The sequence below is a fragment of the Streptomyces sp. NPDC029139 genome, from assembly GCF_055564335.1.
Window position 1 is genome coordinate 253,246 of record NZ_JBVHWN010000002.1, and the last position, 101,330, is coordinate 354,575.

Annotated in this window: 91 protein-coding genes (1 of these 91 running past the window's edge); 30 read left to right on the top strand and 61 right to left on the bottom strand. The window is 72.1% G+C overall.

Features of this window, described 5'->3' with window-relative positions; all coding sequences use genetic code 11:
- The 6 genes from ACZ4VW_RS05260 to ACZ4VW_RS05285 form a co-directional block, all read right to left on the bottom strand.
- Positions 1-1,437, bottom strand: partial view of a DEAD/DEAH box helicase gene (locus tag ACZ4VW_RS05260; RefSeq protein ID WP_467958610.1) — the 5' portion only. The gene continues 264 nt to the left of window position 1, outside the view; only the first 1,437 of its 1,701 coding nucleotides appear in the window; the start codon lies at positions 1,435-1,437; its stop codon lies off the left edge, out of view.
- 91 nt (positions 1,438-1,528) lie between these two features.
- Complete coding sequence (locus tag ACZ4VW_RS05265; protein ID WP_290114082.1) at positions 1,529-1,732, bottom strand: cold-shock protein; 204 nt, start codon at positions 1,730-1,732, stop codon at positions 1,529-1,531.
- A gap of 165 nt (positions 1,733-1,897) precedes the next feature.
- Positions 1,898-3,055 carry an acetyl-CoA C-acetyltransferase gene (locus ACZ4VW_RS05270; protein WP_467958612.1) on the bottom strand — a complete coding sequence of 386 codons (1,158 nt, stop codon included), beginning with the start codon at positions 3,053-3,055 and terminating at the stop codon, positions 1,898-1,900.
- A gap of 18 nt (positions 3,056-3,073) precedes the next feature.
- The gene (locus tag ACZ4VW_RS05275) at positions 3,074-3,730 is read right to left on the bottom strand and encodes a TetR/AcrR family transcriptional regulator (protein WP_467958614.1); all 657 of its coding nucleotides are present in this window, start codon (positions 3,728-3,730) and stop codon (positions 3,074-3,076) included.
- Positions 3,731-3,745: 15 nt separating this feature from the next.
- A complete protein-coding gene (locus tag ACZ4VW_RS05280; protein ID WP_467958616.1) occupies positions 3,746-4,531 on the bottom strand; it encodes an SDR family oxidoreductase in 786 nt (261 codons plus the stop codon).
- Entirely contained in the window at positions 4,528-5,664 is a 1,137-nt protein-coding gene (locus ACZ4VW_RS05285) for an acyl-CoA dehydrogenase family protein (RefSeq protein ID WP_467959567.1), read from the bottom strand. The genes ACZ4VW_RS05280 and ACZ4VW_RS05285 overlap by 4 nt, the downstream gene beginning before the upstream one ends.
- A 138-nt stretch (positions 5,665-5,802) precedes the next feature.
- Here ACZ4VW_RS05285 and ACZ4VW_RS05290 point away from each other — a divergent pair, with 138 nt between their 5' ends.
- Together ACZ4VW_RS05290 and ACZ4VW_RS05295 are read left to right on the top strand one after the other, a co-directional pair.
- On the top strand, positions 5,803-6,948 hold the full coding sequence (locus ACZ4VW_RS05290; protein ID WP_467958618.1) for an acyl-CoA dehydrogenase family protein: 1,146 nt from the start codon (positions 5,803-5,805) through the stop codon (positions 6,946-6,948).
- A complete protein-coding gene (locus ACZ4VW_RS05295; RefSeq protein ID WP_467958620.1) occupies positions 6,948-8,003 on the top strand; it encodes an acyl-CoA dehydrogenase family protein in 1,056 nt (351 codons plus the stop codon). Before ACZ4VW_RS05290 ends, ACZ4VW_RS05295 begins: the two co-directional genes overlap by 1 nt.
- Here the strand turns inward: ACZ4VW_RS05295 and ACZ4VW_RS05300 are convergent.
- From ACZ4VW_RS05300 to ACZ4VW_RS05315, 4 genes are all read right to left on the bottom strand, one after another.
- Positions 7,998-8,507 (bottom strand): pyridoxamine 5'-phosphate oxidase family protein, encoded by a 510-nt coding sequence (locus tag ACZ4VW_RS05300; RefSeq protein ID WP_467958622.1) that lies wholly within the window; start codon positions 8,505-8,507, stop codon positions 7,998-8,000. The genes ACZ4VW_RS05295 and ACZ4VW_RS05300 overlap by 6 nt on opposite strands.
- Positions 8,508-8,548: 41 nt before the next feature.
- Positions 8,549-8,923, bottom strand: a complete 375-nt coding sequence (locus tag ACZ4VW_RS05305) for a VOC family protein (protein WP_467958624.1) — start codon at positions 8,921-8,923, stop codon at positions 8,549-8,551.
- Between the two features lie 87 nt (positions 8,924-9,010).
- Positions 9,011-9,730, bottom strand: coding sequence for a vWA domain-containing protein (locus ACZ4VW_RS05310; protein ID WP_467958626.1), 720 nt, complete (start codon positions 9,728-9,730; stop codon positions 9,011-9,013).
- A 107-nt stretch (positions 9,731-9,837) separates the two neighbouring features.
- Positions 9,838-10,464, bottom strand: a complete 627-nt coding sequence (locus tag ACZ4VW_RS05315) for a helix-turn-helix transcriptional regulator (protein ID WP_467958628.1) — start codon at positions 10,462-10,464, stop codon at positions 9,838-9,840.
- 79 nt (positions 10,465-10,543) lie between these two features.
- On the opposite strand from ACZ4VW_RS05315, the gene ACZ4VW_RS05320 reads away from it, so the two are divergent.
- Genes ACZ4VW_RS05320 through ACZ4VW_RS05335 form a run of 4 tightly spaced genes read left to right on the top strand, consistent with a single transcriptional unit; the run spans position 10,544 to position 14,278 of the window.
- Positions 10,544-11,677 (top strand): LLM class flavin-dependent oxidoreductase, encoded by a 1,134-nt coding sequence (locus ACZ4VW_RS05320; RefSeq protein ID WP_467958629.1) that lies wholly within the window; start codon positions 10,544-10,546, stop codon positions 11,675-11,677.
- The gene (locus tag ACZ4VW_RS05325) at positions 11,674-12,399 is read left to right on the top strand and encodes an SDR family NAD(P)-dependent oxidoreductase (protein ID WP_467958631.1); all 726 of its coding nucleotides are present in this window, start codon (positions 11,674-11,676) and stop codon (positions 12,397-12,399) included. The genes ACZ4VW_RS05320 and ACZ4VW_RS05325 overlap by 4 nt, the downstream gene beginning before the upstream one ends.
- A complete protein-coding gene (locus ACZ4VW_RS05330) occupies positions 12,396-13,265 on the top strand; it encodes an alpha/beta hydrolase (RefSeq protein WP_467958633.1) in 870 nt (289 codons plus the stop codon). Before ACZ4VW_RS05325 ends, ACZ4VW_RS05330 begins: the two co-directional genes overlap by 4 nt.
- Positions 13,262-14,278 (top strand): hypothetical protein, encoded by a 1,017-nt coding sequence (locus ACZ4VW_RS05335; protein ID WP_467958635.1) that lies wholly within the window; start codon positions 13,262-13,264, stop codon positions 14,276-14,278. Before ACZ4VW_RS05330 ends, ACZ4VW_RS05335 begins: the two co-directional genes overlap by 4 nt.
- Positions 14,279-14,581: 303 nt before the next feature.
- On the opposite strand, the gene ACZ4VW_RS05340 is transcribed toward ACZ4VW_RS05335, so the two are convergent.
- The 3 genes from ACZ4VW_RS05340 to ACZ4VW_RS05350 form a co-directional block, all read right to left on the bottom strand.
- The gene (locus ACZ4VW_RS05340) at positions 14,582-16,042 is read right to left on the bottom strand and encodes a glutamate synthase subunit beta (RefSeq protein WP_467958637.1); all 1,461 of its coding nucleotides are present in this window, start codon (positions 16,040-16,042) and stop codon (positions 14,582-14,584) included.
- Positions 16,035-20,594 carry a glutamate synthase large subunit gene (gene gltB, locus ACZ4VW_RS05345; RefSeq protein WP_467958639.1) on the bottom strand — a complete coding sequence of 1,520 codons (4,560 nt, stop codon included), beginning with the start codon at positions 20,592-20,594 and terminating at the stop codon, positions 16,035-16,037. Before gltB ends, ACZ4VW_RS05340 begins: the two co-directional genes overlap by 8 nt.
- Positions 20,595-21,010: 416 nt before the next feature.
- Positions 21,011-21,739: a VIT1/CCC1 transporter family protein gene (locus tag ACZ4VW_RS05350; protein ID WP_467958641.1), complete on the bottom strand. Its 729-nt coding sequence runs from the start codon at positions 21,737-21,739 to the stop codon at positions 21,011-21,013.
- 231 nt (positions 21,740-21,970) lie between these two features.
- On the opposite strand from ACZ4VW_RS05350, the gene ACZ4VW_RS05355 reads away from it, so the two are divergent.
- The 7 genes from ACZ4VW_RS05355 to ACZ4VW_RS05385 are packed head-to-tail and all read left to right on the top strand — an operon-like array spanning position 21,971 to position 29,916.
- Positions 21,971-22,981: an ADP-ribosylglycohydrolase family protein gene (locus ACZ4VW_RS05355; protein ID WP_467958643.1), complete on the top strand. Its 1,011-nt coding sequence runs from the start codon at positions 21,971-21,973 to the stop codon at positions 22,979-22,981.
- On the top strand, positions 22,978-24,480 hold the full coding sequence (locus ACZ4VW_RS05360) for an ADP-ribosylglycohydrolase family protein (protein ID WP_467958645.1): 1,503 nt from the start codon (positions 22,978-22,980) through the stop codon (positions 24,478-24,480). Before ACZ4VW_RS05355 ends, ACZ4VW_RS05360 begins: the two co-directional genes overlap by 4 nt.
- Positions 24,461-25,612, top strand: coding sequence for an ADP-ribosylglycohydrolase family protein (locus ACZ4VW_RS05365; protein ID WP_467958647.1), 1,152 nt, complete (start codon positions 24,461-24,463; stop codon positions 25,610-25,612). Before ACZ4VW_RS05360 ends, ACZ4VW_RS05365 begins: the two co-directional genes overlap by 20 nt.
- Entirely contained in the window at positions 25,609-26,997 is a 1,389-nt protein-coding gene (locus tag ACZ4VW_RS05370; RefSeq protein ID WP_467958649.1) for an ADP-ribosylglycohydrolase family protein, read from the top strand. The genes ACZ4VW_RS05365 and ACZ4VW_RS05370 overlap by 4 nt, the downstream gene beginning before the upstream one ends.
- Entirely contained in the window at positions 26,994-27,914 is a 921-nt protein-coding gene (gene rbsK, locus ACZ4VW_RS05375; protein ID WP_467958651.1) for a ribokinase, read from the top strand. Before ACZ4VW_RS05370 ends, rbsK begins: the two co-directional genes overlap by 4 nt.
- On the top strand, positions 27,911-29,116 hold the full coding sequence (locus ACZ4VW_RS05380; protein WP_467958652.1) for a CaiB/BaiF CoA transferase family protein: 1,206 nt from the start codon (positions 27,911-27,913) through the stop codon (positions 29,114-29,116). Before rbsK ends, ACZ4VW_RS05380 begins: the two co-directional genes overlap by 4 nt.
- Positions 29,113-29,916, top strand: coding sequence for an HpcH/HpaI aldolase/citrate lyase family protein (locus tag ACZ4VW_RS05385; RefSeq protein WP_467958654.1), 804 nt, complete (start codon positions 29,113-29,115; stop codon positions 29,914-29,916). Before ACZ4VW_RS05380 ends, ACZ4VW_RS05385 begins: the two co-directional genes overlap by 4 nt.
- A 124-nt stretch (positions 29,917-30,040) precedes the next feature.
- Here ACZ4VW_RS05385 and lgt read toward each other — a convergent pair whose 3' ends face one another.
- From lgt to hisI, 11 genes are all read right to left on the bottom strand, one after another.
- On the bottom strand, positions 30,041-31,069 hold the full coding sequence (gene lgt, locus ACZ4VW_RS05390) for a prolipoprotein diacylglyceryl transferase (RefSeq protein WP_467958656.1): 1,029 nt from the start codon (positions 31,067-31,069) through the stop codon (positions 30,041-30,043).
- Between the two features lie 73 nt (positions 31,070-31,142).
- Complete coding sequence (locus tag ACZ4VW_RS05395) at positions 31,143-31,964, bottom strand: DsbA family protein (protein WP_467958658.1); 822 nt, start codon at positions 31,962-31,964, stop codon at positions 31,143-31,145.
- A 64-nt stretch (positions 31,965-32,028) separates the two neighbouring features.
- Entirely contained in the window at positions 32,029-32,844 is an 816-nt protein-coding gene (gene trpA / locus ACZ4VW_RS05400; RefSeq protein ID WP_467958660.1) for a tryptophan synthase subunit alpha, read from the bottom strand.
- Positions 32,841-34,142 carry a tryptophan synthase subunit beta gene (gene trpB / locus ACZ4VW_RS05405; RefSeq protein WP_467958662.1) on the bottom strand — a complete coding sequence of 434 codons (1,302 nt, stop codon included), beginning with the start codon at positions 34,140-34,142 and terminating at the stop codon, positions 32,841-32,843. The genes trpA and trpB overlap by 4 nt, the downstream gene beginning before the upstream one ends.
- Before the next feature lie 406 nt (positions 34,143-34,548).
- Positions 34,549-34,752: a tryptophan biosynthesis modulator TrpM gene (gene trpM / locus ACZ4VW_RS05410; protein ID WP_467959569.1), complete on the bottom strand. Its 204-nt coding sequence runs from the start codon at positions 34,750-34,752 to the stop codon at positions 34,549-34,551.
- 87 nt (positions 34,753-34,839) lie between these two features.
- Positions 34,840-35,649, bottom strand: a complete 810-nt coding sequence (trpC, locus tag ACZ4VW_RS05415; protein WP_467958664.1) for an indole-3-glycerol phosphate synthase TrpC — start codon at positions 35,647-35,649, stop codon at positions 34,840-34,842.
- 142 nt (positions 35,650-35,791) lie between these two features.
- Positions 35,792-36,172, bottom strand: coding sequence for a DUF2752 domain-containing protein (locus ACZ4VW_RS05420; protein ID WP_467959571.1), 381 nt, complete (start codon positions 36,170-36,172; stop codon positions 35,792-35,794).
- Between the two features lie 584 nt (positions 36,173-36,756).
- Positions 36,757-37,005 (bottom strand): HGxxPAAW family protein, encoded by a 249-nt coding sequence (locus ACZ4VW_RS05425; RefSeq protein ID WP_467958666.1) that lies wholly within the window; start codon positions 37,003-37,005, stop codon positions 36,757-36,759.
- Between the two features lie 134 nt (positions 37,006-37,139).
- On the bottom strand, positions 37,140-37,799 hold the full coding sequence (locus ACZ4VW_RS05430) for a TIGR02234 family membrane protein (RefSeq protein WP_467958667.1): 660 nt from the start codon (positions 37,797-37,799) through the stop codon (positions 37,140-37,142).
- Between the two features lie 14 nt (positions 37,800-37,813).
- The gene (locus ACZ4VW_RS05435) at positions 37,814-39,304 is read right to left on the bottom strand and encodes an anthranilate synthase component I (RefSeq protein WP_467958668.1); all 1,491 of its coding nucleotides are present in this window, start codon (positions 39,302-39,304) and stop codon (positions 37,814-37,816) included.
- A gap of 11 nt (positions 39,305-39,315) precedes the next feature.
- Entirely contained in the window at positions 39,316-39,666 is a 351-nt protein-coding gene (gene hisI, locus ACZ4VW_RS05440) for a phosphoribosyl-AMP cyclohydrolase (RefSeq protein ID WP_467958670.1), read from the bottom strand.
- 84 nt (positions 39,667-39,750) lie between these two features.
- Between hisI and ACZ4VW_RS05445 the strand changes: the two genes are divergently transcribed.
- Positions 39,751-40,386, top strand: a complete 636-nt coding sequence (locus tag ACZ4VW_RS05445) for a TIGR03085 family metal-binding protein (protein ID WP_467958672.1) — start codon at positions 39,751-39,753, stop codon at positions 40,384-40,386.
- Between the two features lie 32 nt (positions 40,387-40,418).
- On the opposite strand, the gene ACZ4VW_RS05450 is transcribed toward ACZ4VW_RS05445, so the two are convergent.
- From ACZ4VW_RS05450 to hisD, 10 genes are all read right to left on the bottom strand, one after another.
- Entirely contained in the window at positions 40,419-41,681 is a 1,263-nt protein-coding gene (locus ACZ4VW_RS05450) for an MFS transporter (RefSeq protein WP_467958674.1), read from the bottom strand.
- Positions 41,678-42,265 (bottom strand): ArsR/SmtB family transcription factor, encoded by a 588-nt coding sequence (locus ACZ4VW_RS05455; protein ID WP_467958676.1) that lies wholly within the window; start codon positions 42,263-42,265, stop codon positions 41,678-41,680. The genes ACZ4VW_RS05450 and ACZ4VW_RS05455 overlap by 4 nt, the downstream gene beginning before the upstream one ends.
- A 108-nt stretch (positions 42,266-42,373) precedes the next feature.
- Entirely contained in the window at positions 42,374-43,129 is a 756-nt protein-coding gene (gene hisF / locus ACZ4VW_RS05460) for an imidazole glycerol phosphate synthase subunit HisF (protein WP_467958678.1), read from the bottom strand.
- A complete protein-coding gene (locus ACZ4VW_RS05465) occupies positions 43,126-43,551 on the bottom strand; it encodes a RidA family protein (RefSeq protein WP_467958680.1) in 426 nt (141 codons plus the stop codon). The genes hisF and ACZ4VW_RS05465 overlap by 4 nt, the downstream gene beginning before the upstream one ends.
- Positions 43,548-44,279: a bifunctional 1-(5-phosphoribosyl)-5-((5-phosphoribosylamino)methylideneamino)imidazole-4-carboxamide isomerase/phosphoribosylanthranilate isomerase PriA gene (priA, locus tag ACZ4VW_RS05470; RefSeq protein WP_329121659.1), complete on the bottom strand. Its 732-nt coding sequence runs from the start codon at positions 44,277-44,279 to the stop codon at positions 43,548-43,550. The genes ACZ4VW_RS05465 and priA overlap by 4 nt, the downstream gene beginning before the upstream one ends.
- 2 nt (positions 44,280-44,281) lie before the next feature.
- Positions 44,282-44,932 (bottom strand): imidazole glycerol phosphate synthase subunit HisH, encoded by a 651-nt coding sequence (gene hisH / locus ACZ4VW_RS05475; RefSeq protein WP_467959573.1) that lies wholly within the window; start codon positions 44,930-44,932, stop codon positions 44,282-44,284.
- 5 nt (positions 44,933-44,937) lie between these two features.
- Positions 44,938-45,105 carry a hypothetical protein gene (locus ACZ4VW_RS05480; protein ID WP_189599229.1) on the bottom strand — a complete coding sequence of 56 codons (168 nt, stop codon included), beginning with the start codon at positions 45,103-45,105 and terminating at the stop codon, positions 44,938-44,940.
- Between the two features lie 4 nt (positions 45,106-45,109).
- Complete coding sequence (hisB, locus tag ACZ4VW_RS05485) at positions 45,110-45,703, bottom strand: imidazoleglycerol-phosphate dehydratase HisB (RefSeq protein WP_158986436.1); 594 nt, start codon at positions 45,701-45,703, stop codon at positions 45,110-45,112.
- The gene (locus tag ACZ4VW_RS05490; RefSeq protein ID WP_467958683.1) at positions 45,700-46,848 is read right to left on the bottom strand and encodes a histidinol-phosphate transaminase; all 1,149 of its coding nucleotides are present in this window, start codon (positions 46,846-46,848) and stop codon (positions 45,700-45,702) included. Before ACZ4VW_RS05490 ends, hisB begins: the two co-directional genes overlap by 4 nt.
- Positions 46,845-48,185 carry a histidinol dehydrogenase gene (hisD, locus tag ACZ4VW_RS05495; protein ID WP_467958685.1) on the bottom strand — a complete coding sequence of 447 codons (1,341 nt, stop codon included), beginning with the start codon at positions 48,183-48,185 and terminating at the stop codon, positions 46,845-46,847. Before hisD ends, ACZ4VW_RS05490 begins: the two co-directional genes overlap by 4 nt.
- Before the next feature lie 174 nt (positions 48,186-48,359).
- Here hisD and ACZ4VW_RS05500 point away from each other — a divergent pair, with 174 nt between their 5' ends.
- The 4 genes from ACZ4VW_RS05500 (at position 48,360) to ybaK (ending at position 52,402) form a co-directional block, all read left to right on the top strand.
- The gene (locus ACZ4VW_RS05500; protein ID WP_467958687.1) at positions 48,360-49,961 is read left to right on the top strand and encodes an oxidoreductase; all 1,602 of its coding nucleotides are present in this window, start codon (positions 48,360-48,362) and stop codon (positions 49,959-49,961) included.
- A gap of 150 nt (positions 49,962-50,111) precedes the next feature.
- Entirely contained in the window at positions 50,112-51,149 is a 1,038-nt protein-coding gene (locus ACZ4VW_RS05505) for a hypothetical protein (protein WP_467958689.1), read from the top strand.
- Between the two features lie 5 nt (positions 51,150-51,154).
- Positions 51,155-51,892 carry an LON peptidase substrate-binding domain-containing protein gene (locus ACZ4VW_RS05510; RefSeq protein WP_467958691.1) on the top strand — a complete coding sequence of 246 codons (738 nt, stop codon included), beginning with the start codon at positions 51,155-51,157 and terminating at the stop codon, positions 51,890-51,892.
- A 12-nt stretch (positions 51,893-51,904) separates the two neighbouring features.
- Positions 51,905-52,402, top strand: a complete 498-nt coding sequence (gene ybaK / locus ACZ4VW_RS05515) for a Cys-tRNA(Pro) deacylase (RefSeq protein WP_467958693.1) — start codon at positions 51,905-51,907, stop codon at positions 52,400-52,402.
- A gap of 49 nt (positions 52,403-52,451) precedes the next feature.
- Here ybaK and ACZ4VW_RS05520 read toward each other — a convergent pair whose 3' ends face one another.
- Genes ACZ4VW_RS05520 through ACZ4VW_RS05535 form a run of 4 tightly spaced genes read right to left on the bottom strand, consistent with a single transcriptional unit; the run spans position 52,452 to position 56,259 of the window.
- The gene (locus tag ACZ4VW_RS05520) at positions 52,452-53,087 is read right to left on the bottom strand and encodes a DUF2567 domain-containing protein (RefSeq protein WP_467958695.1); all 636 of its coding nucleotides are present in this window, start codon (positions 53,085-53,087) and stop codon (positions 52,452-52,454) included.
- 56 nt (positions 53,088-53,143) lie between these two features.
- On the bottom strand, positions 53,144-53,959 hold the full coding sequence (locus ACZ4VW_RS05525; RefSeq protein WP_467958697.1) for an ABC transporter permease: 816 nt from the start codon (positions 53,957-53,959) through the stop codon (positions 53,144-53,146).
- Between the two features lie 13 nt (positions 53,960-53,972).
- Positions 53,973-54,953, bottom strand: coding sequence for an ABC transporter ATP-binding protein (locus tag ACZ4VW_RS05530; protein WP_467958699.1), 981 nt, complete (start codon positions 54,951-54,953; stop codon positions 53,973-53,975).
- Positions 54,954-54,981: 28 nt separating this feature from the next.
- Positions 54,982-56,259 carry an NYN domain-containing protein gene (locus ACZ4VW_RS05535; protein WP_467958701.1) on the bottom strand — a complete coding sequence of 426 codons (1,278 nt, stop codon included), beginning with the start codon at positions 56,257-56,259 and terminating at the stop codon, positions 54,982-54,984.
- A gap of 224 nt (positions 56,260-56,483) precedes the next feature.
- Here ACZ4VW_RS05535 and ACZ4VW_RS05540 point away from each other — a divergent pair, with 224 nt between their 5' ends.
- Positions 56,484-56,654: a hypothetical protein gene (locus ACZ4VW_RS05540; RefSeq protein ID WP_467958703.1), complete on the top strand. Its 171-nt coding sequence runs from the start codon at positions 56,484-56,486 to the stop codon at positions 56,652-56,654.
- A 117-nt stretch (positions 56,655-56,771) separates the two neighbouring features.
- Here the strand turns inward: ACZ4VW_RS05540 and dnaE are convergent, their stop codons facing one another.
- Entirely contained in the window at positions 56,772-60,311 is a 3,540-nt protein-coding gene (dnaE, locus tag ACZ4VW_RS05545) for a DNA polymerase III subunit alpha (RefSeq protein WP_467958705.1), read from the bottom strand.
- 235 nt (positions 60,312-60,546) lie between these two features.
- Here dnaE and ACZ4VW_RS05550 point away from each other — a divergent pair, with 235 nt between their 5' ends.
- From ACZ4VW_RS05550 to ACZ4VW_RS05570, 5 genes are all read left to right on the top strand, one after another.
- Complete coding sequence (locus tag ACZ4VW_RS05550; protein WP_467958707.1) at positions 60,547-61,905, top strand: DUF2252 domain-containing protein; 1,359 nt, start codon at positions 60,547-60,549, stop codon at positions 61,903-61,905.
- Positions 61,906-61,944: 39 nt separating this feature from the next.
- Positions 61,945-62,631, top strand: a complete 687-nt coding sequence (locus ACZ4VW_RS05555; RefSeq protein ID WP_467958709.1) for a hypothetical protein — start codon at positions 61,945-61,947, stop codon at positions 62,629-62,631.
- Positions 62,632-62,680: 49 nt separating this feature from the next.
- On the top strand, positions 62,681-63,496 hold the full coding sequence (locus ACZ4VW_RS05560; protein WP_467958711.1) for a DsbA family protein: 816 nt from the start codon (positions 62,681-62,683) through the stop codon (positions 63,494-63,496).
- A gap of 308 nt (positions 63,497-63,804) precedes the next feature.
- A complete protein-coding gene (locus ACZ4VW_RS05565) occupies positions 63,805-65,454 on the top strand; it encodes an alkaline phosphatase D family protein (protein WP_467958713.1) in 1,650 nt (549 codons plus the stop codon).
- Positions 65,455-65,791: 337 nt separating this feature from the next.
- Positions 65,792-66,757: a zinc metalloprotease gene (locus tag ACZ4VW_RS05570; RefSeq protein WP_467958715.1), complete on the top strand. Its 966-nt coding sequence runs from the start codon at positions 65,792-65,794 to the stop codon at positions 66,755-66,757.
- A 60-nt stretch (positions 66,758-66,817) separates the two neighbouring features.
- Here ACZ4VW_RS05570 and ACZ4VW_RS05575 read toward each other — a convergent pair whose 3' ends face one another.
- On the bottom strand, positions 66,818-67,396 hold the full coding sequence (locus tag ACZ4VW_RS05575; RefSeq protein WP_467958717.1) for a dienelactone hydrolase family protein: 579 nt from the start codon (positions 67,394-67,396) through the stop codon (positions 66,818-66,820).
- 47 nt (positions 67,397-67,443) lie between these two features.
- On the opposite strand from ACZ4VW_RS05575, the gene ACZ4VW_RS05580 reads away from it, so the two are divergent.
- Positions 67,444-68,610: a mechanosensitive ion channel family protein gene (locus ACZ4VW_RS05580; protein WP_467958719.1), complete on the top strand. Its 1,167-nt coding sequence runs from the start codon at positions 67,444-67,446 to the stop codon at positions 68,608-68,610.
- Between the two features lie 51 nt (positions 68,611-68,661).
- Here ACZ4VW_RS05580 and ACZ4VW_RS05585 read toward each other — a convergent pair whose 3' ends face one another.
- From ACZ4VW_RS05585 to ACZ4VW_RS05605, 5 genes are all read right to left on the bottom strand, one after another.
- Positions 68,662-70,248, bottom strand: coding sequence for a Na+/H+ antiporter (locus tag ACZ4VW_RS05585; RefSeq protein WP_467958721.1), 1,587 nt, complete (start codon positions 70,246-70,248; stop codon positions 68,662-68,664).
- Between the two features lie 129 nt (positions 70,249-70,377).
- Positions 70,378-70,845 (bottom strand): GNAT family N-acetyltransferase, encoded by a 468-nt coding sequence (locus tag ACZ4VW_RS05590; protein WP_467958723.1) that lies wholly within the window; start codon positions 70,843-70,845, stop codon positions 70,378-70,380.
- Positions 70,842-71,783: an RluA family pseudouridine synthase gene (locus tag ACZ4VW_RS05595; RefSeq protein ID WP_467958725.1), complete on the bottom strand. Its 942-nt coding sequence runs from the start codon at positions 71,781-71,783 to the stop codon at positions 70,842-70,844. The genes ACZ4VW_RS05590 and ACZ4VW_RS05595 overlap by 4 nt, the downstream gene beginning before the upstream one ends.
- Positions 71,784-71,800: 17 nt before the next feature.
- Positions 71,801-72,376, bottom strand: a complete 576-nt coding sequence (gene lspA / locus ACZ4VW_RS05600; protein ID WP_467958727.1) for a signal peptidase II — start codon at positions 72,374-72,376, stop codon at positions 71,801-71,803.
- An 82-nt stretch (positions 72,377-72,458) separates the two neighbouring features.
- Complete coding sequence (locus tag ACZ4VW_RS05605) at positions 72,459-73,559, bottom strand: TraR/DksA family transcriptional regulator (RefSeq protein WP_467958729.1); 1,101 nt, start codon at positions 73,557-73,559, stop codon at positions 72,459-72,461.
- Positions 73,560-74,116: 557 nt separating this feature from the next.
- Between ACZ4VW_RS05605 and ileS the strand changes: the two genes are divergently transcribed.
- A complete protein-coding gene (gene ileS / locus ACZ4VW_RS05610) occupies positions 74,117-77,260 on the top strand; it encodes an isoleucine--tRNA ligase (RefSeq protein WP_467958731.1) in 3,144 nt (1,047 codons plus the stop codon).
- Positions 77,261-77,641: 381 nt separating this feature from the next.
- On the opposite strand, the gene ACZ4VW_RS05615 is transcribed toward ileS, so the two are convergent.
- From ACZ4VW_RS05615 to rsmH, 16 genes are all read right to left on the bottom strand, one after another.
- Positions 77,642-78,730 (bottom strand): DivIVA domain-containing protein, encoded by a 1,089-nt coding sequence (locus ACZ4VW_RS05615; RefSeq protein ID WP_467958733.1) that lies wholly within the window; start codon positions 78,728-78,730, stop codon positions 77,642-77,644.
- A gap of 55 nt (positions 78,731-78,785) precedes the next feature.
- Complete coding sequence (locus ACZ4VW_RS05620; protein ID WP_019885526.1) at positions 78,786-79,076, bottom strand: YggT family protein; 291 nt, start codon at positions 79,074-79,076, stop codon at positions 78,786-78,788.
- A gap of 77 nt (positions 79,077-79,153) precedes the next feature.
- Positions 79,154-79,774, bottom strand: coding sequence for a cell division protein SepF (locus ACZ4VW_RS05625; RefSeq protein ID WP_467958735.1), 621 nt, complete (start codon positions 79,772-79,774; stop codon positions 79,154-79,156).
- Between the two features lie 124 nt (positions 79,775-79,898).
- A complete protein-coding gene (locus ACZ4VW_RS05630) occupies positions 79,899-80,618 on the bottom strand; it encodes a YggS family pyridoxal phosphate-dependent enzyme (protein WP_467958737.1) in 720 nt (239 codons plus the stop codon).
- A gap of 1 nt (position 80,619) precedes the next feature.
- Positions 80,620-81,345 carry a peptidoglycan editing factor PgeF gene (pgeF, locus tag ACZ4VW_RS05635; protein ID WP_467958739.1) on the bottom strand — a complete coding sequence of 242 codons (726 nt, stop codon included), beginning with the start codon at positions 81,343-81,345 and terminating at the stop codon, positions 80,620-80,622.
- Positions 81,342-82,553, bottom strand: a complete 1,212-nt coding sequence (ftsZ, locus tag ACZ4VW_RS05640) for a cell division protein FtsZ (protein WP_467958741.1) — start codon at positions 82,551-82,553, stop codon at positions 81,342-81,344. Before ftsZ ends, pgeF begins: the two co-directional genes overlap by 4 nt.
- 280 nt (positions 82,554-82,833) lie before the next feature.
- On the bottom strand, positions 82,834-83,637 hold the full coding sequence (locus ACZ4VW_RS05645) for a cell division protein FtsQ/DivIB (protein ID WP_467958743.1): 804 nt from the start codon (positions 83,635-83,637) through the stop codon (positions 82,834-82,836).
- A gap of 64 nt (positions 83,638-83,701) precedes the next feature.
- Positions 83,702-84,787 (bottom strand): undecaprenyldiphospho-muramoylpentapeptide beta-N-acetylglucosaminyltransferase, encoded by a 1,086-nt coding sequence (murG, locus tag ACZ4VW_RS05650; protein WP_260228790.1) that lies wholly within the window; start codon positions 84,785-84,787, stop codon positions 83,702-83,704.
- Between the two features lie 6 nt (positions 84,788-84,793).
- Positions 84,794-86,134 carry a putative lipid II flippase FtsW gene (gene ftsW / locus ACZ4VW_RS05655; RefSeq protein WP_467958744.1) on the bottom strand — a complete coding sequence of 447 codons (1,341 nt, stop codon included), beginning with the start codon at positions 86,132-86,134 and terminating at the stop codon, positions 84,794-84,796.
- Positions 86,135-86,189: 55 nt separating this feature from the next.
- Positions 86,190-87,617: a UDP-N-acetylmuramoyl-L-alanine--D-glutamate ligase gene (murD, locus tag ACZ4VW_RS05660; protein ID WP_467958746.1), complete on the bottom strand. Its 1,428-nt coding sequence runs from the start codon at positions 87,615-87,617 to the stop codon at positions 86,190-86,192.
- On the bottom strand, positions 87,599-88,669 hold the full coding sequence (mraY, locus tag ACZ4VW_RS05665) for a phospho-N-acetylmuramoyl-pentapeptide-transferase (protein ID WP_189802264.1): 1,071 nt from the start codon (positions 88,667-88,669) through the stop codon (positions 87,599-87,601). The genes murD and mraY overlap by 19 nt, the downstream gene beginning before the upstream one ends.
- On the bottom strand, positions 88,666-90,090 hold the full coding sequence (locus ACZ4VW_RS05670) for a UDP-N-acetylmuramoyl-tripeptide--D-alanyl-D-alanine ligase (protein ID WP_467958748.1): 1,425 nt from the start codon (positions 90,088-90,090) through the stop codon (positions 88,666-88,668). Before ACZ4VW_RS05670 ends, mraY begins: the two co-directional genes overlap by 4 nt.
- 3 nt (positions 90,091-90,093) lie before the next feature.
- On the bottom strand, positions 90,094-91,749 hold the full coding sequence (locus ACZ4VW_RS05675; RefSeq protein ID WP_467958750.1) for a UDP-N-acetylmuramoyl-L-alanyl-D-glutamate--2,6-diaminopimelate ligase: 1,656 nt from the start codon (positions 91,747-91,749) through the stop codon (positions 90,094-90,096).
- Positions 91,750-91,765: 16 nt separating this feature from the next.
- The gene (locus ACZ4VW_RS05680; protein WP_467959575.1) at positions 91,766-93,754 is read right to left on the bottom strand and encodes a peptidoglycan D,D-transpeptidase FtsI family protein; all 1,989 of its coding nucleotides are present in this window, start codon (positions 93,752-93,754) and stop codon (positions 91,766-91,768) included.
- A 5-nt stretch (positions 93,755-93,759) separates the two neighbouring features.
- Positions 93,760-94,425, bottom strand: coding sequence for a cell division protein FtsL (gene ftsL / locus ACZ4VW_RS05685; RefSeq protein WP_467958752.1), 666 nt, complete (start codon positions 94,423-94,425; stop codon positions 93,760-93,762).
- On the bottom strand, positions 94,422-95,378 hold the full coding sequence (gene rsmH, locus ACZ4VW_RS05690) for a 16S rRNA (cytosine(1402)-N(4))-methyltransferase RsmH (protein ID WP_467958754.1): 957 nt from the start codon (positions 95,376-95,378) through the stop codon (positions 94,422-94,424). The genes ftsL and rsmH overlap by 4 nt, the downstream gene beginning before the upstream one ends.
- Before the next feature lie 312 nt (positions 95,379-95,690).
- On the opposite strand from rsmH, the gene ACZ4VW_RS05695 reads away from it, so the two are divergent.
- The 4 genes from ACZ4VW_RS05695 to ACZ4VW_RS05710 all read left to right on the top strand — a co-directional run bounded on the left by ACZ4VW_RS05695 (position 95,691) and on the right by ACZ4VW_RS05710 (position 101,203).
- On the top strand, positions 95,691-96,239 hold the full coding sequence (locus tag ACZ4VW_RS05695) for a beta-class carbonic anhydrase (protein WP_467958756.1): 549 nt from the start codon (positions 95,691-95,693) through the stop codon (positions 96,237-96,239).
- Positions 96,240-96,399: 160 nt separating this feature from the next.
- Positions 96,400-97,419 (top strand): AAA family ATPase, encoded by a 1,020-nt coding sequence (locus tag ACZ4VW_RS05700; RefSeq protein ID WP_467958758.1) that lies wholly within the window; start codon positions 96,400-96,402, stop codon positions 97,417-97,419.
- Positions 97,419-98,792, top strand: coding sequence for a DUF58 domain-containing protein (locus ACZ4VW_RS05705; protein WP_467958760.1), 1,374 nt, complete (start codon positions 97,419-97,421; stop codon positions 98,790-98,792). Before ACZ4VW_RS05700 ends, ACZ4VW_RS05705 begins: the two co-directional genes overlap by 1 nt.
- The gene (locus tag ACZ4VW_RS05710; protein WP_467958762.1) at positions 98,789-101,203 is read left to right on the top strand and encodes a transglutaminase TgpA family protein; all 2,415 of its coding nucleotides are present in this window, start codon (positions 98,789-98,791) and stop codon (positions 101,201-101,203) included. Before ACZ4VW_RS05705 ends, ACZ4VW_RS05710 begins: the two co-directional genes overlap by 4 nt.
- Positions 101,204-101,330: the final 127 nt, after the last annotated feature.

The following is a 101,330-nucleotide window of genomic DNA, read 5'->3' on the forward strand; positions in this document are numbered from 1 at the left end:
GGCGGCGGGGGGCTGGGCCGGCTGCGGGACCTCGATGACGATCGGTATGCCGGACGGCTCCTGGGCGCCGGTGAGCCGCGTCAGCTCCTCGTCGCTGGACTTGATCTGCGCCGTACGGGGGGTGATGCCGGCGTTCGACATCAGCCGGCTCATGTCCCGCTTCTCCTCGGGCAGCACGAGGGTGACGACGCTGCCGGACTCGCCGGCCCGGGCGGTGCGGCCGCCGCGGTGCAGGTAGTCCTTGTGGTCGACCGGCGGGTCGACGTTGACGACCAGGTCGAGGTCGTCGACGTGGATGCCGCGGGCCGCCACGTTGGTCGCCACCAGAGCGGTGACCTGGCCGGTCTTGAACTGGTCCAGGGTGCGGTTGCGCTGCGGCTGGGAGCGGCCGCCGTGCAGCCCGGAGGCCCGGACGCCGTTGGCGAGGAGCCGCTTGACCAGCCGGTCCACGGACCGCTTGGTGTCGAGGAAGAGGATCGTGCGGCCGTCGCGGGCCGCGATCTTCATCGTGACGGCCTTCTTGTCGGTCTCGTCGGCGATGTAGAGCAGGTGGTGCTCCATCGTCGTGACCGCGCCGGCGGAGGGGTCGACGGAGTGCACGACCGGGTCGGTGAGGAACATCTTGACCAGCCGGTCGATGTTCTGGTCGAGCGTGGCCGAGAACAGCATCCGCTGACCGTCCGGCTCGACCTGCTTGAGCAGCGCGACGACCTGCGGCATGAAGCCCATGTCGGCCATCTGGTCGGCCTCGTCCAGGACCGTGATCGCGACCTGGTCGAGCCGGCAGTCGCCGCGCTCGATGAGGTCCTTGAGGCGCCCGGGCGTGGCGACGAGGACTTCGGCGCCGCGGCGCAGCGAGTTGGCCTGCTTGGTGATGGACATGCCGCCGACGACGGTCGCCACGCGCAGCTGCACCGAGGTGGCGTACGGCGTGAGGGCGTCGGTCACCTGCTGGGCGAGCTCGCGGGTGGGCACGAGGACCATGGCGAGCGGCGCCTTGGGCTCGGCGCGGCGGCCCGCGGTGCGGGCGAGCAGGGCGAGGCCGAAGGCGAGGGTCTTGCCGGAGCCGGTGCGGCCGCGGCCGAGGATGTCGCGGCCGGCGAGCGAGTTCGGCAGGGTGGCGCCCTGGATCGGGAACGGCTCGGTCACGCCCTGTGCGTTGAGCGTCTTGACCAGTGCCGCGGGCATGTCGAGGGCGTCGAAGGACTCGACGGAGGGGAGCGCGGGCGTCAGCGTCTCCGGCAGGGTGAACTCACGCGGCGGCGGAGGCGTGGCCGGTCCGCGTCCGCGGCCGGCCCCCTTGCCCTTCGGGGCGGCGGCGCCACGGCGGGCGCCGGCGTTGCCCGAGCCGCGCGCGGGGCGGCCCGAGGCATTTCCGGACGGGGTTCCGGAAGTGGATTCCGCGGCCCGGCGGGGCCGCTTTTCGGATCGAGTCATAGGGAAATGCCTTCCTGGGCCTGAGCACAGCGCGAGCCGGGACCCGCACCTGCACGGTGCGGGTCCCGGCTGCGAGAATCGCGTACGGCGATCAGGCGGGGAGGATGTTCTCCGCCTGCGGGCCCTTCTGGCCCTGCGTGACGTCGAAGGTGACCTTCTGGCCTTCCTGGAGCTCACGGAAGCCGGAGGTCGCGATGTTCGAGTAGTGGGCGAAGACGTCGGCGCCGCCGCCGTCCTGCTCGATGAAGCCGAAGCCCTTTTCGGCGTTGAACCACTTCACAGTGCCGGTAGCCACAATGATCTCCTGAATAGGTAAGGGCCCCATCCCGGAGAGTCCGGAAAACAAAATTGCGCCTGAGGAACATTCCCGTCAGGCGCACATAAAGTTCATGGGTACCAACTAGCAACACCGAAAGACTAGCACGCTGTCCCGCCCCTCCGGGCGGGACAGCGACGAGTGTCACATCCGCTCGATGATCGTGACGTTCGCCTGGCCCCCGCCCTCGCACATGGTCTGGAGGCCGAACCGGCCCCCGGTGCGCTCGAGTTCATGGAGCAGGGTGGTCATCAGCTTCACGCCGGTGGCGCCCAGCGGGTGGCCGAGGGCGATCGCGCCGCCGTTGACGTTCACCCGGTCGGGGTCCGCGCCGGTCTCCTTGAGCCAGGCGAGGACGACGGGGGCGAAGGCCTCGTTGATCTCGACGAGGTCCATGTCGTCGATGGACATGCCGGTCTTCTTCAGGGCGTGGGCGGTGGCCGGGATCGGGGCGGAGAGCATCCGGATGGGGTCCTCGCCGCGGACGGAGAGGTGGTGGACGCGGGCGCGCGGGGTGAGGCCGTGTTCCCGTACGGCCCGCTCGCTCGCGAGGAGCATGGCCGCGGCGCCGTCGGAGACCTGGGAGGAGCAGGCCGCCGTGATGGTGCCCCCCTCGACGACGGGCTTCAGGCCGGCCATCTTCTCCAGGGTGGTGTCCCGGCGGGGGCCCTCGTCGGCGGTCACGTCGCCGTAGGGCACGGTCTCCCGTGCGAAGCGGCCCTCGTCGAGCGCGCGCAGCGCGCGCTCGTGGGAGCGGAGCGCGAATTCCTCCTGGTCACGGCGGGTGATGCCCCACTTCTTCGCGATCAGTTCGGCGCCGTGGAACTGGTTGACGGGCGCGTCTCCGTAGCGGGCCCGCCAGCCCTCGGAGCCGGCGTAGGGGCCGTCGGTCAGGCCGAGCGGTTCGGCGGCCTGCCGGGAGGCGAAGGCGATGGGGATCATGGACATGTTCTGGGTGCCGCCCGCGACGACGAGGTCCTGGGTGCCGGACAGGACGCCCTGGGCGGCGAAGTGCACGGCCTGCTGGGAGGAGCCGCACTGGCGGTCGATCGTGACGCCGGGGACCTCTTCGGGGAGGCCGGCGGCGAGCCAGGCCGTCCGGGCGATGTCGCCGGCCTGCGGGCCCACGGTGTCGAGGCAGCCGAAGACCACGTCCTCGACGGCGGCGGGGTCGACACCCGATCGCGCGACGAGGGCCTTCAGGACGTGGGCGCCGAGGTCGGCCGGGTGGACGGAGGCCAGACCTCCCCTGCGGCGGCCGACCGGGGTGCGGACCGCTTCGACGATGTAGGCCTCGGCCATGACGACTCCTCCAGATGTCTACGGACGTACGGCGATCCCGTCCAGGACCATCGACAGGTACTGGCGGGCGATCTCCTCCGGGCTGTGCTGTCCGCCCGGGCGGTACCAGGACGCGGCGACCCAGACGGTGTCGCGGACGAACCGGTAGGTGAGCCGGACGTCGAGGTCGGCGCGGAACACGCGGGCCTCGACGCCCCGCTCCAGCGTGCCGAGCCACGCCTTCTCGAACTTGACCTGCGAGTCGGAGAGGTAGTGGAAGCGGGGCTGGTCGCCGAGGTGCCGGGATTCCTTCTGGTAGATGGCGACGGCGGCGCGGTGCCGGTCGATCTCCCGGAAGGACTCGGTCACGAGGGCCTCGATGGTCTCCCTGGGCCCGAGGCCGGCGGCGAGGACGGCGTCGTAGCCCTCCCAGAGCTCGGTCAGGAAGGTGGAGAGGATCTCGTCGAGCATCGATTCCTTGGAATCGAAGTGGTAGTAGAGGCTGCCGGCGAGCATGCCGGCGGCGTCGGCGATCTTGCGTACGGTCGTGGCGTTGTACCCCTGTGCGGCGAACACCTCGGCCGCGATGTCCAGGAGCTCGCGGCGCCGCTCGGGCGAGGCGGTCACCGGGGTCTTCTTCTTGCTGACATTGCGGGTGTCGCTGGCGTTGCTGGCGTTGCTGGCAGTCTTCGGCACACGTCCATTCTGGCCCTACGGGTGCTGGCTGCTGACCGAGACGGTCTCGCCGGTCATGTAGGAGGAGTAGCCGCTGGCGAGGAAGACGATGACGTTGGCGACCTCCCAGGGCTCGGCGTACCGCCCGAGGGCCTCGGCCGCGGTGAGGTCGGCGAGCAGGTCTGCGGAGGTGACCTTGACCAGGTGGGGGTGCATGGCCAGGGACGGGGAGACCGCGTTGACGCGGACGCCGTAGGCCGCCGCCTCGACGGCGGCGCAGCGGGTGAGGGCCATGACGCCGGCCTTGGCGGCGGCGTAGTGGGCCTGCCCGGCCTGGGCGCGCCAGCCGACGACGGAGGCGTTGTTGACGATCACCCCGCCGTCGCCCGCGTCCCTGAAGTGGCGCAGGGCGGCGCGGGTGCAGCGGAAGGTGCCGTTCAGGGTGACGTCGAGGACGCGGGTCCACTGCGCGTCGGTCATGTCGACGAGTGCGGCGGTGCCGCCGAGGCCGGCGTTGTTGACGAGGATGTCGAGGCCGCCGTGGAGGCGTACGGCGGTGTCGACGAGCCGCTGGACCTGTGTCTCGTCGGTGACGTCGCAGGGCAGGGAGTCGATCCGGTCGGCGCCGAACTCGGCGGCGAGGGCGGTGGCGGTCTCCTCGAGGCGGCGGGCGTGGGCGTCGCTGAGGAGGATCCTGGCGCCCTCCTCCAGGAAGCGGCGGGCGGTGGCGCCCCCGATGCCGGCTCCGGCGGCGGCGGTGATGACGGCGCCGCGGCCGGTGAGGAGTCCGTGTCCCGGCTCGTAGGGCGGGGGTGGCTTCATGGGCGCGGCTCCTTGGGGAGGCCGAGCACCCGCTCGGCGATGATGGTGCGCTGGATCTCGCTGGACCCGGCGTAGATGGTGTCGGCGCGGGAGAAGAGGAACAGCCGCTGCCACGCGTCGAGCGCGTACGGTTCGCCGCCGACGACGGTGGAGGCGGCGCCGCGGATGTCCATGGCCAGTTCACCGAGGTCGCGGTGCCAGTGGGACCAGTACAGCTTGGCCATGGAGGGCTCGGCGCCGCGCAGGGCGTTCGCCCGCATCGCCTCCAGACCGGTCCAGGCACGGACGAGCCGGTCGCGGACGAGGGGGTCGGCGAGGGCTCCGGTGTGGCGGGCGAGCGCGATCAGCCCCTCCAGTTCGCGCCGGAACCCGACCTGTTGGCCGAGGGTGGAGACGCCGCGTTCGTAGCCGAGGGTGGCCATCGCGATCCGCCAGCCGTCGCCGGGTGCGCCGACGACGTTCGCGGCGTCGGTCCGTGCGCCGTCGAAGAAGACCTCGTTGAACTCGCTGGTGCCGGTGAGCTGGACGATCGGCCGGACCTCGACGCCGGGCTGGTCCATGGGGACGAGGAGGTACGAGAGTCCGGCGTGCCTGCGCGATCCCGGTTCGGTGCGGGCGACGACGAAGCACCACTGGGACGCGTGGGCGAGCGAGGTCCAGATCTTCTGGCCGTCGACCACCCAGGTGTCGCCGTCGCGGACCGCGCGGGTGCGGACGGCGGCGAGGTCGGAGCCCGCGTCGGGTTCGCTGTAGCCCTGGCACCAGAGCTCCTCGACGGCGCGGATCGGGGGGAGGAAGCGGGCCTTCTGTTCCTCGGTGCCGTGGTCGATGAGGGTGGGTCCGAGGAGTTGTTCGCCGATGTGGTTGACGCGGGCGGGGGCGTCGGCGAGGGCGTACTCCTCGTGGAAGGCGATCTGCTCCTCGATGCTCGCGCCGCGGCCGCCGTACCGCTCGGGCCACCCCACGCAGGTCCAGCCGTGGGCCGCCATGTGCCGTTCCCAGGCGAGGCGTTCGGCGAACGCCTCGTGCTCCCTGCCCGGTCCGCCGCGGCCCTTCAGGTGGGCGAACTCGCCGGTGAGGTGGGCGTGCAACCAGTCCCGTACCGCGGTGCGGAACTCCTCGACGCTGCTCATGGCGCTGCTCATGACCGTACGTTAACCTACCAAACACTTGTTAGGGAAGGAGCGGGAGATGCCCCTGCCGTACGAGCGTCGCGGCCCCGTCGCGTACGCGACCGTGAACCGGCCCGCGACGAAGGAGGCGGGCGGCTGATGGACCTGTCGTACGGCGCCGAAGAGGACGCCTTCCGGGCGGAGGCCCGTGAGTGGCTGCGCGTCCATGTGCCGAGGGAGCCGCTGCCGTCCCTGGAGACGGAGGAGGGCTTCGCCGCGCACCGCGCGTGGGAGGCGGAACTGGCCGCCGGCCGCTGGTCGGTGGTGTCCTGGCCGGAGCGGTACGGGGGCCGGGGCGCCGACATCTTCCGGTGGCTGATCTTCGAGGAGGAGTACTACGCGGCGGGGGCGCCGGGCCGCGTCTCGCAGAACGGCATCAGCCTCCTCGCCCCCACCCTCTTCGACCACGCGACGGAGGAGCAGCGGGCCCGGGTGCTCCCGTCGATGGCGACCGGCGAGGTCGTCTGGGCGCAGGCATGGTCCGAGCCCGAGGCCGGCTCGGACCTCGCCTCGCTGACCTCGCGGGCGGTACGGACGGACGGCGGATGGCTGCTGTCCGGACAGAAGACCTGGTCGTCGCGGGCGGCCTTCGCCGACCGGGCCTTCGGCATCTTCCGCACGGACCCGGAGAAGGACCCGGACAGGCCGCACCGGGGGCTGACGTACCTGATGTTCGACCTGCGGGCACCGGGCGTGACCGTCCGGCCCATCGGCCGGCTCGACGGGAAACCGGCCTTCGCCGAGCTCTTCCTCGACGAGGTCCCCGTGCCCGACGAGGACGTGATCGGCGAGCCCGGCCAGGGCTGGCGGATCGCGATGTCCACGACGGGCAACGAGCGGGGGCTCATGCTCCGCTCCCCCGGCCGCTTCCTGGCCGCCGCCGACCGCCTCGTACGGCTCTGGCGCGAGACCGGCGGGGACCCGGCGCTGCGGGACCGGGTCGCGGACGCCGTGATCGGGGCACGGGCCTACCAGCTCTTCACCGCGGGGGCCGCCTCGCGCTTCGCGGCGGGGGCGACGATCGGGGCGGAGTCGAGCCTGAACAAGGTCTTCTGGTCGGAGTACGACCTCGCGCTGCACGAGACAGCGCTCGATCTGCTGGGCGGGGAGGCGGAGCGGGCGGACGGCGAGTGGGCCGAGGGGTACGTCTTCTCGCTCGCGGGCCCGATCTACGCGGGCACGAACGAGATCCAGCGCGACATCATCGCCGAGCGGCTGCTCGGCCTGCCGAAGGGGCGGCGCTGATGCGATTCCTGCCGACGGAGGAGCAGCGCTCCTTCGCCCGCTCACTGGACGCGATGCTGACGGCGGCGCGGACGCCGGCGACGGTACGCGCCTGGGCGGCGGGTGACCCGGCGCCGGGCCGCGCCCTGTGGTCCCGCCTCGCGGAGGCGGGTGTCTTCGCCCTCGCGGTCCCGGAGCCGTACGAGGGCGTGGGCCCCCTCCCCGTCGAACTGGTCACGGCCTTCGTGGAGTTGGGCCGGCATGGCGTGCCGGGCCCGGTGGTGGAGACGGTGGCGGTGGCGGCGCTGCTGTCGGAGCTGGCGAGGAGAGGCGACCCGGGCCCGGCGAAGCGGCTGCTCCCGGGAATCGCCTCGGGCGGGACAGTGGCGACCATGGCGGCACCCACCCGCCACCCGCCCACCACGGGGTGCGGCAAGGGAGAGGCAGAGGGGGGCACCGGCCGGCCGGACGGAGGCCCACAGCGCGACGCGCTCGACGCGGACGTCGCCGATCTCGTGCTCGTCGTCCGTGGGGACGAGCTGTGGAGCGCCGCCGGCCACGGCCCCGTGCGTCCGTCCGCCGACCCCGCGCGGCGCCTCGCGCGGCCCGTGGCCGACGGTGGGGAGCTGCTGGCCGCCGGGCCGGCCGTCGGCGCCGCCGCCGAGCAGGCCGTGCGGTGGGCGATGCTCGCGACGGCCGCCCAGGCACTGGGCCTCGGTCTCACGCTCCTCGACCGGACCGTGGCGCACGCCCGCCGGCGTACGCAGTTCGGGACCCCGATCGGGTCGTTCCAGGCGGTCAAGCACCGCCTGGCCGACACCCTGATCGCCCTGGAGTTCGCCCGGCCGTTGCTCTTCGGAGCGGCGCTCACCTTCGAGAGCGCCGATCTCGCCGCCGCGAAGGCCGCGGCCGGGGAGGCCGCCTACGCCGCCGCCCGTACCGCCCTCCAGGTCCATGGCGCCGTCGGGTACACCGAGGAGCTCGACCTGTCCCTCTGGCTGCGCAAGGCCCGGCCCCTCCGCGACGCCTGGGGCTCCCCGTCCTGGTGCCGGGCCCAGGTGCTCAGCGGGTCATGAGTCCTCGCGCGGCGCGCTGTCGTCGGTGCCGCGCCGGACCGTCCGTACCGGCCGCCCCGGCGTCCAGGTGCGGACGACCAGCTCGTCGCCCTCGACGGTCGTGCGCACCACCTCGGTCAGCTCCACCAGGAAGAGGTGGAACGGCAGCGGCGCGCCGACCTCCTGCGCGAACCGCTCGACCGTCTCCGGGTCGGCGGATTCGGCCGCCCGCCCGGAGACGCGCACGTCCCCACCGCCCATGTCGGTCCCGCCGCCCGGGTTGGCGAGCAGCGAGAACCGTGGATCGCGCCGCAGGTCCAGAGCCTTGCGGGAGTTCGGCATCATCGCGAGCCACAGCTCGTCGAAGCGGAAGTTCACCTCCAGGCCGGTGAGGCGCGGCGAGCCGTCCTTCCGTACGGTCGCGAGGACGTGATGCGTGTACCGGCCGAAGCGTTCCCGTACGGTCGCGGCGAGCTCCGGTTCGGCGGCGGCGAAGGTGGACCAGGTGGTTTCGGCGTGTCCCATGAGAGCAGTGAACACCGGATACCCGACATCTTCTGTCCGGATTACTGCGAACGCTCGGAGTCCGAACGCTCCACGCAGAACTCGTTGCCCTCCGGATCGGCCAGGGTCGCCCAGCCGGTCCCGTCCGCCTTCCGGTGGTCGCCGACCAGCCTCGCGCCGAGCGCGAGCAGCCGCTCGACCTCCTCGTCGCGGGTGCGGTCCTGCGGCTGGATGTCGAGGTGGACCCGGTTCTTGACCGACTTCCGCTCCGGCACCCGGACGAAGAGCAGACCCGCCCCCTCCGTCTCCACCAGCGCCTCGTCGTCGCCGGGCCGATCCTCGTCGGACACCTTCGCGTCCAGCACGGAGGCCCAGAAGCCGGCCAGGGTGTACGGGTCGGAGCTGTCGATCGTCACATGTCGCACAAGAGAAGCCATGGCGCCACTATCACGTGGCGAACAGCCGCTCGGCCACTGCCTTTTGACGCAGGTGGGGACGCCTGCGCGAGAGGCCGGGCGCGGACGTCATGACCGGACGATGGCCTGGGCCCGGGCCGCCGACAGCCACGTGGGGAACTCGGCGACGATCCGGTCGTACAGCTCCGCGTCCGGGACCCGGCGCGGGTCCTTCCCGGCGTGGAAGAAACCGGCGTTGTCCACCGGCCGCTTCGACGGCACGGCCAACTCGTCGAGCTTGCGCAGGAATTCGAACTGCCTGCTGCCCGGGTCGCCGAAGCCGATGAACTGCCAGAAGATCGGCAGCTTCGCCGCCTTGCACAGATACCGCTCGGCGGCGAGCTTGTTGATCGGTCCGCCGTCGGTCTGGAAGACGACCAGCGCGGGGGCCGTGGCCCCGCTGTCGAGGTAGTGGTCGATGACCGCGTCCATCGCCAGGTGGTAGCTGGTCTTGCCCATGTGGCCGAGCCCGGCGACGATCCGGTCGATCCGCCCCTGGTGGTCGGCGAGCGCGATGTCGGTCTCGGCGTCGATGTCGGTGGAGAAGAAGACCACCGGCACCCGGCCGTCGTCGTCCAGGTTGGCGGAGAGGCCCAACACCCGGTCGGCCAGGGCCTGGACGCTGCCGTCCTGGTAGTACGGCTTCATCGAGCCCGAGTAGTCGAGCACGAGATAGACGGCGACGCGCTGCCCGCTCATGCCGTGCTTCTGGAGCGAGACCCCCGCCGACTTGTAGAGGCTCACCAGCGCGGGCGCGGCTTCCTCGACCTTGCTCAGACTGAGGGCCATGGGCCCCTCCCCTCCCTGGAAGCGGACAGCATGCCGAGGGTACGTGATCGGGCGCGGTGCGCCGCCGACGAGACCGGCCCCTGTGCGTACCGAAGCATCCGCCGCGCCTACGGCCGCCGGCCCTCACCCTTGTCCGCGCGCGCCCTCTCCAACTCCTCGATGTCCGCGAGCATGGCGTCCGCCAGATCGCGCTCGGAGGCGTAGTACCGCTGGGCCCACTTGAGGGTGAGCGTGGGGTACGCCCACTCCTCCTCGGCCTTCGCCCCCTCCACGTCGACCTCGGCGCGCAGCCGCATGGACTCGGCGAACTTCCGGTGCCGGGCGAGGATTTCACGCATCTGCTCGGGTTCCAGGAGATGACCCAGCCACAGCCGGAGCATCGGACCGTGCTTGAGCACCGGCGGGTCGACGGGCGCCGTGCGCGCCCAGGTACGGACGGCCGTCATGCCCTCGTCCGTGATCCGGTAGACCCGCTTGTCGCGGCTGCCCGTCTCCTGCGCGACCATCCGGGAGGTGGCGAACCCGGCGCCCTCCAGGCGCTTGAGCTCGCTGTAGATCTGACTGAACGACGGGCTCCAGTAGAAGAAGCGCAGTGACCAGTCGGACCACTTCTTGAGGTCGTAGCCGGACAGCTCCTCGCCGAACGAGAGCAGTCCGAGCACCGCCCAGCTCGTCACCGGGAACCCGGGGATCTCCGGCTGTTCGCCCTGCCCCGCCGTCGTCGTGTCCGCCACGGACGGAAGTCTACGACGCCCTTCCCCACCCCACGTATGCCTGCTAGAAGTATTTCTATTCGGAATAGAGGAGTTCACGGTGAAGTTCTCGATGATCTTCGAGGCCCAGCTCGTCGACCCCACCCCGGAGCGCGAGCGCCAGGTCATCCACGACTGCGTCGAACAGGCCGTCCACGCCGAGCGGATGGGCTTCGACCGGATCTGGGCGGTCGAGCACCACTCCCTCACCCAGTACGCGCACATGAGCGCCTCCGAGATCTTCCTGACCTGGGTCGCCGCCCGCACGGAGCGGATCCGCATCGGCCACGGCGTGGTCACCATGCCCTTCGGCTACCAGCACCCGGTGCGGGTGGCCGAGCGCGCCGCGATGCTCGACGTCCTCAGCGGCGGGCGCGTGGACATCGGCGCCGGGCGCGGCGCCACCCGTCAGGAGATGCGGATGTACGGGGTACGCCCCGAGGACACGTACCCGCAGATGGAGGAGGCCCTGCGGATCTTCTCCCGCGCCTGGCGGGAGGAGGAGTTCGAGTGGCACGGCTCGATCGACATCGGCCCCGGCGCGGTCCTGCCCCGGCCGGTGCAGGATCCGCACCCGCCGCTCTTCATGGCCTGCTCGAAGCACGAGACGCTCAGATCCGCCGCCGAACTCGGCATCGGGGCCCTGGTGATGGGATTCGCCGGCGCCGAGGACGTCCGCGCGATGCGCGCGGTGTACGACGAGGCCATCGCCGCACGCGACGGGTCGCGGTTCGTCTCCTCGGAGGTCAACGACCACTTCTCGGCGCTCTGCCCGACGATCGTCCTGGACGACGCCGAGCGCGCGCTGCGCCTCGGCACCCGCGGCCAGCGTTTCTTCGCCGAGTCGATCGCCCATTGGTACGGCAACGCCCCGGCCCCGACCGGCTACGCGGAGGACGAGGAGGCCGCGGACCACGTCGCGGCGCTGGAGCGGCGCCGCGAGGAGTTGGTCGCCCGCCTCCACGAGGCGAACATCCCGGCGCGCCCGGCCGACACCGGCCCGTACAACACCGACCACGCCTACGGCGACGCGGACACCGCCATCGCCTACGTCGAGCGGCTGCGCGAGATCGGTGTGGACGAGGTGATGTGCCTGATCCAGATGGGCACGGTCCCCCAGGACGTCTGCATGGAGACCATCCGCCAGTGGGGCGAGAAGGTCATCCCGTACGTCCGCGCGCGGGAGGCGTCGTGAGCTCCCTGTCCGGAAAGGTCGTGATCGTCACGGGCGCGGCGCGCGGCCAGGGCGCGGCGGAGGCCCGGCTGCTGGTGGCGGCGGGCGCGCGCGTCGTGGGCACGGACGTACGGGAGGAGGAGGGCCGGGCGGTCGCGGCGGAGCTGGGCGACGCCGGGGTGTTCGTCCCCCACGACGTGACCTCCGCGGCGGACTGGCGCGAGGTGGCCGGGGAGGCTCTCCGGAGCTTCGGCCGGATCGACGCGCTGGTCAACAACGCGGCGCTGTGGCGGACGGCGCCGGTGGAGTCGGAGACGTACGAGAACTTCGAACTCCTCCTCCGCGTGAACCTGCTGGGTCCGTTCCTCGGCGTCCAGGCGGTCGTGCCGGCCCTGCGCGAGGCGGGCGGCGGCTCGATCGTGAACGTGTCGTCGACGGCCGGCCTGGTCGGCGTCCCGGGCCACGCGGCGTACGGCGCGGGCAAGTTCGGTCTGCGCGGCCTGACCCGCTCGTCGGCCCTGGACCTGGCGCGGCACGGCATCCGCGTCAACTCGGTGCATCCGGGAGCGGTCGACACGCCGATGACGGCGGAGGTGGCGGGCCGGGACTGGTCGCACGTGCCGCTCGGGCGGATGGGCCGGGCGGAGGAGGTCGGGGAGCTGGTCGCGTTCCTGGTCTCGGACGCGTCCTCGTACGTGACGGGCGCGGAGTTCACCGTGGACGGGGGGCTGACGGCCGGATGACGGATCCACTGACACCGGCGGCGCGGGCGCTGTGCGAGGCGATGTCGGCCGGCTTTCCCGGCCCGGGTTCGCCGGCGGCGCTGCGCGCGGCGGCCCGGGCGGGGGTACGGGAGGTGCCGGCGGCCCGCGAGACGACGGCGTACGGGGTACGGGTGCGGCTGTACGGCGACGAGGCGGCGGGGCCGGTCATCGTCTTCGCGCACGGAGGCGGCTGGGTCCTGTGCGACCTCGACACGCACGACGGCCTCTGCCGTGAACTGGCGAACCGCGCCGGCGCGTTCGTCGTCTCCGTCGACTACCGCCGCGCCCCCGAGCACCGTTTCCCGGCGGCCGAGGACGATGTGTGCACGGTCCTGGAGTGGGCGGCCTCGAGGTCCGCGGGCGGCCCCCTGGTCCTCGCGGGCGACTCCAGCGGCGGGAACCTGGCGGCGCGGGCGGCGTTGCGCGCGCGGGACGGGGGCGGGCCGCCGGTCGCGGGCCAGCTGCTGTTCTACCCGGCCCTCGACCACCGCCTGGACGCCGTCTCGGCGGAGGCGTACGCGGAGGGCTTCTTCCACACCACGGCCCATATGCGCTGGTACTGGGAGCAGTATCTGGGCCCGGACGGCGACCCGGTGGCCGCCTCCCCCGGCCTCGCCCCCGACCTCACCGGTCTGCCGCCCGCCCTCGTCGTGCTGGCCGACTGCGATCCCCTGCGGGACGAGGGGCTGGCGTACGCCCGGCGACTGTCGTCGGCGGGGGTGCCCGCCCAGGTCCAGCTGCACACGGGGGTCTTCCACGGCTTCCTGGGAGCGAGGGGGGTGCTCGCGGAGACGGACGCGGCCCTGACCGCCTCGGCCGCCTGGATCGCTAGCCTGTGCGCGTGAGGCCGACCACCCCGTACCGTCCCCTGGACATCACCGTCCCCTTCCCCGAGCTGAGGGCGTACGCCCGCACCGCGACGCTGCTGCATCCGCGGGCGGGCGCGCCGACGGCGGCCGACAGCTCCGTGGGCGGGCCGCTGCTGTGGCCGGCGGACGAGGCGTGGCCGCTGTGCGCGGAGCACGGCCGGGTGCCGGGCGTACGGCCGGAGCGGGCGCGGCGGTACGAGCGGATCGTCGAGGCGGCCCGGGCGCGCCCCCGGCCGGACGGCGCCGACGCCGTGCCGTACACCGACGCCGAACGGGCGGAGCTGGACGAGATGTCCTGGTCCGGCCACCAGCCGGACCGGCACGACGGATCGCCGCTGCCGCTGCTCGCGCTCGCGCAGTTCCACGTACGGGACGTGCCGGACCTGGCGGCCTTCGCACCGCCGGGGACAGACCTGCTCCAGGCGCTGTGGTGTCCGTTCCGGGGACACGACGACGCGTCCTTCGGCGACCACGGCCCTTCGACGCGGTTGTACTGGCGAAGGGCGGCGGACGTGACGGAGCCGCTGTCGGAGCAACCGGAGCCGGCGATGGTGGAGCGGAAGGAGTATCTGCCGAACCCGTGCGTGCTCTTCCCCGAGCAGGTCGTCGAGTATCCGTACGCCGACTATCTGCCCGAGGAGCTGGTCGAACGGATCGACGCGTGGGAGGACACCTTCGAGGAACGGCTCGGGGACGCCGCGCCCGGCTATCAGTACGACCTCTCCCTCGCGCCTGGCTGGAAGATCGGCGGCTGGGACTCCTGGCACCGGACGGATCTCACGCGGGTGTACTGCGGCGCGTGCGGGACGGAGATGCGGCTGCTGCTGACGATCGACTCGTTCGGGGGCGCGCGGAGCTGGGTGCCGTACGACGAGGAGCGGCCGCGCTCCTTGTACGGCCCGACCGGGATCAGCGCGGCGCGTGACGAGTACCGCGCCTTCGTCTGCCCGACGAACCCCTCGCACCCGCACCGCATGAGCAGCCAGTAGCCCGTGCATCCCCGACGACCACCCGCCCCCGCGAGGCGGACGCACCGCGGCGCCCGCCCAGTCGTCCGGACCCGCCCCTCACGCCGCTCTCGCACCGCTCGGCCGCAGACGGCCTCCCGGGCTTCGACCGGCTGCGTCGGACTCCGTCCGCCGGCCCGCCCGGCCGTCCTCCCCGTCCCGCCCCCGCGAGGCGGACGCACCGCGGCGCCCGCCCAGTCGTCCGGTCGGGGACATTCGGGGGGCGCCGCGCTCAGTTCCGTACGTCGTTGTACGGGACGTCTTGGGGGTCCTCGGACCCGGGGGTCAGACCGTCAGGGCACGGTCCGTCGGGCGGATCGGGGCCGGGAGGTCGCTCGCGCCCGTGAGGAAGCGGTCGACTCCGCGGGCCGCCGAACGGCCCTCGGCGATCGCCCAGACGATCAGCGACTGACCGCGACCGGCGTCGCCCGCCACGAACACGCCGTCCACGTTGGTGGCGAAGTCCGCGTCGCGAGCGATGTTACCCCGCTCGTCGAGGTCCAGACCAAACTGCGCCACCAGGCCGTTCTCCACGTCCGTACCCGTGAAGCCCATCGCGAGCGTGACCAGCTGGGCCGGGATCTTCCGCTCCGTGCCCGGCTTCTGCGTCAGCTTGCCCTCGACGAACTCGACCTCGACCAGGTGCAGGAACTGGACGTTGCCGTCCTCGTCGCCCTCGAAGTGGGTGGTGGAGACGGAGTAGACCCGCTCGCCGCCCTCCTCGTGCGCCGAGGTGACCTTGTACAGCATCGGGAAGGTCGGCCACGGCTGGCCGGCCGTGCGCTCCTCGCCCGGACGCGGCATGATCTCCAGCTGCGTGACCGAGGCCGCGCCCTGGCGGTGGGCCGTGCCCACGCAGTCCGCGCCGGTGTCGCCGCCGCCGATGACGACCACGTGCTTGCCCTCGGCCGTGATCGGCGGGGTCACGAAGTCGCCCTCGACGACCTTGTTGGCGAGCGGCAGGTACTCCATCGCCTGGTGGATGCCGGACAGCTCGCGGCCCGGGACCGGCAGGTCACGCGCGGTGGTCGCACCGGCGGCGATGACCACGGCGTCGTACCGCTTGCGCAGGTCCTTCGCCGTGATGTCGCGGCCGATCTCGACGCCCGTGCGGAACTTCGTGCCCTCCGCGCGCATCTGCTCGATGCGGCGGTTGATGTGCCGCTTCTCCATCTTGAACTCGGGGATGCCGTAGCGCAGCAGCCCGCCGATGCGGTCGGCGCGCTCGAACACGGCGACCGTGTGGCCGGCCCGGGTCAGCTGCTGGGCGGCGGCGAGGCCCGCCGGGCCGGAGCCGATGACGGCGACGGTCTTGCCGGACAGGCGCTCGGGCGCCTGCGGCTTGACGTCGTTGCGGTCCCACGCCTGGTCGATGATGGAGACTTCGACGTTCTTGATGGTGACGGCCGGCTGGTTGATGCCGAGCACGCACGCGGCCTCGCACGGAGCCGGGCACAGACGGCCGGTGAACTCCGGGAAGTTGTTCGTGGCGTGCAGCCGCTCGGAGGCCTGCTCCCAGTCCTCGCGGTAGGCGTAGTCGTTCCACTCGGGAATGAGGTTCCCGAGCGGACAGCCGTTGTGGCAGAACGGGATGCCGCAGTCCATGCAGCGGCCGGCCTGCTTGCTGATGATCGGCAGCAGGGAGCCGGGAACGTAGACCTCGTTCCAGTCCTTGACTCGGTCGCCCACCGGACGGGTCTTGGCGACCTCGCGCCCGGTGGTCAGGAAGCCCTTGGGGTCAGCCATTGGTCGCCGCCTCCATCATCTTCTCGGTGGTCTCGGCCTCGGAGAGACCGGCGAGCTCAGCGGCGTCCTTGGCGGCGAGCACTGCCTTGTACGTGGTCGGGATGATCTTGCTGAAGCGGTCCACGTTCACGGACCAGTCGGCAAGAAGCTTTTCCGCGACCGTCGAGCCGGTCTCCTCGTGGTGGCGGCGCACGACATCGTGCAGCCACTGCTGGTCGGAGTCCGTGAGCGCCTCGACGGCGGACAGGTTGCCGGAGTTGACGTTGTCCCGGTCGAGGTCGATGACGTAGGCGACGCCGCCGGACATGCCGGCCGCGAAGTTGCGGCCCGTCTCGCCGAGGACGACGGCCTGGCCACCGGTCATGTACTCGCAGCCGTGGTCGCCCACGCCCTCCGAGACGACCAGGGCGCCGGAGTTGCGGACGCAGAAGCGCTCACCGGTGCGGCCCCGCAGGAACAGCTCGCCGCCGGTCGCACCGTAGGCGATCGTGTTGCCGGCGATGGTCGAGTACTCGGCCAGGTGGTCCGCGCCGCGGTCCGGGCGGACGATCACGCGACCGCCGGACAGGCCCTTGCCGACGTAGTCGTTGGCGTCGCCCTCCAGACGGAGCGTGACACCGGCCGGCAGGAAGGCGCCGAACGACTGGCCGGCGGAGCCGGTGAAGGTGATGTCGATGGTGTCGGCCGGAAGACCCGCGCCGCCGAACCGCTTCGTCACCTCGTGGCCGAGCATGGTGCCGACCGTGCGGTTGATGTTGCGGATCGCGACCTGGGCCCGGACCGGCTGCGCCTCCTCGGCGGACGCCGCGTTCAGCGCCTCGGCGGCGAGCTGGATCAGCTCGTTGTCGAGGGCCTTCTCCAGACCGTGGTCCTGCTCGACGAGGGCGTGGCGGACCGCGCCCTCGGGCAGCTCGGGCACGTGGAAGAGCGGGGCCAGGTCCAGGCCCTGCGCCTTCCAGTGCGTGACCGCGCGGCTGGTGTCCAGCAGCTCGGCGTGGCCGACGGCCTCTTCGAGCGTACGGAAGCCCAGCTCCGCGAGGAGCTCGCGGACCTCCTCGGCGATGAACTCGAAGAAGTTGACGACGTACTCGGCCTTGCCGGAGAAGCGGTCGCGCAGGACCGGGTTCTGGGTGGCGATGCCGACCGGGCAGGTGTCCAGGTGGCAGACGCGCATCATGACGCAGCCGGAGACGACGAGCGGCGCGGTCGCGAAACCGAACTCCTCGGCGCCGAGCAGCGCGGCGATGACGACGTCACGGCCGGTCTTGAGCTGACCGTCGGTCTGGACGACGATCCGGTCGCGCAGGCCGTTGAGCAGCAGGGTCTGCTGGGTCTCGGCGAGACCGAGCTCCCAGGGACCGCCCGCGTGCTTCAGCGACGTGAGCGGCGAGGCGCCCGTGCCGCCGTCGTGGCCGGAGATGAGGACCACGTCCGCGTGTGCCTTGGAGACACCGGCGGCGACCGTGCCGACGCCGACCTCGGAGACCAGCTTCACGTGGATGCGGGCCGCCGGGTTGGCGTTCTTGAGGTCGTGGATCAGCTGAGCCAGGTCCTCGATGGAGTAGATGTCGTGGTGCGGCGGCGGGGAGATCAGACCGACACCCGGGGTGGAGTGCCGGGTCTTGGCGACCCACGGGTAGACCTTGTGGCCGGGCAGCTGGCCGCCCTCGCCGGGCTTGGCGCCCTGGGCCATCTTGATCTGGATGTCGTCCGCGTTGACCAGGTACTCGCTCGTGACACCGAAGCGGCCGGAGGCGACCTGCTTGATGGAGGAGCGGCGCGCCGGGTCGTACAGGCGGTCCGGGTCCTCGCCGCCCTCACCGGTGTTGGACTTGCCGCCCAGCTGGTTCATGGCGATGGCGAGCGTCTCGTGCGCCTCGCGGGAGATCGAGCCGTACGACATGGCGCCGGTCGAGAACCGCTTGACGATCTCGGAGACCGGCTCGACCTCGTCGATGGAGATCGGCTGTCGGTCCGTGGAGAAGCCGAACAGGCCGCGGAGCGTCATCAGGCGCTCGGACTGCTCGTTCACCCGGTCCGTGTACTTCTTGAAGATGTCGTACCGCTTGTTGCGCGTGGCGTGCTGCAGGCGGAAGACGGTCTCCGGGTCGAACAGGTGCGGCTCGCCCTCGCGGCGCCACTGGTACTCGCCGCCGATGTCGAGCGCGCGGTGCGCGGAGGGGACGCCGGAGACGGGGTACGCCTTGGCGTGGCGGGCCGCGACCTCCTTGGCGACGACGTCGAGACCGGCGCCGCCGATCTTGGTGGCCGTGCCGTTGAAGTACTTCTCGACGAAGGCGGTGTCGAGGCCGACGGCCTCGAAGACCTGGGCGCCGCGGTAGGAGGCGACGGTCGAGATGCCCATCTTGGACATGACCTTGAGGACGCCCTTGCCGAGGGCGTAGATCAGGTTGCGGATCGCCTGCTCGGGCTCCAGGCCCTCGATGAAGGTGCCGGCGCGGACCAGGTCCTCGACCGACTCCATCGCGAGGTACGGGTTGACGGCGGCGGCGCCGTAGCCGATGAGGAGCGCGACGTGGTGGACCTCGCGGACGTCCCCGGCCTCGACCAGCAGACCCACCTGGGTGCGCTGCTTGGTGCGGATGAGGTGGTGGTGGACGGCCGCGGTGAGCAGCAGCGAGGGGATCGGCGCGTGCTCGGCGTCGGAGTGCCGGTCGGAGAGGACGATCAGGCGGGCGCCGCCCTCGATCGCCGCGTCGGCCTCGGCGCAGATCTCCTCGATGCGGGCGGCGAGCGCGTCGCCTCCGCCGGAGACCCGGTACAGACCGGACAGGGTCGCGGCCTTCATGCCGGGCATGTCGCCGTCGGCGTTGATGTGGATGAGCTTGGCCAGCTCGTCGTTGTCGATCACCGGGAAGGGCAGGGTGACCGAGCGACAGGAGGCCGCGGTCGGCTCGAGCAGGTTGCCCTGCGGGCCCAGGGAAGAGCGCAGGCTCGTCACCAGCTCCTCGCGGATGGCGTCGAGCGGCGGGTTGGTCACCTGGGCGAAGAGCTGGGTGAAGTAGTCGAAGAGCAGCCGGGGGCGCTCGGACAGGGCCGCGATCGGCGAGTCCGTACCCATGGAGCCGATCGGCTCGGCGCCCAGGCGGGCCATCGGCGCGAGGATGACGCGCAGCTCTTCCTCGGTGTAGCCGAAGGTCTGCTGGCGGCGGGTGACCGAGGCGTGGGTGTGGACGATGTGCTCGCGCTCGGGGAGGTCCTCGAGCTCGATCTCGCCGGTCTCCAGCCACTCGGCGTACGGCTTCTCGGCGGCGAGACCGGCCTTGATCTCGTCGTCCTCGATGATGCGGTGCTCGGCCGTGTCGACGAGGAACATCTTGCCGGGCTGCAGGCGGCCCTTGCGGACGACCTTGGCGGGGTCGATGTCGAGGACGCCGACCTCGGAGGAGAGGACGACGAGGCCCTCGTCGGTGACCCAGTAGCGGCCGGGGCGCAGACCGTTGCGGTCGAGGACCGCGCCGACCTGGACGCCGTCGGTGAAGGTGACGCAGGCCGGGCCGTCCCAGGGCTCCATCATCGTGGAGTGGTACTGGTAGAAGGCGCGCCGGGCCGGGTCCATGGAGTCGTGGTTCTCCCACGCCTCGGGGACCATCATCAGGACCGAGTGCGGCAGCGAGCGGCCGCCGAGGTGGAGCAGCTCCAGGACCTCGTCGAAGGAGGCGGAGTCGGAGGCGTCCGGGGTGCAGACCGGGAAGATGCGGTCGAGCTTGCCCTCGCCGAAGAGGTCGGAGGCCAGCTGGGACTCGCGGGCCACCATCCAGTTGCGGTTGCCCTTGACCGTGTTGATCTCGCCGTTGTGCGCGACGAAGCGGTACGGGTGTGCCAGCGGCCAGCTCGGGAAGGTGTTGGTGGAGAACCGGGAGTGGACCAGGGCCACGGCGGTGGCGCAGCGGCGGTCCGACAGGTCCGGGAAGAAGGGCTCCAGCTGGCCGGTGGTCAGCATGCCCTTGTAGACGATCGTGCGGGCGGAGAGGGAGGGGAAGTACGTCCCGGCCTCGCGCTCGGCGCGCTTGCGCAGCAGGAACGCCTTGCGGTCCAGCGCGATGCCCGTGTTCTCGCCGTCGGCGACGAAGAGCTGCCGGAAGACCGGCATGGTGGAGCGGGCGGAGGCGCCGAGCAGCTCGGGGGCGACGGGGACCTCGCGCCAGCCGAGGATGTTCAGGCCCTCCTCGGCCGCGATCGCCTCGATCTGCGAGACGGCCTGTGCGGAGCCGTCGGCAGGGAGGAAGGCGATACCGACGGCGTACGCGCCGGCGGCGGGGAGCTCGAAGTCGGTGACCTCGCGCAGGAAGGCGTCCGGGACCTGGAGCAGGATGCCCGCGCCGTCCCCGGAGTCGGGCTCGGAGCCGGTGGCGCCGCGGTGCTCGAGATTGCGCAGTACGGTCAGCGCCTGCTCGACCAGTGCGTGACTGGCTACACCGGTGAGGGTGGCCACGAACCCGACACCACAGGCATCGTGTTCGTTACGGGGGTCGTACATCCCCTGCGGAGCGGGGCGACCGTCCATGGGCGACCAGGCGTCGGAACGCATCGGCTCTCCCGTCGTCGTCGTGGCATATGCAGCAGCCGAGGGACGACGTTGGCCCTCCGCGAAATTTCGTGCAGGTTACATGATGGCTGGCTTCTCGCAGAACGGATAGCTCATTCCAGCATGCGGACACCGCTGACACGGAGCGGTGGCATTGGTTCACCATCAGGACAGGTCGATCTTGGGTGATTCGAGCGGAGTCGACGACCGGTCGCAGAGCGAGCCTCATTGCCCGCGGCGCTTACGCCTCATGCCCGGTGGTCATGCATTCGAAACCGCCGGGTAACGGCTAGGTATGTTGCGCTGTGCATAGTGTCTCACCGGAACGGCCGATCCGCCCAGGGGATGTACGTCACAGCAAGCATGCACGCGAAAGGCCCCCGCCGCAGAACGGAGGCCTTCCGGAGTGGACGCGGACGTCAGAGCGCGGCGCCGAAGAGCATGCCCAGCCCGTACGTGACGGCCGCCGCGGCCCCGCCCAGGACGAGCTGGCGCAGCCCGCTGAACCACCAGCTGCGGGCGGTCACCCGGGCCACCAGCGCGCCGCAGGCGAAGAGCCCGACGAGCGCCAGGAGCACCGCGGGCCACAAGGCGGTCGCCCCGAGCAGGTAGGGCAGGACGGGGAGCAGCGCGCCCAGCGCGAAGGAGCCGAACGACGACACCGCGGCGACCGTGGGCGACGGAAGGTCGTCGGGGTCGATGCCCAGCTCCTCGCGCGCGTGGATCTCCAGCGCCTGCTCCGGATCGCGGGAGAGCTGCATGGCGACCTCGCGGGCGAGCGCGGGCTCGACGCCCCGGGAGACGTACAGCGCGGCGAGCTCCTCCATCTCGTCGATCGGGTGCTTGCGCAACTGGCGTCGCTCGACGTCCAGTTCCGCCAGGACCAGCTCGCGCTGCGAGGCGACGGAGGTGTACTCGCCGGCCGCCATGGAGAAGGCGCCCGCCGCGAGTCCGGCGAGACCGGTGATGACGAGGGTCTGCTGCGAGACCGCGCCGCCCGCGACACCGGTCATCAGGGCGAGGTTGGAGACCAGGCCGTCCATCGCGCCGAAGACCGCGGGACGCAGCCAGCCGCCGTTGACGTCGCGGTGGGTGTGGTTGTCGCGGTGGGCCTCGTGCAGTGGCGCCTGCACTTCGATGATGGACATGGTTCTCCCCTGTTTTCTTCGGCGGGCCGGGCTGCGCCCGCCGCCCCCAACACCCTCGAAAATACGCTCGATGTAAGGGGTGCGCCAGCAAGGCAGGCCGTACTTACTAAGGCTGACCTTGCCCTTTTCCGAGGGGTCGGCCGGGTGTCAGCCGGGTGACAGAGACGTCCGCACGAGGTCATCGCCTCCTCGGCGTGGCACAGATCCAGGAACCGTGAAAGGGGTTCCCGGATGGCGAGCGAGACGAGAACGATGGGATGCGATACGCGCGAGCGCGCGAGGGGCGCGCTGCTCGGCCTCGCGGTCGGCGACGCGCTCGGCGCACCCGCCGAGAACATGCGCCCCTCGGAGATCCGCCGCCGCTGGGGCCGGATCGAGGGCTTCGTGTCGGACAGCCCGGCCGGTACGGACGACACGGAGTACGCGATCTTCTCCGGCCTGCTGCTCGCCCGGCACGGCTCGGCCCTGACCGTCCGGCATGTGGAACGGGCCTGGCACCACTGGATCGCCGACCTCGACGAAGGACCCTTCCGTGGGGCCGGGTTCAGCGAGCGCGGGACGCTGGAGAACCTTCGCCGCGGCCTGGCGGCCCCCATCTCCGCCCAGCACCGCCACGCGTGGTCGGACGGGCTGGCCATGCGGGCCGCGCCGTTCGGCGTCTTCGCGGCCGGCCGCCCCTCGGAGGCGGCCCGGCTGGTCGCCATCGACGGGAGCGTCAGTCACGACGGAGAGGGCATCTACGGGGGCCAGGCGGTCGCGGCGGGCGTCGCGGCGGCGATGGCCGGGGCGTCGGTGACCTCGGTGATCGCGGCGGCGCTCTCGGTCATTCCGATGGACTCCTGGACGGCCCGCTCGATGCGCCGCGCGGTGGTCGCGGCGCAGCGGGTGGAGCCGGACCCGCCGGCGCGCGAGCGGGCGGTCCGCTCGGCGGTCGTCATCGGCGGCTACCCGTGGACGGACCTGGCCCCTGAGGCGGTCGGCCTGGCCTTCGGCGCCTTCGCGGCGGCCCGCGGGGACTTCCGTACGGCGGTCCTGACCGCGGTCAACATGGGCCGCGACGCGGACACCACGGCGGCGGTCGCGGGCGCGCTGGCGGGCGCGGCCTCGGGCATGTCGGCGATCCCCCCGGAATGGTCGGCGGCGATCGCCCCGGTGACGGGCAGCTGCCTCCCCTCGATGCGGGGCTACCACGTCCTGGACATCGCGGACCTGCTGACGACGGACGACGAGGAGGCGGCATGAGCGCCCCGCCCTCCGCGCCGCGGGCATACGGCTCCCCCTCCACCGGCCCCGCGCCGGCGGGGCCCGCTCCCGCCACCGCCGCGGGCGATCGCCCCGCCCTCGCCCCCACCCCCGCTCCCGCCACAGCCGTGGGCATCTCTTCCGCCGGTGCGCGACGGGTGGGCGCGGCCCGCGAACGCGGCGTTCCTGACGAGTACGGCGACCAGGGGGCCGAGGGGGCCGCGCACCGGACCGAGGGGACCGCGCACCGGACCGGTGCCGTACGCCGGGACCTCGGGGCCACGACGCGACCGGGCGCCCCGGAGGTGGACGGCGCCCACGAGAGCCCCGGGTCCGCCGCACGCCCCGGCACCCCCGCACGGCGCGAGGCCATCGAGGGTCTCCTGCTCGGTCTGGCCGCGGGCGACGCCGCCGGCTGGCCCGCGGCCCGACACCGAGCCGCCCGCATGCCCGAATGGACCCGCCGCCTCACCCGCGAGCTCGACACCTTCGCCGAGCAGAACGCCACGACCACCCTCCCCGTCCCCATCGCCCTCAACCAGCCCCCCGAGCCCCTCCGCCTCGGCCCCTCCGACGACGCCGAGTGGGCGGTCTTCACCGCCGAGGCGGTCCTCGCCGCCCACGGTCCCCTCTTCGCCGCCCTCCCGCCCGAGCGCCGCCTGCGCGCCGCCGTCGACCTCGCCTGGAACTCCCTCGCGAGCCAGGTCGCCGCCGCCGCGGACCGCGCCCCCGAGGTCGAGTCCGCCGTACTCCCCCTCCGCGCCCGGATCTCCGTCCGGGCGGGTCTCGGCAACCTCGCCACCGGCCTGCGCCCGCCCGCCACCGGCCACGACAACCCGCACTTCTTCGACGACGCCGCCTGCGTCCGCGCCGTCGTGCTCGCCCTCGTCCACCCCGGGGACCCGGCCGCCGCCGCCGACCTCGCCGAGTTCGACGCCCGGTACACCCAGGACGGCGACGGCGTCCACGGCGCCCGCTCGATGGCGGCGGCGATCGCCGCCGCCCTCGGCGGGGCGACCGTCGACGAGGCCGTCGAGGCGGCCCTCGCCCAGCTCCCGCCGGCCACCGAGATCGGCCGCAACGCCCAACAGGCCGTCAAGATGGCACAGGACGCGACGAGCGCCTTCGAGCTCGTCCCGCTGCTGGAGCACCAGATCGTCGACCACGTCTACAGCTACGGCATCGCCGCCGCCGAAACCGTCCCGGTCGCGCTCGCCCTCGCCACCGCCGCGCGCGGCGAGGTGTCCGCGGCCGTACCCGCGGCCGCCTGTCTCTCGCGTGTCGCGGACTCCGCCCCCGCGCTCGTAGGGGCGCTCACCGGCGCGCTCGGCGGCGCCGGTTCCCTCCCCGCCACCTGGCGCGACGCCTGCCGCACGCTCGCCGGCTGCGCGCTCCCCCGTCTCGCCGGCACGGACCTCGTCGAACTCGCCGGGCTTCTGGGAGACACGGAACTGGCCACACCGGGTGGACAATTCCGACATGACACCCACACTGGATGACCGGATCACCGGAAGTCTCCTCGGGGCCGCCGTCGGCGACGCCCTCGGCGGCCCCGTCGAGGGCTACACCCCCGAACAGATCCTGGAGCGCCACGGCGGCCGGGTCACCGGCATCGTCGGGCCCTGGAACGGCGACGCCTGGCGCACCGCGCGCCCCATCGCGCCGTACCACAAGGGCGACGGGCACGTCACCGACGACACCCTGATGACCCACGCCCTGATCCGGGTGTACGAGAAGGTCCGCGACCACCTCGACGCGTACGCGGTGGCGGACCACCTCGTCCCCGACCTGCTCACCACCCCCCGCTGGATCCCTGAGCTGGAGGCCGAGGCCCTCCCCCTCCAGCGGATCTTCCTCGCCGAGAAGTGGCTGGTGGCGCGCCTCCACTACGGCCATGTCGACCCGCGCGAGGCGGGCAGCGGAAACATCGTCAACTGCGGCGCCGCGATGTACATGGCGCCGGTCGGCCTCGTCAACGCGGCCCATCCGGAGGGTGCGTACGCGGAGGCCCTGGACATCGCCGGCGCCCACCAGTCCTCGTACGGACGGGAGGCGGCGGGCGTCTTCGCGGCCTCGGTCGCGGCGGCGTGCGCGCCGGGGGCGACCCCGGACTCGGTGGTGACGGCCGCGCTCTCCCTGGCGAAGGACGGCACCCGCGCGGCGATCGAGGCGGTGTGCGAGGTCGCGTCCCGGCACACGGACGCCGAGACCGCCCTCGCCCCCCTCCGCAAGGCGGTGGCGCCGTTCGACACGGTGGGCCCGGACTACCGCGCGCCGTCGCTGGGCGCGCGCCGGCCCTCGCGGCTCCACGCCATCGAGGAACTCCCGATCGCGCTGGGCATGCTGCTGGTCGGGGCCGGCGACTTCCGGCGCACGGTCCTGGGCGCGGTCAACTACGGCCGGGACTGCGACTCGATCGCGACGATGGCGGGGGCGATCGTCGGCGCGCTCCGCGGGGAACCGGCCGTCCCCTCCGACTGGTCGAAGCAGGTGGCCGAGGCGAGCCGGCTGGACCTGCACGCTCCGGCCCAGGCGCTGGCGGCCGTCGCGCACGAGGTCTTCGCCCGCGACACGGCCCGCCGCCGGGCCCACGAGTCGGCGTACGCGGCCCTGACGAGCGCGGCCCGATGAACCTGCGCGTCACCTGGGTCCAGCCGGAGGACCTCGTCGGCCACGAACTCCGCCAGGCGGCGGAGGACGGCCGCGAGGCATCCTCGATCGCCACGCGCTGGTTCGCCGCGGGCGGTCACCCCGCGCCCCTGACGGCCGGCGCGTCCGCCTCCCCCCGCCCGGGCCTGCGCGCCCTGGCCGAGCGCCTCCTGGACGAGCTGGCCACGCTGCCCCGCCCCTCGTCCTCGACGGAACCCACGTCCCTGTCCGCCATCCAGGCCCTGACGGCCCCGCACGCCTCCCCCGGACCCGTCACGGTCCCGGCGCGGCACGGGGCGGGGGGAACGGACCCCCTGCTCGACCGGCTGCACGCCGCCTGGCTCGGGCGCGCCGCCGGATGCCTGCTGGGCAAGCCCGTCGAGAAGCTGCCCCTCGCCGCCATCCGCGCCCTCGCCCGCGCCACCGGCAACTGGCCCCTCACCACCTGGTTCACCGCGATCGGCGTCCCCCGGGACCTCCTCGAAGCCCATCCCTGGAACCGCCGCTCCGCGGCCACCTCCCTCGCCGAGAACATCGACGGCATGCCCGAGGACGACGACCTCAACTACCCGCTGCTCAACCTGCTCCTCCTCCAGCGCCACGGGCGCGACTTCACCACCGCCGACGTCGCCCGTCTCTGGCTCGACGAACTCCCCGCCGGCCGCACCTTCACGGCCGAGCGCGTCGCCTACCGCAACCTCCTGGACGGCGTCGAGCCCCCGCTGACCGCCGTCCGCCGCAACCCCTTCCGCGAGTGGATCGGCGCGCAGATCAGGGCCGACGTCCACGGCTGGACGCACCCCGGCGACCCGGCCGGCGCCGCCGCGCAGGCGTACCGGGACGCGGCGCTCACCCACACCGCCAACGGGGTGTACGGCGCCATGTTCGTCGCCGCGACGATCGCCGCCGCCGCCTCCGGGACGGCCGACGTCCACCGCGCCCTCGCCGACGGGCTCTCCGTCGTCCCGCCCCGCTCCCGGCTCGCCGCCGCGGTCCGCCTCGGCGTCGAATCCGCCCGTGCGGTCCGGGACTTCGACACGGTCGTCGACCGACTCCACGCGGCCCTCGGCGGGTATCACTGGGTGCATGCCGTCCCCAACGCCGCCGTCCTCGCCGCCGCGCTCACCCACGCCGACGGCGACTTCTCCCGCTCCGTCTGCGCGGCGGTCTCCGGCGGCTGGGACACCGACTCCAACGGCGCCACCGCCGGTTCCGTCGCCGGTCTCCTCGCCGGCCACCCCGACCGGCTGCCCGAGCGCTGGACCTCCCCCCTCAAGAACCGGCTCGCGACCTCGATCCCGTCCTTCGACGGCATCGGCTTCGACACCCTGGCCGAACTGACGTATCTGGAGGCAGTACGCCCATGACCAGCATCGTGGTGCTCGGCAGCACCAACATGGACCTCGTCGCCTTCGTGCCGAGGGCCCCCGCCCGCGGAGAGACCGTCACCGGACGGGAGTTCCGTACGATCCCCGGCGGCAAGGGCGCCAACCAGGCCGTCGCCGCCGCCCGGGCCGGTGCCGACGTGTCGCTGATCGGCGCGGTCGGCGCCGACGACTTCGGGGTACGGCTCCGGGCCGCGCTGGAGGGGGCCGGCGTCGAGACCGACCTGCTGCGCACCGTCGAGGGACCTTCCGGCACCGCGCACATCGTCGTCGACGACGAGGGCGGCAACGCGATCGTCGTCGTCCCCGGCGCCAACGCCACCGTCACCTCCCTCGACCACGGCGACGAGGCCCTGATCGCCACCGCCGACGCCCTGCTCCTCCAGCTCGAACTCCCCCTCCCCGTCGTGACGGCGGGCGCCACCACGGCCCGCCGGCTCGGGGTCCGTACCGTCCTCACCCCCGCCCCCGCCCAGCCGCTGCCCCCCGAACTCCTCGCCGTCACCGATCTCCTGGTCCCCAACGAGCACGAGGCCGCCACGCTCACCGGCGTCGCCGACCCGCACGCGGCCGCCGCCGCGCTGCTCACCCATGTCCCGGAGGTGGTCATCACCCTCGGCGCGGCCGGCTGCCTCCACGCCGCCCGGGGCAGCGAGCCGTTCACCCTCCCCGCTCCCCGCGTCCGCGCCGTGGACACGACCGCCGCCGGCGACACCTTCGTCGGCGCGCTGGCCGTCGCCCTCGGCGAGGGCAGGCCCGTCCGCGAGGCCCTGGCCTGGGCCTCGACCGCCGCCTCGCTCTCCGTCCAGCACGAGGGCGCCTCGTCCTCGATGCCGTACCGCTCGGAGATCGACGCGGCCCACGGCTCCCTCACCGGCCAGGAGGTCGACGCCGTATGACCCGCACTCCCGAGACCACGCCTCCCCTCCAGGGGCTGCGCGTCCTCGATCTCGCCACCCTCTTCGCCGGCCCGCTCGCCGCGATGATGCTCGGCGACTACGGCGCCGACGTCGTCAAGATCGAGCACCCCCGCAAACCCGACCCGTCGCGCGGCCACGGCCCGGCCAAGGACGGCGTGGGTCTGTGGTGGAAGGTCCTCGGCCGCAACAAGCGGGCCGTCACCCTCGATCTCTCCACCCCCGGCGGCCGCGACACCCTCCTCCGGCTCGCCGCCGACGCCGACGTGATCGTCGAGAACTTCCGCCCCGGCACCCTCGAACGCTGGGGTCTTGGCTGGGAGGAACTGTCCACCGTCAACCCGCGGCTGGTCCTCGCCCGGGTCACCGGCTTCGGCCAGTTCGGCCCGTACTCCCACCGTCCCGGCTTCGGCACCCTCGCCGAGGCGATGAGCGGCTTCGCCGCGATCACCGGCGAGCCGGACGGCCCGCCCACCCTCCCCCCCTTCGGTCTGGCCGACTCGATCGCCGCCCTGGCGACGGCGTACGCGGTGATGACCGCGCTCCACGCCAGGACCACGACCGGCCGCGGCCAGGTCGTCGACATGGCCATCATCGAACCGATGCTCTCCGTCATCGGCCCCCACCCCCTCTGGTACGACCAACTCGGCTACGTCCAGCCCCGCACCGGAAACCGCTCCCGCAACAACGCTCCGCGCAACACGTACCGCACCTCGGACGGCTCCTGGGTCGCCGTCTCCACCTCCGCCCAGTCCATCGCCGAACGCGTGATGCGGCTGGTCGGCCGCCCGGAGCTGATCGACGAGCCCTGGTTCGCCGACGGCACGAGCAGGGCCGCGCACGCCGACGTCCTCGACGAGGCGGTCGGTTCCTGGATCGCCCGCCACACCCGTGACGAGGCCATGGCCGCCTTCGAGAAGGCGGAGGCGGCGATCGCGCCCGTCTACGACATCCGGGACGTGATGGAGGATCCGCAGTACCGCGCGCTGAACACCGTCACCGAGGTCCCGGACCCCGAGCTGGGACCGATCCGTATGCAGAACGTCCTCTTCCGGCTCTCGGAGACCCCCGGCGCGATCCGCTGGGCCGGCCGGCCGCACGGCGCGGACACGGCCGAGGTCCTGGCCGAACTCGGTCTCTCCCCGGCCGAGATCGGCGCCCTGCGCGACAAAGGAGCCGTATGAGCCGTACGCCCCTGCCCCTCACCTGGCTGTACGTCCCCGGGGACCGTCCCGCCGTCGTCGAGAAGGCCCTGGTCTCGGGCGCGGACGTGGTGATCGTCGATCTGGAGGACGCGGTGGCCCCTGACCGCAGGGCGTACGCCCTGGCCGCCACCGTCGACCTGCTCGCCGACTCGCATCCCGTACCGGTCCACGTCCGCATCCACACACCGCACGACATCCCCCCACTGGCGCCCCTCCCCGGGCTGAGCGGTTTCCGTGTTCCCAAGGTGACACACGCCACTGACATCCGCCGGATCGCCGAGGCCGCCCCCGGCGTCCCGCTCTTCCCGCTGCTGGAGAACGCGCTGGCGCTGGAGCACGCCTACGCCATCGCGTCGGCGACCCGCGCCGTCCACGGCATCGCTTTGGGCGAGGCGGACCTCCGCGCCGATCTGGGGGTACGGGACGAGCGCGGTCTCGACTGGCCGCGCAGCCGCCTCGTGGTCGCCGCCCGCGCGGCGGGCCTCCCGCCCCCGGCCCAGTCGGTCCACCCGGACATCCGCGACCTGGACGGTCTGGCGGCGAGCTGCGCGCGCGGCCGGGCGCTGGGCTTCCTGGGCCGGGCGGCGATCCATCCCCGCCAGCTCCCGGTCATCGAGCAGGCGTACCTCCCGACGCCCGACGAGGTCGCCGCGGCCGAGGAGGTCGTCAAGGCGGCGGAAGCGGGGGAGGGCGCCCTGGCCCTTCCGGACGGCCGCTTCGTCGACGCGGCGGTCGTGGACGGCGCCCGCCGTGTCCTGACCCTCGCGGCAAGGGCCTGACCCACGGGCCCCGCACCACGCGCTCCCTCCGCCTGCCGCGGCGTCCGGTCCGCGTACGCGGACGGGGCCGCCCCGGACCTCACGGTCCGGGGCGGCCCCGTCGATGCCCTGCCCGGCGGTTCGGTCAGCTCTTGCCGGCCGTGCCCGCGCCGTTGCCCGCCGGCTCGTCGGTCTGCTCGCTCGCCGGCTTCTCGACCCCGGCGGCGTCGGCCTCGGACGTCGTGTCAGCGGACGTCGTGTCCTCGGCAGTCGTGTCCTCGGCAGTCGTGTCCTGCGAGGTCGTGTCCTCGGCGTCCGTCCCGTCCTCGTCGTCGGCGGCGGAACCGGTGACCGGCTTGTCCCGGTCCGGCTCCACGACCTCTTCCCGGCCCGGCCGGACCCGCGACGAGATCACGATGTAGACGACGGCCAGGACGAAGACGACGATCGCCGTCCAGACGTTCAGCCGCAGGCCGAGCACGTGGTGCGCCTCGTCGACCCGCATGTACTCGATCCACGCCCGGCCCGCGCAGTACGCGGCGACGTACAGCGCGAACACCCGCCCGTGGCCCAGCTTGAAGCGGCGGTCCGCCCAGACGACGAGGAGCGCGACGCCGATGCACCACAGCGACTCGTACAGGAAGGTCGGGTGGTAGATGCCTTCCTCGCGGTTCGCTCCCGCGGAGATCTTCAGGCCCCAGGGCAGATCGGTCGGCTTGCCGTACAGCTCCTGGTTGAACCAGTTGCCCCAGCGGCCGATGGCCTGGGCCAGGGCGATGCCGGGCGCGATGGCGTCCGCGTACGCCGGCAGCGGGATGCCCCGTCGGCGGCAGCCGATCCAGGCGCCCACCGCGCCGAGCGCGATGGCGCCCCAGATGCCGAGGCCGCCCTCCCAGATCTTGAAGGCGTCGACCCAGTTCTCACCCTCGCTGAAATACAGCTGGTAGTCGGTGATCACGTGGTAGAGCCGGCCGCCGACGAGGCCGAAGGGCACCGCCCAGACGGCGATGTCGGCCACGGTGCCGGCTTTGCCGCCCCGGGCGATCCAGCGCTTGTTGCCGTACCAGACGGCGACGAAGACACCGATGATGATGCAGAAGGCATAGCCGCGCAGCGGAACCGGTCCGAGGTTCAGGACGCCGGTCGACGGGCTGGGAATGTAGGCAAGGTCCATGGCAGGACCGACGCTACCCTGCCGGGCGGGTGCCAGGGCAGCCCACCCGACAACGTCTGCGTAACTACCGCTCTCAGCCGCCCGCGGCCGGGGAGGCGGTCCCCGCCTTCTTGCCCTTGTTCGCCTCGGCGACCCACTTCTTCAGGTTCTCCGGGGAGATCTGTTCGTCGCCCTTGGTGGGGAAGATCGATTCTCCGTTGAGGAGCACGGAGGGCGTGCCCCGAAAGTCGCCCTTCCGGAAGGCGTCGGTGGACTTCGCGACCCAGCTGTCGTGCGTGCCGTCCTCGACGCAGCTGCGGAAGGCGGGCGTGTCCAGCCCCGGTACCTTCCCCGCCAGCTCCAGCAGCTTGTCGTTCTTCGCGAAGGCGTCGTCCGTCTCCGGGGGCTGGTTCATGTAGAGCACGTCGTGGTACGGCGTGAACTTTCCGGCGTCCTGGGCGCACGCGGCGGCGTTCGCCGCGCTCAGGGAGCCGTTGCCGCCCATGTTTCCGTCGATGATGGTGACGAGGTGGTACTCGGCCTTGAGGGCGCCGGCCGCCTCCAGCTCGTGGATGGTGTCCCGGAACGCGTTCTCGAAGGAGGCGCACGCCGGGCAGCGGAAGTCCTCCCAGATGGTGAGCGTCGAGGGGGCGTCCGGCTTGCCCGTGGGGACGGCCGGCTTGTCGTCCCCGACGGCGCCGCTCGGCGCGACGACGGGGCCCGCCTTGTCGGAGCCGCTGTCCTTGCCCGCGTTGGCGGCGATCACACCGACCACGGCGGCCAGGCCGAGGACGCCGACCACCGCCGCCGACACGATCAGGACGCGTCGCTGCTTGTCCCGGGCCTTCTCTCGCTCGCGCTGCTGCTGGAGGCGCTCCCGCGCGCTCCGATTACCGTCACTGTTCTTCTGGCTCACGCCCTCAGCAACGAACCGGGGAGGCGCGTCCGCGCCTCCCCGGTCACAGATCCACCCGTACGGGTTACGAAACGCGGCGGACTCCCCGGGCGAGTTCGCCCGCCAGTTCCCTTACGGCGGCGAGTCCGGCGGCCTCGTCGTCGGCGTCGAGCATCCGCTTGACGAAGGCGGAGCCGACGATGACGCCGTCCGCGAAGCTCGCGACCTCCTTGGCCTGCTCGGCGTTGGAGACGCCGAGGCCGACGCAGACCGGGAGGTCGGCGGTGGCCCGGGTACGGCGGACGAGGTCGGCGGCCTGCTCGCCGACCGACTCGCGGGTGCCGGTGACGCCCATCAGGGAGGCGGCGTAGACGAAGCCGGAGCCGGCGGCCGTGATGGTGGCCAGCCGCTCGTCCTTGCTGCTCGGCGCGACGACGAAGACGGTCGCGAGACCGTGCTTGTCGGCGTGCTCGCGCCAGGTCGCGGACTCCTGGACCGGCAGGTCGGGCAGGATGCAGCCCGCGCCGCCGGCCGCCGCCAGCTCCTCCGTGAACCGCTCGATGCCGTAGCGGTCGATCGGGTTCCAGTACGTCATGACCAGCACCGGCTTTCCGGTGGCGGCGTGCGCCTCGCGGACCGTGCGCATGACGTCGGCGATCCGGACGCCGCCGCGCAGGGCGATGTCGTCGGCGGTCTGGATGACGGGACCGTCGAGGACCGGGTCGCTGTGCGGCAGGCCGACCTCGACGATGTCGGCGCCGCCGTCGAAGACGGCCTTGATCGCCGCGATGCCCCCGTCCACGGTCGGGAAACCGGCCGGGAGGTAGGCGATGAGGGCGGCCCGGTTCTCGGCCTTGGCCTTGGCCAGCGTGTCGCTGAGGAGTGTGATGTTCCCGCTCACTTGGTGTCCCTCTGAATCTCGGCGGCGCCGTTCTCCGCGGAGGCGTCGGCCTCGACCGGGGCGGTCTCGGCGTCGGTCCCGTACAGCCCGAAGTACCGGGCGGCCGTGTCCATGTCCTTGTCGCCGCGCCCGGAGAGGTTGACGACGAGCAGGCCCTCGGGGCCCAGCTCCTTGCCGACCTCCAGCGCGCCCGCGAGGGCGTGCGCGGACTCGATGGCCGGGATGATGCCCTCGGTACGGGAGAGCAGTCGCAGCGCCTGCATGGCCGCGTCGTCGGTGACCGCGCGGTACTCGCCGCGTCCGGTGTCCTTGAGGTAGGCGTGCTCCGGGCCGATGCCCGGGTAGTCCAGACCGGCCGAGATGGAGTACGGCTCGGTGATCTGGCCCTCGTCGTCCTGGAGGACGTACGACCGCGAGCCGTGCAGGATGCCGGGCTCGCCGGCGGTCAGGGTGGCGGCGTGCTCGCCGGTCTCGACGCCGTGGCCGGCCGGCTCGCAGCCGATCAGGCGGACGCCGGCGTCCGGGATGAAGGCGTGGAACAGGCCGATGGCGTTGGATCCGCCGCCGACGCAGGCGATCGCCGCGTCGGGGAGGCGGCCCGCGCGCTCCAGGATCTGGCGGCGGGCCTCGACGCCGATGACGCGGTGGAAGTCGCGGACCATGGCGGGGAAGGGGTGCGGTCCGGCGACCGTGCCGAAGAGGTAGTGGGTGCGGTCGACGTTGGCGACCCAGTCACGGAACGCCTCGTTGATGGCGTCCTTCAGGGTGCGGCTGCCGGACTTCACCGGGATCACCTCGGCGCCGAGCATGCGCATCCGGGCGACGTTCAGCGCCTGGCGCTGGGTGTCGATCTCGCCCATGTAGATGGTGCACTCGAGCCCGAAGAGGGCGCAGGCGGTGGCGGTGGCGACGCCGTGCTGTCCGGCTCCGGTCTCGGCGATGACGCGGGTCTTGCCCATGCGCTTGGTGAGCAGCGCCTGGCCGAGCACGTTGTTGATCTTGTGCGAGCCGGTGTGGTTGAGGTCCTCGCGCTTGAGGAAGACCCGAGCGCCGCCCGCGTGTTCGGCGAACCGGGGGACCTCGGTGAGGGCGCTCGGACGGCCGGTGTAGTGGACCATGAGGTCGTTGAGCTCGCGCGCGAACTCGGGGTCGGCCTTGGCCTTGTCGTACTCGACGGCGACCTCGTCGACGGCGGCGACGAGGGCCTCCGGGATGAACTTGCCGCCGTAGGCGCCGAAGTAGCCCTCGGCGCTGGGGATCTGACCCTCGGGGTCCGGAATGAAGAACTCGCTGGACATGCGGTTGCTCCTCGCGGGGCGGGACGCCCCGGGTGACGTGCGGTTGTGTGGTCACGGTAGGCGCGCGAGCCCTCCACGTACGGCAACGCCGTGGCGTTCCGGTCACGTGCGGCGACGACGCCGTGACCGTTCCGACCGTGGGACAACCGTCCCGCATGGGGTCCCCTCAGGGCGAAGCCCCGAGGGGAGGGACGGCTGGACACACGGGACGGGCCTTGCCTGGCCCAGACCCCCGGCGCGTGCGGTGCCCACGAGGGCGGCCGGTCACAGGGCGGCGGCAGGGCACGAGGACGGAACGCGCCCCGCCGGGGCGCCGTTCCGTCGTGCCCACCCGTTCCGCCCTTCAGGGCTTCGCCCTCGGGGGTGGACCCCCCTGCGGAACGAATGCCCACAACGGGGGCGGCCGTCAGGCGACGGCGGTCGTCGTGAAGGTGCGCGCGGAGCGCGCGCGCCATCGCATGCCGTTGACCTGGCCCGGCTCGCTGCCGATCACGTACCGCACACGGCGGCCGTGGACCCGCCGCGCCGGCGCCCGGCAGCCGCGCGGGCGGCAGCCCCGGGCCAGCGGGGCGTGCGCGGGCGCGGCGGCGGTACGGAGCCGGGTGCGCATCGCACGGGTCACCGCGGCCGCGCCGAACCAACCCGGGGCGGCGAGGCCCCGGGTGCGCGGCGTGACGCGGTACGCGGTCATGGCGGGTCAGCCCCGCCCGTGGCGCAGGGCCGGGTGGGCGCCGGCGGCGACGAGGTCGGCGACGGCGGCCTTCGGGTCGCGGCCGGTCACGAGGGACTCGCCGACCAGGACCGCGTCGGCGCCCGCGTTGGCGTACGCGATGAGGTCGTGCGGCCCGCGGACGCCGGACTCGGCGACCTTGACGATGCCGGCCGGGATCTCCGGGGCGACCCGCTCGAACGTGGAGCGGTCGACCTTGAGCGTCTTGAGGTTGCGGGCGTTGACACCGATGATCCGGGCGCCGGCGTCGACCGCGCGCTCGACCTCGTCCTCGTCGTGGACCTCGACCAGCGGCGTGAGGCCGATGGACTCGGCGCGCTCGATGAGGGAGACCAGGGCCTCCTGCTCCAGGGCGGCGACGATCAGGAGCGCCAGGTCGGCTCCGTACGCCCGCGCCTCCCAGAGCTGGTACGCCGTGACGATGAAGTCCTTGCGCAGGACCGGGATGTCGACCCGGGCCCGGACGGCCTCCAGGTCGGCGAGCGAACCGCCGAAGCGGCGCTCCTCGGTCAGCACGGAGATGACGGCGGCGCCGCCCGCCTCGTAGTCGGCGGCGAGGCCGGCCGGGTCGGCGATGGCGGCGAGTGCGCCCTTGGACGGGCTGGAGCGCTTGACCTCGCAGATCACCGTGACGCCGTCCGCGCGGAGTGCGGCGACGCCGTCCTTGGCCTGCGGCGCCTTGGCGGCGCGCTCCTTGAGCTCGTCGAGGGAGACCCGCGCCTGCCGCTCTGCGAGGTCGGCGCGCACGCCTTCGATGATCTCGTCGAGCACACTCACGCGAGAGGCCCCCTTCCGGGACGGTGATGGTGACGGTGGTGAAGTTGAATCAGGTTCAGCCATGTCGATGGTATCCGCAGGAGGGCGCCGGACTCGCATCCGGCTGAGGTGCGTCCCACCTGCTGGGACTTCGCGGAAGCGGTCACGGGGCGAGCGCGGAGCCGAACGGCAGGTTCCTCACCAGGGTGAACAGGGCCAGGACGGCGCCGATGCCCCACCACCAGACGGGGGCGATCGCGACCCTCATGGGGACTCCGCGAACGGCACGAATCAGCCAGACGACCATGACGACGGCGAAGAGGGCGTAGCCGACGACGGCGAGGGCGTTGGCACCGAACGCGGTGCCGAGCTCACCGTGGGCGACGGCGTGGGCGCTGCGCAGGCCGCCGCAGCCGGGGCAGTAGATGCCGGTGAAGCGCAGGAGCGGGCAGACCGGGTAGTGCCCGGGTTCGTTGGGGTCGACGGCCCCGACGTAGGCGAAGCCGGCGACGACCACGGCGAGGCTCCCGATCGGCGCCGCCAGCCGTCGCGCGAGCGACCGGCTCGGGGGCGAGGCCGGCGGGCCGGGAAGGTACGGCCCGCCACCTTGCGCCGATGTCGGCGGGTGACCGGGGGCCACGGACCCGGGAACGTACGGCTCGCCACCTTGCGCCGGCGTCGGCGGGTGACCGGGGGCCACGGACCCGGGAGCGTACGGCCCGCCACCTTGCGCCGGCGTCGGCGGGTGACCGGGGGCCACGGACCCGGGAACGTACGGCCCGCCACCTTGCGCCGGCGTCGGCGGGTGACCGGGGGCCACGGACCCGGGAGCGTACGGCCCGCCTGTCGGCGCGGGCATCGGTGGAGGGCCGGCAGCCGCAGGTCCGGCGGAGGGGACGGGCGGGCCGCCCGCCTGTGAGGGGGCCCCTGCCGCCGGACTCGCGGCGGCCGGGCGGCCTGCAGAGGCCGGGGGGCCCGGGGGCACGGCTGGGGCCGGTACGGCTGAATCGTCGGTCACGGCGGCGGCCGTCGGCTTCGCGTCCACCCGGTGATTCTCGCCCCTGACGCGGAAAGGCGCAGCCCGGCACCGCCGGGCTGCGCCTTTCCGCGTGAAGTGCGCCGTGCGCGTCAGGCGCGCAGCTTCGCGGACGCCGCCTCGCGGGCGGCGATCACGGCCTCCGAGTCCTTCGGCATACCGAGGCCCGCGACCTTCATCGCGAGGCCGACGACACCGCCGAGGAGGACGACCGCGATTCCGGCCCAGAAGCCGGCCGTGTTGGCCGCCACCATGAAGACTCCGGCGATGCAGAAGCCGATGAAGGAGATGATGACACCGGTCCAGGCGGCCGGGGTGTGTCCGTGGGCGCTGCCCGCCATGAGTTGCTCCTCGTTGCTGTTGCTCGGTGGTGGCTCGGGGTGAGGTCTCGCGTACGAGGACTCTCGAACCACATTGTCCCGCACACCGGGGTCCGGGGATGAATCGGGGGTGGCACGACGATCACGCGTCGCGCTCAGTTCTCGTGCGTCGGGTCCTCGCCGCGGTCCAGGGCCTTCCACAGGTCCTCGGGCCGGTCGGAGGCGGCCGCGGCCGCGGTGCGCGGGGCGCGGGGCGCGCCGGACCGCTCGTAGCGTCCGCCCATCGCCGGCCAGCTCTTGCCGTACCGCAGGGCGAGGAGGCCCGCGGCGAGGAGGAGAAGCGCCCCGGCCGCCGTGACGTACGGCCAGGCGGTGTGGGTCAGGGCCGCGACCGAGGCGGCCGTGTCGCCGGTGACGCGCGCGGCCTCCGCGTCCAGGGCGTCCGTGTCGGACGCGCCGAGGAACGCGGCGAGCGCCGCGCCCGCGCCGCTGAGCGCGAGCAGGCCGGAGACGAGGGTGCGCCCGGCGCGGCGGACGGCGAAGACGGCGACGAGCGCGGCGAGGCCGACGATGGCGAGGGCCGTCGGCACGCCGGTGACCGTGCCGCCGTCGGCTTCCACCGGCACGGTGCCGCCGCCCACGGACGCCGTGCCCTCGGCCCAGATCTGGCCGGCGGAGAGCAGGACGACGGTGGCACCGAGGGTGCCGAGCAGGAGGGCCGCGGCCAGGCTGCGGCGGCCGCCGGACGAGGCGGCCGAGCCACCCGCGCGGGCGGCTCGGGGCTGGGGTACGGGAACAGCACTCACGTACCCCACTATCCCTCACGTCCTCATGCGCCGTTCATCCGGTTGGCGGTGTGGACGGCGCGGAGCACCGCGGCGGCCTTGTTGCGGCACTCGTTGTCCTCGGCGAGCGGGTCCGAGTCGGCGACGACACCGGCGCCGGCCTGGACGTACGCGGTGCCGTCACGGAGCAGGGCGGTACGGATGGCGATCGCGGTGTCGGAGTCGCCGGCGAAGTCGAGGTAGCCGACGCACCCGCCGTACAGTCCGCGCCGGGAGGGTTCCAGTTCCTCGATGATCTGCATGGCGCGCGGCTTCGGCGCGCCGGAGAGCGTGCCGGCCGGGAAGCAGGCGGTGAGGACGTCGAACGCGGTCTTCCCCTCGGCGACACGCCCGGTCACCGTCGAGACGATGTGCATGACGTGGGAGTACCGCTCGATCGACATGAAGTCGACGACCTCGACGGAGCCCGGCGCGCAGACCCGGCCGAGGTCGTTGCGCCCGAGGTCGACGAGCATCAGGTGCTCGGCCCGCTCCTTGGGGTCGGCGAGCAGTTCCTCGGCGAGGTCGTGGTCCTCCTGCGGGGTGGCGCCGCGGTGCCGGGTGCCGGCGATGGGGTGGAGCATCGCGTGCCCGTCCTCCACCTTGACCAGCGCCTCGGGGGACGAGCCGACGACGTCGAAGCCGTTCTCGAAGCGGAAGAGGTACATGTACGGCGACGGGTTGGTGGCCCGCAGCACGCGGTAGACGTCGAGGGCGGAGGCGTGGCAGGGGGTCTCGAAGCGCTGCGAGGGGACGACCTGGAATGCCTCGCCGGCCCGGATCCGCTCCTTGATGTCCTCGACGGCGTCCTGGTAGGCGGGCCCGCCCCACAGGGCGGAGAACTCCGGCAGCTCGGAGGCGGGCAGCGCGGCGGGAGCGGTCGCGACCGGGCGGGCCAGGTCGGCCTGCATCGCGTCGAGGCGGGCGACGGCGCCGGCGTACGCCTCGTCGACTCCGGTCTCCAGGTCGTTGTGGTTGATCGCGTTGGCGATCAGCAGGACCGTGCCGTCCCAGTGGTCCAGGACGGCCAGGTCGCTGGTGAGCAGCATGGTCAGCTCGGGCAGCTCCAGGTCGTCCCGGGTGGAGTCACCGATGCGCTCCAGGCGGCGGACGATGTCGTACCCGAGGTAGCCGACCATGCCGCCGGTGAACGGGGGCATGCCCGAGGCGAGGTCGCGGGGGGTGTGGAGGGCCTCGACGGTGGCGCGCAGGGCCTGGAGGGGGTCGCCGTCGGTGGGGACGCCGACGGGCGGGGTGCCGAGCCAGTGCGCCTGTCCGTCGCGGACGGTGAGGGTGGCGTCGCTGCGGACGCCGATGAAGGAGTAGCGCGACCAGGAACGGCCGTTCTCCGCGGACTCGAGGAGGAAGGTGCCGGGGCGTTCGGCGGCGAGCTTGCGGTAGAGCCCGACCGGGGTGTCGCCGTCCGCGAGGAGGCGGCGGCTGACGGGGATCACGCGGCGGTCGGCCGCCAGCTTGCGGAAGGTCTCGAGGTCCATGGCGGCTGACCTTACTGGGAGAGCGGGAGCACGTCGGCGTCGAAACAGGTGCGGGCGCCGGTGTGGCAGGCGGCCCCGACCTGGTCGACCTTGACGAGGACGGTGTCGGCGTCGCAGTCGAGGGCGACGGCCTTGACGTGCTGGACGTGACCCGAGGTGTCGCCCTTCACCCAGTACTCCTGGCGGCTGCGGGACCAGTAGGTGCAGCGGCCGGTGGTGAGGGTGCGATGGAGGGCCTCGTCGTCCATCCAGCCGAGCATGAGCACCTCGCCGGTGTCGTACTGCTGGGCGATGGCCGGGACGAGTCCGTCCGGGCTGCGCTTGAGGCGGGCGGCGATGGCCGGGTCGAGATTGCTGCTCATGCGGCCATTGTGCCGTGACCGGCGGGTGCGTCCGGCGTGGCGTCCACTGGGCGGACCGGCGGCCCCGGTCGTACGCTGGCGGGCATGTCGACCCATGCCAAGCGTGAACGTCTACTGCTCGCCGATCTGTTGGAGGCGGCCGGGCCCGATGCCGCGACGCTCTGCGAGGGCTGGCGGACCCGGGACCTCGCGGCCCATGTGGTGGTGCGCGAGCGCCGTCCGGACGCGGCCGCCGGGACGCTCGTACCGGCGCTGAAGGCGCGCCTGGACCGGGTGCAGGCCGAGTTCGCCGGGAAGCCGTACGAGGAGCTGATCCAGCTCATCCGAACGGGACCGCCGCGGATGTCGCCGTTCACCATCAAGCAGGTGGACGAGGGGGCGAACATCGTCGAGTTCTACGTCCACGCGGAGGACGTCCGGCGCGCCCAGCCGGACTGGTCGGCGCGCGAGCTGGACCCGGTCTTCTCGGACGCCCTGTGGTCCCGTCTGGAGAAGGGCGCCCGGCTGCTGGGGCGGAGGGCCCCGGTGGGTCTGGTGCTGCGCCGCCCGAACGGGCAGACGGCGGTGGCGCACCGCGGCACGCCGGTGGTGACGGTCTCCGGTGAGCCGGGTGAGCTGACGATGTTCGTGTTCGGCCGCCAGGACGTGGCGAAGGTGGAGCTGGACGGGGAGCAGGAGGCGATCGAGCGGCTGCGCGAGGTGAAGCAGCTGGGCATCTAGGGACTGACCGAAGAGACGGGCCCCGGGGCGGCTCACGTTCCCGTGAGGGCCGTGCCGGGCAGTTCCGCGCGTCGCAGGGAGCGGACGGAGAGTGCGTACACGCCGCCGGTCGCGCAGATCGCGGCGCCGGCGACGAAGACCGGGCCGAGCCCCCACAGGCCCACCGCCGCGCCGGTGAGGGGAAAGGTGAGGGGTGCGACGCCCAGGCTGAAGAAGCTGGACACCGCCGTCACCCGGCCGAGGTAGGCGGGGTCGCACTCGGTCTGGGTGAGCGCGCCGCACAGGGAGCCGCTGAGGCCGGCGAGCAGGCCGACGGAGAGCGACACGGCGACGGCGACGGGGAGCAGGGGTGCGTACGCGAGGGCGGCGATCGAGCCGGCGCCGAGGGTGATGGTCCACCCCATGACGGCCCCGGCGCGCGGTATCCGGCCCCTGACGGTGAGGAGCAGCGAGGACGCTCCGGCGCCGGTCCCGAAGCCGGCGAGGATCCAGCCGATGCCGGCGGCGCCCCAGCCGCGGCCGTCGGCGAGGAGCGCGAGGCCGACGTTGAGGGGGCCGACGAACCCGAGGTCGCTGAGCGCGACGACGATCACCAGGGGGCCGAGGACACGGTGGCGGCGGATGTAGCGCAGTCCGTCGGCGAGGTCGCGCAGGGCGGTGCCGTCGCGGGACGGCCGGCCGCCGGGCAGGGGGGCGATCCGGAGCGCCAGGAGCAGGGGCAGCGAGAAGGCGAAGAGGAGTCCGGCCGCCCCGAAGGCCGCCGCCGGTCCGCCGAGGGCGACGGCGAGGCCGCCGAGCGGGGCGCCGAGCACGAGGCCGGCGCGGTAGGCGAGGCCGCGCATGCCCTGGACGCGGGCGAGCTGGTCGCGTGGGGCGATACGGGGCGGCAGGGCGCCGACGGCGGGCAGGAAGAGGGCGTCGACGGTGCCGAAGACGAGGGCGACGGCGGCGAGCACCCAGAGGGCCGGGCTGGTCACGAGCAGGAGGGAGGCCACGCCGAGGACGGCGAGGCAGCGGGCGGTGTCGGAGACGAGGACGACTCGGCGGGGCCCGAAGCGGTCGGCGATCACTCCCCCGCCGAGCATGAGCAGGGCGCGCGGCACGGCGCTGACGGCCAGGACGAGCCCGGCCTCGGCGGGGGTGCCGCCGCGGACGGCGGTCCAGGAGAGGGCCAGGTGGTAGACGCTGTCGCCGAGGGTGGAGGCGGTGTAGGCGCCGAGCCAGCGCAGGACGTTGCCGTCGCGGTGGGCGGGGTGGGGGGTGTGGGCGGCGGGGCGTGTCGCGGTCGCCGTCATGCGCGGTAGGGGAAGCCGTGGAGGTGGACGGCGACGTTCTCGCGGCCCTCGGTGTCGCCGGCCCGCTCGGCGGCGCGGGCCCGGTCGTCGTACTTCTTCACCACGGCGTCCAGCTCCTTGCCGAGCGCGGCCAGTTCGGCGGCGGTGAGGCGGGGCAGCCACTCGGAGCTGTGGGAGGCGGAGCGCCACGCGTCGGACCAGGTCGCTTTCTCGTCGAGGAAGCGCCGGTGCAGTTCGGCGCGCTGCTCGGCGACGGTGCGGCCGAAGGCGGTGCTCGCCGCCACCATCTCGGGGGCGTCGCGCACGTCCTCCTCGTGGATGCTGAACCCGTCCGAGCTGGGCTGCCACCAGCGCTCGCGGCCGTCCGCCGACCGCGAGACGGCCTCCTCGATCAGGCCGTGCTCGGCGAGCTTGCGCAGGTGGTAGCTGACCAGCGAGACGGCCTCGTCGACCTGGTCGGCCAGCTGGGAGGCGGTGGCGGTGCGGGCGACGAAGAGGGCGCGGTAGAGGCGCATGCGCAGCGGGTGCGAGACGGCCTTGAGGGTGCCGAGGTCGGTGATCCTGCGGTTGTCCGGTGTGGGCATGACACGACCCTAGACACACAGGAAAACTTGCGCAACTAATATTGCGCAAATAATCCTGTGTATCTGGCCAAGGAAAGGGGCCCTCCAGGGGCCCCTTTTCGCGCGCGTTCAGCGGACCGGGTGGCCCGCCTCCCGCAGCGCGTCCTTGACCTGGGAGATCCGCAGGTCGCCGAAGTGGAAGACGGAGGCGGCCAGGACCGCGTCCGCGCCCGCCTCGATCGCCGGCGGGAAGTCGGCGAGACCGCCCGCTCCCCCGCTCGCGATCACCGGCACGGTCACGTGCTTGCGCACGGCCGCGATCATCTCGGTGTCGTAGCCGTCCTTCGTGCCGTCGGCGTCCATCGAGTTGAGCAGGATCTCGCCCGCGCCCAGCTCGGCGGCCCGGTGCGCCCACTCGACGGCGTCGATGCCGGTGCCCTTGCGGCCGCCGTGCGTCGTCACCTCGAACGACCCCGAGGCCGTACGCCGGGCATCGACGGAGAGGACCAGCACCTGGCGGCCGAAGCGCTCCGCGATCTCCCGGATCAGCTCGGGCCGGTCGATGGCTGCCGTGTTCACGCCGACCTTGTCGGCCCCGGCCCGCAGCAGCTTGTCGACGTCCTCCGCCGAGCGCACGCCGCCGCCCACCGTCAGCGGGATGAAGACCTGCTCGGCGGTGCGGCGCACCACGTCGTAGGTCGTCTCCCGGTTGCCGGAGGAGGCGGTGATGTCGAGGAAGGTCAGCTCGTCGGCGCCCTCGGCGTCGTACAGCTTCGCCATCTCGACGGGGTCGCCAGCGTCGCGCAGGTTCTGGAAGTTGACGCCCTTGACGACCCGGCCGTTGTCCACGTCGAGACAGGGGATCACCCGTACGGCGAGACTCATGCCGCACCACCCTTCGGTCCGTCGGGGCGGTACGCCTCGACCTCCACCTCGACGACCAGGCTCGGGTCGACGAAGCCGGAGACAATGATCATGGATGCGGCCGGCCGGACCGCGTCGAACAGTTCCTTGTGCGCACGGCCGACCTCGTCCACGTCCCGGGCGTGCGTGATGTACATCCGCGTCCGTACGACGTCCTCCGGGCCCAGCCCGAGCTGCTTCAGCGCCGCGAACGCGACGTTGAAGGAGTTGACGGTCTGCTCGTACGGGCCTCCGCCGGCGATCTGGCCGTCGATGATGGACGTGCAGCCGGCGACCAGGACCAGACCGTTCGGCAGCTCCACCGCGCGGGAGTAGCCGAACTGCTCCTCCCAGGGGGCGCCGGTCACCACCTTGCGTACGGCGTCGCGTCCGGGGTCGGTCATACGGAAGCCACCGCCTCCAGCGCTTCCTCCAGGGTGAACGCCTTGGCGTACAGCGCCTTGCCGACGATCGCGCCCTCGACGCCCAGCGGCACCAGGCCGGACAGGGCGCGCAGGTCGTCCAGGGACGACACGCCGCCCGAGGCGACGACCGGCTTGTCGGTCGCGGCGCAGACGTTCTTCAGGAGCTCCAGGTTCGGGCCCTGGAGCGTGCCGTCCTTGGCGATGTCGGTGACGACGTAGCGGGCGCAGCCCTCGGAGTCGAGGCGGGCCAGCGTCTCGTACAGGTCGCCGCCGTCGCGGGTCCAGCCACGGCCCCGCAGGGTCGTGCCGCGCACGTCCAGGCCGACGGCGATCTTGTCGCCGTGCTCGGCGATGACCTTGGCGACCCACTCGGGGGTCTCCAGGGCCGCGGTGCCCAGGTTGACGCGGGTGCAGCCGGTGGCGAGGGCGGCCGCGAGCGAGGCGTCGTCGCGGATGCCGCCGGAGAGCTCGACCTTGATGTCCATCGCCTGGGCGACCTCGGCGATCAGCTCCCGGTTGTCCCCGGTGCCGAAGGCGGCGTCGAGGTCGACCAGGTGCAGCCACTCGGCGCCGGAGCGCTGCCAGGCGAGGGCGGCCTCCAGCGGGGAGCCGTAGGAGGTCTCCGTACCGGACTCGCCGTGCACGAGGCGGACGGCCTGGCCGTCGCGGACGTCGACGGCGGGGAGGAGTTCAAGCTTCTGAGCCATGATCAGAGGGTCTCGATCCAATTGGTGAGGAGCTGGGCACCGGCGTCGCCGGACTTCTCGGGGTGGAACTGGGTCGCCCACAGGGCACCGTTCTCGACGGCCGCGACGAACGGCTCGCCGTGGGTGGACCAGGTGACCTTGGGGGCGCGGATGTTGGGGTTGCCGACCTCCAGGGACCACTCGCGCACCGCGTAGGAGTGCACGAAGTAGAACCGGGCGTCGGCGTCGAGGCCCGCGAACAACTCGCTGTCCTCGGGCGCCTCGACGGTGTTCCAGCCCATGTGGGGCACGACGGGGGCCTTCAGCGGCTCGACCGTACCGGGCCACTCGTCGAGACCGTCGGTCTCCACGCCGTGCTCGATGCCCCGGGCGAAGAGGATCTGCATGCCGACGCAGATGCCCATGACGGGACGGCCGCCGGAGAGCCGGCGGTCGATGATCCACTCGCCGCGGGCCTCCCTGAGGCCCTTCATGCAGGCGGAGAAGGCTCCGACGCCGGGGACGAGGAGACCGTCGGCGTTCATGGCTCTGTCGTAGTCGCGGGTGATCTCGACCTCGGCGCCGACATGGGCCAGAGCCCGCTCGGCGGAGCGGACGTTGCCGAAGCCGTAGTCGAAGACCACGACCTTCTTCGGAGTGCTCGCGGTGCTCATTCGGCTCATTCCCAGATTCCCTGGATCCGAAGGACGCCGGCGACCAGGCACATCACGGAGGCGATGGCGAGGACGGCGATCACGCCCTTGGGCAGCTTCTGCTTCGAGAAGGAGTACACACCGCCGGCGAGGAAGAGCCCGACGACGATGAGGATGGTGGAGAGGCCGGTCATGGGGTTAGAGGGCGCCCTTCGTGGACGGCAGGATGCCGGCCGCGCGCGGGTCGCGCTCGGAGGCGTAGCGCAGGGCGCGGGCGAGCGCCTTGAACTGGCACTCCACGATGTGGTGGGCGTTGCGCCCGTACGGCACGTGGATGTGCAGCGCGATCTGCGCCTGCGCGACGAAGGACTCGAAGATGTGCCGGGTCATCGTCGTGTCGTAGGAGCCGATCATCGGCGCCATGTTCTCGGGCTCGGTGTGCACCAGGTAGGGGCGGCCGGAGAGGTCGACCGTGACCTGGGCGAGCGACTCGTCCAGCGGGACGGTGCAGTTGCCGAAGCGGTAGATGCCGACCTTGTCGCCGAGGGCCTGCTTGAAGGCGGCGCCGAGGGCGAGGGCGGTGTCCTCGATGGTGTGGTGCGAGTCGATGTGCAGGTCGCCGTCCGTCTTGACCGTGAGGTCGAAGAGGCCGTGGCGGCCGAGCTGGTCGAGCATGTGGTCGTAGAAGCCGACGCCGGTGGCGACGTCGACCTTGCCGGTGCCGTCGAGGTCTATCTCGACGACGACCGAGGTCTCCTTGGTGGTGCGTTCGACCCGTCCTACGCGGCTCATGAACTCTGCTCCTTCTTCAAAGCGCGTACCGCATCGAGGAACGCGTCGTTCTCTTCGGGGGTGCCGGCGGTGACCCGCAGCCAGCCCGGTACGCCGTTGTCCCGGACCAGGACGCCCCGGTCGAGGATCTTCTGCCAGGCCGCGTGGGAGCCCTCGGCTCCGTCGAAGTGGCCGAACTGGACGAAGTTGGCGTCGGACTCGGTGACCTCGTAGCCGATCGCCCGCAACTCGGTGACCAGGCGGTCCCGCTCGGCCTTGAGCTGCTCGACGTACCCGAGGAGCGTGTCGGTGTGCTCCAGGGCGGCCAGGGCGGTGGCCTGGGTGACGGCGGAGAGGTGGTACGGCAGGCGGACGAGCTGCACGGCGTCGACCACGGCCGGGTGGGCGGCCAGGTAGCCCAGGCGCAGTCCGGCGGCGCCGAAGGCCTTCGACATGGTGCGGGAGACGACCAGGGTCGGCCGGCCCTCGATCAGCGGCAGCAGCGAGTCCCAGTGGCTGAACTCGACGTACGCCTCGTCCACGACCACCAGCGAGGGCTTCGCGGCCTGGGCGGCCTCGTACAGCGCGAGCACGGTCCCGGCGTCGACGGCCGTGCCCGTGGGGTTGTTGGGCGAGGTGATGAAGACGACGTCCGGCCGGTGCTCGGCGATGGCCTTCTCGGCCGCCTCGACGTCGATGGTGAAGTCGGCGTTGCGCGGTCCGGAGATCCAGCCGGTGCCGGTGCCGCGCGCGATGAGGCCGTGCATCGAGTACGAGGGCTCGAAGCCGATGGCCGTACGGCCCGGCCCGCCGAAGGTCTGCAGCAGCTGCTGGAGGACCTCGTTGGAGCCGTTGGCGGCCCAGACGTTCTCGACGGCGACCGGGTGCTTCCCGGTACGGGTGAGGTAGCGGGCGAGCTCGGTGCGCAGCTCGACGGCGTCCCGGTCGGGGTAGCGGTTGAGGCCGCGGGCGGCCTCGGCGACCCGCTCCGCGATCCGGGCCACGAGGGGCTCGGGCAGCGGGTAGGGGTTCTCGTTGGTGTTCAGCTGGACCGGGACGTCGAGCTGGGGCGCGCCGTAGGGGGACTTGCCCTTCAGCTCGTCGCGGATGGGCAGTTCGTCCCAGGGGGACACGGCGGGGTCGCCGACGCTGTCGTACGAGGTCACTGGCCGGGCACCTTCCATCCGAAGCGCGCCTTCAGGGCCGCGCCGTGGGCGGGCAGGTCCTCCGCCTCGGCCAGCGTCACCACGTGGTGGGTGACCTCGGCCAGGGCGTCGCGCGTGTAGTCCACGATGTGGATGCCGCGCAGGAAGGTCTGCACAGACAGGCCCGAGGAGTGGCAGGCGCAGCCGCCGGTGGGCAGCACGTGGTTGGAGCCGGCGCAGTAGTCGCCGAGGGAGACCGGGGCCCAGGGGCCGACGAAGATCGCGCCGGCGTTGCGGACGCGGTCCGCGCGGGCGGCGGCGTCGGCGGTCTGGATCTCCAGGTGCTCGGCGCCGTAGGCGTCGACGACCGTGAGGCCGTCCTCCAGGTCGCGGACGAGGACGATCGCGGACTGCTTTCCGGCCAGGGCCGGGACGATGCGGTCGTCGATGTGCTTGCTCGCGGCCACCTGGGTCTTGAGCTCGGCCTCGGTGGCGGCGGCCAGTTCCTCGGAGTCGGTGACGAGGACGGCGGCGGCCATCGGGTCGTGCTCGGCCTGGCTGATCAGGTCGGCGGCGACGTGGACGGGGTCGGCGGTGGAGTCGGCGAGGATCGCGATCTCGGTCGGGCCCGCCTCGGCGTCGATGCCGATGCGGCCCTTGAGGAGGCGCTTGGCGGCGGCGACGTAGATGTTGCCGGGGCCGGTGACCAGGTTGACGGGGGCGCAGCCGGGCGCGTCCGCGGTGCCCTCGGTGCCGTACGCGAACATGGCGATGGCCTGGGCGCCGCCCGCGGCGTACACCTCGTCGACGCCGAGCAGCGCGCACGCGGCGAGGATCGTCGGGTGCGGCAGGCCGCCGAACTCCTTCTGGGGCGGCGAGGCGATCGCGACGCCCTCGACGCCGGCCTCCTGGGCCGGGACGACGTTCATGACGACGGACGAGGGGTAGACGGAGCGGCCGCCGGGGACGTAGAGCCCCACGCGCTCGACCGGGACCCACTTCTCGGTGACCGTGCCGCCGGGCACGACCTGGGTGGTGTGGGTGGTGCGGCGCTGCTCGCGGTGGACGATCCTGGCCCGGCGGATGGACTCCTCCAGGGCCGCCCGGACGGCCGGGTCCAGCTCGTCGAGGGCGCGGGTGATCGCCTCGGCGGGGACGCGCAGGCCGTCGACGCGGACGCCGTCGAACTTCTCGCCGTAGTCGATCACAGCGGCCGCGCCATGATGCCGTACGTCCTCGCAGATGGGCCGCACCGTCTCCAGGGCGGCTTCCACGTCGAACTCGGCACGGGGCAGCAGGTCGCGGAGCGCGGCACCCTCGGGGAGGGTGTCGTCGCGCAGATCGATTCGAGAGATCACGGGTCAATTCTCGCAGACGCCCCACAGGCGCCGGACGTCCGTATCACTGGCTGATACGAGCCACAGTGGCGTCTTGTCGCCACAGCTGACCGTTAGCGTTCAGCCCGTCACTCAGCGGGAAGAACGGCTGTACGAATCCGGTGAAGCGGATTCGTGGAAAGCGAGGGGGCGGCAGTGACCGAGCCGCACGAGGACGGAATTCCGGACGGACTGACAGGCCCCGAGCGGGCCATGTGGCGGGCGTTCCGGATCGGCAGGAGCTGCGATCTGAGCGAGGGGGACGCGGCGCGGGACGATCCTTTCGGCCCGCATGTCTGGGGGGAGGGGCGGAGTGTGCGCGCCGAGGTGGTGGCGCTGCTGCTGCTCGACGGACCGCCCGCGCGGCCCGGGCGCGTCGCGGCGCTCAAGCTGCGCGGCGTGCGGATCACGGGGGTGCTCAATCTCGCGGGCGGGACGATCGACCCGTACGTGGAGCTGAACCGCTGCCGGTTCGACCAGGAGATCGTGCTGCCGGAGGCGCGCTTCGGGACGGTGCGGATGGTGGAGTGCGCGATACCCCGGCTGGAGGCGGCGCGGCTGCACACCGAGGGGGATCTGCATCTGCCGCGCTGCCGGGTGGACCGGGGGATCCGGCTCACGGACGCGCAGATCGGCACGGACCTGCTGATCAACCAGATCCGGGTGTGGCCGGACCGGCGCGGCCGGGCGATCACGGCGGACGGGCTGGCGGTGGCGCAGGACCTCCAGGCCGAGCTGATCGAGACGTACGGCGAGACGAGTCTGCGCGGCGCGAAGGTGGGCGTGTCGCTGAGCCTGCGGGGGAGCGTGCTGCGCGGGGCGCAGCAGCGGCGGGCGCTGAACGCTCCGCAGCTGACGGTGGAGCGCTCGCTCTATCTGAACGCGGCGTGGGTCTACGATGGCTCGGGGAACGCCACGGCCACCCCCCCGTACGGCATCGGGTACACGCCGGTGCAGGGGGCACGGCGCAAGCCGGTCGAGTGCCACGGCGGGGTGCGGCTGGACGACGGCCGGTTCGGCGACGCGGTGGACCTGCACTACGCGCGGTTCGTGCTGGACGGGTCGCGGCGCGAGGAGGTGTCGCTGCGCCGGATCGTCACGCCCGAGCTGCGGTTCAACGGGGAGCCGCCGGAGGAGGGCCGGGTGGTGCTCAACGGGGCGAAGGTGGTGACGCTCATCGACCTCTCCACCAGCTGGCCGGGCCCGGGCGGTCTGTCGATGAACGGCTTCGTCTACGAGAACCTCGTGCCGTACGGGCACTTCCCGCTGGCGCGGCGGCTCGAGTGGGTGGCGGCGGCGACGCCGGAGTACGCCCCGGAGCCGTACGAGCGGCTGGCGACGGTGCTGCGCAGCAGCGGCGAGGACGCGGAGGCCCGGGTGGTGCTGCTCGCCAAGCAGCGGCGGCGCCGGGAGACCCTGCCGGTGGCGGGCAAGTTGTGGGGCTACCTCCAGGACTGGACGGTGGCGTACGGCTACCGGCCGGGGCGGGCGGCCCTGTGGATGGCGGTGCTCTGGGCGGCGGGTGCGATGGCGTTCTCCCGCTACGAGCCGGCGCCGCTGAAGGACGGCGAGTCCCCGAAGTGGAGCGCCACGCTGTACGCGCTGGACCTGCTGCTGCCGGTGATCAACCTCGGCCAGGACGGCTACTGGCGTCTGGAGGGCTTCTGGCAGTGGGCCTCGACGGTGCTCATCCTCCTGGGATGGGTGCTGGCGACGACGGTGGCCGCGGGGGCGTCGCGACTGCTGCGGCGAGGGTGACGGGAGGGGCGTCAGGGGTGGATCCTGGTCGCATACAGACCACACCCCGCCCCTTTCTTTACCCGGTCTTGACCTCGTGCAGGACAACTTTCCCGCCGCTACCAAAGCTTCACAGTCCCCCACTGGCGCCGCCCTCACCTGCGGTTTTCAATGGTCCGCACCATGTCTTTGCTCCGCGCCCTGATCGGCACCGCCCGAGTGGTCCGGCACGCACCGCGGCTCGCCGCCGCCCTGCCGCCGGACGACGACGTGCTGCTCGACGCGCCGGACGAGCGACTCGCCCCGGCGCTGGTGGCGGCCGCCCTCGCCGATCCCGAGCCCGCCGCGAAGCTGCTCGCGACGACCCGCGACGCCGCCGAATGGGAGAAGCGGGACCGGTACGTGGCGCGGCTGGCGACCTTCGCCTACAACCGTGACGAGTGGCTGGCGCACTGGCTGGCCGTCTCGCCCCGCGACCCGGACGCGCTGCTCGTGAAGGCGGAGCTCGCGGTGCGCAGGGCCTGGGGGTCGCCGGCCCGCTCCGAGCGGCTGCGCGAGCTCGGCCCGCTCATCGACGCGGCCGCGCAGGCCGCGCCGCGTGACCCGGTGCCGTGGCGGCTCGCCCTGGACCACGCCCGGGGCACGCACGCGGGCCACGCGGCGTTCGAGTCGCTCTGGGAGCAGGCCGTGCGGCGCTCCGCGCACCACTACGGCTGCCATGTCGCCGCGCTCCGCTACCTGTCGGCCCAGTGGTACGGCTCGCACCACGAGTGCTTCGACTTCGCGGAGCAGGCCGCCGAGGACGCGCCGCCCGGATCCCTGGCGCGGGGACTGCCGCTCAACGCCGCGTTCGCGCAGCTCCTCACCGGCGCGAGGCCGGGGCGGGAGGACCGGATCGACGCGGCGGCGGACCGGGGCATCGCGCTGTCGGCGGCGCATCCGGTGAGCGACCCATGGCTCGCGGAGGTCCGCAACCTGCTGGTGTACGTGCTGGTCAGCCGGGAGCGCCGGGGGGAGGCGCTGGAGGAGTTCCGCAGGATCGGGCCGTACGCCACGTCGTTTCCGTGGGCGCTCGTCGGGGACGATCCGCTCGGCGGTTTCCTGGAGACGCGGGACGCGGTACGGCTCGAAGTGGCTCGTACGATCCCCCTGCGCGGGGCCGGACGAGGACGGGCCGGACGAGGCGCGCACGGCGGCCATTACGCTTGACCGCTGTGACCACCGCTCGCCTGCCTCTCTTCCCGCTCAACGCGGTGCTGTTCCCGGGCCTCGTGCTGCCCCTGAACGTGTTCGAGGAGCGTTATCGCGCCATGATGCGCGAGCTGCTCAAGACGGACGACTCCGAGCCGCGCCGCTTCGCCGTCGTCGCGATCCGCGACGGCCGCGAGGTCGCGCCCTCGGAACCGGGCCTGCCCGACCCCACCGCACAGCGGGAGAAGGGACCCGGCGCGGGCTTCGGCCCGGATCCCATCCAGGCGTTCCACCGGGTCGGCTGCATCGCCGACGCGGCGACGATCCGCGAGCGCGCGGACGGCAGCTTCGAGGTGATGGCCACGGGAACGACCCGGGTCAAGCTGCTGTCGGTGGACGCGAGCGGCCCGTTCCTGGTGGCCGAGATCGAGGAGATCCCGGAGGAGCAGGGCGAGGAGGCGGGCACGCTCGCGGAGGGCGTGCTGCGGGCGTTCCGGAACTACCAGAAGCGGCTGGCGGGTGCGCGGGAGCGGTCGCTGACGACGAGCGAGCTGCCGGACGATCCGTCGGTGGTCTCGTACCTGGTGGCGGCGGCCGCGGTGCTCGACACCCCGGCGAAGCAGCGGCTGCTGCAGGCGCCGGACACGGCGACGCGGCTCCGGGAGGAACTGACGCTGCTGCGGGCGGAGACGGCCGTGCTGCGGCATCTGCCCTCGCTGCCGGCGGTGGATCTGACGCGGGCGCCGACGAGCCCGAACTGACGAAGGACTCCTGTGGCGAAGAAGCAGAAGAAGCAGGCGGGCGGCACGCCGGCGACCGTCGCCCTGGCGGCCTCGGGGACCCCGTTCACGCTCCACGCGTACGACCACGACCCGGCGGTCCCTTCGTACGGCGAGGAGGCGGCGGAGGCGCTGGGCGTCTCCCCCGACCGGGTGTTCAAGACGCTGGTGGCGGACGTCGACGGCGCGCTGACGGTGGCGGTCGTGCCGGTCGCCGGCCAGCTGGACCTGAAGGCGCTGGCCTCGGCGGTCGGCGGCAAGCGGGCGACGATGGCGAACCCGGCGGACGCGGAACGCACGACGGGCTACGTCCGTGGCGGCATCTCCCCGCTGGGCCAGCGCAAGCGCCTGCGCACGGTCCTGGACGCCTCGGCCGCCGGCCACGAGACGATCTGTGTCTCGGCGGGCCGCCGCGGCCTGGAGGTCGAACTGGCCCCCACGGCGCTGGCGGCGCTGACGTCGGCGGTCATGGCCCCGATCGGCCGTTCGTAGCCGCGCGGGCGCCGCGCGGCGCTTCCCGGGAGAGGGGTACGGCCCGCGCTCAGGCGGCCGGCGGCGCGGACGTCGGGGGCCAGTCGGGCTCCGGGTCCCGCGGGCCGAGGAGTGCCGTCAGGCCCAGGTGGACGACCATCGCCGCGATCGGCCAGGCGAGCATCGCCCCGGCCCACATCTCCAGCTTCAGCGGCGCATCGAACAGCACGTTCGCGCCCACCTCCCTCGCGTGGGCCACCACGTCGTGCGTCGGGCCCAGCAGCGTGCCCACCCCCCAGCCGAGGAGCGATCCCAGCACGCCGCCCACCGCGAGACCCACCACCAGGGACACGCCCCCGTGCCGGTGGAAGAGGAAGACGAGGGCCGCCGCCACCGCCCCGAACCCGAGCGCCAGCAGGACGAACGTGCCGTCCGCCCCGATCGCCGACTCCCCCTCGCTGTGCCGGAGGAAGACCGCCTTGCCGTCCGAGATCAGCGAGACCCGCGGCGCGAGCCACAGCCACAGCAGCCCCAGCACCGCCCCGGCGACGGCCGAGACGGCGGTCACCACCGCCGCCTGCCGCAGCTCCGTCGCCGTGCTCGGCACGCCGTCGTCGTCGTCCGACAGCGGAGGATAGGGCGCCGGCCATCCATGCGGCACGGCATCGTTCGACGGCTGGTGAGGCGGTGTCAGAGGTGCGGTCACACCGCCATCGTGCCAGGTAAGGCAACGACCCGCCTCAGCGGATCGTCGGCGCGACCTCAGCGGACCGCTGCCCGCCGATACGCCCACGTCGCCAGCGCCAGCGACACGACGCCCACCACCCCGCACACCGCGAGGTCGAGCCCCACCGCCGCCCAGTCCGGGTGCGGATCGAAGGTCCGGGCCAGGGCCTCGACCCCGTACGTCGAGGGCAGCAGGTCCCGTGCCCAGCCGATGGGCTCCGGCAGCCGCTCCGCCGGCAGCACGCCGAGCAGCAGCGCCGCCGACATCCCCAGCTGACCGAGCAGGGTCGCGAGTTCCTGCCGGGGCGCGAGCAGCCCGAGCGCCGCGCCGAGTCCGGCGAGGGCGGCACCGGCCAGCGGCACGACCGCCGCGAGGATCCACAGGTGCGCGAGCGGCAGCCCGAAGAGCAGCGACCCGACGACCGCCGTCACGACGGTCCCCGGCACGGTGAAGGACGCGTACGCCCCCGCCGCCCCCAGCACCACCGACGCGGGCGGCACCGGAAGCGTGGCGTAGTGGTCGAGGCCGCCGGTGGCCCGCAGCTGTCCGAAGTACTGGGCCAGCAGATTGAGCGCCACGAAGGCGACGACGAGGACCGAGGACCCCGCCACGACCGCCCGCGCCTCCGACCCGCCGTCGACGACGCCCCGCATCAGGACCATGATCCCGACGGACTGGAACGTCGCCACGAACAGCAGCGGGATGCGGGAGACCCGGGCGCGCGAGAGCTGCGCGCGGTACACGGCGGCGAGGGCCGGCAGCAGCCGGGCCCGCGGCGCCAGCGGCGCGGCGTCCACGGCCGGTCTCCTGGCGGCCAGGGCCGGCGCCACCTCGGCGGGCACGATACTCACTCCGTACAGCTCCTCAACCCTTGACCAGCCCGTCGGTCTCGCCGCCCAGCGCCAGATACACGTCCTCCAGGCTCGGCGTGGCCAGCGTGAAGTCGTCCAGGGCCGCGAAGGCGGCCCCGCCCGTCACCGCCGCGACGGTCGCCCGCGCCTCGTCCGGGGCCAGCCGGAGGGTCCAGCGCCGTCCCGACTCCTGGGCGACCCCCCGCAGGGCCGCGACCTCGGGGACCTCCAGCGGGGCGCGCTCGCGCCACACCAGGTCGACCCGGACCTCCCCCGCGACGCGCTCCTTGAGCCCGCCGGGGGTGTCGCAGGCGATGACCCGCCCCCGCTCCAGGACGGCGACCCGGTCCAGTACGGTCTCGGCCTCGATGACGTTGTGGGTGACGAGCAGCACGGTGGTGCCGTGCTCGGCGCGCCGCCGGTCGACGGCGGACCAGACGGCCCGCCGCGCGATGGGGTCCATGCCGGTGGTGGGCTCGTCGAGGACCAGGACCGGCCGCTCGCCGACGAGGGCGGCGGCGACGCAGGCGAGCCGTCGCTGTCCGCCCGAGAGCTTCTTGAGCGGCCGCCCGGCGAGCTCGGTGAGGCCCAGCTCCTCCAGGACGGCGTCCTTCGCGGCCCGCGCGTCCCGTGCGGTGAGCCCGCGCAGCCGTCCGGTGGTCTCGGCGGCCAGCGCGACCGTCAGCTCGTCGAGCGCGGTGGACTCCTGGCCGAGGTAGGCGAGCAGGCGCGCGGCGCGTTCCGGGTGGCGTACGAGGTCGTGGCCGAGCAGTTCGACGGTGCCGGAGTCGGGGCGCATCAGCCCGGTCAGCTGGCGTACGAGGGTGGACTTGCCGGCGCCGTTGGGGCCGAGCAGGCCGAAGATCTCGCCGCCGCGCACATCGAGGCTGATCCCGTCGGTGGCGCGGATCTCGGGGGTCGCCGGCGTGCCTCGCCGGGCACGCGCGGCGGGGTACGTCTTGACCAGATCGCGCACCACGCACACCGTACTCACGGGGGAAGAGCCTACGGGGTCCCCGCGCCTACTCCCCCGCGGGGGCGCGTTCCGCGGCGGCCCGGACGTCGATCTCGCGCCAGAAGCCCGCCCTGATCGCGTACCGGTCGTGCTCGTCGATCTGGTCGTCCTTGTGGGCGAGCAGGCCGAACCTGGCCGCGTACCGGAGCAGTTCGCCGTCGATGCGGTGCGGGATGCGCGGGTACATCACGGAGAGTTTCTGGACGTGGCTCTGCTCGGGCAGCCGCTCCATCCAGCGGCGGGCGAACACCTGGCCGACTTCGAAGGGGTCGCCGCCGACGGTGGTGATGTCCTCCTCGCGGTCGGCCCAGCGCTGTTCGGCGCTGGTGAGCTGGGCGAGGGTGGGCAGGGAGGCGGTCTCGGGCGGCTCGCCGAGGGCGCCGCCGGGGCGTTCGATCCAGCCCTTGTCGGAGGACCAGCGCAGCGTGGCGTTGGCGGCCGGCGCGGTGGCGGGCTGGGAGGCCGGGGCGCCGGGGCCGCGCAGTCCGGCGAGGTCCTTGGGGGTGGGGACGACCTTGCCGCCGGCGGGTGCGGGCACGCCGTTCGCCGATCCGTTCTCGGCGGGCGCGGGGGCCTGCGGGGCCGGTGTCCTGCTGTGTACGGAGGCGGCCGCGGCGGCCGCGGCCTCGGCGGCCCGTTCGGCGGAGGCGGCGAGCGCCGACTCGGGCAGCGGGGCGGACAGGATCGCGGCGATCTCGGGGCGCGGGGCCGGCGGGGGCGCGCAGATGCCGGTGAGGTCCTTGGCGCGGACGGCCCGGGTGATCCAGGCGCGGTCGAGGACCCGGCGCTCGTCGGCCTCCGCCACCAGGTCCTCGGACTGGTTGTAGTCGCCGTCGGCGGCCTGCACGGCCCAGAGGTGGACGGCGACGCCGTGTTCCTTGGCGGACATCAGACCGGGGAGCAGATCGCCGTCGCCGGTCACGAGCACCACATCGGAGCAGGCGCGGTTTCTGGCCAGCTCGGTGAGCTCGGCGTGCATGGCCGCGTCGACGCCCTTCTGGGCCCAGCGGCCGTCGCTGCGGGTCAGGGCGCCGAGCCGGACGGTGACCCGGGGCATCACGCGCAGCCTGCGGTGTTCCGGCTGGGGCACCCGGTCGGGCGCGCCGTCGAACCAGTAGATGCGCAGCAGGGGCTGTTCGGTGTCGGCCTCGGCCCGTTCACGCAGCCCCTGGATGAGCGCGGCATGGTCGACGGTGATCCGGGAGCGGGCCGGTTCCCCGGCGAGGAGGCTCGCGGCGGCGCCCAGCAGATAGCCGGCGTCCACCAGAACGACGCAGCGGTCCACGTGTCCCACCTTCTTTCGGGAACCTCGGGATCGGAAGTTGCTTCGGATTTCCCCCGAGTCTGCCCGACCTTCGAGAGGTTGACGGCCGGAACTCGATCATCGGCGTGGCGAATGTCACGCCGCGGCCCGCTCACCGTCGGTAATGATCCAAAATGCGGCGGTTCACCCCGTGTGTGAGTCTGACAGCGGCCCTGGCCCCGAGTTCCCCTTGAGGAGGCATCACCATGGCCAAGAATCGCAAGCAGAACCGCAGTCAGCAGTCCTCGCCGGCCGAGCGGGGCACCCAGCAGGCACAGCAGTCCTCGATGGAGTCGCAGGCCGAGCACCGCGCCTCGCAGGTGACCCCCGGCGACATGGCCCGCAAGGGGCGGCAGAAGCGCTTCGGTCACAACTGATCGCGCGTCACCCCGGAAGGGGCGCACCCGTGACGACGGGCGCGCCCCTTCCGCGCGTGCGGGGCCGGTCGCACTGTCCGGCCGGGCGCCGTGGCCGTCGGCCGGGCGCCGGTCGCGCTATCCGGCCAGGCAGGACGGGCCGAGCAGCACCTTGAGATCGCCGAAGAGGGCGGGATCGGGCTGGACCCGGTGGCGGTCGAGCCGCAGGACGGTCGTCTTGCGCGGGCCCTGGAGCTTGATCCGTACCTCTGTGTTGCCCTTGTGGTGTCCCAGGATCTCTCCGAGCCGGCTGACCATCGGCGGGGTGACCTTCACGGTGGGGATGGTCAGGACGACGGGCGCGTTGGTCCCGGCGTTCGACAGGTCCGGGACCATCAGTTCCATGGCGACCAGCCGGGGCACGTCCTCGCGCTTGTCGAGGCGGCCCTTGACGAAGACGACGGTGTCCTCGACGAGCTGGGTGGAGACCAGCTGGTACGTGGCGGGGAAGAACATGCACTCGATGGAGCCGGCCAGGTCCTCGACGGTGGCGATGGCCCAGGCGTTGCCCTGCTTGGTCATCTTCCGCTGGAGGCCGGAGATGATGCCGCCGATGGTGACGACCGCCCCGTCGGCGTGCTCGCCGCCGGTGAGCTGGGAGATCGCCGCGTCCGTCTTGTCGGACAGGACGTGCTCGATGCCGAAGAGCGGGTGGTCGGAGACGTACAGGCCGAGCATCTCGCGCTCCTGGGCGAGCAGGTAGGACTTCTCCCACTCGACGTCGGAGAACTCCACGTCCAGGCCGAAGCCGGGCTCGTCGGCGGCCTCGTCGCCCATGCCGCCGAAGAGGTCGAACTGTCCCTCGGCCTCCTTGCGCTTGACCGCCACCACGTTGTCGATCATCGGTTCGTGGTGGGCGACCAGACCCTTGCGGGTGTGGCCCATCTCGTCGAAGGCGCCGGCCTTGATCAGCGACTCGATGGTCCGCTTGTTGCAGACGACCGCCTCGACCTTGTCGAGGAAGTCGGGGAAGGAGGAGTACTTCCCCTTCGCCTTGCGCGTCTTGATGATCGACTCGACGACGTTGGTGCCGACGTTGCGGACGGCGGAGAGGCCGAAGAGGATCACGTCGTCGCCCTGGGCGGCGAAGTTGGACTCGGACTCGTTGACATTGGGCGGCAGGACCTTGATGCCCATGCGGCGGCACTCGTTGAGGTAGACCGCGGACTTGTCCTTGTCGTCCTTGACCGAGGTCAGCAGACCGGCCATGTACTCGGCCGGGTAGTTGGCCTTGAGGTACGCGGTCCAGTAGGAGACCAGGCCGTACGCGGCGGAGTGCGCCTTGTTGAAGGCGTAGCCGGCGAAGGGGACCAGCACGTCCCAGAGGGCCTGGATGGCCTCGTCGCTGTAGCCGTTCTTGCGGGCGCCGGCCTGGAAGATGGTGAAGTTCTTCGCCAGCTCCTCGGGCTTCTTCTTGCCCATCACGCGGCGGAGGATGTCGGCCTCGCCGAGGGAGTACCCGGCGATGATCTGGGCGGCCTTCTGCACCTGCTCCTGGTAGACGATCAGGCCGTAGGTGACCGCGAGCACCTCTTCGAGCGGCTTCTCCAGCTCGGGGTGGATCGGGGTGATCTCCTGCTGCTTGTTCTTGCGCAGGGCGTAGTTCGTGTGCGAGTTCATGCCCATCGGGCCCGGCCGGTACAGGGCGGACACGGCGGAGATGTCTTCGAAGTTGTCGGGCTTCATCAGCCGCAGCAGCGAACGCATGGGGCCGCCGTCGAACTGGAAGACACCGAGGGTGTCACCGCGCTGGAGCAGTTCGAAGGTCTTCGGGTCGTCCAGCGGCAGGGCCAGCAGGTCGAGGTCGATGCCCTTGTTGGCCTTCACCATCTTGACGGCGTCGTCCATGATGGTGAGGTTCCGCAGGCCCAGGAAGTCCATCTTCAGCAGGCCGAGCGACTCGCACTGGGGGTAGTCCCACTGCGTGATGGTGACGCCGTCGGTGTGCCGCACCCAGATCGGGGCGTGGTCGACGATGGGCTCGCTGGACATGATCACGCCGGCCGCGTGGACGCCCATCTGACGGACGAGGCCCTCCACGCCCTTGGCGGTGTCGATGACCTTCTTCACGTCCGGCTCGTTCTCGTACATCGCCCGGATCTCGCCCGCCTCGCTGTAGCGCGGGTGCGAGGGGTCGGTGATGCCGTTGAGGTCGATGCCCTTGCCGAGGACGTCGGCGGGCATCGCCTTGGTGAGCCGGTCGCCCATGGCGTACGGGTAGCCGAGGACACGGGCCGAGTCCTTGATCGCGTTCTTCGCCTTGATCTTGCCGTACGTGCCGATCATGGCGACCTTGTCGGAGCCGTACTTCTCCGTCACGTACCGGATCACCTCGACGCGCCGACGCTCGTCGAAGTCGATGTCGACATCGGGCATCGAGATGCGCTCGGGGTTGAGGAAGCGCTCGAAGATCAGACCGTGCGGGATCGGGTCGAGGTCGGTGATGCCCATGGCGTACGCGACGATCGAGCCGGCCGCGGAGCCTCGGCCGGGGCCGACGGCGATGCCCTGCTTCTTCGCCCACATGATGAAGTCGGCGACGACGAGGAAGTAGCCCGGGAAGCCCATCGAGATGATGGTGTCCATCTCGTACTCGACCTGCTTCATGCGGTCCTCGGGGATGCCGTCCGGGAAGCGGCGGTGCATGCCCCGCATCGTCTCCTCGCGGAACCAGGTGACCTCGGTGTACCCCTCGGGGATGTCGAACTTCGGCATGAGGTTCTTGGCCTCGAACATGCCGGACACGTCGATCTGGTCGGCGACCAGCTGCGTGTTGGCGCACCCCTGCTGCCAGGCGTCCGAGGAGTCGATGGCGTACATCTCGTCCGTGGACTTCAGGTAGTAGCCGGTGCCGTCGAACTTGAAGCGGTCCGGGTCGGAGAGGTTCTTGCCGGTCTGGATGCACAGCAGCGCGTCGTGGGCGGTGGCCTCGTGCGCGTACGTGTAGTGCGAGTCGTTGGTGACCAGCGGCGGGATGCCGAGCTTCTTGCCGATCTCCAGGAGCCCGTCCCGGACCCGGCGCTCGATCTCGATGCCGTGGTCCATCAGCTCCAGGAAGTACCGGTCCTTGCCGAAGATGTCCTGGTACTCGGAGGCGGACTTCAGGGCCTCGTCGAACTGGCCGAGGCGCAGCCGGGTCTGCAGCTCGCCGGAGGGGCAGCCGGTGGAGGCGATCAGGCCCTCCGACCACTGGGAGATGGTCTCCTTGTCCATCCGGGGCCACTTCTGGAGCCAGCCCTCGGCGTAGGCGTCGGAGGAGAGCTTGAAGAGGTTGTGCAGTCCCGTCGCGTTCGCCGCCCAGATCGTCTTGTGGGTGTAACCACCGGAACCGGAGACGTCGTCCCGCTTCTGGTGCGGCTGGCCCCAGAGGATCTTCCGCTTGTTCCGCCGCGACTCGGGGGCGACGTACGCCTCGATGCCGATGATCGGCGTGACCCCGGCCTTCTTGGCGGAGTGGAAGAAGTCGTACGCCCCGTGGAGGTTGCCGTGGTCGGACATGGCGATATGGGTCATGCCCATCTCGTTGCACGCGTCGAACATGTCCTTGAGCCGCGCGGCACCGTCCAGCAGGGAGTACTGGGTGTGGACGTGGAGGTGCGTGAAGGGCGGCTTGGTCACGGTGGAGAGCCTCCGAAGGCTGCGGTCTTCTTCTGGGGGGACAGCGTGGAAGTCTACGACTCTCCACCGACAACGCGCGGGGGAACACCGCCGGGCGAAGCCCCTCGGCGAGGGGTGGTGGCCGGGCGGCGGGCGGGCACCGAGCGGTACCGTCGCGCGTTGAGAGAGATGGAACACGCGTCCGTTTTGTCATGCACCATTTTGCGCCAGAGCCCGTACCAGGAGGCACCCACCGATGTCGGTCCCGCAGCCCACCGCCGAGCAGCGCGGTGAGCACATCCTCACCGTCTTCGACACCGCCTTTGGTGAGCTCCTCGCCGCCGACCCCGCCGCCTTCCGGGTCAAGTTCCGGAAGATGGCCGGCTCGGCCTTCGCCTTCTACCGGGGCACGGCGTGCCTGTTCTACGCGGACCTGGAGAGCGAGCGGCACGGCGGCCCGTACCTGGACGAGCGGACCGGCCGGGTGTGGATCCACGGCGATCTGCACGCCGAGAACTTCGGCACGTACATGGACGCCAACGGCCGGCTGATCTTCAACGTGAACGACTTCGACGAGGCGTACGTCGGCCCCTTCACCTGGGACCTGAAGCGACTCTCCGCCTCGCTCGCGCTGATCGGCTACTCGAAGGCGCTCAGTGACGAGCAGATCACGGAGCTCGTACGGATCTACGCGGCGGCCTACCGCGAGCGCATCCACGCCCTGGCCACCGGCGTCAAGGACAGCGATCCGTCGGAGCAGCCGTCCTTCACCCTGGACACCGCCGAGGGCGCCCTGCTGGACGCCCTGCGCGTCGCCCGCTCGCTGACCCGCTTCGGGCTGCTCGAGTCGATGACGGAGATCCGTGACTTCGAGCGCCGCTTCTCCCCCGGCGGCGGGTCCATCGAGCTGGACGCGGCGACCCGCTACAAGGTGCTGGCGGCCTTCGACGGCTATCTGGAGACCCTGCCGGAGTCCTCGCTGGCGCGCCCCGACTCGTACCGGGTCAAGGACGTCGTCGGGCGGCGCGGGATCGGCATCGGCTCGGCCGGCCTGCCCTCGTACAACATCTTGCTGGAGGGGAACAGCGACGCCCTGGAGAACGACGTCGTGATCTACCTGAAGCAGGCCCAGACGCCGGCCGTCTCGCGCCATGTGACGGACGCGGCGGTTCGGGAGTACTTCCAGCACGAGGGGCACCGCACGGTCATCTCCCAGCGGGCGCTCCAGGCCCACGCCGACCCGTGGCTGGGCTGGACGGAGCTGGACGGCTCCGGGCAGCTGGTCGCGGAGGTGTCGCCGTACGCGGTGGACCTGGACTGGTCGGACATCGACGACCCGGAGGAGATCGCGGCGACCGTGGCCGACCTCGGCCGGGCGACGGCGACGATGCACGCGGCGGCGGACGACTCCAGCGGCCACTCGCTGGTGCCCTTCTCGACCGAGCGGGCCATCGACGCGGCGATCGCCGCCGACGAGGAGGGTTTCGCGGACCTCCTGGTGGACTTCGCGCACAGCTACGGGGCACGCGCGCGTGCCGACCACCAGATCTTCGTGGACCTGTTCCGCAACGGCCGGATCCCCGGCCTGCGGGCCCCGTTCACAGCTCGCTCTTAAGGGGCTCTTACAGGAAGGCATGGCACACTCTCCAGCGCGATGGACATATCAGGGACGCGGCTCAGGGGGCTGCGGGCGGCGCTCTTCACGGCACTGGTCGTGACGCTGTCCGCCGGCTCCCATGTGCTCCTGTCCCGGGTGCCGCTGCCGCTGGTGACCGTGGGCCTGCTCTCGGCCGGTGTGTTCGCCGTGGCGTACGCGCTGGCCGGCCGCGAGCGCGGGTTCGGACCGATCGCCGGGCTGCTGGTGCCGCTGGAGCTTGCGGCCGACACGGTCTTCACCACCGGCCAGGCGGTCTGTTACGGCCCGGCGGGCGGCCCCGTCGCCGGTTCGCTGCGCGCGGTGGGCGTGGACGTGCTCTGCGGCGGCGCGGTGGGCGCCCCGCTTCCGGGGATCGCCGCTCCCGAGAGCGGGACGGCGGCCACCCTCCTGAACTCCCCGGGCCCGGCCGTGCCGTGGCTGCTGCTCGCGGCCCATGTGGCGGTCGGGCTGTGCGCGGCGGCCTGGCTGCGGCACGGCGAGCGGGCGCTGGCCCGGCTGGTCGGCGCCGTGGCGGCGTTCGCGTTCCGGCCCCTGCTGCTCGTCGCCGCGCTCCTGGGCGCCCCTGGCCCGGTCCGCGGCCGCGGTGGACGCCCGGTGGACCGGCCCCGCCGGTCCCGTACCCGCCTTCTCGTGCACTCCGTCGGACGGCGTGGACCGCCGTGCTCGGGCTTCGCCCTCGCCTGAGCACCGCAGTCCCCCTCTTCTCGTCCCGACCTTCACGGAGATCACGACCATGAGTGCACGCAACAGCCATGCCAACAAGGCTGCCGCCCGCGAGCGGCTGCGCGTCGAGCGCGAGCGGCAGGCCAAGAAGGACAAGGCCCGCCGCCAGGTGATCGTCGCCGTGTCGGCGGTCGCCGCCCTGGCGGTCGCCGGCGGCATCGGTTACGCCGTCGTCCAGGCCAACAAGCCGTCCCACTGGGAGGCGGCGGCGAAGGAGTCGAAGGTCACCGCGCCCAGGAACACCGAGGGCACGAACGGCACCACGGTCGTCATCGGCAAGCCGGCCGCCAAGAAGACGCTGGAGATCTACGAGGACTCCCGCTGCCCGGTCTGCGCGACCTTCGAGCAGCAGGTCGGCGCGACGGTCGACAAGGACGTCGAGGCCGGCAAGTACAAGGTCAAGTACGTCGGCGCGACCTTCATCGACAACGTCGACCAGGGCGAGGGTTCGAAGAACGCCCTGTCGGCGCTGGGCGCGGCGCTGAACGTGAGCCCCGAGGCCTTCCTGACGTACAAATCGGCGCTCTACTCCGCCCGGTTCCACCCGGAGGAGAGCCAGGACAAGTTCGCCAAGGACTCCTACCTCCTGGAGGTCGCGGACTCCGTCCCGGCGCTGAAGGGCAACGCGGAGTTCAGGAAGAACGTGGAGAACGGCACCTTCGACGCCTGGGCGATGAAGATGTCCGCGGCGTTCGACGACAGCGGCGTGACGGGCACGCCGACGTTGAAGATGGACGGCAAGACCCTCACGGCCGCGGGCAGCAAGAACCCGCCGCTGACGGTGGAGGAGTTCAACGCCGCGCTCGCCCCGGCGCTCAAGGGCTGACCGAGGGCTGACGCACGGGCCGGCTCGCGAGTCGGTTCACGCTCGGCCCACGCGTCGGCTCGCGAGTCGGTTCACGCTCGGCCCACGCGTCGGCTCACGGGTCGGCTCGCGAGTCGGTTCACGGCTCGGCCCACGCGTCGGCCGACGACGACGGCACGGCACGGGTCCGCGGGAGGCGGCAGACGGACGCCCCCGCGGACCCGCCCGGGCAGGCGGCCGGGAAGATGCGCGTCCGCAGGGCGACGAGTACGCGAACTTTCCGGATTTCGCCTGCCTGTTCGGCATACTGATCAGTAATCTGACTGCCCGTGACCAGTCGACACATATCCTCCGCCCCCACCCGCCGCACGGTCGTGAAGGCGGCCGCCGTCACGGCCGTCGCCGCGCCGGCACTGGTGGGCGCCGCCTCCCCCGCGTTCGCGGAGTCCGAGGCACCCGCGTTCCTGCACGGCGTCGCCTCCGGCGACCCGCTCCCCGACGGCGTCCTGCTCTGGACCCGTGTGACCCCCACCTCCGACGCCACCCCCGGATCCGGCAGAGGCTCCGACGTCGTGGTCGGCTGGGAGGTGGCCGAGGACCGCGCCTTCGCCCGGATCGTGGCCCGGGGCACCACCACCGCCACGGCCGCCTCCGACCACACGGTCAAGGTGGACGTCCGGGGCCTGCGCCCGGCGACCGCCCACTGGTTCCGCTTCACGGCGGGCGACACCGTCTCCGCCGTCGGCCGCACCCGCACCACGCCGGCCACCGACGCGACCACACCCGGCGTCCGCTTCGGCGTCGTCTCCTGCGCCAACTGGGAGTCCGGCTACTTCTCGGCCTACCGGCACCTCGCGGCCCGCGCCGATCTGGACGCGATCCTCCATCTCGGCGACTACCTGTACGAGTACGGCACCGGCGGCTACCCGACGGAGGAGCACGTCGTACGGCAGCACGAACCGCGGCACGAGATCGTCTCGCTGGCCGATTACCGCACCCGGCACGGAAAGTACAAGACGGACGCCGACCTGCAGGCGCTGCACGCCGCGCACCCGGTGATCGCGATCTGGGACGACCACGAGATGGCCAACGACGCCTGGGCGGGCGGGGCGGAGAACCACACGCCCGGCGCCGAGGGGGAGTGGGCGGCCCGGGTCGCCGCCGCCAAGCAGGCGTACTTCGAGTGGATGCCGGTACGGACCTCCACCGAGGGCACGGTCTACCGGCGGCTGCGCTTCGGCACCCTGGCCGATCTGCACCTGCTCGACCTGCGCTCCTTCCGCTCGCAGCAGTCGAGCGTCGGCAACGGCTCGGTCGACGACCCGGAGCGGACGCTCACCGGCCGGGCCCAGCTGGACTGGCTGAAGTCCGGCCTCGCCGGCTCCGACGCGACCTGGAAGCTGGTCGGCACCTCGGTGATGATCTCCCCCGTCGCCTTCGGCGCACTGCCGGCCCATCTGCTCGGCCCGCTCGCGGAGTTGTTGGGCCTGCCGAAGGAGGGCCTTGCGGTCAACGTCGACCAGTGGGACGGGTACACGGACGACCGGCGGGAACTGCTCGCGCATCTGACGCAGCGCTCCATCCGCAACACCGTCTTCCTGACCGGTGACATCCACATGGCATGGGCCAACGACGTGCCGGTGAAGGCGGCGACGTATCCGCTGTCGCAGTCGGCGGCGACCGAGTTCGTGGTGACCTCGGTGACCTCGGACAACCTCGACGACATCCTCCGCGTGGCGCCGGGCACGGTCTCGGTCGTGGCGGCCGGGGCGATCAAGGCCGCCAACCGCCATGTGAAGTGGGTGGACATGGACCACCACGGCTACGGCGTGCTCGATGTCACCGCCGAGCAGTCGCAGATGGACTACTACACGGTCTCCGACAAGACCAGGGCGGACGCGACGACCGCCTGGTCGCGCTCCTACCGGACGCGCAACGGAACGCAGCGCGTCGAGCGGGTGTACCAGCCGGTGCGCTGACCTTGCGCTGACATGACGTCATGGGTGATTTTCAGCCATGATCGCTTGTGTTAACAGGAGATCACATCACGACGGCGGGTGGTGAGTTCCGGAGATCGAAACCGGACACACCACCCGCCTTCGTCGCTTCGTTCGTTACGTCGATGTCTCAAACTCCGGAACGGACAGAAGTTTTTCTTCCCGATGACCCGATTCGCACCATGGATGATTGGGCTTGATCAATGCTCATCAACACCTGACATGGACCCGTAATGTCCCCGCGGTGGCGAGGAAGTGCCTCTCCACAACCCCCCGCGAGGAGTCACCTGTGCGTGCTCTTGTTCGTATATCGCCGCGTATGTCACGTCGTGTACTCGGCACCGCGGTCATGGCCGGAACCCTGGCCCTGGCCCCCCTGTCCGCCCCGTCGGCCGCCCCGGCCGCCACCACCTCGGCCGCCGGCCTCTCCGCCGAGGAGTGCGTGGAGGAGGAGGACGCCCACTCCGGCGCCCGCAAGGCCCGCGGCGCCGACTCCCACGGCCACGAGCCCAACGAGATCTCCGCCACCCAGGCCAAGGCCATGGACGCGGACCTGAAGAAGAGACTGGAGTCGGTCCGCGCCAGTGGCATGAACTCCACCGCCGCCGTGGTCAACATCCCGGTCTACTTCCACGTCATCCACAGCGGCACCGCGGGCAAGCTGAGCGCCACCGCCGTCAACAACCAGATGGCGGTCCTCAACTCGGCCTTCGCCGGCCAGGGCACCGGCAATGTGAACACCAACTTCCAGTTCACCCTGGTTGAGACCGACTACACGGACAACGCGACCTGGTACAACCTGGCCTCGGGCTCCACCGCCGAGAAGCAGATGAAGTCGACCCTGCGCAAGGGCGGCGCCGGCGCGCTGAACTTCTACACCGCCAAGCTCAGCGGTGGCCTGCTCGGCTGGGCGACCTTCCCGTCCTCGTACAACTCCAACCCGTCCATGGACGGTGTCGTCGTCCTCGACTCCTCGCTGCCGGGCGGATCCGCCGCCAACTACAACGAGGGCGACACCGCGACCCACGAGGTCGGCCACTGGATGGGGCTTTACCACACCTTCCAGGGCGGCTGCAACGGAAACGGCGACTACGTCACCGACACCCCCGCCGAGAAGAGCCCGGCGTACGAGTGCCCGACCGGTCGTGACAGCTGCGCGTCCAAGACGGGTGTGGACCCGATCCACAACTTCATGGACTACACGTACGACGCCTGCATGTACCAGTTCACCTCCGGCCAGGTCACGCGGATGAACGACATGTGGACCGCGTACCGCGCCGGCTGAGAACCGACGCTCTGAGGAAGGGCGCGGCGGGAGAGCCCCCGCCGCGCCCTTCCGCGTCTCCTACAGACCTTCCAGGAACGCCAGGGCGATCGACCAGGTCCGCTCGGCGGCGGCCTCGTCCCAGTCCGGCAGGTCGGGGTCGGTGAACAGGTGGCCGGCCCCCGGGTAGCGGTAGACCTCCACGTCCGCACCGGCCTTGCCCATCTGCAGGTACCAGGACGTCAGCCAGTCGTGCGACTCGAAGGGGTCCGGGTCGGCGATGTGCAGCTGTACGGGGAGGTCGTCGACGGACGCGCTCTCCGCGATGTCCGAGGTTCCGTGGAGCAGGAGCAGCCCGCGCGCCTTCTCGTCGCCGAGGGCGAGGGTCTGCGCGACCGAGGCGCCGAAGGAGAACCCGGCGTAGACGAGTCCGCGGTCCGAGTAGGGCGCGGAGGCGAGGACGGCACGCTTCAGCAGCTCCTCCTTGCCGATCGACCCCTGGAGCTCCATTCCCTCCTCGACCGTCTCGGCGGTTTGCCCCTCGAAGAGGTCGGGCACCCGAACCTGGTGCCCGGCGGCCCGCAGCCGCTCGGCCGCGGCGTCCACCGCCGGACGCAGCCCGTAGGTCGAGTGGAAAAGCATGATGTCCATGCGGTCCATCCTGCCAGCCGGGCTCCCCGACCCGGAGACACGGAGGCCCCGAGTACATGGACAGCGTGCTGCGACCCCTGCTGGTCGTCGGCGGATCGGTACTGCTCACCCTGGCGGCCGGCTGGGCCGCCGACGTGCTGCTGCGCCGGGTCGACGCCCGCCACCCCGAGACCCCCCTGTGGGGCCTGCTCCGCCGCTGCCGGATACCGCTGCAGGCGGTGCTGCTCGCCTCCGTCCTGCGCGGCACCTACCGTGAGACGCACTGGCGGCCCATCGAGGAGCACGCGACCGGCATAGGCCAGATCCTGTCCCTCGTCCTCATCGGATCGAGCGCCTGGCTGGTGACCCGGATCGCCGCGGCCATCGTGGAGTCGACCTTCGCGCGGTACGCCTCCTCCACCCGCGACCCGGCCCGTGTCCGGCGCGTCCGCACGCAGGTCACCCTCATCATGCGGATCGTGACGGCGGTCGTCGCCGTCGTCGCGGTGGCGGCCATGCTGCTGACCTTCCCGGCCCTGCGGACCATCGGCACCTCGATGCTGGCCTCGGCGGGCATCATCGGGATCGTGGCCGGCATCGCCGCCCAGTCCACTCTCGGCAACCTCTTCGCCGGCTTCCAGATCGCGTTCGGCGACATGGTCCGGCTCGGCGACACCGTGGTGGTCGACGGCGAGTGGGGCGTCGTGGAGGAGGTCACGCTGACCTTCCTCGCGGTACGGACCTGGGACGAGCGCCGCATCACGATGCCGGTCTCGTACTTCACCAGCAAGCCCTTCGAGAACTGGTCGCGCGGCGGTGCCCAGATGACCGGCACGGTCTTCTTCCACCTGGACCACTCGGCCCCGGTCGCCGAGATGCGCGACAGGCTCAAGCAGATCCTGGCGGACTGCCCGTCCTGGGACGGCCGGGACTGGAGCCTGGCCGTCACCGACACCACGCCCAACACGCTCGTGGTCCGTGCCGTGGTCACGGCCAAGGACGCGGACGACGTGTGGACCGTCCGGTGCACCGTCCGGGAGCAGATCGTCGCCTGGCTGGCCGAGGAGCACCCGTACGCGCTTCCCCGGATCGCGGTGTCGGACGCCGTCCCCGCGCAGCGCGACGGCCGGAGCCTGCTCGACGCCCCACCGCCGCGCGCCGCCGAGGTGCACAGCAACAACGCCGCCTTCACCGACGCGTACCGGAAGGAAGGTGACGAGGCGCCCCGCACCGGCCGCGGATGAGGCCGGCGGGCGGTCGCGGGTGCGGTGCCCAGGGCCCGGCCCGGGACCGCCTCACTTCATGCTGCGCACGTCCAGCTGGCGCAGCACCCGGTCCACCACCTCCGGGTCGGTCCCCGGCTCGCTCCGTGCCGAGAGCACCTCGTGACGGGCGGCCGACATCATCTCCCGGTGGATGCGGTGGACGGCCTTGAGCCGCCCGGCCCGCTCGGCGAAGGCCGTCCGCAGCTCCTCGTCGAGCACGTCCGGACTGATCCGCGCCCCGATGTCGAAGGCCCCGCGCAGCAGCCGCTCCTGGACCTCGTCGGGCAGCTCCTCCACCTCCTCGATCTCCCTGAGCCGGCGCTTGGCGGCCTTCGCCGCGCGGAGCGCGAGCTGCCGTTCCAGGGCGCGCTCCGCGTCCGTGTCGGCCTGTACGCCGAGCCGCTTGACCAGCCAGGGCAGGGTGAGGCCCTGGAGCACCAGGGTGGTCATGATCACGCAGAAGGCGATGAAGACGATCTCGTCCCGTCCGGGGAACGGCGCCCCGTCCTCCGTACGCAGCGGAATGGCGAGCGCCAGCGCCACCGAGGCCACCCCGCGCATCCCCGACCACCACATGACGACGGTCTCCCGCCAGCTCACGGGGATCTCCTCGGCGTAGTCGCGGCCGGTGTGCAGCCGCTTGGCCAGCCAGGTGGCGGGCAGCAGCCACAGCAGTCGTACGCCGATGACGACACCGGTCACGGCCGCGCCCCAGCCGAGCATCTCGCCCATGCGGCCGTCGGCCGTGCCGAAGACGTTGTGCAGTTCGAGTCCGATGAGACCGAAGGCGATACCGGTGACCAGGGTGTCGACGATCTGCCAGAAGGTCTGGCCCGCGAGCCGGCCCATGACGTCGTCGGCGTCGAGTGCGTGCTCGGCGAGGTAGAGGGCGACGACGAGGACGGCGAGGACGCCGGAGCCGTGCAGCTCCTCGGCGAGGACGTAGGCGACGAACGGGACGAGGAGGGTGAGCCCGGTCTGAAGGGTGGGCTCGCCGAGGACGCCCATGAGCTTGTTGCTGAGCCAGCCGAGGAGGAACCCCACGGCGATGGCGACGACGGCCGAGAGGACGAGTTCGGCGCCCGCGCCCTCCCAGGAGAACGTGCCGCCCACGGCGGCGCCGACGGCCACGTGGTAGAGCACGATCGCCGTGACGTCGTTGAAGAGCCCCTCGCCCTCCAGGATCGAGACCAGCCGGCGCGGGAGCCCGAGCGAACCGGCGACGGCGGTCGCGGCGACCGGATCGGGGGGCGCGACGAGCGCGCCGAGCGCGACGGCGGCCGCGAGGGGGAGCCCCGGCACGAGCGCGTTCGCCATGGCGGCGACGGCGGCGGTGGTGACGAAGACCAGGGCGACGGCGAGCAGGAAGATGGGCCGTCTGTTGGCCGCGAACTGGCGCCAGGACGTGCGCTGCACGGAGGCGTAGAGGAGCGGCGGAAGGACGAGCGGCAGGATGTACTCGGGCGGGATCTCGACGTTGGGCACGAAGGGCAGGAAGGCCAGCACGATCCCGATGAGGGTCATGAGCACCGGGGCCGGCAGCCCGAGCCGGTCCCCGAGCGGCACGGTGAGCAGCGCGCCGAGCAACAGCAGGAGCAACAGGGCCAGTTGGTCCACGGTGAGCCCTTCCGGCCTGGCGGCGCGGTCGACGATCGGGGCTTCAACCCTGCCACGCGTGAGAAGGAATCCACCCAAAGCGCCGTGCGGCGCCGCTCACGTGGCTGCCGGGAACTCCGCGGACACGACCTACAGAACGCGCCGCATCGCGCGGTGCGGGATGCCCGCGTCCTGGAACTCCGGGCCGTACGCCTCGTAGCCGAGCCGCTCGTAGAAGCCGAGGGCATGCGTCTGGGCGTGCAGGTCCACGGCTTTCAGACCCCGCTCGCGCGCCGCGTCCTCGATGGCGCGGACCAGCGCCACGCCGACCCCCAGACCGCGCGCGGCCTTCGTGACGGCGAGCCGCCCCAGCGAACCCACGGACTCGTCGGCGCCGGTCTTGCCGGCCGCGTCCGCTCCGTGGAGCAGCCGCCCGGTGCCGAGCGGCAGTCCGTCCTCACGGACGGCGAGGACGTGCACGGCCGTCGCGTCGTACCGGTCGTACTCGATCTCCTGCGGCACGCGCTGCTCGCCCACGAAGACGTCCCGGCGCACGGCGAAGCATGCCTCGCGGTCCTCCTCGCCGGCCGCCTCCCGTACGGAGAACCCGGTGCTCACGCGCTCTCCGCCGCGATCCGGTCCAGCGCGTTCCGCAGGTCGGCCGGGTAGGTGCTCTCGAACTCGACCCAGCGCCCGTCCGACGGGTGCTCGAAGCCCAGCCGTACGGCGTGGAGCCACTGCCGCGTCAGACCGAGCCGCTTCGCCATCGTCGGGTCGGCGCCGTAGGTGAGGTCACCGACGCAGGGGTGGCGGTGGGCCGACATGTGCACCCGGATCTGGTGCGTGCGGCCCGTCTCCAGCTTGATGTCGAGCAGCGAGGCCGCGCGGTACGCCTCGATCAGGTCGTAGTGCGTCACCGAGGGCTTGCCCTCGGCGGTCACGGCCCACTTGTAGTCGTGCTGGGGGTGGCGGCCGATCGGCGCGTCGATGGTGCCGCTCATCGGGTCCGGGTGCCCCTGGACCAGCGCGTGGTAGCGCTTGTCGACGACCCGCTCCTTGAACTGCGCCTTGAGCAGCGTGTACGCCCGCTCCGACTTGGCGACGACCATCAGGCCCGAGGTGCCGACGTCGAGCCGGTGCACGATCCCCTGGCGCTCGGCGGCGCCGGACGTGGAGATGCGGTACCCGGCGGCGGCGAGGCCGCCGATGACCGTCGTCCCGGTCCAGCCCGGGCTGGGGTGGGCGGCGACCCCGACCGGCTTCATGATCACGACGATGTCGTCGTCGTCGTGGATGATCTCCATGCCCTCCACGGGCTCGGCCACGATCTGCACGGGCGCCGGGGCGCCGGGCATCTCGACCTCGAGCCACGCGCCACCGCTGACCCGCTCGGACTTGCCGACGACGGCGCCGTCGACCTGGACCTTCCCGGAGGCGGCCAGTTCGGCCGCCTTCGTACGGGAAAACCCGAACATGCGGGCGATGGCGGCGTCGACGCGCTCGCCCTCCAGGCCGTCGGGAACGGGCAGCGTGCGGATCTCGGGACTCGTACTCACCCGTCGAGTATGCCTTGTCAGTCCTTGTGGACCGTGCCGTCGGGGTCCAGCCCGCGGAAGGACAGGATCACGATCAGGAAGCCGCCGCAGACGATCGCCGAGTCGGCGAGGTTGAAAACGGCGAAGTGGGCGGGCGCGATGAAGTCCACGACCGCGCCCTCGAAGACGCCCGGCGAACGGAAGATCCGGTCGGTCAGGTTGCCCAGGGCGCCACCGAGGAGCAGGCCGAGGGCGATCGCCCACGCCGTGCTGTAGAGCTTGCGCGCCAGCCGGATGATCACCACGATCACCGTCGCCGCGATGAAGGTGAAGATGATCGTGAAGGCCTCGCCCATGCCGAAGGCCGCGCCCGGGTTCCGGATCGCCTCGAACCTCAGCAGGTCGCCGATGACCTGGATCGGCGCGTGGCCCTCCAGCTTGGCGACGACGAGCATCTTGCTGCCGAGGTCGAGCAGATAGGCGACGAGTGCGACCACGAGCAGCGCGGCGATCCTGCGCTTGCCCCTGGCCCGCTCGGCCGGGGCCGCCGCCTCGCCGTCCGCGTCGCCCGCGCCCGAATCCGGCGTACCGATGATGCGCTCCGCCTCTGCCACGTGAGTCCCTCAACCTAGGTGCCCTGACTGAGCACGAGGGTACGGCACACCCCCGCCGCGCCGTCAGGGCGACCGAGGTCCGTCAGCCGCGGCGCTCCTGCTTCTGCTTGTCCTCGACACACAGGGTGGCCCGCGGGAACGCCTGCATGCGCGCCTTGCCGATCGGCTTGCCGCAGACCTCGCAGAGGCCGTACGTGCCCGCGTCCAGCCGCTCCAGGGCGTGCTCGGACTGCTCCAGCATCTCGCGGGCGTTGGCGGCCAGGGCCAGCTCGTGCTCGCGCGTGATGTTCTTGGTGCCGGTGTCGGCCTGGTCGTCCCCGGCGCCGTCCCCGGAGTCCCGCATCAGCCCGGTCAGCTCCTCCTGGGAGTGGAGCAGCTCGGCCCGGAGTCTGAGCACCTCGCTCTCCAGCCCGGCGCGGGCCTCGGTGACCTCCTCGGGCGTCCAGGGGTCCTCGCCGGGGCGCACCGCGAGCTCACCGGCACGCGCCTGCGGCACCGCGACCTCGCTCTCGGCCGTCGTCACGCCACCCGCGGTCTTCTTCGCTGCCACCGTCCTGGCTCCTGTCTGCTCCACCTGCGCCGCGGAAGCGGCCTTCTTCTGGACCGCGGCCTTTTTGACCGGGGCTTTCCTCGCCGGTGCCTCGTCGGCCGCCGGGACCTGCTTCGTGGCCGCCTTGTCGGCCGCCGGGACCTGCTTCGTGGCCGCCTCGTCGGCCGCCGGGACCTGCTTCGTGGCCGCCTTCTCCGCGGCCGTCTTCTTGGCGGGGGCCTTCTTCGTGTCGGCCTTCTTCGTGTCGGCCTTCTTCGTCAGAGCCTTCTTCGTCAGGGCCTTCGTGGGGACTTTCTTCGCCGGGGCCTTGTCGGCCGCCGGAGTCTTCTTGGCGGTCGCCTTCCCGGCGGCCGTCCTCCCGGCCGCCGCTTTCCCCGCAGCCGTCCTGGCCGGCGCCTTGGCATCCGCCTCGGCCGTCGACCCGGCGTCCGCCTCGGCCGACGATCCGGCCGTGGACTTCGCGGCGGATTTCGCGGTGGCATCCGCCCGTTTCGTCGTCCCGCGTGCCGGGGCCGCCGCGCCCGCCTTCTTCGTGACCGTCGTCTTCTTGCCGGTGACGTCCTTGGCCGCCCCGGCCGGACCGGCGGAACCGGCGACCGGGGTCTTCTTCGCGGCGGTCTTCTTCGCCACCATGTCGCGGCCCCTTCACATTTTGTGATCTTGCTCGCGAATCGTGCTGGGACGATAAATCGGCCCAAGGCCCGCGGCAACGGGGCACGCCGCCGTTTCGCACCCGCCCATGCCCGCGGCATGTCGAGCCTGCCTCCGTTGTGCCCAGCTCCCCGCCCGGTAATCCGCCCCACCGCGACGCCGGGAAGTCCGCGGGTGGCCGTATGGCCATTCGGGTCACGCGTGACGTTCCGGCGGGCCGCCGGAAAAGCGGTCTGCCGACGCGCTCCCCGCCCCGTACACTGGGCGGAGCGAAAGGCTTGGATGGGGACGAGTAGCGTCGTACGCAGCCATGAGCGACTCGGGGACGGTGAGAGCCCGAGGGCGAGCCCGATGTGAAGCATCACCCCGGAGCTGCCGGAAGAAAGCCGTGAGGCGAGTAGAACCGGCGTCGCGACCCCAATGAGGGGGCCACGGGCATACGCCCGGGGCCAAGGAGGGTGGTACCGCGGGAGCCGCGCAGCACGGCGCTCTCGTCCCTCCGGACGGAAACGAAGCAGTCCGCCGGAGGAAGCTCGCCGATGAAACCGCCGCAGTACCGCCAGGTGCCCGCCCAGGTCGACCTGCCCGCGCTCGAGCACGCCGTGCTCGATTTCTGGCACGAGAGCAAGGTCTTCGCCAAGACCCTCGAGCAGTCCGAGGGCCGCCCCGAGTGGGTGTTCTACGAGGGCCCGCCCACCGCCAACGGCATGCCCGGCGCCCACCACATCGAGGCGCGCGTCTTCAAGGACGTCTTCCCCCGGTTCCGGACCATGCGCGGCTATCACGTCGCCCGCAAGGCCGGCTGGGACTGCCACGGCCTGCCGGTCGAGCTCGCCGTCGAGAAGGAGCTCGGCTTCTCCGGCAAGAAGGACATCGAGGAATACGGCATCGCCGCGTTCAACGACAAGTGCCGCGAGTCCGTGACCCGCCACACCGACGCCTTCGCCGAGCTCACGACGCGCATGGGCTACTGGGTCGACCTCGACGACGCGTACCGCACGATGGACCCCGAGTACATCGAGTCGGTCTGGTGGTCGCTCAAGCAGATCTTCGACAAGGGCCTGCTGGTCCAGGACCACCGTGTCGCCCCGTGGTGCCCGCGCTGCGGCACCGGCCTCTCGGACCACGAGCTCGCGCAGGGGTACGAGACGGTCGTCGACCCCTCCGTGTTCGTCCGCTTCCCGCTGACCTCCGGCCCGCTGGCCGGCCGGGCGGCGCTCCTGGTGTGGACGACGACCCCCTGGACCCTGGTCTCCAACACGGCGGTCGCCGCGCACCCCGAGGTCACCTACGTCGTGGCGACCGACGGCGACGAGAAGCTCGTCGTCGCCGCGCCGCTGCTCGACAAGGCCCTCGGCGAGGGCTGGGTGACGACGGGCGAGTCCTTCACCGGCGCCGAGATGGAGCGCTGGACGTACCAGCGCCCGTTCGAGCTCGTGGACTTCCCCGCGGAGGCGCACTACGTCGTCAACGCCGAGTACGTGACGACGGAGGACGGTACGGGTCTGGTCCACCAGTCCCCCGCCTTCGGTGAGGACGACCTCAAGGTCTGCAAGGCGTACGGCCTGCCGGTCGTGAACCCGGTCCGCCCCGACGGCACCTTCGAGGAGGACGTGCCGCTGGTCGGCGGCGTCTTCTTCAAGAAGGCGGACGAGGCGCTCACCGCCGACCTCGGCGCGCGGGGCCTGCTCTTCAAGCACGTCCCGTACGAGCACAGCTACCCGCACTGCTGGCGCTGCCACACGGCGCTGCTCTACTACGCGCAGCCGTCCTGGTACATCCGTACGACCGCCGTCAAGGACCGGCTCCTCCAGGAGAACGAGAAGACGAACTGGTTCCCCGACTCGGTCAAGCACGGCCGCTTCGGCGACTGGCTGAACAACAACATCGACTGGGCGCTCTCCCGCAGCCGCTATTGGGGCACCCCGCTGCCGCTGTGGCGCTGCGAGGACGACCACCTGACGTGCGTGGGCTCGCGCGCCGAGCTGACCGAGCTGACGGGCACGGACCAGTCGGCGCTCGACCCGCACCGCCCGTACATCGACGACGTCACCTTCCCCTGCACGGCGGAGGGCTGCGCGAAGACCGCGGTGCGCGTTCCCGAGGTGATCGACGCCTGGTACGACTCGGGCTCGATGCCGTTCGCGCAGTGGGGCTACCCGTACAAGAACAAGGAACTCTTCGAGTCCCGGTACCCGGCGCAGTTCATCTCCGAGGCCATCGACCAGACGCGTGGGTGGTTCTACACGCTGATGGCCGTCGGCACGCTGGTCTTCGACAAGTCCTCGTACGAGAACGTGGTCTGCCTGGGCCACATCCTCGCCGAGGACGGCCGCAAGATGTCCAAGCACCTGGGCAACATCCTGCAGCCGATCCCGCTCATGGACCAGCACGGCGCCGACGCGGTCCGCTGGTTCATGGCGGCCGGCGGCTCCCCGTGGGCGGCCCGCCGGGTCGGCCACGGCACGATCCAGGAGGTCGTCCGCAAGACCCTCCTGACGTACTGGAACACGGTCGCCTTCCAGGCGCTGTACGCCCGTACGTCCGGCTGGGCGCCGAGCGGGGCGGACCCGGCGCCGGCCGAGCGCACGGTCCTCGACCGCTGGCTGCTGAGCGAGCTGCACACGCTGGTGGACCAGGTGACGCAGGCGATGGAGTCGTACGACACCCAGCGCGCGGGCAAGCTGCTGTCGGCCTTCGTCGACGACCTGTCGAACTGGTACGTGCGTCGCTCGCGGCGCCGGTTCTGGCAGGGCGACAAGGCGGCGCTGCGCACGCTCCACGACGTCGTGGAGACCGTCACGCGCCTCATGGCGCCGCTGACCCCCTTCATCACGGAGCGGGTCTGGCAGGACCTGGTGGTCCCGGTGACGCCGGACGCTCCCGAGTCGGTCCACCTCTCGTCGTGGCCGGAGGCGGACACCTCCGCGATCGACCCGGAGCTGTCGCAGCAGATGCTGCTGGTCCGCCGCCTGGTCGAGCTCGGTCGTGCGACGCGCGCCGAGTCGGGCGTCAAGACCCGCCAGCCGCTGTCGCGCGCGCTGGTGGCGGCGACGGGCTTCTCCGAGCTCTCGCCGGAGCTCCAGGCGCAGATCACGGAGGAGCTGAACGTCTCGTCGCTGGCGTCGCTGAGCGAGGTCGGCGGCTCGCTGGTCGACACGACGGCGAAGGCGAACTTCCGGGCGCTGGGCAAGCGCTTCGGCAAGGGCGTCCAGGACGTGGCGAAGGCGGTCGCCGCGGCCGACGCGGCGGCGCTCTCGCTGGCGCTGCGCGGTGGTGAGGCCGTGCTCTCCGTGAACGGCGAGGACGTGACCCTCTCTCCCGAGGAGGTCATCATCACGGAGACCCCGCGCGAGGGCTGGTCGGTCGCGTCGGACGCGGGCGCGACGGTGGCGCTGGACCTGGAGATCACTCCGGAACTCCGGAAGGCGGGTCTGGCCCGTGACGCGATCCGCCTGATCCAGGAGGCCCGCAAGAACAGCGGCCTGGACGTGGCGGACCGGATCGCGCTGCGCTGGACGTCGGACTCGGCGGAGACCGCGGAGGCCCTGGCGGCCCACGCGGACCTGATCGCGGACGAGGTCCTCGCGACGGACTACGCGACGGGCCCCGCCGACGACACCTTCGGCGCCCCGTTCACGGACGAGGGACTCTCCCTGACGTTCCGCCTCCGCAAGGCGTAACACCCGGCCAGAAGGGCCCGGCCCCCCTGGGGCCGGGCCCTTCCGCATCCCCGCACTGACGATCGACCCCACGAGAACGGCCACACGCCGCCGGGACGGGCACCCGGGGGCAGCCCCCGCCCGGCCGCACCCACCCTCGGGGTCAGGGCCGGGAACCCTGCCCCCGACCCGTGAGACGGGTTCTCGGACCCCGCGCCCACACCCAGGGTTCGGGCGGAGCCCCCACCCGGCTCCGGGTCCGCGGCGGAGGCCCCGTACGGGAAGGCCCGCCACAGGCGCCCACGTGCCCGCCCACGGCAAAAGGGCCGGGCCCGGGAGAAAGTCCCGGGCCCGGCCCTCAGCCTGCCGACGGCTACGCGCTCATCGCGCGAACGGCCGCCGTCAGTTGTCGTCCTCGTCGATCAGGAAGCCGCGCATCGGCGCCGGCGCCTGCTGCATCGGCTGCGGTGCCTGCGGGCGGACCGGAGCCATCGGCTGGGTCATCGCCGGGGACATCTGCTGCTGACCGCCGTAGGAGGGGCCTCCCATCGACGGGCCGCCGCCCATCGTGCCGTTGCCGCCGTACGACGGGGCGCTCGCGCCCGCCGAGGCCATCGAGGGGGCCGGCGGCAGGGAGGCCGTCGCCGGCGTCCGCGGCGGAGCCAGCGAGTCGTCGGCCTGGGTCTCCAGCTGGCGCAGCTGCGACTCGAGGTAGGACTTCAGACGCGTGCGGTACTCGCGCTCGAAGCCGCGCAGGTCCTCGACCTTGCGCTCCAGCGTCGCGCGCGCGGACTCCAGCGAGCCCATCGCCACGCGGTGCTTCTCCTGCGCGTCCCGCTCCAGGGCGTCGGCCTTGGCGCGGGCGTCGCGCTCCAGGCCCTCGGCGCGCGAGCGCGCCTCGCCGACGATCTTGTTGGCCTCGGAACGGGCCTCCGCGATCGCCTGGTCGGCCGTCTGCTGGGCCAGCGAGAGCACGCGCGCGGCGCTGTCCCCGCCCGGGCCCTGCTGCTGCATCGGCTGCTGCATCTGCTGCTGCGGGTGACCCATCGGGCCGCCCATCTGCTGACCCATGGGGCCGCCCTGCATCTGCCCGGGGCCGGGGCCCATCGGGCCGCCCTGCATCGGGCCGGGGCCGTGGCCGCCAGGACCGGCGGGAAGCTGCGGCGCACCGGACGGCAGCTGCGGCGGACCCATCTGCGGGGGCTGCTGCTGGACCGGCGGTCCGGATATGGCGGCGGGCACGGGGGCGCCGGGACCGACGGGACGATCCTGCTGCTCCGGCGGCTTGCGCATGCCCTGCTGCTGGTTCTGCGCGGCGGCACGCGTCGCGGCGGCCAGCTTGGCGCGCAGGTCCTCGTTCTCGCGGAGCAGGCGGGTCAGTTCGGCTTCGACCTCGTCGAGGAAGGCATCGACCTCGTCCTCGTCATAGCCTTCTCGAAGGCGGACGGTCGTGAACTGCTTGTTCCGCACGTCCTCGGGAGTCAGCGGCATCTCTTCTTCACCTCTACGTAGTCGTCGGCAGTCGGCAAGACCGTATCGTCCACATTCACCTCGCGAAGCTGCTCACGATGGAGATCAGGATGTAGACGATGATCATCAGAACGAAGAAGGACAGGTCGAGTGCCACGCCCCCGAGACGCAGCGGCGGAATGAACCGCCGCAGGAGCTTGAGCGGTGGATCGGTGACAGTGTAGGTGGCCTCCAGAACGACCACCATCGCCTTACCGGGTTGCCATGAACGGGCGAACTGGAAGACGTAGTCCATGACCAATCGGAAGATCAGCACGATGAGGAAGCACATCAGAGCGATGTAGACCACTTGTAGTGCGACGCCCATCCCGCGCTTCCCTCTCCCCTGGCTCTCGTGCTCTCGCTCGACCGGCCTCCCGGCCGGTCCGTTCCGGTCTCGTGTTCTCAGCTCTGGTTGAAGAATCCGCCCTCTGCGATGCGGGCCTTGTCCTCCGCCGTGACATCGACGTTAGCAGGCGACAACAGGAACACCTTCTGCGTCACGCGCTCAATGCTGCCATGGAGCCCGAAGACGAGTCCCGCGGCAAAGTCGACAAGTCGCTTCGCGTCGGTGTCGTCCATCTCCGTGAGGTTCATGATCACCGGGGTGCCCTCACGGAAGTGTTCCCCGATGGTACGGGCCTCGTTGTAGGTCCTGGGGTGCAATGTCGTGATGCGGTAGGGCTCCCGCTCGGACACAACCTTGGGCATGATCACCGGCGCGTTCTTCTCCATGCTCGGACGTTCGGGTGTGATGGATGCCACGGGGGCAATTCGGGCCGGACGTCCGCTTTCCGCGTGTACCGGGACAGACTGGGCGACGGGCTCACGCGGTGCGGGAGGCTGCACCACTCGCACCGGCTCCTCCCGCTCGATCTGCCGCGGGGGCTGGTGGCGCCGTTCACGCTCGGGCTCGGGTTCCAGCTCGGGTTCGAAGTCGTCGTCGGGGTCGAACCCCCGGCCGTCGTACCCATCGTCCTCCACGAGGCCGAGGTAGACCGCCATCTTGCGCATCGCGCCGGCCATTCTCTGAGTCCTCCGCTCTGTGGTGGATCGGCATCGTCACCAAGTACCCGCGATCCACGGGGTCTGCCCGCCGATCAGCGGGAATGACCATATTTTCTGCTGTGGTCCGACTTGCTTCGCGACGTTACCCGAGCCTGGGGCGGACACCCAGTACCGCCGTACCGATGCGCACATGTGTCGCTCCGGCCGCCACGGCCTCCTCGAGGTCCGCACTCATCCCCGCCGACACCATGTTCGCAGCCGGACGGTTCGCGCGCAGGGCAGTCGACAAATCCATCAACCGGTCGAACGCCGCACGTTGCCGCCCCGCGTACGGACCGGCGAGCGGCGCGACGGTCATCAGTCCGTCGAGCCTCAGGCCCGGCGCCGCGTCCACGGCGGCGGCCAACTCCTCGATGCCGTCCGGCGACACGCCGCCTCTCTCGCCCCGCTCGCCCGACTCGGCGTCGAGCGCGACCTGGACGAGGCAGCCGAGCTCGCGCCCGGCCTTCTCGGCCGCCGTCGAGAGAACGGTGACGAGCTTCAAACGGTCGACGGACTGCACGACATCCGCATAACTCGTCACAGACCGGACCTTATTGGTCTGCAACTGGCCGACGAAGTGCCAGCGGAGGTCGAGATCCGCGCAGGCGGCGGCCTTGGGAGCCGCGTCCTGGTCCCGGTTCTCGGCGACGTCACGCACGCCGAGTTCGTGCAGGAGTCGCACATCGCTCGCGGGGTAGGTCTTCGTGACCACGATCAGGGTCACGTCCGACCGCTTGCGTCCGGCGGCGGCGCAGGCGGCAGAGATACGTTCCTCCACCCGCGCCAGGTTCGCGGCGAGTTCCGACTTACGGTCCGTCATATCAGTCCAACCAGACATATCCCGCGAGTCGCCCCGTGGTGCGATCGCGGCGGTACGAGAAGTGGTCGCCCGACTCACGGGTGCAGACCTCACTGGCCCGCCGGTCCCGGACGCCCAGCCGCTCCAGCTGGGCATGGACCCCGGCGGTGACGTCGACGGCCGGGGTTCCCCAGCTCGTCTCGGCGAAGGCCGCCGGCTCGACCGCCGCGACCTCCTCCCGCATCGCGGCGGGCACCTCGTAGCAGCGCCCGCAGACGGCGGGGCCGGTGCGAGCGGAGATACGGGCGGGGTCGGCACCGAGATCGATCATGGCCCGGACGGTGGCCGGGACGATCCCGGCGACCATGCCCGGCCGCCCGGCGTGAGCGGCGGCCACCACCCCGGCGACGGGGTCGGCGAGAAGGACGGGGGTGCAGTCGGCCGTGAGCACGGCGAGGGCGAGACCGCGGGTGGCGGTGACCAGGCCGTCGATCCCCGGGGGAAGGACGGTGGCCGGTCCGTCGGCCTGGGCGACATCCGCTCCGTGCACCTGGTTCATCCACACGACACGCCCGGGGTCGAGCCCCAGCGCCTTCGCGGCCAGCTCACGGTTGGTCCGTACGGCCTCGGCGTCGTCCCCCACCGCGCCGCCGAGGTTGAGCTCCTCGTACGGAACGGCGCTCACCCCGCCCCACCTGTCGGTGAAGGCGAAGTGCGCGCCGCTCACGGGTTCGAGCTGCTCTATCACTTCAGGAAGTCCGGAACATCCAGCTCTTCGGCCTGGGTGTCCGGGTACGGGCGGGCCGGCGGGACCACCGGCGGGGCGGCCGGCGGCAGCGAGCTCTCGGTGGAGGCCACCGGAGCCGGCTCGGCCGGGGCGGCCGGCTCGTCCCGGGGGGTGACGGTGCCGAGGCCGCCGAGCGGACGCTCGGTGGAACGCGGTGCCGGGGCCGGCTCCTCGCGCTTGGCGGAGGCCGAGCTGAGGATGTTGTCCCGGCGGGCCGGCGGCTGGCCGCCGTCGAAGCCGGCCGCGATGACCGTGACCCGTACCTCGTCGCCCAGGGCGTCGTCGATGACGGCACCGAAGATGATGTTGGCCTCGGGGTGGGCCGCCTCGCTCACCAGCTGCGCGGCCTCGTTGATCTCGAAGAGACCGAGGTCGGAGCCGCCGGAGATGGAGAGCAGGACGCCGCGGGCGCCGTCGATGGACGCCTCCAGGAGCGGCGAGGAGATCGCCATCTCCGCGGCGGCCACCGCGCGGTCGTCGCCGCGGGCGGAACCGATGCCCATGAGGGCCGAACCGGCCTCGGACATGACCGACTTCACGTCGGCGAAGTCGAGGTTGATCAGACCGGGGGTGGTGATGAGGTCGGTGATGCCCTGCACACCGCTCAGCAGCACCTGGTCGGCCGACTTGAAGGCGTCGAGCACGGAGACCTGGCGGTCCGAGATCGAGAGCAGCCGGTCGTTCGGAATGACGATGAGGGTGTCGACCTCTTCGCGGAGCTCGGCGATGCCGTCCTCCGCCTGGTTGGCCCGACGGCGTCCCTCGAAGGTGAACGGCCGGGTGACCACACCGATCGTCAGGGCGCCGAGCGAGCGCGCGATGTTGGCCACGACGGGTGCGCCGCCGGTGCCGGTGCCGCCACCTTCGCCGGCGGTGACGAAGACCATGTCGGCCCCCTTGAGGACCTCCTCGATCTCCTCACGGTGGTCCTCTGCCGCCTTGCGACCGACTGCCGGGTTGGCCCCGGCCCCGAGGCCGCGGGTGAGTTCACGGCCGACGTCGAGCTTGACGTCGGCGTCGCTCATCAACAGCGCTTGCGCGTCGGTGTTGATCGCGATGAACTCGACGCCCTTGAGACCGACCTCGATCATTCGGTTGATGGCATTGACACCACCGCCGCCGACACCGATGACCTTGATGACTGCGAGGTAGTTCTGCGGTGCTGCCACGTCGAAGGCCTCTCGCCTCGAGTTACGTGTCGCCGCTTCGCGGTGGTAGTCGCGCTGCGACGACGGATGCCGATTGGGACGGTCCGAAACGCCGACCCGAACCCTAACCTTGAAGTTTAGGGTTACCAGTGTCTCTGTTCGCTGGACTCTTCCGAACAGGACACTAAGTCGACAAGTGGCGCACGTTCAACGAACACGCCGAACCTCCCGTTTTTCTTTTCACCCTATGTGATCACCCGTAGCGCTGGCCAACCAGGGTGCTGGCCAGCACTGATGTGCGTCAACTCCCCGACGCCGCCGGGGCGGTGGGGGCGCTTACATCGAAGTGCCCCGCTTTGGGCATCGCTTTCATCAACGCCGCGAGGACGCGCGCCTTGACGGCACCGTCCTCGCCGCTGCCCCAGAGGACCGTGCGGCCGTCGCCGAACTCCAGGGTGATGGAGTCGTACGAGGCGGCCTTGACGACACGAGTGTTCCGGGCGATTTTCTCTGGGAGTTCGCCCGTCACGCCCACCGCTTCGAGCAGCAGCCGGTCCGCGTCGAAGCGGCGCAGGCTCGGCGAGGAGGCGACGTCGAGAACGAGTTTCGGTACACCTGGAGGCGCTTTGTCCACGGTGGCGTAACGCGTTCCGACGGCGTCCACCTCCGTGAACTTTCCGCCCTTTTCCACCAGCAGAACCGGCTTCCGTTCCGTCACTTTCAGACCGATTCCGTGCGGCCAGGACCGAACGACCTCCACCGTGTCGATACGGGGAAGTTTCCGGAGAAGTCGCGCCTCGATCGCGTCGGTGTCGACGGAGACGAGCGGGGACCCGATCGGCACGGCGGCGGCCGCCTCCACCTCACGAGGGGTCAGAACCCGCGTGCCGGTGGTGCTCACCCGCTCGACGCGCAGCCAGGAGGAGCCGTAGAGCGCCCAGATCCCGCCGGCCACGAGCACGAGAACGGCCAGGGCGATCAGCAGGACGCGCGGCCCGGGCACCCGGAAGCGAGTGCTCCGGGTGCCCGTGCGGGACGGCCGTTCCGACGACCCCTTCGGTTCGCGCGTGCCACGCTTCTCTGCGGTCGTCGGTCCAGCTGCCACCTGGCGTCTCCTGCCTTCCGCTTCTCTTGAGGGCTCGGCTCGCCAAGCCGCCGCCGCGTGCCCGTCAGCGCCCGGCGATCGCCTCGTACACCATGCCGACGAGCAGGTCGTCGGCGTCCCTGCGGCCGAACTCGGCCGCGGCGCGGGACATCTCGTACAGCCGGTGCGGGTCGGCGAGCACGGGCAGGACGTTGCCCTGCACCCACTGCGGCGACAGCTCCGCGTCGTCGACGAGCAGACCACCGCCGGCCTTGACCACCGGCTGGGCGTTGAGCCGCTGCTCGCCGTTGCCGATCGGCAGCGGGACATAGGCGGCGGGCAGCCCGACGGCGGACAGTTCGGCGACGGTCATCGCGCCCGCGCGGCAGAGCATCATGTCGGCGGCGGCGTACGCGAGATCCATCCGGTCCACGTACGGTACCGGGACGTACGGCGGCATCCCGGGCATGTTGTCGACACGCGGCATCTCGTTCTTCGGGCCGACCGCGTGCAGGATCTGGATGCCGGAGCGCTGGAGCACCGGTGCGATCTGCTGGATGACCTCGTTGAGCCGGCGTGCGCCCTGCGATCCGCCGGAGACCAGCAGCGTCGGCAGGTTCGGGTCGAGACCGAAGGCGGCGCGCGCCTCGGGCCGGACCCGGGCCCGGTCGAGGGTGGCGATGGTGTGCCGCAGCGGGATGCCGATGTAACGGGCGTTGCGGAGCTTGGAGTCCGGGGTGGCGACCGCGACGCCGGCCGCGTACCGCGAGCCGATCTTGTTGGCCAGGCCGGGCCGGGCGTTGGCCTCGTGGACCACGATCGGCACACCGAGCCGCTTGGCGGCCAGGTAGCCGGGCAGGGCCACGTAGCCGCCGAAGCCGACCACGCAGTCCGCCTTGGTGCGCTCCAGGATCTGCTCGGCCGCCTTGATGGTGCCGCGCAGCCGTCCGGGGACGGTGATCAGCTCAGGGGTGGGCTTGCGTGGCAGGGGCACGGCGGGGATCAGAGCCAGCTCGTAGCCCCGCTCGGGCACGAGCCGGGTCTCCAGGCCCTTCTCCGTGCCGAGCGCCGTGATTCCCACGCTCGGGTCCTGCCTGCGCAGGGCGTCCGCGAGGGCGAGCGCGGGCTCGATGTGGCCGGCGGTCCCCCCACCGGCGAGTACGACATGCACCGAAATTCACCGCTCTCCGGACGGACGCTTCTTGACGCGCCGTCGCATCGACTTCCATCTCATCCCGGCCCGCCTACCCCAGCCGGGACGCCGCATGGCCAGGGCCGCTTTCGCGGCGGGTTCCTGTCGCGCGAAGGCGATGAGGAGCCCGACGGCGAACATGGTCGGCAGCAGGGCCGACCCTCCGTAGGAGAACAGCGGGAGCGGGACTCCGGCGATCGGCAGCAGACCGAGCACCGCACCGATGTTGATCACGGCCTGCGCCGTGATCCAGGTGGTCACGCCTCCCGCGGCGTACCTCACGAAGGGGTCCTCCGTGCGTCCGGCCACGCGGATACCCGCATAGCCTAGAGCCGCGAACAGGGCGAGTACCGACAGCGTCCCCGCCAGACCCAGTTCCTCCCCGGTGACGGCGAAGATGAAGTCGGTGTGCGCTTCGGGTAGTTGGCCCCATTTTTCCACACTGGCACCCAGACCGGAACCGAACCATCCGCCGGAGGCCAGAGCATAGATCCCGTGCGCGGCCTGGAGGCAGGGCGCGCCCTCTCCCCCGGGGTCGGTGGCTCCGATGCAGGCGAACCGCTTCATCCGGTTGGCGCTGGTCCTGATCAGCAGGAAGCCGATCGCGCCGGCCACCGTGAGCACCCCGACGAAGAGCCGGGTGGGCGCGCCGGCGGTCCACAGCAGTCCGAAGAGGATCGCGGTGAGGACGATCGCCGTGCCCATGTCCCCGCCGAGCATGATCAGCCCGAGCAGCAGGAACGCTCCGGGGACCAGCGGCACCAGCATGTGCTTCCACTGGGCGAGGAGCTTCATGTCCTGCTTGCGGGCGAGCAGATCGGCGCCCCACAGGATGAGTGCCAGCTTGCCGAACTCGCTGGGCTGCAGCATGAACGGGCCGCCCAGCGAGATCCAGTTCTGGTTGCCGCCGACCGCACGCCCTATCCCCGGGATCTGGACGAGCACCATCAGGAACACGGCGCCGACCAGGATCGGGTACGCGAGCGCCCGGTGCAGGGTGACCGGCATCCGGGAGGCGACCAGGAGCAGCGCCGCGCCGAGGATCGCGGCGAAGAACTGCTTGCGGAAGAAGTACGAGGGCACGAGGTCGTACCGCAGCGCCGTGATCATCGAGGCGGAGTAGACCATCACCAGGCCGAGGGCGGTGATGAGCAGCGCGGCGCCGAGGATCACGTAGTACGCGGTCAGGGGGCGGTCCCAGGCGCGGCGCGACTGCTCGTACATCCGCCGCAGGCCGCCGCCGCGGGTCGGCCGCGGCGGCGTGGGGGCACGTCCTCCGCCGCGTACGGCGGAGGGCCGGCGAGGCCCGGCGGTTCTGCTCGGCATCGCTGTCGTCCCCTCCGGTCGTGCCCGGCGCTGCCGGACCTTCTCGCTGGTCAGGTCAGACGCGCCCGGTGGCGGCAAGGGCGCGGACCGCGTCCGCGAACGCCTCGCCCCGCTTGTTGTAATTGGCGAACATGTCCATCGAGGCACAGGCCGGGGCCAGCAGAACCGTGTCGCCGGGCCGGGCCAGCCGGGCCGCCTCCTGGACCGCCGCGGACATCGCCCCAGTGTCGGTCCGGTCGAGGTCCACCACCGGTACCTCGGGGGCGTGTCGCGTCAGGGCTTCGCGGATCAGGGCGCGGTCGGCGCCCATCAGGACGACCCCCCGCAGCCGCTTCGCCGACTTGGCGACGATCTCGTCGAAGGTGGCCCCCTTGGCGAGGCCGCCGGCGATCCAGACGATCGGGTCGTAGGCGGCCAACGAGGCTTCCGCGGCATGGGTGTTGGTGGCCTTGGAGTCGTCGACGTACACGACGCCCTCGACCTCCTCGACCAGCTCGATGCGGTGCGGGTCGGGCCGGAAGGCCCGCAGGCCGTCCCGTACGGCCTTCGGCTCGACGCCGAAGGCGCGGGCCAGGGCCGCCGCCGCGAGCGCGTTGGCGATGTTGTGCGGGGCCGGCGGCTTCACGTCCGCGACCTCGGCCAGCTCCTGGGCCTGCTTCTGGCGGTTCTCGACGAAGGCCCGGTCGACGAGGATGCCCTCGACGACGCCGAGCTGGGACGGCCCGGGGGTGCCCAGGGTGAAGCCGATGGCGCGGCAGCCCTCTTCGACGTCGGCCTCGCGGACCAGGTCCTCGGTGGCTTTGTCGGCGACGTTGTAGACGCAGGCGACGGTGTTGCCCTCGTAGACACGGCCCTTGTCGGCGGCGTACGCCTCCATGGAGCCGTGCCAGTCGAGGTGGTCGGGTGCCAGGTTGAGCACGACGGCCGAGTGGGCGCGCAGACTGGGCGCCCAGTGCAGCTGGTAGCTGGAGAGTTCGACGGCGAGCACGTCGTACGTCTCCTCGCCGAGGACGGCGTCGAGGAGCGAGACGCCGATGTTCCCGACGGCCGCGGTCCGCAGCCCGGCGGCCTCCAGGATCGAGGCGAGCATCCGCACGGTCGTGGTCTTGCCGTTGGTACCGGTGACGGCGAGCCAGGGGGCCGCGTCGGGGGAACGGAGCCGCCAGGCGAGCTCGACGTCGCCCCAGACCTCCACGCCCGCCTCGGCGGCGGCCGTGAACAGTGGCTTGTCGGGCCGCCAGCCGGGGGTGGTGACGACCAGCTCGGTGCCCTCGGGCAGGGTGTCGCCGTCGCCGAGGCGGACGGTGATCCCCCGCTCCTCCAGCTCGGCGGCCTGCGCCCGGGAGCGCTCGTCGTCGCCGTCGTTGACGACGGTCACGACCGCGCCGAGGCCGTGCAGCACGCGGGCGGCCGGGATCCCGGAAACCCCGAGTCCCGCGACGGTGACCCTCTTGCCGTTCCAGCTCACTTTTCGGATGCCCATCCCGCGTAGAAGAGTCCGAGGCCGACGATCACGCACATGCCCTGGATGATCCAGAACCGGACCACCACCAGGACCTCGGACCACCCCTTGAGCTCGAAGTGGTGCTGGAGCGGGGCCATCCGGAAGACGCGCTTGCCCGTCATCTTGAACGAACCGACCTGGATGACCACGGACATCGTGATCAGCACGAACAGGCCGCCGAGGAGGGCGAGCAGCAGCTCCGTACGGGAGCAGATGGCGAGACCGGCGAGGGCGCCGCCGAGCGCCAGGGAGCCGGTGTCGCCCATGAAGATCTTGGCGGGCGAGGTGTTCCACCACAGGAAGCCGAAGCAGGCGCCCATGAGGGCGGAGGCGACGACCGCGAGGTCGAGCGGGTCGCGGACCTCGAAGCAGGCGTTGGGGTTCGTCAGGGTCACCGCGTTGGCGCAGGACTCCTGGAACTGCCACAGGCCGATGAAGGTGTACGCGCCGAAGACCATCACCGAGGCGCCGGTGGCGAGGCCGTCCAGACCGTCCGTCAGGTTCACGCCGTTGGACATGGCCAGGATCATGAAGAGCGCCCAGACCACGAACAGCACCGGGCCGATGGCCCAGCCGAAGTCGGTGATGAAGGAGAGCTTCGTGGAGGCCGGGGTGAGGCCGCGCAGATCGGCGAACTGCAGGGAGAGCACGGCGAAGGCGATGCCGACGATCAGCTGGCCGGCCATCTTCGCCTTGGCCCGCAGACCCAGCGAACGCTGCTTGACGATCTTGATGTAGTCGTCGAGGAAGCCGACCAGGCCCATGCCGGCCATCAGGAAGAGGACCAGCACGCCGGAGTACGTCGGGTCCTCACCGGTGATGACCTTGGCGAGCGCGTACGCGATGAGCGTGGCCAGGATGAAGGAGATACCGCCCATGGTGGGCGTGCCCTTCTTGCCGGCGTGGCCGCGCGGGCCGTCGTCCCTGATGAACTGTCCGTACCCCTTGCGGGCCAGGAGCTTGATGAGCAGCGGGGTGCCGATCAGGGTCAGGAAGAGCCCGATGGCCCCCGCGAAGAGGATCTGCCTCATCGGTCGGCGACCTCGCTCCCGGAGTCGAGCAGTGCCAGGGCGACCTGCTCCAGACCGACCGACCTGGAAGCCTTCACAAGGACGACGTCCCCCGGGCGCAGCTCACTGCGCAACAGGTCGACAGCCGCCTGCGCGTCGGACACGTGCACCGACTCCTCACCCCACGAACCCTCGTTATATGCGCCCAGTTGCAACCAGGACGCTTCCCTGTCCCCGACCGCCACGAGCTTGCTGACGTTGAGTCGGACGGCGAGCCGCCCGACCGCGTCGTGCTCGGCGAGCGCCTCGTCACCGAGCTCGGCCATCTTGCCGAGCACCGCCCACGTGCGGCCCCCCTGGGCCTGTGCGGCCCGGCCCATCGCCGCGAGCGCGCGCAGCGCGGCTCGCATGGACTCGGGGTTCGCGTTGTAGGCGTCGTTGACGATCGTCACGCCGTCCGGACGCTCGGTGACCTCCATGCGCCAGCGCGACAGGGTGCCTGCCTCGGAGAGCGCGGTGGCGATCTCCTCGGCGGCCATGCCCAGCTCATGGGCAACGGCGGCCGCGGCGAGCGCGTTCGACACGTGGTGCTCACCGTACAGGCGCAAGGTCACGTCACTGCACCCGGTGGGTGTGTGAAGACTGAAAGAGGGCTGTCCGTTCTCTGTGAGCCGGACATTCTCGGCACGTACGTCGGCTTCGTCGGCCTCTCCGAAGAAGATCACGCGTGCCTGGGTGCGGGAGGCCATGGCCCGCACGAGCGGGTCGTCGGCGTTGAGGACCGCCACGCCGCCCTTGTCGGCGGGGGGCAGCGCCTCGACGAGTTCGCCCTTGGCCTGGGCGATCTGCTCGCGGCCGCCGAACTCGCCGATGTGGGCGCTGCCCACGTTCAGGACGAGGCCGATGCGCGGCGGGGTCAGTCCGGTGAGGTACCGGATGTGGCCGATGCCGCGGGCGCCCATCTCCAGGACCAGGTGCTGGGTCTCGTCGCCCGCGCGCAGCGCCGTCAGCGGCAGCCCGATCTCGTTGTTGAGCGAGCCGGGCGTCCACACGGTCGGCCCGTGGCGCTGCAGGACCTGGGCGATCAGGTCCTTGGTGGAGGTCTTGCCGGCCGAGCCGGTGAGCGCGACGACATCGGTGCCGAGGCGCTCGACGACGCTGCGGGCGAGGGCGCCGAGCGCCGTCTGGACGTCGTCCACGACGATGGCGGGCACGCCGACGGGGCGGGCGGCCAGCACGGCCACCGCGCCCGCCTCCACGGCGCGGGCCGCGTAGTCGTGGCCGTCGACCTGTTCGCCGGTGAAGGCGGCGAACAGGCTGCCGGGCTTCACCTCACGGGAGTCGATGACGACGGGACCGGTGACGACGACGGCCGGATCCGGTATGTCGTACGACTGCCCGCCGACGATTTCGGCGATCTCGGCGAGGGAGAGGGCGATCACAACTTATCCCTGACTGTTCTTGAGGCTGCGTTCAATCGCTTCGCGCAGGACCTGGCGGTCGTCGAAGGGGCGGACCACTCCGGCGATGTCCTGGCCCTGCTCATGGCCCTTGCCGGCGACGAGCACGGTGTCGCCCGCCTGGGCGCGGGCCACGACCGCGGCGATGGCGGCGGCCCGGTCGGCGTCGACCAGGACGTCGCCGCGCTCGTGGGAGGGCACCTCGGCGGCGCCCGCGAGCATGGCGGCGAGGATCGCGAGGGGGTCCTCGGAGCGGGGGTTGTCGGAGGTCAGTACGGCGGTGTCGGCGAGCCGCGCCGCGGCGGCGCCCATCGGGCCGCGCTTGGTGATGTCGCGGTCGCCGCCGCAGCCGAGGACGATGTGCACCTTGCCCTCGGTGACCTTGCGCAGCGAGCGCAGGACCGATTCGACGGCGTCCGTCTTGTGGGCGTAGTCGACGACCGCGAGGTACGGCTGGCCCGCGTCGACGCGCTCCAGCCGGCCGGGGACGCCGGGGACGGCGGCGACGCCGTCGGCGGCGGTCTGCGGGTCGAGCCCGGCGACGGCGAGGGTGACGATCGCGGCGAGGGTGTTGGCGACGTTGAACGGGCCGGGCAGCGGGGCGGTGGCGGAGACCCGCTCGCCGCCCGGGCCGACGACCGTGAACGTGGAGTCGTGGGAGCCGATTTCCACGTTCTCGGCGCGCCAGTCGGCGTCCGGGTGGCCCTCGGCGGAGAAGGTGACGACCGGGACGGCCGTCTCCCCGGCGAGCCTGCGGCCGTACGCGTCGTCGAGGTTCACCACACCCCGCTTGCTGCGCTCGGGCGTGAACAACTGCGCCTTGGCCCTGAAGTAGTCCTCCATGTCGGAGTGGAACTCCATGTGCTCCGGGCTCAGGTTGTTGAAGACGGCGACGTCGAAGACGCAGCCGTCGACCCGGCCGAGCACGAGGGCGTGGCTGGAGACCTCCATGGCGACGGCGTCGACCCCGCGCTCGCGCATGACCGCGAACAGCGCCTGGAGGTCGGTGGCTTCCGGGGTCGTGCGCTCGGACTTGATGCGCTCGTCGCCGATCCGCATCTCGACCGTGCCGATGAGGCCGGTCCTGCGTCCCGCGGCGCGCAGTCCGCCCTCGACGAGGTACGCCGTGGTGGTCTTGCCCGAGGTGCCGGTGATGCCGATCTGGAGCAGGTCGGTGCCCGGCCGTCCGTAGATCTCGGCGGCGAGCTCGCCCATGCGGCCGCGCGGGTCCTCGACGACCAGGACCGGCAGGCCGGTCGCGGCGGCGCGGTCGGCGCCGGACGGGTCGGTGAGGATCGCGGCGGCGCCGAGTCCGGCGGCCTGGTCCGCGAAGTCGGCACCGTGCATCCGGGCGCCGGGCAGGGCGGCGTAGATGTCCCCGGGGCGTACCGCCCGCGAGTCGTGGGTGATGCCCGAGACGTCGGTGTCCGCGGCGGCGGACGACTCGACGCCCAGCCGGGCGGCCAGGTCACCCAGGGGTGTCGGGCGGGCCAGCTCCGGGCGGGGCGGGGTCGTTCGGTACTGATCAGCGTGTGGCACGGCGGTGAGCGTACCGGGCCCACCCGCCGGGGGGCCAAAAGAGGCCCGGGCCTCGCCGGAGTTCGATTTCCGGTTCCCGGAACCGGGGGTGATCGTGGTCACTGGTGCTCCCGAGGTGTCACTCGCTGTCCTTGAAGGCCACCGGCAGCCGGGCGGGCTCGCTGCCCGTCGGTGCGACATGGAGCGTCTTGAGGGCGAACTCCATGACCTTCTTGTAGATGGGTCCGCAGATCTGGCCGCCGAAGTAGTCGCCCTTGGTGGGGTTCTGGATGGCGCAGTAGACGGTGATCTGCGGGTCGTCGGCGGGCGCGAAGCCGGCGAACGAGGCCGTGTAGCCCTTGTAGCGGCCGAGTTCGGGGTCGACGCGGTTGGCGGTGCCGGTCTTGCCCGCGACCCGGTAGCCGGGGATACGGGCCCGGGTGCCGGTGCCCTCCTCGTCACCGACCACGGACTCCAGCATCTGCGCGAGGGTCTTGGCGGTCTTGTCGCTGACCACCCGGGTCTGCTTCGGGGCGGGGGCCGGGGTGAACCGGCCGTCGGGGCCCTTGGTGCCGCGGACGAGCGTGGGTTCGATCCGTACGCCTCCGTTGGCGATCGTCGAGTAGACCGAGGCGGCCTGCATGGCGTTGATGGAGAGGCCCTGGCCGAAGGGGATCGTGTACTGCTGCGAGGTCGACCAGTTCTGCGGTTTGGCGAGGATGCCCGAGGTCTCGCCCGGGTAGCCGAGGCCGGTGGGGCTGCCGATGCCGAACTTGCGCAGATAGGAGTAGAGGACCTGGTTGGACTCCGCCTGGGTCCTGCCGAGCTGACCGGTGGCCAGGATGGTCCCGATGTTGCTGGACTTGGCGAGGACGCCGTTCAGGGTCAGGTACCAGGTCTTGTGGTCGACGTCGTCCTTGAAGAGCCGGTCGCCGCGGTGCAGCCGGTTGGGCACCGTGACATGGGTGCCGGGCGTCGCCACGCCCTCCTCCAGGACCGCGGCCATGGACATGACCTTGCTGGTGGAGCCCGGCTCGTAGGCGTCCTGGAGGGCCGCGTTGCCCATCGCGGCGGAGTTGGCCGCGGACAGGTCGTTCGGGTCGAAGCCGGGGGCGTTGGCCATGGCCAGCACCTCGCCGGTCCGCGTGTTCTGCACTATGACGTAGCCGCGGTCGGCCTTGGACTTGCGCACCTGCTCGGAGATGGCCCGCTGGGCGGCCCACTGGATGTCGCGGTCGATGGTCAGCTCGATGTCCGAGCCGGGCACGGCGGGGGTGCCCTGGGACCCGGCGGTCGGCACCTGGCGGCCTCCGGACTGGGCGAACCTGATCTTGCCGTCCTTGCCCGCGAGTTCCTTGTCGAGCATCGACTCCAGGCCGCCGGCGCCCCGGCCCTCGGCGTTGACGTAACCCAGTATCCCGGCGGCCAGTTCGCCGTTGGGATACACGCGCTTGGTGCTGGGCTCGCTGAGGATGCCGCCCAGGAGGTTGATGCCGTTGCCGCCCGCGGAGCGCTTGGCCTTCTTGTCGTAGACCTTCTTGAGGTCCTTGATCTGGTTCCAGACCTGGGGGGTCTGCTTGCGGGCCAGCAGCGTGTAGCGGGACTTGGGGGTGCGGAGCTTCTTGGCGAGCTCGGCGGGGTCCTTGCCCAGGAGCGGCGCGAGGAGGGCGGCGGCCTGTTCCGGGGCGTCCTGGATCTTGCTCTCCGCGGGGGTGAAGAGCTTCGGGTCGGCGGTGATGTCGTACGCGTCGACGCTGGCGGCCAGCGCGATCCCCGAGCGGTCGGTGATCTCGCCCCGGTCGGCGGAGAGCGTGTACTCCTGGTAGCGGTGGGCCTCCGCCTTGGCGGCCAGGGCGCTGGCGTCGACGGCCTGCACCTGGAGCAGCCGGACGACGAAGGCCACCATCACGAGGGTCAGCCCGAGGGAGACCAGCCGCAGCCGGGGCTTGGGGCTGCCGAGCCGGATGGTGCGCGGCTTCGCCGGTGGCCGCGGCGCGGGCCTGCGGGCGGCGGCGGGGCGGGCGGCCGGGCGCTGCGCGGGCCGGGTCTGCCTGCCGTCGGCGGACCGGGGGCGCGCGGGGCGGGCGGGGCCTGGCACCCGGCGACGCGGGGGCTCCTTGGGGGGCACTGCGGTCACCTGCCGGAGTTCGTCGGGGCGGGCGGGGTCGTCGTCGCGGCTGTCGGGGCGGGGGGCTCGTGCGCGGGCGGCTGCGGGGAGGAGAGGGCCTCGGGCTCGGTCCCGGTCCCGGCTTCGGCGTCGGCCCCGGGCTCGGTCGGGGATACGGCCTGCGCGTCGGCCTCGGCCGGGGGGACGGCCCCGGTCCCGGCCGGGGCGGTGGGCGCGGGCGACGCGCCCGTCGCGGCCTGGGGCACGACCGGCGGGGTGACCGGGGGCGGGGTCGAGGTCGCGGTCGGCGTCGGGCTGGGCTTCGGTGCGGGCGCCGCGGAGGGCTCACCGCGGACCGTGCCGTCCGGGTCGAGGAAGGCGGGGCTGCCGCCCGGGACCATGCCGAGTTCCCGGGCCCGCCGCTCCAGCGCGTCGGGCGCCGACCGGTCGTCCACGTCCCGTTGGAGGGCCTGCTCCTCGTCGGTGAGCTCCGTGGTCCGGTTCTTGAGGTCCCGCAGCTTGAAGGAGCCCTGGTTGAGGGCGGAGTTCAGCAGCAGGAGGGTGATCAGCCCGCCGCCGAGCAGGACCACGACGAGCAGGACGAAGGGGGTGCGCGCGGCGGTACTGGGCCCCGACGGCATGAGCCGTCCGAGCCGCGCCGCCCGCCCTTTGAGTGGCCCCTTCGTCGTCACCTCTCGTCCTCCCGGATGCGCTGCGCCCCCCGGAGCCGGGCCGGTGCCGCACGGCGGTTCTCGGCGATCTCCTCCTCCGTGGGCAGCTCGGCTCCGCGGGTGAGCAGCTTGAGACGGGGCTGGTACTGCTCGGGGACGACCGGCAGGCCGGGCGGGGCCGTGTTCGCCGCGCCCGCCGCGAAGACCTGCTTGACGAGCCGGTCCTCCAGGGAGTGGTACGAGAGGACCGCGATCCGGCCGCCCAGCGCGAGCGCCTTCACCGCCGCCGGGATCGCCCGCTCCAGGACGGCCAGCTCGCCGTTGACCTCGATGCGCAGGGCCTGGAAGGTGCGCTTGGCGGGGTTGCCGCCGGTGCGCTTGGCCGCCTGGGGCAGGGAGTCGCGGATGAGCTCGACCAGGCGGGCGCTGTTGGTGAACGGCTCCTTCTCGCGCTCGCGCACGACGGCGGAGACGATCCGCTTGGCCTGCTTCTCCTCCCCGTACGCCCGCAGGATGCGGACCAGCTCACCGGGCGGGTAGGTGTTGAGGACCTCCGCCGCGCTGACGCCGGTCGTCTGGTCCATGCGCATGTCGAGCGGGGCGTCCTGCGCGTACGCGAAGCCGCGGTCGGCCTCGTCGAGCTGCATGGAGGAGACGCCCAGGTCGAAGAGGATGCCGTCGACGCGCGGGATGCCGAGCCGGTCGAGGACCTCGGGCAGTTCGTCGTAGACCGCGTGGACGAGAATGGCGCGCTCGCCGTAGGGGGCCAGCCGCTCGCCGGAGAGGCGCAGCGCCTCCTTGTCCCGGTCGAGGGCGACGAGTCGCGCCTCGGGGAAGCGGCGCAGCAGCGCCTCGCTGTGGCCGCCGAGGCCGAGGGTGCAGTCGACGACCACCGCGCCGGGGCGTTCCAGGGCCGGGGCCAACATGTCCAGGCACCGCTGGAGCATCACCGGGACGTGTCGGTCGTTGCTCAATGCGCCCTCTCAGAATTCGGCTTCAGATTCGGCGCGGCCGCTACGCATCCGCCGCACACGCGGGGGAGAAACTGCGGATATCGCTCAATGTCTCCGTGAACTTCGCGTCACTTTAGTCCACGGGACCCGGCGGTCAATCAACCGGCTGGCGCGTCGCGCGGGCCGTCGTCGGGAGTCCGGCATTTCCGACAGCTCACCCGTTCGGGCCTGCTCTCCTCATGCCTGTGGGTTACCTCACAACAAGGCTCATTGACGTTCTTTGTCCGCTCTCACAGCGGGCCGTGATGCCCGGTGACCATTAACGTCATAGACATGTCGACCTCAGCGAACACCTCCTCCGCCGCCGCCGACGTGATAAGCGGCGGCGAGACCGTCACCGACCGCCTCGTCGAGGCCAACGCGCGATACGCCGCCGGCTTCACCGACCCCGGCATGGACGCGAAGCCGGTCCTCAACGTCGCCGTGGTGGCCTGCATGGACGCCCGTCTCGACCTGCACGCCGCGCTCGGCCTGCAGCTCGGTGACTGTCACACCATCCGCAACGCGGGCGGCGTGGTCACGGACGACGTGATCCGCTCGCTCACGATCAGCCAGCGCGCCCTGAAGACCCGCAGCGTGGTGCTCATCCACCACACGGGCTGCGGCCTGGAATCGCTCACCGAGGAGTTCCGGCACGAGCTGGAGATGGAGGTCGGCCAGCGGCCGGCCTGGGCGGTCGAGGCGTTCCGCGATGTCGAGCAGGACGTCCGGCAGTCGATGCAGCGCGTGCGGACCTCGCCGTTCCTGCTGCACACCGATGACGTCCGCGGCTTCGTCTTCGACGTGACCACGGGTCTGCTGCGCGAGATCGACCCTGCCTGATCCGCCGGGCGCAACACAGCAAACCCCGGCATATCGCTCGCACTTGTCCACAGGCAAGTGACACAACCCGGCACGGGCAACAAGAATGCTCGGACGACACCCCCCGATGAACCACCGGGGGCAGGTGTCGGTGTGTTTCGGAGGGGCCGAGGAGGGCCGGGTGACGACCTATGACGATCGAGCGAGCCTCACAGATCTGACCACCACAGCGGAGCGCGTCCGCAGGTCGGTGGAGGGTGTGATCGAGGGCAAGCCTGAGGTCGTACGGCTTTCGCTGACCGTGCTGCTCGCCGAGGGACATCTTCTGATCGAGGATGTCCCCGGCGTCGGCAAGACGATGCTGGCCAAGACGCTGGCGCGATCCATCGACTGTTCGGTGCGGCGCATCCAGTTCACGCCCGACCTGCTGCCGTCGGACATCACCGGTGTGTCCATCTTCGACCAGCAGCGGCGGGACTTCGAGTTCAAGCCGGGCGCGATCTTCGCCCAGATCGTGATCGGCGACGAGATCAACCGCGCCTCGCCGAAGACCCAGTCGGCGCTCCTGGAGTCGATGGAGGAGCGGCAGGTCACGGTCGACGGGCAGACGTACGAGCTGCCGAGCCCGTTCATGGTCGTGGCCACGCAGAACCCGGTGGAGATGGAGGGCACGTACCCGCTCCCCGAGGCGCAGCGCGACCGTTTCATGGCGCGCGTCTCGATCGGGTACCCCAGCCCGGAGGCCGAGCTCCAGATGCTCGACGTCCACGGGGCGGTCAACCCGCTCGACGATCTGCAGCCCGTCGCGCACGCCCACGACATCGTGAAGCTGGTCGACGCGGTCCGCGGGATCCACGTCGCCGACTCGGTGCGCCGGTACGCCGTCGACATCGTCGCCGCCACCCGCAGCCACCCGGATCTGCGGCTCGGCGCCTCGCCGCGTGCCACGCTCCATCTCCTGCGGGCCGCCAAGGCGTCCGCCGCGCTCAGCGGCCGCGAGTACGTCCTGCCGGACGACCTCCAGGCGCTGGCCGTGCCGGTCCTCGCCCACCGGCTGCTGCCGACGGCGCAGGCCCAGCTGAACCGGCGCACGGCCGAGCAGGTCGTCCTCGACATCCTGCAGCGTACGCCCGTCCCGGTCGCGGCGCCGCCCGCCGGCCCGCACTTCGGCCCGCAGCAGCCCGGCGTTCGGCAGCTGTGATGGCGACCGCTGCCGCGCCGGAGGGGCAGCGGGGCGAGGACCGGGGCGGTCGCACGGGTGAGGACCGGAGCGGGCCGCGCGCGGCCCTGAGCGGCCTCACCACGCGCGGCCGCTCCTTCCTCGCCGCCGGTTTCGCCGCCTCGATCTGCGCCTACGTCCTCGGGCAGGGCGATCTGCTGCGCGTCGGCCTGCTGCTCGCCGTGCTGCCCCTGATCTGCGCCGGGGTCCTCCACCGCACCCGGTACCGGGTCGCCACCAGCCGCCGGCTCTCCCCGCAACGGGTGCCGGTCGGCTCCGAGGCACGGGTCCATCTGCGGATGGACAACGTCTCCCGGATGCCCACCGGGCTGCTGATGCTCCAGGACCACGTCCCGTACATGCTCGGACCGCGGCCGCGGTTCGTCCTGGACCGGGTCGAGGCGGGCGGCCGCCGCGAGGTGTCGTACCGGGTCCGCTCGGACCTGCGCGGCCGATTCCCGCTGGGCCCGCTCCAGCTGCGGCTCAACGACCCCTTCGGCATGTGCGAGCTGACCCGTTCCTTCAGCGCGTACGACACGCTCACCGTGGTTCCCCGGACCGAGGCGCTGCCGGCGGTGAAGCTGTCCGGCGAGGCGGCGGGGTACGGCGACGGCCGGCAGCGCTCGCTCGCGCTGGCCGGTGACGACGACGTGATCCCCCGCGCCTACCGCCACGGCGACGATCTGCGCCGGGTCCACTGGCGCTCCACCGCGCGCTACGGCGAGCTGATGGTCCGCCGTGAGGAGCAGCCGCAGCGCGCCCGCTGCACGGTCCTGCTCGACACCCGCCGGATCGCGTTCCACGGCGCCGGGCCCGACTCGGCCTTCGAGTGGGCCGTCTCGGGCGCGGCCTCCGCCCTCGTCCACATGCTGGAGCGGGGGTATGCGGTACGGCTCCTCACCGACACCGGCACCGCGGTGCCCGGCGAGGGCACCGAGGGCTTCGCCGGTTCGGCTCAGGACTCGGCCGAGGCGGCCGGGCTGATGATGGACACCCTCGCCGTCGTCGACCACTCCGAGGGGGCCGGTCTCTCGCGCGCGTACGACGTGCTGCGCGGCGGGAACGAGGGCCTTCTGATCGCGTTCGTCGGCGACATCGACGAGGAGCAGGCGGCGGTGGCGGCGCGGATGCGGCAGCGCAGCGGCGCGGCCGTCGCCTTCGTGCTGGACTCCGGCACCTGGCTGACCGGAGGCGCGGTGAGCGGCGCGGTCGACGAGCGGCTGCGGCAGCTGCGGGAGGCCGGGTGGACGGCGCTGGCCGTACGGCCCGGCGACCGGTTGTCCGAGCTGTGGCAGCAGGCCGGCGGGGCGCGGGCGGAGACGGCCGCGGGTGACACGTACGGAGGTTGGTCATGAGCGGCCGCGGGCGACTGACCCTGGGCGCCTTCGGCGCCACGCTGCTGGCGGCGGGCGCGCTCCTGCCGCTGGTGAAGCCGGCGACCTGGATCTTCACGGCCGCGATCCTGCTGGCCGTCCAGAGCGGGATCGGCGCGCTGACCCGGCGCGTTCCGCTGGCCCGGCCGCTGACGGTCGCGGCGCAGGCCCTCGCGAGCCTGCTGGCGCTGACCCTGGTCTTCGCCCGGGAGCAGGCGCTGCTCGGCTTCCTGCCCGGGCCGCAGGCGCTGGGGCGGTTCGCCGCGCTGTTCCGGGCGGGCACCGACGACGTGGGCACGTACGCGATCCCGGCGCCCGACACCGAGGGCATCCAGCTGATGCTGGTCGGGGGCGTGCTCGTGATCGGGCTGCTGGTGGACACCATCGCGGTGACCTTCCGCAGCGCCGCCCCGGCCGGTCTGCCGCTCCTCGCGCTGTACTCGGTGGCCGCGGGTCTCTCCGACGGCGGCGCGAGCTGGCTGTGGTTCCTGCTCGCCGCCACGGGCTATCTGCTGCTGCTCCTGGCGGAGAGCCGTGACCGGCTCTCGCAGTGGGGGCGGGTCTTCGGCGGCGCGCCGCGTGCCGGCGGCGCGGCGGCGGCCGGCAGCGGCCAGGCGCTCGCCCCGGTGCGGACCGGCCGGCGGATCGGCGTGGTGGCCATGGGCATCGCGCTGGTCGTACCGGCCGCGCTGCCCGCGCTCTCCGGCGGCCTGTTCGGCGGCCCGGGCGACGGGGCGGGCGAGGGTGGCAGGGGCGGCACGATCTCGGCCGTGAACCCGCTGGTCTCGCTCCAGGACAACCTCCGGCAGCCCGAGGACCGTGAGGTGCTCCGGTACCGGACCAACGCGACCGACACCAGCGGCATGTATCTGCGGCTCGTGGCCCTCGACCAGTTCGACGGCACCTCGTGGAAGTCGTCGGTCCGGCCGATCGAGGACGTGCCGGATCGGCTGCCGCGGCCGGACGGCCTCGGCGAGCAGGTCCGTACGACCGAGGTGACGGGCAACTTCGTCGCCTCCTCGACGTACGAGCAGAAGTGGCTGCCGATGCCCTATCCGGCGGCCCGGGTCGAGATCGCGGGCCGCTGGCGGTACGAGCCGGCCGGGCGGATGATCGTCGGCGACGACAAGCAGAACACCCGGGGTGCCCGGTACACGGTGACGAGCCTGGACGTACGGCCGACGGCGGCGCAGCTGGCGGCGGCCCCGCCGGCGCCGCCGAAGCTCCGCTCGGAGTACACGCGGGTCCCGGACTCGCTGCCGCTCGACGTGAAGTCGACGGCGCTGCAGGTCACCAAGGGCGCGCGGAACGACTACGAGCGGGCCGTGAAGCTCCAGGACTGGTTCGCGACGGACGGCGGTTTCCGCTACGACGTCGAGGTCGAGTCGGGCACGGGGGTCCAGGCGATCTCCCGCTTCCTGGAGCGCAGGGAGGGCTTCTGCGTCCACTTCTCGTTCTCGATGGCGGCGATGGCGCGCTCCCTGGGCATCCCGGCCCGGGTGGCCGTCGGCTTCATGCCGGGCACCTCGCAGTCCGACGGCACGATGTCGGTGGGCATCCGGGACGCGCACGCCTGGCCGGAGCTGTACTTCGAGGGCGCGGGCTGGGTCCGGTTCGAGCCGACGCCGACGCGGGGCTCCACGCCGGAGTACACCCGGCCGCAGTCCCCCACGGGGACGCCGACGGAGTCGGCGCGGCCGGAGGCGAGCGCCTCGGCGATGCCGTCCGCCGTGCCGAGCGCCTCGGAGAGCTGCCCGCCGGAGCTGCGCCGCCTGGGCGAGTGCGGACCCGACGCGGCGGCGGGCGGAGAGTCGTCCGACGGCGGCGGGGTGAACCCGCTGAGGGTGCTGCTGATCTGTCTGGGCGTGGCGGTGGTGCTGCTGGTGCCGCTGTCGCCCTTGCTCTGGCGTACGCGGGTACGGGCGCGGCGGCTCGGCTCCTCCGGCCGCACCGCCGAGGACGCCGTGGCCAGGACGCTGGCGGCCTGGCGGGAGATCGGTGACACGGCCTGGGACCACGGCGTCGCGCCGGACGAGTCCCGGACGCCCCGGAAGACGGCGGCCCGAATCGTCCGCCTGGGGTCCCTGGAGGGCGAGCCGGCCAACGCGGTGCACCGGGTGGCCCGGGCGGTCGAACAGGTCCTCTACGCCCCGCAGCCGCGTCCGGCCGCGGGCCTCGCGGAGGAGGTCACCCTGGTCAGGTCGGGGTTCGCGACGGTCTCGTCCCGCGGGAAGCGCCTGCGGGCACTGCTCGCACCGCGCTCGGCCGTCCGGGTGGTGTGGGCCACGTCGGAACGGTGGTCGACGGTGACCACGGCGTGGCGGCGGCGTGGCGACGCCCTCAAGCTGCGCGCGACGGGCCCGCTCCGCCGCCTCTCCCGCGACCGCGCGTGACCGGGGGTGGGGGGGGGGGGGCGGGCCCCCCCCCCCCCCCCCCCCGGCCCCGGGGGGGGGGGGGGGGGGGGGGGGGGCTTTCGCGCAGGCTTAGGGGGTCTCCCGACCCGGAAGAAGGCATTTCTGG

Coding starts and splice junctions, on each gene's coding strand:
- ACZ4VW_RS05270 (WP_467958612.1), bottom strand. CDS start 3,055: ATGGCCGAGGCCTACATCGTCGAAGCGGTCCGCACCCCGGTCGGCCGC.
- ACZ4VW_RS05280 (WP_467958616.1), bottom strand. CDS start 4,531: ATGAAGCCACCCCCGCCCTACGAGCCGGGACACGGACTCCTCACCGGC.
- ACZ4VW_RS05285 (WP_467959567.1), bottom strand. CDS start 5,664: ATGAGCAGCGTCGAGGAGTTCCGCACCGCGGTACGGGACTGGTTGCAC.
- ACZ4VW_RS05290 (WP_467958618.1), top strand. CDS start 5,803: ATGGACCTGTCGTACGGCGCCGAAGAGGACGCCTTCCGGGCGGAGGCC.
- ACZ4VW_RS05295 (WP_467958620.1), top strand. CDS start 6,948: ATGCGATTCCTGCCGACGGAGGAGCAGCGCTCCTTCGCCCGCTCACTG.
- ACZ4VW_RS05300 (WP_467958622.1), bottom strand. CDS start 8,507: ATGGGACACGCCGAAACCACCTGGTCCACCTTCGCCGCCGCCGAACCG.
- ACZ4VW_RS05305 (WP_467958624.1), bottom strand. CDS start 8,923: ATGGCTTCTCTTGTGCGACATGTGACGATCGACAGCTCCGACCCGTAC.
- ACZ4VW_RS05310 (WP_467958626.1), bottom strand. CDS start 9,730: ATGGCCCTCAGTCTGAGCAAGGTCGAGGAAGCCGCGCCCGCGCTGGTG.
- ACZ4VW_RS05330 (WP_467958633.1), top strand. CDS start 12,396: ATGACGGATCCACTGACACCGGCGGCGCGGGCGCTGTGCGAGGCGATG.
- ACZ4VW_RS05340 (WP_467958637.1), bottom strand. CDS start 16,042: ATGGCTGACCCCAAGGGCTTCCTGACCACCGGGCGCGAGGTCGCCAAG.
- gltB (WP_467958639.1), bottom strand. CDS start 20,594: ATGCGTTCCGACGCCTGGTCGCCCATGGACGGTCGCCCCGCTCCGCAG.
- ACZ4VW_RS05350 (WP_467958641.1), bottom strand. CDS start 21,739: ATGTCCATCATCGAAGTGCAGGCGCCACTGCACGAGGCCCACCGCGAC.
- ACZ4VW_RS05355 (WP_467958643.1), top strand. CDS start 21,971: ATGGCGAGCGAGACGAGAACGATGGGATGCGATACGCGCGAGCGCGCG.
- ACZ4VW_RS05360 (WP_467958645.1), top strand. CDS start 22,978: ATGAGCGCCCCGCCCTCCGCGCCGCGGGCATACGGCTCCCCCTCCACC.
- ACZ4VW_RS05365 (WP_467958647.1), top strand. CDS start 24,461: ATGACACCCACACTGGATGACCGGATCACCGGAAGTCTCCTCGGGGCC.
- ACZ4VW_RS05370 (WP_467958649.1), top strand. CDS start 25,609: ATGAACCTGCGCGTCACCTGGGTCCAGCCGGAGGACCTCGTCGGCCAC.
- rbsK (WP_467958651.1), top strand. CDS start 26,994: ATGACCAGCATCGTGGTGCTCGGCAGCACCAACATGGACCTCGTCGCC.
- ACZ4VW_RS05380 (WP_467958652.1), top strand. CDS start 27,911: ATGACCCGCACTCCCGAGACCACGCCTCCCCTCCAGGGGCTGCGCGTC.
- ACZ4VW_RS05385 (WP_467958654.1), top strand. CDS start 29,113: ATGAGCCGTACGCCCCTGCCCCTCACCTGGCTGTACGTCCCCGGGGAC.
- lgt (WP_467958656.1), bottom strand. CDS start 31,069: ATGGACCTTGCCTACATTCCCAGCCCGTCGACCGGCGTCCTGAACCTC.
- trpB (WP_467958662.1), bottom strand. CDS start 34,142: ATGTCCAGCGAGTTCTTCATTCCGGACCCCGAGGGTCAGATCCCCAGC.
- trpM (WP_467959569.1), bottom strand. CDS start 34,752: ATGCGCACCCGGCTCCGTACCGCCGCCGCGCCCGCGCACGCCCCGCTG.
- ACZ4VW_RS05425 (WP_467958666.1), bottom strand. CDS start 37,005: ATGGCGGGCAGCGCCCACGGACACACCCCGGCCGCCTGGACCGGTGTC.
- ACZ4VW_RS05435 (WP_467958668.1), bottom strand. CDS start 39,304: ATGGACCTCGAGACCTTCCGCAAGCTGGCGGCCGACCGCCGCGTGATC.
- hisI (WP_467958670.1), bottom strand. CDS start 39,666: ATGAGCAGCAATCTCGACCCGGCCATCGCCGCCCGCCTCAAGCGCAGC.
- ACZ4VW_RS05445 (WP_467958672.1), top strand. CDS start 39,751: ATGTCGACCCATGCCAAGCGTGAACGTCTACTGCTCGCCGATCTGTTG.
- ACZ4VW_RS05450 (WP_467958674.1), bottom strand. CDS start 41,681: ATGACGGCGACCGCGACACGCCCCGCCGCCCACACCCCCCACCCCGCC.
- ACZ4VW_RS05455 (WP_467958676.1), bottom strand. CDS start 42,265: ATGCCCACACCGGACAACCGCAGGATCACCGACCTCGGCACCCTCAAG.
- hisF (WP_467958678.1), bottom strand. CDS start 43,129: ATGAGTCTCGCCGTACGGGTGATCCCCTGTCTCGACGTGGACAACGGC.
- ACZ4VW_RS05465 (WP_467958680.1), bottom strand. CDS start 43,551: ATGACCGACCCCGGACGCGACGCCGTACGCAAGGTGGTGACCGGCGCC.
- priA (WP_329121659.1), bottom strand. CDS start 44,279: ATGGCTCAGAAGCTTGAACTCCTCCCCGCCGTCGACGTCCGCGACGGC.
- hisH (WP_467959573.1), bottom strand. CDS start 44,932: ATGAGCACCGCGAGCACTCCGAAGAAGGTCGTGGTCTTCGACTACGGC.
- ACZ4VW_RS05480 (WP_189599229.1), bottom strand. CDS start 45,105: ATGACCGGCCTCTCCACCATCCTCATCGTCGTCGGGCTCTTCCTCGCC.
- hisB (WP_158986436.1), bottom strand. CDS start 45,703: ATGAGCCGCGTAGGACGGGTCGAACGCACCACCAAGGAGACCTCGGTC.
- ACZ4VW_RS05505 (WP_467958689.1), top strand. CDS start 50,112: ATGGTCCGCACCATGTCTTTGCTCCGCGCCCTGATCGGCACCGCCCGA.
- ACZ4VW_RS05540 (WP_467958703.1), top strand. CDS start 56,484: ATGGCCAAGAATCGCAAGCAGAACCGCAGTCAGCAGTCCTCGCCGGCC.
- ACZ4VW_RS05550 (WP_467958707.1), top strand. CDS start 60,547: ATGTCGGTCCCGCAGCCCACCGCCGAGCAGCGCGGTGAGCACATCCTC.
- ACZ4VW_RS05555 (WP_467958709.1), top strand. CDS start 61,945: ATGGACATATCAGGGACGCGGCTCAGGGGGCTGCGGGCGGCGCTCTTC.
- ACZ4VW_RS05560 (WP_467958711.1), top strand. CDS start 62,681: ATGAGTGCACGCAACAGCCATGCCAACAAGGCTGCCGCCCGCGAGCGG.
- ACZ4VW_RS05570 (WP_467958715.1), top strand. CDS start 65,792: ATGTCACGTCGTGTACTCGGCACCGCGGTCATGGCCGGAACCCTGGCC.
- ACZ4VW_RS05575 (WP_467958717.1), bottom strand. CDS start 67,396: ATGGACCGCATGGACATCATGCTTTTCCACTCGACCTACGGGCTGCGT.
- ACZ4VW_RS05580 (WP_467958719.1), top strand. CDS start 67,444: ATGGACAGCGTGCTGCGACCCCTGCTGGTCGTCGGCGGATCGGTACTG.
- ACZ4VW_RS05605 (WP_467958729.1), bottom strand. CDS start 73,559: ATGGTGGCGAAGAAGACCGCCGCGAAGAAGACCCCGGTCGCCGGTTCC.
- ileS (WP_467958731.1), top strand. CDS start 74,117: ATGAAACCGCCGCAGTACCGCCAGGTGCCCGCCCAGGTCGACCTGCCC.
- ACZ4VW_RS05615 (WP_467958733.1), bottom strand. CDS start 78,730: ATGCCGCTGACTCCCGAGGACGTGCGGAACAAGCAGTTCACGACCGTC.
- ACZ4VW_RS05620 (WP_019885526.1), bottom strand. CDS start 79,076: ATGGGCGTCGCACTACAAGTGGTCTACATCGCTCTGATGTGCTTCCTC.
- ACZ4VW_RS05625 (WP_467958735.1), bottom strand. CDS start 79,774: ATGGCCGGCGCGATGCGCAAGATGGCGGTCTACCTCGGCCTCGTGGAG.
- ACZ4VW_RS05630 (WP_467958737.1), bottom strand. CDS start 80,618: ATGACGGACCGTAAGTCGGAACTCGCCGCGAACCTGGCGCGGGTGGAG.
- ftsW (WP_467958744.1), bottom strand. CDS start 86,134: ATGCCGAGCAGAACCGCCGGGCCTCGCCGGCCCTCCGCCGTACGCGGC.
- murD (WP_467958746.1), bottom strand. CDS start 87,617: ATGGGCATCCGAAAAGTGAGCTGGAACGGCAAGAGGGTCACCGTCGCG.
- mraY (WP_189802264.1), bottom strand. CDS start 88,669: ATGAGGCAGATCCTCTTCGCGGGGGCCATCGGGCTCTTCCTGACCCTG.
- ACZ4VW_RS05695 (WP_467958756.1), top strand. CDS start 95,691: ATGTCGACCTCAGCGAACACCTCCTCCGCCGCCGCCGACGTGATAAGC.
- ACZ4VW_RS05705 (WP_467958760.1), top strand. CDS start 97,419: ATGGCGACCGCTGCCGCGCCGGAGGGGCAGCGGGGCGAGGACCGGGGC.
- ACZ4VW_RS05710 (WP_467958762.1), top strand. CDS start 98,789: ATGAGCGGCCGCGGGCGACTGACCCTGGGCGCCTTCGGCGCCACGCTG.